This window comes from Microbacterium sp. Se63.02b, assembly GCF_014171575.1.
Classification (GTDB): Bacteria; Actinomycetota; Actinomycetes; order Actinomycetales; family Microbacteriaceae; genus Microbacterium.
In genome coordinates, this window is sequence record NZ_CP050453.1 from 3,620,102 (window position 1) to 3,731,427 (window position 111,326).

The 111,326-nt window shown below is 69.6% G+C and carries 115 protein-coding genes, 15 pseudogenes and 1 riboswitch (2 of these 131 running past the window's edge); of the genes and pseudogenes, 33 read left to right on the top strand and 97 right to left on the bottom strand.

Annotated features, from left to right (window positions below):
- From G4G29_RS18075 to G4G29_RS18085, 3 genes and pseudogenes are all read right to left on the bottom strand, one after another.
- Positions 1-859 (bottom strand): annotated as a pseudogene (locus tag G4G29_RS18075) (MmgE/PrpD family protein) (it extends 667 nt beyond the left edge of the window).
- The gene (locus G4G29_RS18080; protein ID WP_183151069.1) at positions 856-1,536 is read right to left on the bottom strand and encodes a GntR family transcriptional regulator; all 681 of its coding nucleotides are present in this window, start codon (positions 1,534-1,536) and stop codon (positions 856-858) included. The pseudogene G4G29_RS18075 and the gene G4G29_RS18080 overlap by 4 nt, the downstream one beginning before the upstream one ends.
- A 99-nt stretch (positions 1,537-1,635) precedes the next feature.
- Positions 1,636-2,529, bottom strand: a complete 894-nt coding sequence (locus G4G29_RS18085) for a DMT family transporter (protein ID WP_244632173.1) — start codon at positions 2,527-2,529, stop codon at positions 1,636-1,638.
- Between the two features lie 96 nt (positions 2,530-2,625).
- On the opposite strand from G4G29_RS18085, the gene G4G29_RS18090 reads away from it, so the two are divergent.
- The 7 genes and pseudogenes from G4G29_RS18090 to G4G29_RS18120 all read left to right on the top strand — a co-directional run bounded on the left by G4G29_RS18090 (position 2,626) and on the right by G4G29_RS18120 (position 7,657).
- Entirely contained in the window at positions 2,626-3,168 is a 543-nt protein-coding gene (locus tag G4G29_RS18090; RefSeq protein ID WP_183151071.1) for a CGNR zinc finger domain-containing protein, read from the top strand.
- A gap of 104 nt (positions 3,169-3,272) precedes the next feature.
- Positions 3,273-4,133 carry a fumarylacetoacetate hydrolase family protein gene (locus tag G4G29_RS18095; RefSeq protein WP_183151072.1) on the top strand — a complete coding sequence of 287 codons (861 nt, stop codon included), beginning with the start codon at positions 3,273-3,275 and terminating at the stop codon, positions 4,131-4,133.
- Positions 4,130-4,880: pseudogene (locus G4G29_RS18100) on the top strand (SDR family oxidoreductase). Before G4G29_RS18095 ends, G4G29_RS18100 begins: the two are co-directional and overlap by 4 nt.
- Before the next feature lie 49 nt (positions 4,881-4,929).
- Positions 4,930-5,607: a FadR/GntR family transcriptional regulator gene (locus G4G29_RS18105; RefSeq protein WP_183151073.1), complete on the top strand. Its 678-nt coding sequence runs from the start codon at positions 4,930-4,932 to the stop codon at positions 5,605-5,607.
- Positions 5,608-5,671: 64 nt separating this feature from the next.
- Positions 5,672-6,028 carry a cytoplasmic protein gene (locus G4G29_RS18110; protein WP_202045371.1) on the top strand — a complete coding sequence of 119 codons (357 nt, stop codon included), beginning with the start codon at positions 5,672-5,674 and terminating at the stop codon, positions 6,026-6,028.
- A 31-nt stretch (positions 6,029-6,059) separates the two neighbouring features.
- Positions 6,060-7,118: a PLP-dependent cysteine synthase family protein gene (locus G4G29_RS18115; RefSeq protein ID WP_183151074.1), complete on the top strand. Its 1,059-nt coding sequence runs from the start codon at positions 6,060-6,062 to the stop codon at positions 7,116-7,118.
- Positions 7,119-7,141: 23 nt separating this feature from the next.
- Positions 7,142-7,657, top strand: a complete 516-nt coding sequence (locus G4G29_RS18120; protein ID WP_183151075.1) for an ACT domain-containing protein — start codon at positions 7,142-7,144, stop codon at positions 7,655-7,657.
- 112 nt (positions 7,658-7,769) lie between these two features.
- Here G4G29_RS18120 and G4G29_RS18125 read toward each other — a convergent pair whose 3' ends face one another.
- Positions 7,770-8,051, bottom strand: coding sequence for a hypothetical protein (locus G4G29_RS18125; RefSeq protein ID WP_183151076.1), 282 nt, complete (start codon positions 8,049-8,051; stop codon positions 7,770-7,772).
- A gap of 85 nt (positions 8,052-8,136) precedes the next feature.
- On the opposite strand from G4G29_RS18125, the gene G4G29_RS18130 reads away from it, so the two are divergent.
- Positions 8,137-9,087, top strand: a complete 951-nt coding sequence (locus tag G4G29_RS18130) for a hypothetical protein (RefSeq protein WP_183151077.1) — start codon at positions 8,137-8,139, stop codon at positions 9,085-9,087.
- Between the two features lie 131 nt (positions 9,088-9,218).
- On the opposite strand, the gene G4G29_RS18135 is transcribed toward G4G29_RS18130, so the two are convergent.
- The 3 genes from G4G29_RS18135 to G4G29_RS18145 are packed head-to-tail and all read right to left on the bottom strand — an operon-like array spanning position 9,219 to position 12,270.
- Positions 9,219-10,232, bottom strand: a complete 1,014-nt coding sequence (locus G4G29_RS18135) for an aldo/keto reductase family protein (protein WP_183151078.1) — start codon at positions 10,230-10,232, stop codon at positions 9,219-9,221.
- A gap of 9 nt (positions 10,233-10,241) precedes the next feature.
- Entirely contained in the window at positions 10,242-10,754 is a 513-nt protein-coding gene (locus tag G4G29_RS18140) for a hypothetical protein (RefSeq protein ID WP_183151079.1), read from the bottom strand.
- Positions 10,755-10,764: 10 nt separating this feature from the next.
- The gene (locus tag G4G29_RS18145) at positions 10,765-12,270 is read right to left on the bottom strand and encodes a PLP-dependent aminotransferase family protein (RefSeq protein ID WP_244632174.1); all 1,506 of its coding nucleotides are present in this window, start codon (positions 12,268-12,270) and stop codon (positions 10,765-10,767) included.
- 31 nt (positions 12,271-12,301) lie between these two features.
- Here G4G29_RS18145 and G4G29_RS18150 point away from each other — a divergent pair, with 31 nt between their 5' ends.
- The gene (locus tag G4G29_RS18150; protein ID WP_210274200.1) at positions 12,302-12,577 is read left to right on the top strand and encodes a hypothetical protein; all 276 of its coding nucleotides are present in this window, start codon (positions 12,302-12,304) and stop codon (positions 12,575-12,577) included.
- A gap of 40 nt (positions 12,578-12,617) precedes the next feature.
- On the opposite strand, the gene G4G29_RS18155 is transcribed toward G4G29_RS18150, so the two are convergent.
- Positions 12,618-14,120: a DUF4407 domain-containing protein gene (locus G4G29_RS18155; protein ID WP_183151081.1), complete on the bottom strand. Its 1,503-nt coding sequence runs from the start codon at positions 14,118-14,120 to the stop codon at positions 12,618-12,620.
- A gap of 70 nt (positions 14,121-14,190) precedes the next feature.
- Positions 14,191-14,763, bottom strand: coding sequence for a TetR/AcrR family transcriptional regulator (locus G4G29_RS18160; protein ID WP_183151082.1), 573 nt, complete (start codon positions 14,761-14,763; stop codon positions 14,191-14,193).
- Positions 14,764-14,828: 65 nt separating this feature from the next.
- Here G4G29_RS18160 and G4G29_RS22895 point away from each other — a divergent pair.
- Together G4G29_RS22895 and G4G29_RS22900 are read left to right on the top strand one after the other, a co-directional pair.
- Positions 14,829-15,080 (top strand): annotated as a pseudogene (locus G4G29_RS22895) (NAD(P)H-dependent oxidoreductase); the annotation flags it as partial.
- A 133-nt stretch (positions 15,081-15,213) separates the two neighbouring features.
- Positions 15,214-15,450, top strand: a complete 237-nt coding sequence (locus G4G29_RS22900; RefSeq protein ID WP_244632175.1) for a hypothetical protein — start codon at positions 15,214-15,216, stop codon at positions 15,448-15,450.
- Here the strand turns inward: G4G29_RS22900 and rlmN are convergent.
- The 9 genes and pseudogenes from rlmN to G4G29_RS18210 form a co-directional block, all read right to left on the bottom strand.
- Positions 15,399-16,688, bottom strand: coding sequence for a 23S rRNA (adenine(2503)-C(2))-methyltransferase RlmN (gene rlmN, locus G4G29_RS18170; protein ID WP_183151083.1), 1,290 nt, complete (start codon positions 16,686-16,688; stop codon positions 15,399-15,401). The genes G4G29_RS22900 and rlmN overlap by 52 nt on opposite strands.
- 53 nt (positions 16,689-16,741) lie before the next feature.
- Positions 16,742-18,652, bottom strand: a complete 1,911-nt coding sequence (iolD, locus tag G4G29_RS18175; RefSeq protein WP_244632176.1) for a 3D-(3,5/4)-trihydroxycyclohexane-1,2-dione acylhydrolase (decyclizing) — start codon at positions 18,650-18,652, stop codon at positions 16,742-16,744.
- Positions 18,652-19,580 (bottom strand): annotated as a pseudogene (iolB, locus tag G4G29_RS18180) (5-deoxy-glucuronate isomerase). Before iolB ends, iolD begins: the two are co-directional and overlap by 1 nt.
- A gap of 18 nt (positions 19,581-19,598) precedes the next feature.
- On the bottom strand, positions 19,599-21,116 hold the full coding sequence (locus G4G29_RS18185; RefSeq protein ID WP_183151085.1) for a CoA-acylating methylmalonate-semialdehyde dehydrogenase: 1,518 nt from the start codon (positions 21,114-21,116) through the stop codon (positions 19,599-19,601).
- Between the two features lie 17 nt (positions 21,117-21,133).
- On the bottom strand, positions 21,134-22,033 hold the full coding sequence (locus tag G4G29_RS18190) for a deoxyribose-phosphate aldolase (RefSeq protein ID WP_183151086.1): 900 nt from the start codon (positions 22,031-22,033) through the stop codon (positions 21,134-21,136).
- Between the two features lies 1 nt (position 22,034).
- Positions 22,035-22,991, bottom strand: a complete 957-nt coding sequence (iolC, locus tag G4G29_RS18195) for a 5-dehydro-2-deoxygluconokinase (RefSeq protein WP_183151087.1) — start codon at positions 22,989-22,991, stop codon at positions 22,035-22,037.
- Between the two features lie 60 nt (positions 22,992-23,051).
- On the bottom strand, positions 23,052-23,495 hold the full coding sequence (locus tag G4G29_RS18200) for a hypothetical protein (protein ID WP_210274201.1): 444 nt from the start codon (positions 23,493-23,495) through the stop codon (positions 23,052-23,054).
- A 5-nt stretch (positions 23,496-23,500) separates the two neighbouring features.
- Positions 23,501-23,683, bottom strand: a complete 183-nt coding sequence (locus G4G29_RS18205; RefSeq protein WP_183151089.1) for a hypothetical protein — start codon at positions 23,681-23,683, stop codon at positions 23,501-23,503.
- A 123-nt stretch (positions 23,684-23,806) separates the two neighbouring features.
- Complete coding sequence (locus G4G29_RS18210; RefSeq protein WP_183151090.1) at positions 23,807-26,263, bottom strand: hypothetical protein; 2,457 nt, start codon at positions 26,261-26,263, stop codon at positions 23,807-23,809.
- A 279-nt stretch (positions 26,264-26,542) separates the two neighbouring features.
- On the opposite strand from G4G29_RS18210, the gene G4G29_RS18215 reads away from it, so the two are divergent.
- A complete protein-coding gene (locus G4G29_RS18215; RefSeq protein WP_183151091.1) occupies positions 26,543-26,827 on the top strand; it encodes a hypothetical protein in 285 nt (94 codons plus the stop codon).
- Between the two features lie 197 nt (positions 26,828-27,024).
- Here G4G29_RS18215 and G4G29_RS18220 read toward each other — a convergent pair whose 3' ends face one another.
- From G4G29_RS18220 to G4G29_RS18250, 7 genes and pseudogenes are all read right to left on the bottom strand, one after another.
- Positions 27,025-28,098, bottom strand: a complete 1,074-nt coding sequence (locus tag G4G29_RS18220; RefSeq protein WP_183151092.1) for an ABC transporter ATP-binding protein — start codon at positions 28,096-28,098, stop codon at positions 27,025-27,027.
- Positions 28,098-28,952, bottom strand: coding sequence for a carbohydrate ABC transporter permease (locus G4G29_RS24265; RefSeq protein ID WP_202045679.1), 855 nt, complete (start codon positions 28,950-28,952; stop codon positions 28,098-28,100). The genes G4G29_RS18220 and G4G29_RS24265 overlap by 1 nt, the downstream gene beginning before the upstream one ends.
- The gene (locus tag G4G29_RS24270; protein ID WP_258566928.1) at positions 28,949-29,896 is read right to left on the bottom strand and encodes a sugar ABC transporter permease; all 948 of its coding nucleotides are present in this window, start codon (positions 29,894-29,896) and stop codon (positions 28,949-28,951) included. Before G4G29_RS24270 ends, G4G29_RS24265 begins: the two co-directional genes overlap by 4 nt.
- A 229-nt stretch (positions 29,897-30,125) precedes the next feature.
- Positions 30,126-31,307 (bottom strand): annotated as a pseudogene (locus G4G29_RS22910) (extracellular solute-binding protein); the annotation flags it as partial.
- Between the two features lie 65 nt (positions 31,308-31,372).
- The gene (locus G4G29_RS18240; protein WP_183151093.1) at positions 31,373-32,536 is read right to left on the bottom strand and encodes a Gfo/Idh/MocA family oxidoreductase; all 1,164 of its coding nucleotides are present in this window, start codon (positions 32,534-32,536) and stop codon (positions 31,373-31,375) included.
- Positions 32,533-33,441, bottom strand: a complete 909-nt coding sequence (locus G4G29_RS18245) for a TIM barrel protein (RefSeq protein ID WP_244632177.1) — start codon at positions 33,439-33,441, stop codon at positions 32,533-32,535. The genes G4G29_RS18240 and G4G29_RS18245 overlap by 4 nt, the downstream gene beginning before the upstream one ends.
- 71 nt (positions 33,442-33,512) lie before the next feature.
- Complete coding sequence (locus G4G29_RS18250) at positions 33,513-34,208, bottom strand: MgtC/SapB family protein (protein ID WP_183151095.1); 696 nt, start codon at positions 34,206-34,208, stop codon at positions 33,513-33,515.
- 178 nt (positions 34,209-34,386) lie between these two features.
- Between G4G29_RS18250 and G4G29_RS18255 the strand changes: the two genes are divergently transcribed.
- The 6 genes and pseudogenes from G4G29_RS18255 to G4G29_RS18275 all read left to right on the top strand — a co-directional run bounded on the left by G4G29_RS18255 (position 34,387) and on the right by G4G29_RS18275 (position 37,921).
- On the top strand, positions 34,387-35,148 hold the full coding sequence (locus G4G29_RS18255; RefSeq protein ID WP_183151096.1) for a GntR family transcriptional regulator: 762 nt from the start codon (positions 34,387-34,389) through the stop codon (positions 35,146-35,148).
- A 53-nt stretch (positions 35,149-35,201) separates the two neighbouring features.
- Positions 35,202-35,741 (top strand): ribosomal protein L7/L12, encoded by a 540-nt coding sequence (locus tag G4G29_RS18260; RefSeq protein WP_210274202.1) that lies wholly within the window; start codon positions 35,202-35,204, stop codon positions 35,739-35,741.
- Between the two features lie 64 nt (positions 35,742-35,805).
- Positions 35,806-36,444 carry a bifunctional 4-hydroxy-2-oxoglutarate aldolase/2-dehydro-3-deoxy-phosphogluconate aldolase gene (gene eda, locus G4G29_RS18265; RefSeq protein ID WP_183151098.1) on the top strand — a complete coding sequence of 213 codons (639 nt, stop codon included), beginning with the start codon at positions 35,806-35,808 and terminating at the stop codon, positions 36,442-36,444.
- An 82-nt stretch (positions 36,445-36,526) separates the two neighbouring features.
- A pseudogene (locus G4G29_RS24275) lies at positions 36,527-36,748 on the top strand (hypothetical protein); the annotation flags it as partial.
- A 271-nt stretch (positions 36,749-37,019) separates the two neighbouring features.
- Positions 37,020-37,175, top strand: coding sequence for a hypothetical protein (locus tag G4G29_RS24280; RefSeq protein ID WP_345941189.1), 156 nt, complete (start codon positions 37,020-37,022; stop codon positions 37,173-37,175).
- Positions 37,172-37,921 (top strand): sulfite exporter TauE/SafE family protein, encoded by a 750-nt coding sequence (locus G4G29_RS18275; protein WP_183151099.1) that lies wholly within the window; start codon positions 37,172-37,174, stop codon positions 37,919-37,921. The genes G4G29_RS24280 and G4G29_RS18275 overlap by 4 nt, the downstream gene beginning before the upstream one ends.
- A 52-nt stretch (positions 37,922-37,973) precedes the next feature.
- On the opposite strand, the gene G4G29_RS18280 is transcribed toward G4G29_RS18275, so the two are convergent.
- Positions 37,974-38,804, bottom strand: a complete 831-nt coding sequence (locus G4G29_RS18280; protein WP_183151100.1) for an NAD(P)-dependent oxidoreductase — start codon at positions 38,802-38,804, stop codon at positions 37,974-37,976.
- Positions 38,805-38,858: 54 nt separating this feature from the next.
- Positions 38,859-39,616: pseudogene (locus tag G4G29_RS18285) on the bottom strand (SDR family NAD(P)-dependent oxidoreductase).
- 184 nt (positions 39,617-39,800) lie between these two features.
- Between G4G29_RS18285 and G4G29_RS18290 the strand changes: the two are divergent.
- Positions 39,801-40,535: an aminoglycoside 3'-phosphotransferase gene (locus G4G29_RS18290; RefSeq protein ID WP_183151101.1), complete on the top strand. Its 735-nt coding sequence runs from the start codon at positions 39,801-39,803 to the stop codon at positions 40,533-40,535.
- 20 nt (positions 40,536-40,555) lie between these two features.
- On the opposite strand, the gene G4G29_RS18295 is transcribed toward G4G29_RS18290, so the two are convergent.
- From G4G29_RS18295 to G4G29_RS22915, 4 genes and pseudogenes are all read right to left on the bottom strand, one after another.
- Positions 40,556-41,926, bottom strand: a complete 1,371-nt coding sequence (locus tag G4G29_RS18295; protein ID WP_183151102.1) for a glutamate decarboxylase — start codon at positions 41,924-41,926, stop codon at positions 40,556-40,558.
- 97 nt (positions 41,927-42,023) lie between these two features.
- Positions 42,024-42,815 carry an energy-coupling factor transporter transmembrane component T gene (locus tag G4G29_RS18300; protein ID WP_183151103.1) on the bottom strand — a complete coding sequence of 264 codons (792 nt, stop codon included), beginning with the start codon at positions 42,813-42,815 and terminating at the stop codon, positions 42,024-42,026.
- A gap of 7 nt (positions 42,816-42,822) precedes the next feature.
- Positions 42,823-44,269, bottom strand: a pseudogene (locus G4G29_RS18305) (ABC transporter ATP-binding protein); the annotation flags it as partial.
- A gap of 253 nt (positions 44,270-44,522) precedes the next feature.
- A pseudogene (locus G4G29_RS22915) lies at positions 44,523-44,927 on the bottom strand (ECF transporter S component); the annotation flags it as partial.
- Positions 44,894-45,005: riboswitch (TPP riboswitch) on the bottom strand. (Overlaps the previous pseudogene by 34 nt.)
- A 373-nt stretch (positions 45,006-45,378) precedes the next feature.
- On the opposite strand from G4G29_RS22915, the gene G4G29_RS18315 reads away from it, so the two are divergent.
- Complete coding sequence (locus G4G29_RS18315; protein WP_183151104.1) at positions 45,379-46,956, top strand: D-alanyl-D-alanine carboxypeptidase; 1,578 nt, start codon at positions 45,379-45,381, stop codon at positions 46,954-46,956.
- Positions 46,957-47,090: 134 nt separating this feature from the next.
- Here the strand turns inward: G4G29_RS18315 and G4G29_RS18320 are convergent, their stop codons facing one another.
- Complete coding sequence (locus G4G29_RS18320) at positions 47,091-49,352, bottom strand: ABC transporter ATP-binding protein (RefSeq protein ID WP_183151105.1); 2,262 nt, start codon at positions 49,350-49,352, stop codon at positions 47,091-47,093.
- Entirely contained in the window at positions 49,349-51,076 is a 1,728-nt protein-coding gene (locus tag G4G29_RS18325) for an ABC transporter ATP-binding protein (RefSeq protein WP_183151106.1), read from the bottom strand. The genes G4G29_RS18320 and G4G29_RS18325 overlap by 4 nt, the downstream gene beginning before the upstream one ends.
- A 495-nt stretch (positions 51,077-51,571) precedes the next feature.
- Between G4G29_RS18325 and G4G29_RS18330 the strand changes: the two genes are divergently transcribed.
- Positions 51,572-52,390, top strand: coding sequence for a hypothetical protein (locus G4G29_RS18330; RefSeq protein ID WP_183151107.1), 819 nt, complete (start codon positions 51,572-51,574; stop codon positions 52,388-52,390).
- Positions 52,387-52,782: a GntR family transcriptional regulator gene (locus G4G29_RS18335; protein ID WP_183151108.1), complete on the top strand. Its 396-nt coding sequence runs from the start codon at positions 52,387-52,389 to the stop codon at positions 52,780-52,782. The genes G4G29_RS18330 and G4G29_RS18335 overlap by 4 nt, the downstream gene beginning before the upstream one ends.
- A gap of 103 nt (positions 52,783-52,885) precedes the next feature.
- Here G4G29_RS18335 and G4G29_RS18340 read toward each other — a convergent pair whose 3' ends face one another.
- The gene (locus G4G29_RS18340; RefSeq protein WP_183151109.1) at positions 52,886-53,947 is read right to left on the bottom strand and encodes an enoyl-CoA hydratase/isomerase family protein; all 1,062 of its coding nucleotides are present in this window, start codon (positions 53,945-53,947) and stop codon (positions 52,886-52,888) included.
- Between the two features lie 112 nt (positions 53,948-54,059).
- Between G4G29_RS18340 and G4G29_RS18345 the strand changes: the two genes are divergently transcribed.
- A complete protein-coding gene (locus G4G29_RS18345; protein WP_183151110.1) occupies positions 54,060-54,782 on the top strand; it encodes an ATP-binding cassette domain-containing protein in 723 nt (240 codons plus the stop codon).
- Positions 54,783-54,805: 23 nt separating this feature from the next.
- Positions 54,806-56,284 carry a hypothetical protein gene (locus G4G29_RS18350; RefSeq protein WP_183151111.1) on the top strand — a complete coding sequence of 493 codons (1,479 nt, stop codon included), beginning with the start codon at positions 54,806-54,808 and terminating at the stop codon, positions 56,282-56,284.
- A gap of 98 nt (positions 56,285-56,382) precedes the next feature.
- On the opposite strand, the gene G4G29_RS18355 is transcribed toward G4G29_RS18350, so the two are convergent.
- From G4G29_RS18355 to hemE, 14 genes and pseudogenes are all read right to left on the bottom strand, one after another.
- Entirely contained in the window at positions 56,383-56,832 is a 450-nt protein-coding gene (locus G4G29_RS18355; protein WP_183151112.1) for a hypothetical protein, read from the bottom strand.
- A 157-nt stretch (positions 56,833-56,989) separates the two neighbouring features.
- Positions 56,990-58,312: a glutamate-1-semialdehyde 2,1-aminomutase gene (locus G4G29_RS18360; protein WP_183151113.1), complete on the bottom strand. Its 1,323-nt coding sequence runs from the start codon at positions 58,310-58,312 to the stop codon at positions 56,990-56,992.
- Between the two features lie 13 nt (positions 58,313-58,325).
- On the bottom strand, positions 58,326-59,303 hold the full coding sequence (gene hemB / locus G4G29_RS18365; protein WP_183151114.1) for a porphobilinogen synthase: 978 nt from the start codon (positions 59,301-59,303) through the stop codon (positions 58,326-58,328).
- A pseudogene (locus tag G4G29_RS18370) lies at positions 59,300-60,096 on the bottom strand (uroporphyrinogen-III synthase). The gene hemB and the pseudogene G4G29_RS18370 overlap by 4 nt, the downstream one beginning before the upstream one ends.
- 6 nt (positions 60,097-60,102) lie before the next feature.
- Complete coding sequence (gene hemC, locus G4G29_RS18375) at positions 60,103-61,092, bottom strand: hydroxymethylbilane synthase (protein ID WP_183151115.1); 990 nt, start codon at positions 61,090-61,092, stop codon at positions 60,103-60,105.
- Positions 61,093-61,097: 5 nt separating this feature from the next.
- Positions 61,098-61,778 carry a hydrogen peroxide-dependent heme synthase gene (hemQ, locus tag G4G29_RS18380; RefSeq protein WP_183151116.1) on the bottom strand — a complete coding sequence of 227 codons (681 nt, stop codon included), beginning with the start codon at positions 61,776-61,778 and terminating at the stop codon, positions 61,098-61,100.
- A gap of 98 nt (positions 61,779-61,876) precedes the next feature.
- A complete protein-coding gene (locus G4G29_RS18385; RefSeq protein ID WP_183151117.1) occupies positions 61,877-62,149 on the bottom strand; it encodes a hypothetical protein in 273 nt (90 codons plus the stop codon).
- A complete protein-coding gene (locus G4G29_RS18390; RefSeq protein ID WP_183151118.1) occupies positions 62,136-62,543 on the bottom strand; it encodes a phage holin family protein in 408 nt (135 codons plus the stop codon). The genes G4G29_RS18385 and G4G29_RS18390 overlap by 14 nt, the downstream gene beginning before the upstream one ends.
- 1 nt (position 62,544) lies before the next feature.
- On the bottom strand, positions 62,545-62,967 hold the full coding sequence (locus tag G4G29_RS18395) for a hypothetical protein (protein WP_183151119.1): 423 nt from the start codon (positions 62,965-62,967) through the stop codon (positions 62,545-62,547).
- Positions 62,968-63,118: 151 nt separating this feature from the next.
- Positions 63,119-63,409 (bottom strand): hypothetical protein, encoded by a 291-nt coding sequence (locus G4G29_RS22920; protein WP_244632178.1) that lies wholly within the window; start codon positions 63,407-63,409, stop codon positions 63,119-63,121.
- Positions 63,406-63,657 carry a hypothetical protein gene (locus G4G29_RS22925; protein WP_244632179.1) on the bottom strand — a complete coding sequence of 84 codons (252 nt, stop codon included), beginning with the start codon at positions 63,655-63,657 and terminating at the stop codon, positions 63,406-63,408. Before G4G29_RS22925 ends, G4G29_RS22920 begins: the two co-directional genes overlap by 4 nt.
- Positions 63,645-64,034 carry a hypothetical protein gene (locus G4G29_RS22930; RefSeq protein WP_244632180.1) on the bottom strand — a complete coding sequence of 130 codons (390 nt, stop codon included), beginning with the start codon at positions 64,032-64,034 and terminating at the stop codon, positions 63,645-63,647. The genes G4G29_RS22925 and G4G29_RS22930 overlap by 13 nt, the downstream gene beginning before the upstream one ends.
- A 26-nt stretch (positions 64,035-64,060) precedes the next feature.
- Positions 64,061-64,681, bottom strand: a complete 621-nt coding sequence (locus G4G29_RS22935) for an NAD(P)-binding protein (protein WP_244632181.1) — start codon at positions 64,679-64,681, stop codon at positions 64,061-64,063.
- Between the two features lie 37 nt (positions 64,682-64,718).
- A complete protein-coding gene (gene hemE / locus G4G29_RS18405) occupies positions 64,719-65,741 on the bottom strand; it encodes a uroporphyrinogen decarboxylase (RefSeq protein WP_183151120.1) in 1,023 nt (340 codons plus the stop codon).
- A gap of 98 nt (positions 65,742-65,839) precedes the next feature.
- Between hemE and G4G29_RS18410 the strand changes: the two are divergent.
- The 3 genes and pseudogenes from G4G29_RS18410 to G4G29_RS18420 all read left to right on the top strand — a co-directional run.
- Positions 65,840-66,925: pseudogene (locus G4G29_RS18410) on the top strand (glutamyl-tRNA reductase); the annotation flags it as partial.
- 234 nt (positions 66,926-67,159) lie between these two features.
- Positions 67,160-67,732, top strand: a complete 573-nt coding sequence (locus G4G29_RS18415; protein WP_183151121.1) for an HhH-GPD-type base excision DNA repair protein — start codon at positions 67,160-67,162, stop codon at positions 67,730-67,732.
- An 85-nt stretch (positions 67,733-67,817) separates the two neighbouring features.
- Entirely contained in the window at positions 67,818-68,153 is a 336-nt protein-coding gene (locus G4G29_RS18420; protein ID WP_244632182.1) for a DUF1801 domain-containing protein, read from the top strand.
- A gap of 542 nt (positions 68,154-68,695) precedes the next feature.
- Here the strand turns inward: G4G29_RS18420 and G4G29_RS24285 are convergent.
- Positions 68,696-69,358, bottom strand: a pseudogene (locus tag G4G29_RS24285) (epoxide hydrolase); the annotation flags it as partial.
- Positions 69,359-69,406: 48 nt separating this feature from the next.
- Between G4G29_RS24285 and G4G29_RS18430 the strand changes: the two are divergent.
- Positions 69,407-70,365: pseudogene (locus tag G4G29_RS18430) on the top strand (WYL domain-containing protein).
- A 48-nt stretch (positions 70,366-70,413) separates the two neighbouring features.
- Here G4G29_RS18430 and G4G29_RS18435 read toward each other — a convergent pair.
- Positions 70,414-71,799 (bottom strand): glycine--tRNA ligase, encoded by a 1,386-nt coding sequence (locus tag G4G29_RS18435; protein ID WP_183151122.1) that lies wholly within the window; start codon positions 71,797-71,799, stop codon positions 70,414-70,416.
- Positions 71,800-71,912: 113 nt separating this feature from the next.
- Between G4G29_RS18435 and G4G29_RS18440 the strand changes: the two are divergent.
- Positions 71,913-73,381 (top strand): annotated as a pseudogene (locus G4G29_RS18440) (oligopeptide:H+ symporter).
- 35 nt (positions 73,382-73,416) lie between these two features.
- On the opposite strand, the gene G4G29_RS18445 reads toward G4G29_RS18440, so the two are convergent.
- Genes G4G29_RS18445 through G4G29_RS24290 form a run of 4 tightly spaced genes read right to left on the bottom strand, consistent with a single transcriptional unit; the run spans position 73,417 to position 76,131 of the window.
- On the bottom strand, positions 73,417-74,103 hold the full coding sequence (locus tag G4G29_RS18445) for a GNAT family N-acetyltransferase (protein ID WP_244632183.1): 687 nt from the start codon (positions 74,101-74,103) through the stop codon (positions 73,417-73,419).
- A gap of 50 nt (positions 74,104-74,153) precedes the next feature.
- Positions 74,154-74,774, bottom strand: coding sequence for a hypothetical protein (locus tag G4G29_RS18450; RefSeq protein ID WP_183151123.1), 621 nt, complete (start codon positions 74,772-74,774; stop codon positions 74,154-74,156).
- A 32-nt stretch (positions 74,775-74,806) separates the two neighbouring features.
- Entirely contained in the window at positions 74,807-75,886 is a 1,080-nt protein-coding gene (locus G4G29_RS18455; RefSeq protein WP_309491600.1) for an alpha-hydroxy-acid oxidizing protein, read from the bottom strand.
- On the bottom strand, positions 75,787-76,131 hold the full coding sequence (locus tag G4G29_RS24290; RefSeq protein WP_309491601.1) for an alpha-hydroxy-acid oxidizing protein: 345 nt from the start codon (positions 76,129-76,131) through the stop codon (positions 75,787-75,789). The genes G4G29_RS18455 and G4G29_RS24290 overlap by 100 nt, the downstream gene beginning before the upstream one ends.
- A gap of 61 nt (positions 76,132-76,192) precedes the next feature.
- On the opposite strand from G4G29_RS24290, the gene G4G29_RS18460 reads away from it, so the two are divergent.
- Complete coding sequence (locus G4G29_RS18460) at positions 76,193-77,632, top strand: MFS transporter (protein ID WP_183151124.1); 1,440 nt, start codon at positions 76,193-76,195, stop codon at positions 77,630-77,632.
- A 128-nt stretch (positions 77,633-77,760) separates the two neighbouring features.
- On the opposite strand, the gene G4G29_RS18465 is transcribed toward G4G29_RS18460, so the two are convergent.
- From G4G29_RS18465 to G4G29_RS18555, 22 genes are all read right to left on the bottom strand, one after another.
- Positions 77,761-78,126 carry a RidA family protein gene (locus tag G4G29_RS18465; RefSeq protein WP_183151125.1) on the bottom strand — a complete coding sequence of 122 codons (366 nt, stop codon included), beginning with the start codon at positions 78,124-78,126 and terminating at the stop codon, positions 77,761-77,763.
- On the bottom strand, positions 78,123-78,503 hold the full coding sequence (locus G4G29_RS23665) for a DUF4862 family protein (protein WP_183151126.1): 381 nt from the start codon (positions 78,501-78,503) through the stop codon (positions 78,123-78,125). Before G4G29_RS23665 ends, G4G29_RS18465 begins: the two co-directional genes overlap by 4 nt.
- Entirely contained in the window at positions 78,485-79,084 is a 600-nt protein-coding gene (locus G4G29_RS23670; RefSeq protein WP_183151127.1) for a DUF4862 family protein, read from the bottom strand. Before G4G29_RS23670 ends, G4G29_RS23665 begins: the two co-directional genes overlap by 19 nt.
- Before the next feature lie 34 nt (positions 79,085-79,118).
- The gene (locus tag G4G29_RS18480) at positions 79,119-79,889 is read right to left on the bottom strand and encodes an IclR family transcriptional regulator (RefSeq protein WP_183151128.1); all 771 of its coding nucleotides are present in this window, start codon (positions 79,887-79,889) and stop codon (positions 79,119-79,121) included.
- Positions 79,886-80,638: a M14 family metallopeptidase gene (locus G4G29_RS18485; protein ID WP_244632184.1), complete on the bottom strand. Its 753-nt coding sequence runs from the start codon at positions 80,636-80,638 to the stop codon at positions 79,886-79,888. Before G4G29_RS18485 ends, G4G29_RS18480 begins: the two co-directional genes overlap by 4 nt.
- 41 nt (positions 80,639-80,679) lie before the next feature.
- The gene (locus tag G4G29_RS18490) at positions 80,680-80,883 is read right to left on the bottom strand and encodes a hypothetical protein (protein ID WP_183151130.1); all 204 of its coding nucleotides are present in this window, start codon (positions 80,881-80,883) and stop codon (positions 80,680-80,682) included.
- Positions 80,876-81,265: a pyridoxal-phosphate dependent enzyme gene (locus G4G29_RS23675; RefSeq protein ID WP_309491602.1), complete on the bottom strand. Its 390-nt coding sequence runs from the start codon at positions 81,263-81,265 to the stop codon at positions 80,876-80,878. Before G4G29_RS23675 ends, G4G29_RS18490 begins: the two co-directional genes overlap by 8 nt.
- The gene (locus G4G29_RS22945; RefSeq protein WP_274601252.1) at positions 81,154-81,834 is read right to left on the bottom strand and encodes a pyridoxal-phosphate dependent enzyme; all 681 of its coding nucleotides are present in this window, start codon (positions 81,832-81,834) and stop codon (positions 81,154-81,156) included. The genes G4G29_RS23675 and G4G29_RS22945 overlap by 112 nt, the downstream gene beginning before the upstream one ends.
- A complete protein-coding gene (locus tag G4G29_RS22950) occupies positions 81,825-81,983 on the bottom strand; it encodes a hypothetical protein (RefSeq protein ID WP_244632668.1) in 159 nt (52 codons plus the stop codon). The genes G4G29_RS22945 and G4G29_RS22950 overlap by 10 nt, the downstream gene beginning before the upstream one ends.
- The gene (locus tag G4G29_RS18505; RefSeq protein WP_244632185.1) at positions 81,980-82,717 is read right to left on the bottom strand and encodes an ATP-binding cassette domain-containing protein; all 738 of its coding nucleotides are present in this window, start codon (positions 82,715-82,717) and stop codon (positions 81,980-81,982) included. Before G4G29_RS18505 ends, G4G29_RS22950 begins: the two co-directional genes overlap by 4 nt.
- Before the next feature lie 109 nt (positions 82,718-82,826).
- The gene (locus tag G4G29_RS18510) at positions 82,827-83,825 is read right to left on the bottom strand and encodes an ABC transporter ATP-binding protein (RefSeq protein ID WP_183151133.1); all 999 of its coding nucleotides are present in this window, start codon (positions 83,823-83,825) and stop codon (positions 82,827-82,829) included.
- Complete coding sequence (locus G4G29_RS18515; RefSeq protein ID WP_202045375.1) at positions 83,822-84,463, bottom strand: ABC transporter permease; 642 nt, start codon at positions 84,461-84,463, stop codon at positions 83,822-83,824. The genes G4G29_RS18510 and G4G29_RS18515 overlap by 4 nt, the downstream gene beginning before the upstream one ends.
- Positions 84,400-84,717, bottom strand: a complete 318-nt coding sequence (locus tag G4G29_RS20800) for a hypothetical protein (RefSeq protein ID WP_202045376.1) — start codon at positions 84,715-84,717, stop codon at positions 84,400-84,402. The genes G4G29_RS18515 and G4G29_RS20800 overlap by 64 nt, the downstream gene beginning before the upstream one ends.
- A gap of 9 nt (positions 84,718-84,726) precedes the next feature.
- Positions 84,727-85,686, bottom strand: a complete 960-nt coding sequence (locus G4G29_RS18520; protein ID WP_183151134.1) for an ABC transporter permease — start codon at positions 85,684-85,686, stop codon at positions 84,727-84,729.
- A gap of 89 nt (positions 85,687-85,775) precedes the next feature.
- Entirely contained in the window at positions 85,776-87,359 is a 1,584-nt protein-coding gene (locus tag G4G29_RS18525) for an ABC transporter substrate-binding protein (RefSeq protein WP_183151135.1), read from the bottom strand.
- A gap of 173 nt (positions 87,360-87,532) precedes the next feature.
- Entirely contained in the window at positions 87,533-88,657 is a 1,125-nt protein-coding gene (locus G4G29_RS18530) for a sialidase family protein (RefSeq protein ID WP_210274203.1), read from the bottom strand.
- Positions 88,654-89,574, bottom strand: a complete 921-nt coding sequence (locus tag G4G29_RS18535) for a dihydrodipicolinate synthase family protein (protein ID WP_183151137.1) — start codon at positions 89,572-89,574, stop codon at positions 88,654-88,656. Before G4G29_RS18535 ends, G4G29_RS18530 begins: the two co-directional genes overlap by 4 nt.
- Before the next feature lie 33 nt (positions 89,575-89,607).
- On the bottom strand, positions 89,608-89,970 hold the full coding sequence (locus tag G4G29_RS22955) for an SDR family oxidoreductase (RefSeq protein ID WP_244632186.1): 363 nt from the start codon (positions 89,968-89,970) through the stop codon (positions 89,608-89,610).
- Positions 89,967-90,362, bottom strand: coding sequence for an SDR family NAD(P)-dependent oxidoreductase (locus G4G29_RS22960; protein ID WP_244632187.1), 396 nt, complete (start codon positions 90,360-90,362; stop codon positions 89,967-89,969). Before G4G29_RS22960 ends, G4G29_RS22955 begins: the two co-directional genes overlap by 4 nt.
- A gap of 805 nt (positions 90,363-91,167) precedes the next feature.
- On the bottom strand, positions 91,168-91,965 hold the full coding sequence (locus G4G29_RS18545) for an SDR family oxidoreductase (RefSeq protein ID WP_183151139.1): 798 nt from the start codon (positions 91,963-91,965) through the stop codon (positions 91,168-91,170).
- Positions 91,966-92,044: 79 nt separating this feature from the next.
- Positions 92,045-92,521 carry a hypothetical protein gene (locus G4G29_RS22965; RefSeq protein WP_244632188.1) on the bottom strand — a complete coding sequence of 159 codons (477 nt, stop codon included), beginning with the start codon at positions 92,519-92,521 and terminating at the stop codon, positions 92,045-92,047.
- 192 nt (positions 92,522-92,713) lie between these two features.
- Positions 92,714-93,118: a hypothetical protein gene (locus G4G29_RS18555; RefSeq protein WP_183151140.1), complete on the bottom strand. Its 405-nt coding sequence runs from the start codon at positions 93,116-93,118 to the stop codon at positions 92,714-92,716.
- On the opposite strand from G4G29_RS18555, the gene G4G29_RS18560 reads away from it, so the two are divergent.
- Entirely contained in the window at positions 93,111-94,073 is a 963-nt protein-coding gene (locus G4G29_RS18560) for an acetylxylan esterase (RefSeq protein ID WP_183151141.1), read from the top strand. The two genes, G4G29_RS18555 and G4G29_RS18560, sit on opposite strands and share 8 nt — an antisense overlap.
- Positions 94,074-94,101: 28 nt before the next feature.
- Here G4G29_RS18560 and G4G29_RS18565 read toward each other — a convergent pair whose 3' ends face one another.
- The 12 genes and pseudogenes from G4G29_RS18565 to G4G29_RS22995 all read right to left on the bottom strand — a co-directional run bounded on the left by G4G29_RS18565 (position 94,102) and on the right by G4G29_RS22995 (position 103,226).
- Positions 94,102-94,821, bottom strand: a complete 720-nt coding sequence (locus tag G4G29_RS18565) for an IclR family transcriptional regulator (protein ID WP_345941113.1) — start codon at positions 94,819-94,821, stop codon at positions 94,102-94,104.
- Positions 94,716-96,395 carry a M81 family metallopeptidase gene (locus G4G29_RS18570; RefSeq protein ID WP_183151143.1) on the bottom strand — a complete coding sequence of 560 codons (1,680 nt, stop codon included), beginning with the start codon at positions 96,393-96,395 and terminating at the stop codon, positions 94,716-94,718. The genes G4G29_RS18565 and G4G29_RS18570 overlap by 106 nt, the downstream gene beginning before the upstream one ends.
- A 241-nt stretch (positions 96,396-96,636) precedes the next feature.
- A pseudogene (locus tag G4G29_RS22970) lies at positions 96,637-97,695 on the bottom strand (aminotransferase class III-fold pyridoxal phosphate-dependent enzyme); the annotation flags it as partial.
- 90 nt (positions 97,696-97,785) lie between these two features.
- The gene (locus tag G4G29_RS23680; RefSeq protein ID WP_258566933.1) at positions 97,786-97,911 is read right to left on the bottom strand and encodes a hypothetical protein; all 126 of its coding nucleotides are present in this window, start codon (positions 97,909-97,911) and stop codon (positions 97,786-97,788) included.
- Between the two features lie 22 nt (positions 97,912-97,933).
- Positions 97,934-98,179 (bottom strand): hypothetical protein, encoded by a 246-nt coding sequence (locus tag G4G29_RS22975; protein ID WP_244632189.1) that lies wholly within the window; start codon positions 98,177-98,179, stop codon positions 97,934-97,936.
- 124 nt (positions 98,180-98,303) lie between these two features.
- The gene (locus tag G4G29_RS18580; protein WP_183151144.1) at positions 98,304-99,269 is read right to left on the bottom strand and encodes a serine hydrolase; all 966 of its coding nucleotides are present in this window, start codon (positions 99,267-99,269) and stop codon (positions 98,304-98,306) included.
- A gap of 112 nt (positions 99,270-99,381) precedes the next feature.
- Positions 99,382-101,346, bottom strand: coding sequence for a M13-type metalloendopeptidase (locus G4G29_RS18585; RefSeq protein WP_183151145.1), 1,965 nt, complete (start codon positions 101,344-101,346; stop codon positions 99,382-99,384).
- A 25-nt stretch (positions 101,347-101,371) separates the two neighbouring features.
- Positions 101,372-101,755: an ATP-binding protein gene (locus G4G29_RS22980; protein WP_244632190.1), complete on the bottom strand. Its 384-nt coding sequence runs from the start codon at positions 101,753-101,755 to the stop codon at positions 101,372-101,374.
- Positions 101,704-102,243: a cell wall metabolism sensor histidine kinase WalK gene (locus tag G4G29_RS22985; RefSeq protein WP_244632191.1), complete on the bottom strand. Its 540-nt coding sequence runs from the start codon at positions 102,241-102,243 to the stop codon at positions 101,704-101,706. Before G4G29_RS22985 ends, G4G29_RS22980 begins: the two co-directional genes overlap by 52 nt.
- A complete protein-coding gene (locus tag G4G29_RS22990; protein WP_244632192.1) occupies positions 102,155-102,532 on the bottom strand; it encodes a hypothetical protein in 378 nt (125 codons plus the stop codon). The genes G4G29_RS22985 and G4G29_RS22990 overlap by 89 nt, the downstream gene beginning before the upstream one ends.
- Positions 102,529-103,059 carry a response regulator transcription factor gene (locus G4G29_RS18595; protein WP_244632622.1) on the bottom strand — a complete coding sequence of 177 codons (531 nt, stop codon included), beginning with the start codon at positions 103,057-103,059 and terminating at the stop codon, positions 102,529-102,531. Before G4G29_RS18595 ends, G4G29_RS22990 begins: the two co-directional genes overlap by 4 nt.
- The gene (locus G4G29_RS22995) at positions 102,990-103,226 is read right to left on the bottom strand and encodes a hypothetical protein (protein ID WP_244632193.1); all 237 of its coding nucleotides are present in this window, start codon (positions 103,224-103,226) and stop codon (positions 102,990-102,992) included. Before G4G29_RS22995 ends, G4G29_RS18595 begins: the two co-directional genes overlap by 70 nt.
- Before the next feature lie 166 nt (positions 103,227-103,392).
- On the opposite strand from G4G29_RS22995, the gene G4G29_RS18600 reads away from it, so the two are divergent.
- Both G4G29_RS18600 and G4G29_RS18605 read left to right on the top strand, forming a co-directional pair.
- Complete coding sequence (locus tag G4G29_RS18600) at positions 103,393-103,839, top strand: DM13 domain-containing protein (protein ID WP_183151146.1); 447 nt, start codon at positions 103,393-103,395, stop codon at positions 103,837-103,839.
- A complete protein-coding gene (locus G4G29_RS18605; protein WP_183151147.1) occupies positions 103,836-104,297 on the top strand; it encodes a TQO small subunit DoxD in 462 nt (153 codons plus the stop codon). Before G4G29_RS18600 ends, G4G29_RS18605 begins: the two co-directional genes overlap by 4 nt.
- Here the strand turns inward: G4G29_RS18605 and G4G29_RS18610 are convergent.
- The 9 genes from G4G29_RS18610 to G4G29_RS18645 all read right to left on the bottom strand — a co-directional run.
- Complete coding sequence (locus tag G4G29_RS18610; protein ID WP_183151148.1) at positions 104,287-104,988, bottom strand: GntR family transcriptional regulator; 702 nt, start codon at positions 104,986-104,988, stop codon at positions 104,287-104,289. The genes G4G29_RS18605 and G4G29_RS18610 overlap by 11 nt on opposite strands.
- 76 nt (positions 104,989-105,064) lie before the next feature.
- Entirely contained in the window at positions 105,065-106,294 is a 1,230-nt protein-coding gene (locus tag G4G29_RS18615) for a membrane dipeptidase (protein ID WP_183151149.1), read from the bottom strand.
- A gap of 11 nt (positions 106,295-106,305) precedes the next feature.
- Positions 106,306-107,316, bottom strand: coding sequence for an ABC transporter ATP-binding protein (locus G4G29_RS18620; RefSeq protein ID WP_183151150.1), 1,011 nt, complete (start codon positions 107,314-107,316; stop codon positions 106,306-106,308).
- Positions 107,303-108,313, bottom strand: a complete 1,011-nt coding sequence (locus tag G4G29_RS18625; RefSeq protein ID WP_183151151.1) for an ABC transporter ATP-binding protein — start codon at positions 108,311-108,313, stop codon at positions 107,303-107,305. Before G4G29_RS18625 ends, G4G29_RS18620 begins: the two co-directional genes overlap by 14 nt.
- Positions 108,310-109,161, bottom strand: coding sequence for an alpha/beta hydrolase (locus G4G29_RS18630; protein WP_183151152.1), 852 nt, complete (start codon positions 109,159-109,161; stop codon positions 108,310-108,312). The genes G4G29_RS18625 and G4G29_RS18630 overlap by 4 nt, the downstream gene beginning before the upstream one ends.
- Positions 109,158-109,676 (bottom strand): M24 family metallopeptidase, encoded by a 519-nt coding sequence (locus G4G29_RS23000; RefSeq protein WP_244632194.1) that lies wholly within the window; start codon positions 109,674-109,676, stop codon positions 109,158-109,160. Before G4G29_RS23000 ends, G4G29_RS18630 begins: the two co-directional genes overlap by 4 nt.
- A complete protein-coding gene (locus tag G4G29_RS23005) occupies positions 109,601-110,329 on the bottom strand; it encodes an aminopeptidase P family N-terminal domain-containing protein (protein ID WP_244632195.1) in 729 nt (242 codons plus the stop codon). The genes G4G29_RS23000 and G4G29_RS23005 overlap by 76 nt, the downstream gene beginning before the upstream one ends.
- On the bottom strand, positions 110,329-111,204 hold the full coding sequence (locus G4G29_RS18640) for an ABC transporter permease (protein ID WP_183151153.1): 876 nt from the start codon (positions 111,202-111,204) through the stop codon (positions 110,329-110,331). Before G4G29_RS18640 ends, G4G29_RS23005 begins: the two co-directional genes overlap by 1 nt.
- Positions 111,201-111,326, bottom strand: the end of a protein-coding gene (locus G4G29_RS18645) for an ABC transporter permease (RefSeq protein ID WP_183151154.1). 828 nt of this gene lie beyond the right edge of the window; the window shows 126 of its 954 coding nt (coding positions 829-954); the start codon falls outside the window, past its right edge; the stop codon is at positions 111,201-111,203. Before G4G29_RS18645 ends, G4G29_RS18640 begins: the two co-directional genes overlap by 4 nt.

Below are 111,326 nucleotides of genomic sequence, written 5' to 3' on the forward strand. Positions count from 1 at the left end.
TGTACGAGTCGAGGATCGCGCGCTTGGGCTCGCCCGCGGCGGGCAGCGGCACCTCGTAGGCGGCGTCCTTGCCGTCGAGCATCCAGGCGATCACACCGTCTTCGCCTTCGTAGATCGGCGCGGGGCTGGTCTGTCCGCGCATCGCCCGGTCGACCGCCTCGACGGCCATCTTGCCCGCGAAGGCCGGGGCGTGCGCCTTCCAGGTCGAGATCTCGCCCTTGCGGCTCTGACGCGTGGCGGTCGTGGTGTGCAGGCCCTGTCCGACGGCCTGGTAGATCGTCTCGACATCGAGGCCGAGCAGGGTGCCGATGCCGGCGGCGGCCGACGGGCCGAGGTGGGCGACGTGGTCGATCTTGTGCTTGTGCAGGCAGATCGCGCGCACCAGGTCCATCTGGATCTCGTAGCCGGTCGCGATGCCGCGCACGAGCGCCCGCCCGTCCTTGCCGGTGTGCTGCGCGACCGCGAGGATCGGCGGGATGTTGTCGCCGGGGTGCGAGTACTCGGCGGCGAGGAACGTGTCGTGGTAGTCGAGCTCGCGCACGGCGACGCCGTTGGCCCACGCCGCCCACTCCGGGCTGGTGCGGTGGTCGAGTTCGGCACCGAAGAGGTTCGCGCCGACGCCGCCGGTCGAGACGGGGTGACGGAAGGCCTGTGCGCGGGCCGCGTTGATCGGGGCACGGGTGAGCGAGGCCGCTGCGACCGACGCGTTGTCGATGATGCGGTTGATGATCATGTCGACGACATCCTGCTCGACCTCGACGGGGTCGGCCGCGACCTCGGCGATCTTCCAGGCCAGCTGGTCTTCACGGGCGAGGTTCTCGTCGCTGCGGTGCACGCGGACGTGGTGGGTGACGGTCATGAGCGTCCTTCGCTGTTGTGGGGAGAGTCGTCGGGGAGGGAGTCGAGGATGCCGGCGAGCGCGTTGTGCAGGTGCACGTGCGTGGCATGAGCGGCGAGGTCGCCGTCACGCGCCGCCAGGGCTTCGGCGATGGTGCGGTGCTCGGCGGCGGAGGCCGCGAGGCGGGCGGGCTTGTCGCGGGCCATGCGGCGCACGCGCACCAGGTGCGTGCGCACGGTCCGCAGGGCGGAGGCGATGTAGTCGTTGTCGACCGCGGCGTCGAGTGCGGCGTCGAAGCGGGCGATGAGCGCGTAGTACGCATCGCGGCCTTCGGCGGCGTGGAGGTCGACGTGCGCGAACTCGTCCGCGAGGGCGGCGAACAGTGCGGAATCCCCGCGTGCGGCGGCGAGGCGGGCCGAACTCTCCTCGAGTGCTCGGCGGATCTCGAAGAGCGAGCGGATGTCGTCGGCGTCCAGATCGGCGACGACCGTGACCCGCGGCGACTGCTGGACCACGAGGCCGTCGGCAGCGAGACGGCGCAGCGCCTCACGCATGGGCGTGCGGCTCACGCCGAGCCGTTCGGCCTGCTCGACCTCGCCCAGCACGGCGCCGGCAGCCAGCACACCCGACTGGATGTCGTCCAGCAGGGCCGTGTACGCGCGATCGCTCGCGGAGGTCCGCTCAGCGGGAAGGGTCATGCCCTCAGTGTATACATAAAGCGGATTCGAGTGCTGCTTTTCCTCGCGGTCACGTTCCGGCGTATACATTCTCCGCTCGCCCTGCAGGGGAGAGGGACGTCAGGGTGGCGGTGCGACGGGTTCGCCGAGCTTGACCACGACGACGCCGACGAGGACGAGCACCCCGCCGAGCGCTTGCAGCAGGTCGGGGAGCTGCCCGAGCAGCAGCCACCCGAACACGAGCGCGGCGACGACCTCGGCGAGCGCGACGAACGAGGCGAGCCGGGATCCGAGCATCCGCGTCGAGGCGATCCCGAGCCCGTACGCGAGCGCGGTCGCGATGACACCCATCGCAAGGACAGGGGCGAACCACGGCACGCTGCCGAATCGGTAGGAGACGTCATCCGTCGTCCACGCGATCGGGAGCACTCCGACAGCGCCGGCGAGCGCGAGGGCGACGGCGCCGAGCAGCAGACCACTGCCGGCGAGGGCGATGGGCGGCAGCCCCGTGTCTGCCCTGGCGGAGAGCACGAAGTAGGTGGCCGCCCCCACCATGGCCCCGAGCGCCCACAGGATGCCTGGCACGTTCACATCGGCACCGGTGACGACGTCGAGCATGAGCACCAACCCGACGAAGGCGATCACCGCCCCGATGACGCTCTTTCTGCTCGGCCGTTCGCCTCGGCGCAACCACAACCACAGCAGCACGGCGATCGGAGCGGTGTATTCGACGAGCAGCGCGATGCCGACATCCATCACCGCGACGGCCTGGAAGTAGAAGAGCTGGGTGGCGGCCACCGCGAGCAACCCGTAAGCGAGGATCATGCCGAGGTTGCGCCGCAGGAGGCCCCAGCGGCCTCGGAGCGCCAGGATCGTCGGGACGAGGAGTACGACGGCGGCGACCCAGAGACGCGCGGTGACCGCCGCCCCCGGAGTCCATCCGGCGTCGATCAGGCCGCGCGCCCACCCGCCGGACATGCCGAACGAGAACGCGGCGGCGATCGCGAGCGGCATTCCGAGTCGCACCTCTCGCACGGAAACCACCGCCGTGTCACTCGCCAACCCACTCATGATCGATGACGCTACGCGCGCCGCCGGTAAGATGTCAACATGATCTTCACCGATGACACGGAAGAGGCTCTGCGGGCCGCCGTCTGGCTGGTGAACTCCGCCGAGGAGCCGGACACGCTGGCCGACCTCGACGACGAGGCCGCATTCCTCCGGGAGTTCCCCTACACCGGGCGGCTCGATCGCGACGATCGGGAGCTCTCCGCTCTCCGACACCTGCGCCCGCGCCTGCGCACGATGCTGCTCGCCCGACGCGACGAGATGGCCGAGCGGGTCAACGACGCGCTGGCCGAATCACGCCTCACTCCCCGACTGCGCCGCCACGACGGCGCCGACTGGCACCTGCACGCCGTCGCCGATGAGCAGCCGTTGGCCGAGCGCATCCTGATCGAGACCGCGATGGCGCTGATCGATGTCATCCGCGCCGACGAGGGATCGCGCCTCAGCGTGTGCGAGGACGACACCTGCCTGTCCATCGCGCTCGACCTCTCGCGCAACCGCTCGAAGAGGTACTGCTCGACCACATGCGCGAACCGCAACGCCGTCGCCGCGTATCGTGCACGCCGCGCGACACCGGCACACTGAGTCGCCTCGTCCGTCGCCGACGTCGACACGACCAAACATCCGATGTCTATACTGGCAACGACATGGGCCGCGGCGTCGCGGCCTCCCGATCGATCAGGAGAATCATGAAGTTCGCGCGGCTCGGCACCCTCGGCTCGGAGATCCCCGTCCTCGTGGAGGACGACCGTTACCTCGACCTTCGTCCCGTGACATCCGATGTCAACGGCGACTTCCTCGAGAGCGACTTCGTCTCTCGTGTCGCGTCGGCGCGTGACGCCGGCCAGTTGGCCGAACTCCCTGATGCCGCCACGATGCGCATCGGCGCCCCCATCGCCCGTCCCAGCGCGGTGATCTGCATCGGGATGAACTACGCCGCGCACGCCGCGGAATCGGGCTCGGAGCCGCCGACCATCCCGATCCTGTTCCTGAAGACCCCGAACACCGTCGTCGGGCCCAACGACCCCGTGACGATCCCGCGGGGCAGCGAGAAGACCGACTGGGAGGTCGAGCTCGGCATCGTGATCGGCGCCCGCGCCGCGTACCTGGACTCCCCTGCGGACTCGCTCGCGCACGTCGCGGGTTTCGTCACCGCGAACGACGTCTCCGAGCGCGCGTTCCAGATCGAGGTGTCGGGCGGACAGTGGTCCAAGGGCAAGATCGCCCCGGGGTTCAACCCCACCGGCCCGTGGCTGGTCACCCCCGACGAGGTCGACCACCAGGCGCTCGGCCTGCGCAGTTTCGTCAACGGAGAGCCGCGGCAGGACTCGAACACGAGCGACATGATCTTCACGGTCGAGCACATCGTGCATCACCTGTCGCAGTACGTGACCCTCGAGCCGGGCGACCTGATCCTCACCGGCACTCCGCAGGGTGTCGCACTTTCGGGCAGGTTCCCCTACCTCGCCGCGGGCGATGTGGTCGAGATCGAGATCGACGGCCTGGGCCGTCAGCGCCAGGAGTTCGTCGCCTGGGAAGCCCGGCGATGACCGGATCGCTGGAGGGGCTGGTCGCTATCGTCACGGGCGGCTCCTCCGGCATCGGTGCGGCGATCGCTCGGCGTCTGGATGCCGACGGGCGACCGTCGCGGTGCTCGACCGCGGCCGCTCGGCTGCCTCCCCCGCGTTTCCCACCTTCGTGGCTGACGTCTCGGACCGTGCGAGTGTCGACGCCGCGGTGGCTCGCGTCGCCGAGGCGTTCGGCCGCATCGACATCGTCGTGAACAACGCCGGAGTCGGCGCACAGGGCGATGTCACCGCGAACGACGACGACGAGTGGGCGCGCGTGCTCTCGGTCAATGTGACCGGCATCGCCCGCGTGACCTCGGCGGCCCTCCCCTGGCTGCGGCAGTCGCCGTCCGCCGCCGTATGCAACACGGCATCCGTCGCGTCCACGATCGGCCTCCCTCAGCGCGCGCTGTACAGCGCCTCGAAGGGCGCCGTGTCGGCGCTGACCCGCGCGATGGCCGCCGATCACCTGCGCGAAGGCATCCGCGTCAACGCCGTCGATCCCGGCACCGCCGACACCCCTGGGTGAGTCGACTGCTCGACGCGTCCGCGGATCCGGCGGCGGAACGCTCCGCGCTCGAAGCACGGCAACCCCACGGCCGCCTGGTCGACCCCGACGAGGTCGCCGCTGCCGTCGCCTATCTCGTGAGCCCGGAGGCGGGTTCCACCACGGGCGTCGCCATCGAGGTCGACGGCGGCATGTCACGGCTGAGACTCCGCTCGGAGTGAGCACGGCACTCGACCACTCCGACTTCGGATCCCGCACCAGGAGGACGCCATGGCAGTGACAGACGACGCGATCGCGAAGATCAAGGCGATGATCGTGTCGGGCGAGCTGGCCCCGGGCGATCGCCTTCCCCCGGAGAAGGAGCTGTCCGAACGGCTCGGCCTCTCCCGGAGCTCCATGCGCGAGGCGGTCAAGGCGCTGGAGGTCATCCGTGTGCTCGATGTGCGCCGGGGCGACGGCACCTACGTGACGAGTCTCGAGCCGCATCTGCTGCTCGAGGCCGTCTCGTTCGTCGTCGACATGCACGACGACGACTCGATGCTCGAGATCTTCGCCGTTCGCCGGATGCTGGAGTCGCAGGCTTCAGGCCTGGCCGCCACTCTCGGCTCGGACGAGCAGATCGCGGCATTGCAGCGTGAGGTCGACGGGGTCGACGCCTCGGTCGACATCGACGAGCTCGTCGACCACGACATCCGATTCCACCGCGACATCGTGGAGATGGCCGGCAACGCCTATCTCGCGAGCCTGATCGAGCACATGAGCAGTCAGACGGTCCGCGCCCGCGCCTGGCGGGGTCTCACCGAGGCCGATGCGCTCGACCGCACGCTGTCGGAGCACCGGGCGATCGCCGACGCCATCGCGAGGCGCGACCCGGCGCTGGCCACCTCTCTGACCACCGCGCACATCGCCGGGATCGAACGCTGGCTGCGTCACGCGACCTCGCTCTGATCGTCGCCGTTCGCGCTCAGGAGAGGGGCTGTCGAGGGCGTCGCCCCGGGTGTACGGTCGCCGCATGATCACCGACGATCCCACCCTCACCAACCCCGACCATTACCGCACGCTCTGGGAGAACGAACACGTCCGCGTGCTCGAATACACCGACGTGCCCGGCGACAAGACGACGCCGCACGACCATCCGAACAGCGTCATGATCACCCTCAGCGATTTCTCGCGACGTCTCAGCGCGGGAGAGCGGACATTCGACACCGCGCTGCCCACCGGACAGGCCGTGTGGATTCCCGCACAGCGTCACTCGGGTGAGAACACCGGGACGACGCCGACGCACACCATCCTCGTCGAGCTCAAGGGTGACGCGGCCGGCGATCCCACCTCCGCCTACCTGGGACCCGATCGGCCAGCGCAGTCGTGAACCGCACGAGCGGAGAGGATACGCTCGATCGGTGACCTCCTGGACCAGCACCGCCATCGCCCTGCTGGAAGCCGATGCGAACCGCAGCGCCGACACGCACCTGCACCTGTTCCCCCTGCCGCCGGAATGGGGCATCGACCTGTACCTCAAGGACGAGTCCGTGCATCCGACCGGGTCGCTCAAGCACCGCCTCGCGCGCTCGCTCCTCCTCTACGGCCTGGTCAACGGACGCATCAGGGAGAACTCGACGCTCGTGGAGTCGTCGAGCGGGTCGACCGCCGTCTCCGAGGCGTACTTCGCACGGATGCTGGGCCTGCCGTTCATCACGGTCGTCCCCCGGTCGACCGTGCAGGAGAAGATCGACCTCATCGAGTTCTACGGCGGCACCTGCCACTTCGTCGACCGCGCCGAAGACATGTCCTCCGAGGCGCAACGGCTCGCCTCGGACTGCACGGGCCACTACCTCGACCAGTTCACGTTCGCGGAACGCGCGACCGACTGGCGCGGCAACAACAACATCGCCGAGAGCGTGTTCAGCCAACTCGCACAGGAGCGGCACCCGATCCCCCGGTGGATCGTGACCGGCGCGGGCACGGGCGGCACCAGCGCGACCTTCGGACGCTACGTGAAGTACCGGAGGCATGAGACACGGATCGCCGTGGTCGACCCTGAGGGCTCGGCCTTCTACGACGGGTGGGCCGGCACCGTGGATCCCCCGGTCGGACGCCCCAGCCGCATCGAGGGCATCGGCCGCCCCCGCGTCGAGGCCTCGTTCGTGCCGACCGTGATCGACGAGATGATCCGCGTCCCCGATGCGGGCTCGATCGCTGCGATCCGGCTGCTGCGCGAACACACCCTGCACTGGGCAGGAGGCTCGACCGGCACCAACCTGTACGGCGCGTTCCAGCTCATCGCGCGCATGCGTGCCGCGGGCGAGACCGGCAGCGTCGTGACACTCATCTGCGACAGCGGCGTCCGTTATGCGAACACCTACTACTCCGACGAGTGGGTGGCCGCGCAGGGCTGGGACCTCGACCCGCACCGTGCGCGGATGGAACGCTTCCTCACGGACGGCCTCTGGGTCGAGTGAGCACTGCGGGCTACGCTGGCCGCATGACAACTCTGATCCTCACCGTCGCGGGTGCAGACCGTCCTGGCCTCGTGGCCGCCGTCGCCGATGTGGTCGATTCCCACGGGGGCAACTGGGAGAACAGCTCGCTGGCGGAACTGGCCGGCACGTTCGCGGGAGTGATCGAGGTGTCGGTCGCCGACGACAGGTCCGACGAGTTGGCCTCGGCGCTGCGTGGGCTCCAAGGCCAGGGACTCCTCACGGTCGCCGTGCTCACGGGGGCACCCGAGCGAGGGGCCGACGACGATCAGGTGCTCGAGATCCAGGTGCTCGGCAACGACCGGCCGGGCATCGTTCGAGAGGTGTCCGGCGTGCTGAACGCGCACGCGCTGAGCATCGAGGAGCTCGCGACCGAGACACGGGATGCCGCGATGGCGGGTGGCCGACTCTTCGAGGCGTCGGTCGTGGCCAAGGTGCCGGCCTCCGTCGATCTGGATGCTCTGCGCAGCGACCTCGAACGCCTCGCGACCGAGATCCAGGTCGACATCACCCTCGGCTGAGGCCGTCCCTCCCCTCTCACCTAGTCCCCGCTTTCGCGCCGCGACTCCGCCTTGCCGGCGTCGGCAGGGGCCGGATCGTGCATCAGGGGCCGGGTCGGTGCGAGGCCGACATTCAGACCGGGCGCGAAGGATCAGCCTTCGCCCCCTCGCCGGCCAGACGGCTTAGCCGAGAGCCTGCCCAGAAACCAACCAGCAGCATGCCCACGCCACCGACGATCACGGATGCCACAGAGAGGTTGGTGATCGCGTAGGTCGTCTGGATGGGATCGGCGAACGCCATCGACGGAATGCCCGCCCATCGAACTCGATCCGCAACGAGACCCACACCCGCCCCCAGCGTCAAGACGACACCGAGAACACCGCTGATCCGTTCAGCGCGCTCTTTGAACACCACGTCGCCCCTCGCTTACTGTCGCTACCCAGACCCACTCCGTGGGGAACACCTATTGAATCATAGATGGTATAACGTTACATTTTTCGTGTTGAAGGAGATCGAAGGAGATGGATCCATGAGGCGACTTCGCCACACGAAGAAGCTGCTCGTAGCGAGCTTGGTGCTCGTATCCGTGGCAGCCGGGGCAATGCCTGCGCAAGCGACCGACTACTGGTGGCCGTATGCGACCACGGCATCGAAACCAAAGAACGTGGTCATTCAAAGCGACGTCGCTCTGTACATTGCTGGGGTGAAGGGGCACGCCAGCGGTGGCGGCGGATGGGATGTCACCTTCCGGATCCAGACGGTATCCGCGACTGCTTCCTACTTGTACAACTGGGGGGAGGCACCTGGGTGGGGTGTCGTCAACTACGGTTTCGCACAGCTCGGCCCGAACACGGCGCGGTCCAGCTGCCTATGGAAGACACGTGACGCAGTCACGGGGTCAGTCCCGCTTAGTTGCTCGTACTTGGGAACCCCTCAAGGACAGATCGCCCGCGCAGACTCTCACCCGGCGTCGCCCATCCCCCAGTTGCAGGATGAACAGCTTCAACTTCGGGCGGAGCATTCCCCCTTCCCCCAATACGTGAGCGATGAGTTCACCCAGACATACGCCGACCCGACCCTTCTTCAGGCCGAGAACGGAGTGGCCTACTGGTCGGCAACGGACGAAGCCGGAAACACCTGCATGATTCAAGCGGTCGACGAGGGTGGCCTATTCGGAGCAGCATGCGCGAGCGATACTGACTTCGCTTCGCACGGCGTCGGCCTCGCGCTTGGCTCCTCTGACTCCGACACCCCGGTCGCCGATGCGTATCTGTTCCCCGAATCCGTCTCGAGCGCTGTCGTGAACGACAGTTCGACCGATGTCACCAGCCGAGGGTCAGCCATTGCGGCCGAAGTGTCGGGGGAACTCGTCGTCCTTCGCGGCCACGCAGATAGCGTGACGGTTCGCGGAGCCTCCGGCGAGACCTACGACGTCCCGGGACTCGGCTAGCCGGATACCTCCGGGTCGGCACTGGTTACGCGTAGCGCCGACCCGCCCCTCGCCGCACGAACCGGCCCCCTGCGAACATCCGCAGGGGGCCGGATCGTGCATCAGGGGCCGGGTCGGTGCGAGGCCGACGTTCAGACCAGCCGTGACTTCGGAGACACCGAATACGTGCTCTCGGCGTCGCGGTTCACGGTGTCACCGAGGGCGGTGTCGATCGCGGCGAGGGTGTCGGCGTCGAGCTTCACACCCGAGGCCTTGACCGTCTCGGCGAGCTGCTCCGGACGGGAGGCGCCGACCAGGGCAGCCGCCACGTTCGGGTTCTGCAGCACCCATGCGATGGCGAGCTGCGGCATCGACAGCCCCGCCTGCTCGGCGATCGGCTTGAGGCGCTGGACCGCCGTGAGGATGTCGTCTCTGAGGAAGCTCTTGATGAAGTCGGCGCCGCTGTGCGGGTCGGTCGCGCGCGAGCCGTCGGGCACCGGCTGACCGGGGAGGTACTTGCCGCTGAGCACGCCCTGCGCCATCGGCGACCACACGATCTGCGAGATGCCGAGCTCTTCGGACGCGGGCACGACCTTGCCCTCGATCACACGCCACAGCATCGAGTACTGCGGCTGGTTCGAGATGAGCTGGATGCCGAGCTGCGTGGCGAGAGCGTGCCCTTCGCGCAGCTGTTCGGCCGTCCACTCCGAGACGCCGATGTAGAGCGCCTTGCCCTGACGGACGACGTCGGCGAAAGCCTGGAACGTCTCCTCCAGCGGGGTCTCGTAGTCGAAGCGGTGCGCCTGGTACAGGTCGACGTAGTCGGTGCCGAGGCGCTGCAGCGAGCCGTTGATCGACTCGAAGATGTGCTTGCGGCTCAGACCGGTGTCGTTCGGGCCCTTCGGTCCGGTCGGGAAGTACACCTTCGTGAAGATCTCCAGACCTTCGCGGCGCTGCCCTTCGAGGGCCTTGCCCAGCACGACCTCCGCCGCGGTGTTCGCGTACGTGTCCGCCGTGTCGAAGGTGGTGATTCCCGCGTCCAGGGCGGCGTGCACGGTCTTGACCGCGGCGTCGTCTTCGACCTGAGAGGCATGGGTGACCCAATTGCCGTACGTGATCTCCGAGACCTTGAGACCGCTGTTGCCGAGATAGCGATAGTTGACCATGGATCAACGCTACTGGCTGCCTGCGACGGCAGGGCCGGGCTCGGCCGGTCGCCGACGCGCGGCCGTCACGATCGCTCCCACGAAGAGGGCGATCGCGGCGAGGGCGCTCACGACATACAGCGGCCGCGCCCACGGCGAATAGTCCGCGCCGCCGATGCCGAACGTGTCGGCGAGCGCCATGCCCGCACCGAACGATGCGACGAAGTACCCGATCGCACCGAGCATCAGGAGCACGAGGAACCCCGTCGCGACGACCAGCGGATGCGCCCGCGTGAGGACGGCGAAGAGTGCGAGGCCGACGGCCAGAGCCACCCCGATGCCGAGGATCGCGAACGCCGGCATCGGCATCAGGCTCTCCCCCGCTTCCGACATCTCGAATCGGATCTGCGCGAGCGTGAGACCAGGGGCGGCGGCGAGCGGATTGAGCACCAGGATCTGCACCGCGGCGAGTGTCGCGTAGGCGACGACGGCGAGTACGCCGACGATCGATATCCACAAGGTCGTGCGCAACGTCACTGTCATGCGGGTCATCCTAGGAAGCCATCCCGAGAGTCTCCCGATATTCTCGCCAGGCTGCTCCGAGCCGGCGGATGCCTTCCGCGAGCACGTCGTCGGGGGCGGTGAAGGGGATGCGGATGTGATCGTCGGGAGAGGCCGACACCGCGAAGGCGGCGCTTCCGGCGATCGAGACCCCATGCGTGGCGGCGACCCTGACGAGGGACGCCGCCGACCCCGCCGGCGGCCGGACCCAGAGCGAGAGTCCACCGCGGGGAGGCTCGACGTTCCAGTCGGGCAGGTGCTCCGCCATCAACGCCTCCAGCAGACGCAGCCGCTCCTGGTGGATGCGGCTGTTCGCCCGACGGAGGTCGTCGGCACGGGCGATCAGGTCGAGTGCGAGCAGCTGACCGGGCACACTCGTGGACTGATCGGCGAGCTGCCGAGCGCCGCGGAGCCGACGCACCAGCACGGGGTCGGCGCGCAGCCACCCGATCCGCAACCCTGCCCACACCCACTTCGAGACCGACTCGACGACGATGATCGGCGCATCGGCGCGTTCGGCGGCGAGGGAGGGAGGCACGACGCCGTCGAACGAGATGCCCGCCAGCACTCGGTCTTCGATCACGGGAACCCCGTACCGGGCTGCGAGCTCCGCGACGCGATGCCGGGCGGCCGCGGGCAGCCGCGTTCCCGTGGGGTTCTGGTGGTGCGGGTTGAGGGCGATGAGCACGGGCCGCAGCCGTGCGATGGCCTGCTCCAGAGCATCGACGTCGAGCCCGTCGTCACCCATCGGGACACCGTGCACCGTGCCCCCACGCAGACCCACCGAGTCGGTGACACCCGGCCAGGTGATCTCTTCCGCGAGAACGATGTCGCCAGGACCGACGAGCGCGTTGACGACGAGGCTGATGGCCTGCTGCGCGCCGTGCGTGACGAGGATCTGCTCCGGCGTGGTCGGCGTGCCCTCCGCGCCGTACATGTCGGCGATCAGGGTCCGCAGCGCAGGGAGGCCCGCGGGGTCGGTCTCCGGCAGCAGCGCGAGGTCGAGGCGCGGTGTGTGCTCGCGGATGAGCTGCACCCCGAGGTCGGAGATCTGCGGCACGGTGCGCAGCAGGTCGATCGCATTGGGCAGTGCGGAGAACAGCGCCTCTCCCCTGCCGGGACGCTGCACCGGGGTGACTGCTACCGCTGCTCCGGCGATACGGGTACCGCTGCCCTGACGCCGCTCCACGAGCCCGCTCTCGGCGAGCGCGGCGTAGGCGGCGACCACGGTCCCGCGCGACACCGAGCTCATCGCCGCGAGTGCACGCTCCGCCGGCAGCCGATCTCCCGGTCGCAGTTCTCCGCTCGCGATGAGGCCCTCGATGCCCCGGGCGAGGCGGGCGGCCAGGGTGCCGTCGCCCTGGGTCCAGCGACCGAGTCGTGCCGACAGGGCCTCGGACGAGACCTCGCCCGCGTGCACGAGCGCGGGCACCCGCGCCGGAACCGTGGCCGAATCGTGGACCACTGGCCGGACATTGGCCCTGTCATCGCTGCGCATGACATCCGATTCTGGACCAATGAACAGGCCATTGACCACCCACGACGTCGAACTCGGTCCAATCGACCTCGATTGGACCATCATCGAACTGCTCGAATGGCTCAGCAGAGATGACGCACGCCAGCACGACGTGAGCCTTCAGCATCCGCTCGCCCGCATCGAGGCCGCCCTGACCGGGGAGAACTGGTCCCGGACGCCGTCGACGGTCGCCCTGATCCGCGCCCTGACGCTCCTCGCACCCGCTCACGGGTCGACCGTGATCGCGGACATCCTCTTCGCATCGCAGATCCTGCCGAGGGTCGCATAGATGAGATCAGACACTGCGACGCGAGGGCAGGACGGCGACGTCAGGTGGCCTGCGCGGAGGGTGGCGTGGAAGGGGGCGTCGTCACGATCTCTGCGCGGTCACGGAACCCTTCGGCCGTCACCTTGTCGAGCGCGACCTGCCTGCGGATCGCGGCCGCCTTCTCGTACAGGCTCGGGTCGCCATAGCTCGTGAGGACCTTCACCAGCACCGGCAGCAGCTCGATCATGAAGAACAGCGCCGCGATGAGGATGTGCGCCCACAGGATCGCCGGCTCCTTCTCGCTCAACCGGTTCAGGCCGCTGATCTGGCTGAGCAGGCCGACAGCACCCGCGTTGCCCTGCGCGACGGCATCCGCTCGGGCGTTGCTGTACGCCGCGAGCGCCTGATCGTAGGTGTCGCGCGCGGTCGGGAGCTGCGACTTCGCCTGCTCGCGGTTCTGCGCCTCGGACGACGAGGTGTTCTCCTTGGCGGCGGTCCCGGCGGCGGCGAGCTCCTCGTTGGCCGTGCGCAGCTGCGCGGCGAGCGCGTCGTAGGTCTGCTGGGCCTCGGCGAGCTGGGCCTTGGCGGCATCCGAGCTCGCACCCTCGCCGTTGACTCCGGTGCAGCCCGGAACGGTGCCGGCGCCTTCACCCGTCAGCTCGCACTGGTACAGCACCCGTGCCTGATCGATCACGGCCTGCTGCGCCGTCATCTTCGCGGTCACATCGTCGACCGTGGCCTGCGCTGCCGATTCCGTCGCCGATGAGGACTCCGTCCCCGCGACGATGCCGGTCGCGGCCTGGTTCTCGAGCTCGGCGACCTTGGCGGATGCCGCATCGAGCGCGATCTTCTCCGGGCCCGACTCCAGAGCCTCCTGGTCGGACTGCGACTGCGTGATGTTGGTCGACGCGACCTCGCGGGCAATGTCGTTGTGGAAGATCTGGAGCACGAGCGGCTCGGCCACGACGAAGCCGATGATCGCAGCCATGATCACCCGCGGGATCGCGAGACCGATGAGCCGCCAGACGTTGCGCGTCGAACTCATGGTCGAGGTGAGGAAGCGGTCGAGGTTGAAGATGATGAGCGCCCACACGATCGCCAGCGGGACGGCCAGCCAGATCGCCGCCTGCACACCGGTGGTGAGGGCGAACAGCATCGAGATCGCCGAGACGAGGGCGGTGCCGGCGAGGACGAAGAACATCTGCACGAAGCGGGGAGTCTCGCCGGGGACGCGGTCGAGGATCTCGCCCTCCGCCCCTCCGAGGATCGCCAGCGTGCGGGCGCGCGAGCCCGGGGTACGCGCGGCACGCGTGCGGCGGGGCGTGCGGACACGCGGTTCGCGCGCGGGCTTCACCGGTGCGGGCTCGTCGGCCGCGACCGCATCGGCGATCGGGGTCGCCTCGGCAGGATCTGCGACGGGGACCTCGCGGGTGGCGTCGTCGGTGCCGGTGGGCTCGAACTCGCGCAGGAAGTCGAGGTCATCCGTGGCGGCTTCGGGCTCGCTGTCGAGGATGATCCGACCCTGCGAGTCGTAGCGACCCGGTCGATGGGCGGAATAGGGCATCCGAACAATCTACGAAATATCGCCTGTGGATACCGTGGAAAAGTCCTTGGAGCGCCTCACAGGATGCTGGTCAGGCTGCCGGGAGCTGCCGATCCAGGGCCGCGGCGTAGGCGGTGAGGGCGTCGTCGAGCGTGAAGTGCCCTGCTGCGGCGAGCGTGCCCAGGCCGTGGATCTGGCCCCACACGGCGACGACGTCGGTGGGGCGGTCGAGTCCGGCCGCGGCGGCGGCCTCGGCGAGCACGGCCTCGAGCCCGTCGATCAGCGGCGCCATCGTGGCGGTCGGAAACCCGGGGATGCAGACCGTGGGGTCGTAGACGGCGTCGAACGCATGCGGATGCTCGACGGCGAAGCGGATGTACGCCGACCCGCCGTCGGAGAGAGCCGCCCGCGGAGTCGATGCCTGCGCGGCGGCCGCACGGACCTGCGCGAGGAGGTCCGCCATGCTGCGCTCCGCGAGTGCCTTGAGCAGTCCGAGCCGGTCGGAGAAGTGATGGTACGGCGCATTGTGGCTGACGTTCGCGGCCCGCGCGACCTCGCGCAGACTGATCTCCGCGGCCGGCATCCGCTCCAGCAGCTGCATCGCGGCATCCTCGAGCGCACGGGCGAGATCGCCGTGGTGGTAGCCGTCCTTCGAACTTGACATGAGCAACATCCTCTCCTATCTTGACAGTGTCCACCAGCTTGACACTGTCCAGATAGGAATCCGACATGACCGCTCTCGTGATCGACGGCCACCCCGACGCCCGCTCCCTGACCGCCTCGCTCGCGCAGCGGTACTCCGCGGGCCACGGCGATGCGCGGGTGCTCGCCCTGCGCGACCTCGACTTCGACCCGCACCTGCGCTTCGGCTACCGGGAGCGCATGACGCTCGAACCCGACCTCGTCGATGCGAAGCAGGCTCTGCACGAAGCCGACAGCATCATCGTCGCCACCCCGCTCTGGTGGGGTTCGGTCCCCGCCCTGCTCAAGGGGTTCTTCGACCGCGCCCTGCTGCCGCAGCAGGAGTACCGCTACTCAAGCTCGGCCTGCCCGAGGGCCTGCTGCCCGCTCGGCGGGGGCGGCTGCTGCTGCTCGCCGACACCCCTGGTTCGCGGTGCCGTTCACCGGGCTGCCGGCGCAGACCCAGGTGGTCCGCAACACGCTGCGCCTGTGCGGTGTGAGCTCGGTGCGCACGACGCGCATGCTCGGGGTCAAGGGCGCGGACACGGCGACCATCGCGCGATGGCTCGACCGGGCCGAGCGACTCGGTGCGAACGACGGCAGTCGCGCGCGGGCGCCTCAGGCCATCGCGGCCGACGCCGCCTCGTCTTCCGTCGTCGCGACCAGCTGACCGCAGGCGCCGTCGATCTCCTTGCCGCGGGTGTCGCGGAGGGTCGTCGGGATGCCGGCGTCGTTGAGCCTGCGCACGAACTCGTTCTGCACGGGGATCTCCGACGACGTCCAGATGGAGCCGGGCGTCGGGTTCAACGGGATCGGGTTCACGTGCACCCAGCCGCGACCGCGCTGGTTGAGCTTCTCGGCCAGCAGATCGGCGCGCCAGGCGTGGTCGTTCATGTCCTTGATCAGCGCGTACTCGATCGAGACCCGCCGGCCGGTCTTGGCGTAGTAGTCGTAGGCGGCGTCGAGGGCCTCGTCGACCTTCCACCGCGAGTTCACCGGGATGAGCTCGTCACGCAGATGGTCGTCGGGCGCGTGCAGCGACAGCGCGAAGGTCACCGGGATGTTCTCGTCGGCGAGCTTCTTGATCGCGGGCACGAGGCCGACCGTTGACACGGTGATGCCGCGGGCGCTCATGCCGAGGCCGTCGGGCTGCGGGGCGACCATCGAGCGCACCGCATCCATGACGCGCTTGTAATTGGCCAGCGGCTCGCCCATGCCCATGAAGACGATGTTCGAGACGCGCTCCATGCTGTGGTCGTCGGCCTTCTTGCCGCCGAGGCCGCCCTCGGCGATCAGGCGGTTCGCGCGCACGATCTGCTCGATGATCTCGGCCGTCGACATGTTGCGGGTCAGCCCGGCCTGCCCGGTCGCGCAGAACGGGCAGTTCATGCCGCAGCCCGCCTGGCTCGACACGCACAGCGTGATGCGGCCCGGGTAGCGCATGAGCACCGACTCGACCAGGGCCCCGTCGTGCAGACGCCAGAGGAACTTGATCGTGTCGCCACGGTCGGTCTCGAGGCGCCGCACCTCGGTGAGCAGCGGCGGCAGGAGCCCGGCCACCAGCTCGTCGCGGATCCCCGCGGGGAGGTCGGTCATCTCGGCAGGGTCCGACGTGTAGTGGCGGAAGTAGTGGGTCGACAGCTGCTTCGCGCGGAAGCCGGGCAGCCCGAGCTCCTTGACCTTCTCGGTACGCTCGGCCGGAGTGAGGTCGGCGAGGTGCACGGGCGGCTTGCCGCGCTTGGGGCTCGCGAACTGCAGGAGCGGACGCCCCTCGGCATCCTTCTGCTGCGTCCAGCCCTCGGTCGCAGGGCGCACCTGGGGCGCACGGGTCTCGCGGATCGCCCCCGAGCGGGACGAGGCGGGCGCTGCCTGTGGCCGCGTCTCGCGCGTGCGGGGGTTCTCGGTCATACCTCCAGGGTACCGGCGCCCGGGTGGGAGACGGCTGGGCCGGACGGCGCCGCTCAGCCGAGCAGGGGTCGCTGCGCCGCGCGCTGCTGCTCGTACTCGGCTCGCGCGCGCTGCGCGGCGGCGGTGCCCGCCACCTCGGCGACCGGCACATCCCACCAGCCCTCCCCGTCGGGCCCGTAGACCAGCGGGTCGCTCTCGATGTGGATGAGCGTCGCCCTGTCGGACGCCTTCGCGGTGCGCATGGCCGCACGCAGGTCGTCGATCGCCGCTGCGCCTGGCGCCACCTCGATCACGTCGATGCCGTAGCTGCGGGCGTTCATGGCGAGATCGACCGGCAGCGGATCGCCGTCCTGGAAACTGCGCGCCTCGGGATCGTAGCTGCGGTACTTCGTGCCGAACCGCTCGGAGCCGACCGTCTCGGACAGGTGCCCGATCGACGCGAACCCCTGGTTCTGGATCAGCACGACGATGACCTTGAGGTTCTCGGCGACGATCGTCGCAAGCTCGGAGCTGAGCATGAGGTACGAGCCGTCGCCGACCATGACCACCACGTCGCGCTCGTCACCCGCCGCCTGGAGTCCCCGCTTGACCCCGAGGCCGCCCGCGATCTCGTACCCCATCGTGGAGAACGCGTACTCCACGTGATAGCCGAGCGGATCGCTCACGCGCCACAGCTTGTGGAGGTCGCCGGGAAGCGATCCCGCCGCCTGCACCACGACGTCGACGTCGGCGACCTCGGCGCGCACCGCCCCGATGATCTCGGGCTGGCCCGGCAGTGCCCGTCCGGTCGGGGCGAGGGCCGCATCGACCACGCCATCCCACTCGCGCTTCTGCGCGGCGACCTCGGCCGCGAGCGCCTCGCTCATCCGCACGCCTTCGAGTCCGGCCGTCAATGCCACGATGGCCTCCCGCGCATCGGCGACGAGCGGGAGCGAGGTGCCGTGCTTATACGCGTCGAACGCCGCGACGTTCACGTTCACGAACACCGCGTCGGGGTGCTGGAAGGCCGTGCGCGACGCGGTCGTGAAGTCGCTGAACCGCGTACCGATGCCGATGATGACATCGGCACGGGCGGCGAGGCGGTTCGCGGCCGTCGACCCCGTCGCACCGATGCCTCCGACGTACTGAGGATGATCCCAGGGCAGCGCGCCACCGCCCGCCTGCGTCGTGCCGACCGGGATCCCGGTGGCCTCCGCAAACGCCCGCAGCGCCTGCTCGGCGCCCGAGTAGATCACCCCACCGCCCGCGACGACCAGGGGGCGTTCGGCACTCCGGATCGCGGCGACGGCCCGGGCGAGCGGTCCGTGCTCGGGCAGCGGGCGACGGATGTGCCACTCGCGGTCCTGCAGGAATTCGAGGGGCACGTCGAGCGCCTCGGCCTGCACGTCCTCCGGGAGTGCGATCGTCACGGCGCCCGTCTCGGCGGGGTCCGTCAGCACACGCATCGCGGCGAGCGCGATCGAGAAGAGCTGCTCCGGGCGCTGCACGCGGTCGAAGAACACCGAGAGCGGACGGAACGCGTCGTTCACGGTCAGCCCGATGTCGTGCGGCCGCTCCAACTGCTGCAGCACGGGGTCGGCGACCCTCGTGGCGAAGGTGTCGCTGGGGAGCAGCAGCGCGGGGAGCCGGTTGGTCGTCGCCAGGGCGGCTCCTGTGAGCATGTTCGTGGCACCGGGACCCACCGACGCGGTGCTGGCGAAGGTGGCGCGTCGACGGTGCATCCGCGCGAAGCCCACGGCCTGATGCACCATCGCCTGCTCGTTGCGGGCCTGGTGGTACGGCATCAGGTCGGGCTGGTCGAGGTTGTACTCCTGCAGCGCCTGGCCGAGACCGGCGACGTTGCCGTGCCCGAAGATGCCGAACATCCCGGGGATCGTCCGCTCCCGGATGTCGCCGTCGACCGTCCACTGGTGCGACAGGAACTCCACGAGGGCCTGCCCCACCGTCATCCGCTTCGTCGGCATCACTGCGCTCCTTCTGCGCGTCCGGAGGATCGTGCGCGATACGGGAGTCGGGGGTCGATGTCCTGCCCGCTCCAGCTGTCCCGCACCCAGGCGTGGGCGGGGTCGTCTGTGATGAGCCAGGCACGATCGCGGTCGGGGCCGGCCATCACGTTGAGGTAGTAGAGGTCGTAGCCGGGCGCGGCGACGGCGGGGCCGTGGTAGCCGAAGGGCACCAACGCGATGTCTCCCGTGCGGACGCGCGCGGCGATGTCGATCTCGCCGGCGGCCGAGGAGTAGGTCGCGAACATCCCGAACGCCGCATCGGCGCGCGCGGGCTCGCCCTCGGCGCGGGTGGGCGCGGCCTCGAAGTAGTAGATCTCCTCGAGCCGCGACTCCCGCCCCGGGAGCTGCTCGTCGTGCTTGTGCGGCGGATACGACGACCAGTTCTCGGCGGGCGTGATGACCTCGCACACGATCAGGCGCTCGGCGTCGAGCGCCTCCGGCGTGCCGAAGTTGTGCACCTGGCGGCTCGATGCGCCGGCGCCGCGCAGCTCCACGGGAGTCTCCTCGGCTCTGACGTACCGGGTCGGATGCACGACGTCGGTGCGCGCGGCGGCGACGGCGAACCGCCCCCGGCCGCGGACGACGGCGGTGGACGCGCAGGACAGATAGAGCACGTCGGTCGGCCCCTCGAACGCCGACGCGCGTCCTGTCAGGACGGTCTCGGAGACGGCTCCGCGCTCGGTGTGCTCCACCGTGAAGGAGCCGGCGAGCGGGACGATGATCCGCTCCACGCCGGTGTCGGCGAGAGCCAGGTTCTCCCCTCGGCGAGCACACCGATGCGGATGGCGGTGTGCTGCCACCCCGGTGTGCGCTCGTCGACCACGCTCTCCCAGCCGTCACGGCCGAGCGTGCCGCGGCGGTGGAACCACTCCCGATCCTCGGTCATGCCACTCCTGTCCGTGCGTCAGCTGTTCTGCGGGAAGCCGAGGTCGATGCCCCCGTGGGCGGCCGGGTCGAGCCAGCGGCTCGTGATGGCCTTCTCGCGCGTGAAGAACTCGAACCCGTGGACACCGTACGCCTTGGCGTCCCCGAACAACGACGCCTTCCATCCGCCGAACGAGTGATAGGCGACCGGCACCGGGATGGGGACGTTGATCCCGATCATCCCGACCTGCACCTCGTGCTGGAAACGACGTGCGGCACCACCGTCGTTCGTGAAGATCGCCGTGCCGTTGCCGAAGCGCCCCGAGTTGATGAGGTCGAGCCCCTCCTGGAACGTCGCGACGCGCAGCACCGAGAGCACCGGGCCGAAGATCTCGTCGCGGTACGCCTGCGAGGTCGTCGGAACCCCGTCGAGCAGTGTCGGCCCGAACCAGAACCCGTCCTCTCTACCCTCGACCGTCAGACCCCGGCCGTCGACCACGATCCTGGCGCCGTCGGCCTCGGCGACATCCACGTAGCCCGCGACCTTGGCGCGGTGCTCGGCGCTGATCAGCGGACCCATGTCGGGCTCGCCGGCACCATCGCCGGCGCCGTCGCCGATCCGCAGACGGCCGATCCGCTCCGTGATGCGTTCGATCAGCGCATCCGCGACAGGCTCCACGGCCAGCAGCACCGAGACCGCCATGCAACGCTCGCCCGCCGCGCCGAAGCCCGCATTCACCGCCTGATCCGCGACGAGATCGAGATCGGCATCCGGCAGCACCAGCATGTGGTTCTTCGCGCCGCCGAGCGCCTGCACCCGCTTGCCGTTGCGCGCGGCGGTCTCGTAGATGTACTGCGCGATCGGCGTGGAGCCCACGAACGAGATGGCCGACACCTCGTCGCTGTGCAGCAGTCCGTCCACGGCCTGCTTGTCGCCCTGCAGCACCGTGAACACGCCGGCCGGGAGACCGGCCTCCGCCCAGAGCTCCGCCATCCACAGGGCGGCCGAGGGATCCTTCTCGCTGGGCTTCAGGATCACGGCGTTGCCCGCGGCGATCGCGATCGGGAAGAACCACATCGGCACCATCGCCGGGAAGTTGAAGGGAGAGATGATGCCGACCACGCCCAGCGGCTGCTTGAGCGAGTACACGTCGATCCCCGTCGACACGTTCTCGGAGTAGGCGCCCTTGATCAGGTGCGGGAAGCCGGTCGCGAGCTCGACGACCTCCTGCCCCCGCAGGATCTCGCCCATCGCGTCCGAGAGGACCTTCCCGTGCTCGGCGGTGATGATCGCCGCGAGCTCCGTCTTGCGCGCGTTCAACAGCTCCCGGAAAGCGAACAGCACGCTCTGCCGCTTCGCGATGGACCACCCGCTCCACTCGTCGAACCCGCGCCGCGCCGAGGCGATCGCGGCCGCGATCTCGGTGTCGTCGGCGAGGGCGACACGGCCGCTGATCCGCCCGGTCGCCGGATTGAACACCGGCGCCGTCCGCGCGCTCGTCGACGGACGCGGAGCACCATCGATCCAATGGCCGATCTCGGGGATGTCGGAGGTCATGGAGTCCTTCTGCGGGGTCAGGCCGTGCGGCCGGGGTGGACGAGGGAGGCGGCGACGTCGATGGCCGCTGCCACGTCGATGTCGGAGGAGTACAGCAGCGTGCGGCCGACCGTGAGGCCGCGCACACCGGGAAGGGACAGGGCGTCCTCCCACGAGGAGAACGTGTCGTCGGGGTCGGCACCCGCATCGCCGCCGAGCAGCAGCACCGGCATCGTGGTCGCGGCCAGCACGCGCTCCATGTCGTCCACCACCGGGAGCTTGAGCCAGGTGCTGGCGCTGCTCGCTCCGAGGCCGCTCGCGATGGCGATCGACAGCATCACGGCGTCAGGACTCAGGTCGTTGACGACTCGTCCGTCGAGGCGGCGGCTGAGGAAGGGCTCGAGCATGATCGGAAGGTCGGCACGCGCGGCCGCGGTCACCGCGTCGGCGGTGGAGGCGAGGGTGGGCGCCGTCCCGTCGTCGTCGAGGTTCACGCGGAGCAGGGCCTTGGCGAAGTCGATGCCGGAGTCGACCATGGCTGGCACGTCGTACCCCGTGTAGCGGTCGTCCATCTCGAAGCTCGCGCCGCGCAGCCCGCCGCGGTTCATCGAGCCGACCACGATCTTGTCGTCGAGCAGTCCGAGCACGGCGAGGTCGTCGATGATGTCGGGGGTGCCGAGCACGCCGTCGACGCCGGGGTGTCGCAGCGCGATCGCGAGGCGGTCGAGCAGCTCATAGCGATCGGCCATGGCGTACGGCGATCCGCCCACCGCCAGGGCCCCGCGGGCGGGGTGGTCGGCGGCGATGATGAAGAGCCGTCCGTCGTCGCGGATGATGTCACGGCGACGGCGCCCGGCGAGGGTCTCGCGGATCGTGTGCGGCGACTCGGCACGCACGGCGCGAAGCCGCTGGAAGTCCGCATCGGTCAAAGCTGTCATCTCACGCATCTCCGTTCACGACCTCGGCGACCTCGCGCTCGGTCGGCATCGCCGTCGAGCACTCCCGCCGGCCGGCCACGATGCCGCCCGCCGCGTTCGCGTAGGTGAGGGTCTTCTCGAGTTCCCAGTCCGCCAGCAGCCCGTGGCACAGCGCTCCGCCGAACGCGTCGCCGGCGCCGAGCCCGTTCACGACCTCGACCGCGGTCGCGGGGATCTCGACCTGTCGCGACCGCGTCTTCGCGAGGACCCCTCGGGGGCCCTGTTTGACGATCGCCAGCTCCACTCCTCGTTCGAGGAGCGCGTCGGCCGCCCGCTGCGGATCGGTCTCGCCGACGGCGACCTCGCACTCTTCACGATTGCCGACGGCGACCGTGGCGAAGCGCAGGGCGTGCTGGATCTGCGCCCTGGCGTGCTCCGGTGTCTCCCAGAACATGGGCCGGTAGTCGAGGTCGAACACGGTGTGGGCGCGTCGGCCACGCCTCGCGAGCAGGTCGAGGTGCGTCTGCCTGCTCGGCTCCTCGCTCAGACCGGTCGCGGTGAACCAGACGAGCGCCGCCTCCCGCACCGTGTCGTCGTCGACGTCGTCCGGACGGATCTGCAGATCGGGTGCGGTGGGCTCCCGGTAGAAGTACAGCGGGAAGTCGTCGGGCGGGAAGATCTCGCAGAACGTGATCGGCGTCTTGTAGGTCGGGTCGGTCGCCACGAAGTCGTTGCGCACTCCGAGCCGCTGGAGCTCGTCGCGGAGGTACTGCCCGAACGGGTCGTCTCCGACGCGCGAGAGGAGCGCGGTGTCGTGCCCGTACCGCGCGGCGGCCACCGCGACGTTGGCGGCGCTGCCTCCGAGGTACTTGCCGAAGGTGGTGACCTCGCCGAGTCCGACACCATCCTGGAGCGGATACAGGTCGACGCCCAGCCGACCGATGGTCAGGATCTCGGTGATCGATCGTTCCTCCGTCATCACCCCTCCTCTCCGTCTCGCATTTGTCTTAACATTAGCACTTAGTGGGTTCTTTGGGATTCAGTCGATCGCGCGCCGGATGCTGAGCATCCCACCGCCCACCACGCGGGCAGCCGCCGCATCGAAGGCGCCTCCCTGCGCCTCACCGGCCAGGTCGACCCGCATCCAATCGCCGGGCGACGCGAACGCCAGGTCGCGCTCCTCGCCGAGGTAGTTCACGAACCGCAGCTCGGCCTCGCTCCCCACGCGCCGCGCCGACTCGAGCACGACATCTCCGGCGACCTCGACGGGGAAAGCCGCCTCGGGCAGCGGACCATCGACCTCACCGGAGCCCCGGACCACGAGCGGGTCGTGCCGGAAGAGGTCACCGGCGCGCACGGCGCCCGCGTCGTCGGCACCGACCATGATCGCCAGGTCGGTGTGCACGGCCACGCCCAGGTACTGCGCCCCGGGGACGGGGATCTCGGAGCCGGCCGGCTCATCGCGCAGCGGGTGCACGTTCACGCTCATCATCCCCACCGAGCGCGACAGTGTGACCGCGAGCGCATCGGGGCACCGGGCGCCGAGACCAGCTCGTACTCCGACAGCTTCTGCACCAGCACCGCCGTCGACCCCGCGGCCGCGAAACGGTAGGCCGGATAGGTGGGCAGCGGGAACTCGCCCCAGCCGCCCTCGGCCTCGCGCCCGCGCACCGTCGTGCCGTACTGCCCCGCGCTGCGGAGGAGTCGAGCCCCGTGCCGTCGACGGGGACCAGCACCCGGAGCCGGTGGTCGGACGCGGTGTTCACGTAGTCGATGCCGACCCGCAGGAACCCCTCACCCTCGCGCAGTTCGATCGTGGTCTCGGTCTCCAGCGGCACCGTGCGGGTCGAGCGGCGGCGGTCCGGGTCGAGGCTCACCGGCAGGTCGTAGGTCCGACGGATGCGGATGCGTCCGCGCAACGGCCCCTCCTCGACCACGCTCACCTCGACCGACGACGGCTCCGACACCGCAGAGGCCGCGTCGACCGGACCGTAGTTGTACGAGTCGCCGCAATCGCCCTCGTCGATGAGGGCGAGCGCGCCGTCGATCGACGAGCCGTCCGCCCCCTCGATCCGGACGGTGCCGTCGGGGTTCACGGTCGCCGTCAGCGCCGCGTTGGAGAGTGCCTCTGCGGTCACGGTGACGGGGTCGACGGATGCCGCAGCGCTCGTCTCGTCGACCGCGGCGAGCGCGAGTCCGTCGACGTCGACCGCCAGCAGAGCGCGGTGCCGCTGGTCGGCGATGGTCTCGACGTGCCAGAGGCCTTCGCCCCCGGCATCCGCCGCCACGCGCTCCTCCAGCTCGACGGTGAAGGCCGCCAGGTCCCACACGCCCTGCGCGCTCGGCGACCTGGAAGCGCAGCGATCCGTCTCCCCACTCGTAGCCGTTGATCTGCTGTCCGAACAGCTCACGACCGTGGATGCGACGGAGGATCTTCGGCAGGTCGGCGGTGCGCATGCGCTCGTCTCCGAGCACGGTCGGCAGCGGGTCGAGCAGCTGCACACCGGGAGCGAGCGCGCCGGGGTCGACGCCGTGCAGCGTGACCTCGACCTGTGCGCGCCGCGCGAACCCCGAGGGGTTGAACACCAGATGGCGTGTCGGCGAGACCGCGGCCGACACGTCACGCAGCACGCTGTCGATCACGCCACGGGCGATGTGCCCTGCGGTGTGGATGCGGGTACCGACCTGTTCCGTGGCGTCGACACCGCAGCCCGTGACCGAGTCGTGCGCGGTGCTCTCCACGATGCGGTACCAGGCGGTGTCGAAGAAGGAGCGGTGGTCGCGCGTGCCGTACAGGAGGTCGAGGCGCTCCGCCGCGGTGAGCGCCTGCTCGGACCTGGCCATCTCGCGCTTGAGGTTCGTGCGGATCGAGAAGACGCCGGGCAGCAGGTTGCCCCTCGCGTGCGAGCGCATCTCGCCGTGCACTTGCGGGAGGGCGGCGAGCGTGTCGACGTCGGTCGCGTACCGCGCGAGGTGCTCGTCGAGCGTCGCGATCGACAGGTGCGGCTCCTGCCCCGCCGCGTCGTACTCGCGGATGACCTCGGCGAGGTCTTCGGGCGGGGCGGAATGGTCGGTGCCGAGCATCGCGAGCACCGGGTCGTCGCCGTACCAGGAGGCGGTGCGCTCGGCGTAGTCGGGGGCGAGCGCGGGGAGCTGACCGGGCAGCGCGAACATGTCGAGTCCGTTGCCGTACCCGTCGAAGAGGTACTCGCAGCGCACCGCGTCGCCGTTCGGAGCCACCCAGGCGAAGGCGTGCTCGGCGACACCGGCGGGCACGCCGCGCCAGAGGGCGCTGTGGCGGATGCCGAACCCGGCGAGGATCTGCGGCATCTGCGCCGCGTGCCCGAACATGTCGGGGAGGTAGCCGACGGGCATCGCGCGTCCGAGGCGCGCGCTCACCGCCCGGCCGAGTTCGAGGTTGCGGATGATGGTCTCGCCGTCGCAGCCGAACTCGTCGAGCAGGATCAGGAACGGTCCGATACTCAACTGCCCGCGCTCGACCAGGGCGACCACGCGGTCGCGCATGTCGGGGCGCATCTCGAGGTAGTCATCGACGGCCGCGGCCTGTCCGTCGAGCGTGAACCGGTACGACGGCTCCGCCTCGAGGATGCCGATCAGCCGGTCGAGCATGTGCACGAGCCGGAGGCGGAACACATCGTGCGGCTCGTACCACTCGCGATCCCAGTGGGTGTGGGGGACGACGACGATCTCACTGCTCACGGGCGGGGACTCCTGAATCTCTGGATGGGACGTTCGGGCGCGGTCAGGCGCAGAGGGCGGCGATGCTGCGGTCGGCGTGCAGCAGGTAGTAGGGGCCGGCAGCGGGATCGCCGTCGAAGGAGGCGCTGTCGCCGTGCACCGAGCGTCGCTCCCCTCGCCGTCGACGAGGATCAGGCCGTCGGCGTCGATCGCGAGCAGCTCTCCGTCGACCCGCAGCAGCACCGGCGCGGTGAACAGTTCGGGCATGCTGAGGCCGTCCCGCACCGAGACCCCGCCCATGATGGCGGTGCGACCGGCGGCGACTCCGGCCAGGATGGCCTCGACCGAGTCGTTCTCGGCCGCCACCCAGGTGGTCGGCGTGCCGGGGCCGACACCCTGGCTCCGCATGTGGAAGTCGGCGCCACCGAGGAGCACGGCGCTCTTGTCCCACCGTTCGTGGAAGGCGAGCGGTGAGGTGGCGATGAGCTCGCGGTACCAGGTGGAGTGCCACAGCTCGATCGCGCGCGGAGTGCGGTCGAGGGGTGCAGCCACGAGCAGTCGCCGGAGATCGGGTGGTTCACGCTCAGCACGCCGCCGCGTCGCTCGACCTCGTCGACCCACTCCTGCGCCGGGCGGCGGAAGTCGATCCAGCCGATGTCGCCGAACGCGTTCGCGTGGCCACGGTGCGTGGTGACCTCCTGTCCGGGGAGCAGGGTGATGCCCTGCTCCGCCCCGACGACGGGCAGGTGCGCGTGGTGACTGGTCGTGTTGTGGTCGGTCACGGCGAGGAAGTCGAGCCCGGCGCGCACGCCGAGCGCCGCGAGACCGGAGATGCTCGCGGCCGTCGGAGTGCAGCGTGTGCGCGTGGAAGTCGCCCGCGTACCAGCGCAGACCGGCGGGAGCAGGGAGGTTCCTCGCGCTGCCCCGGCGCACGTCGGTCACGGGCACGGCGACGGGGCCGTGGTCGATCTCCGACTCCGCGGGAAGCAGGATCTCCACCACGACGTCGGCCCCACCGGCGCTGAGCCGGTGCACCCCGAGGATCACGTACCACTCGCCCTCTTCCGGGCGACCGGGCAGGTACCCGGGGTGGCGTCATCGGTGCGGATCACGTAGTCCTGTCGTGCACCGCCCGACCATCCGCGCCACCCGCGGCGCCCTCGCAGCCGAGGTCGATCACCGCCGCCTCCGCGTCATACGAGATGCGCACCTCGAGCGAGTCCGTGCCGCGGGCACGTCGAACGGCACGCGCACGTACCGGTCTTCGTTCTGGATCTCGTGGGTGAGGTGGAGGGTGGTGCGGATGCTCGCCATCAGCCGATCCGCTCGGTGGATCCGGTGTCGAAGAGCAGCGCGCGGTTCAGCTGCGGCACGATCCAGCCGCGGTCGCCGGCGACCGGCTCCTGCTCTTCGGGGACGACGACCTGCATCTTGTGCTCGCCGGCGCTCACCAGCACCAGGCTCGTCGCCCCGAGCGTCTCGGTGACGACGACCTCGGCCGCGATGCCGCCTTCGATCGGCTCCGTCGACCAGCGCAGGTACTCCGGACGGATGCCCCAGCTCACCGCCTGGCCGTCGCGCACCGATGCCGCCGCCTCGACGGGAACCGGCACGTCCGCGTCGCCGATGCGCACGGCACCGCCGGTGACCGTGGTCTCCAACAGGTTCATGGGCACCGAACCGATGAACCCGGCGACGAAGGTGTTGTTCGGGCGATGGAAGATCTCCCGCGGCGAACCGATCTGCTGCAGCTTGCCGGCCTTCATCACCGCGATGCGGTCGGCGAGCGCGAGCGCCTCGGCCTGGTCGTGCGTCACGAACACCGTGGTGACGCCGAGGTCGCGCTGCAGCTCCTTGAGGAAGGTGCGCGCCTCGAGCCGCAGACGCGCGTCGAGGTTCGAGAGCGGCTCGTCGAGCAGCAGGACGTCGGGGCGCGTCGCCACGGCGCGGGCGAGAGCCACCCGCTGTTGCTGCCCACCGGACAGCTGTCCAGGACGGCGCTCGATGAGTCCGTTCAGGGAGAGGCCGTTGGCGACGGACTCGGCCGTGGTGCGGCGCTCGCCCTTGGCCACGCGGCGGATCCGCAGCGGGTACGCGATGTTGTCGCCGACGTCCATGTGCGGGAAGAGGGCGTAGTCCTGGAAGACCATCGCCACCCCGCGCTCTCCGGGCTCGGCGTTCGTGACGTCCTTCGTCCCGATCGTGAGCTTTCCTGAGGTGATGCTCTCGAGGCCCGCGATGGAGCGGAGGAGCGTGGTCTTCCCGCATCCGGACGGACCGAGGAGGGCGAAGAACTCGCCGTCCGCGATCTCGACGTCGACGCTGTCGACGCCGCGCACCCCACCGGGGTACTCCTTGACGAGTTCTGTTGCGATGATGGCGGCCATCAGGACTTGATCCCTCCGTGGAAGCGGAAGCCGTAGCGGCGGTTGACGAAGAAGTAGATGAGGAGGACGGGCACCGAGAACACCAGCGAGAACGCCGAGATGAGTCGGAGATCGGCCTGGCCGCTCTCGGTGTAGAAGGTGTACATGAGCACGGCGGCCGGCTGCATGTCGGGCGTGCGCAGCAGCAGGAACGGCACGAGGAAGTTGCCCCACACCTGCACGATCGTCCAGATCGCGATGAACGCCAGCCCGGGTCGGGCGATCGGCACGACGACGTCCTTGAGGATGCGGAACGGTCCGGCGCCATACAGCCGCGCCGATTCCTCGTACGACTTCGGGATCGAGTCCATGAAGTCCTTGAGGATGAAGATCACCGTGGGCAGGATGCCTCCGGCGAGCACCAGGATGACTCCGACGTGCGTGTTGATCAGCTGCAGCTGGTTGATGAGCTGGAACGTGGGGACCATCGCCGCGGTGCCGGTCACGATCGACGACAGCAGCAGCAGCCCGTAGAGGATGCCGTCGCGCCCGGGGATGTTGATGCGGCTCATCGCGTACGACGCCAGGGCGCCGAGCACGATCACGAGCGCCATCGTCCCGATGCCGAGGATGAGCGAGTTCAGGATGGACTTCATCGCATACGGGTTCTCGACCAGCCGCGCGAAGTTGTCGAGCGTCCAGTCCGGCCACGACACGGTCAACGAGGGGGTCGCGTCGAACGGCGCGAGGATCAGCCACACCATCGGCAGCGCGAAGAACAGCGACACGAGCACGAGGACGAGCGTGAACAGGATCCGCGACACGAAGTGGGTCACCGACCGGTCGCGAGCCACCGTCTTGATGGTCGTCATCATGAGCGCACCTTCTTCTTCTTCGTGCTCCGGCCCCGCGAGACGCGCGTGTACATCAGCGCGATGACGAGGTTGATGAGGAGCATGATCAGCGAGATCGCGGCGCCGAGTCCGAGCTGTCCGCCCGGGATGGCGGTCTGGTAGATGTACACCGAGAGGATGTCGGTCTGACCGTTCGGCCCACCGGCCGTGAGCAGGTACGGCGTGAACGTGTTGAAGGTCCACAGCGTGATCAGCAGCGTGTTGGTCAGCAGGTGGCCCTTGATGTTCGGCAGGATCACGTCGCGCAGCTGCTGCCAGGTGTTGGCCCCGACCATGCGGGCGCTCTCCAGCTGCGACGGCGGCACGGCGCTGATCGCCGACGAGAACAGCTGCATCGAGAACGCGGTCCCGACCCAGATGTTGAAGATGATGATGCACTCCATCGGGTGCTCGATCAGCCACGCCGCCCCCTCGGTGCCGAGCAGGGCGTTGAGCGTCCCGGTGCGTCGGTCGAGGAGCGCGAGCCACAGGAACGACGCGACCGAGGCGGGGATGACCCACGCGGCGAGCACGAGCGTCTCGACGAAGGTCTTGACCCCGGCGCGCACGTTGCGCAGCATCCAGGCGAGAGCGAATCCGAGGACCGTCTGCCCGATGATGCCCGAGACGAGCACGAACACGAGCGTGAGCCACAGCGAGTTCCAGAACCGCGGATCGTTCAGAGCGGTCGAGAAGTTCTCGAGTCCGACGAACTGCGGGCTGGCGGCCGCGAAGCCGGTCAACCGGTAGTTCGTCATCCCGAGGTAGACGGTCCAGATCGCCGGGAAGAGGAGGAACAGCCCGATCAGGAGCAGGCCGGGTGCCGCGAACAGCGTCGCCCGTGCCCGCCCGAGACCGGCGACATCCTCCGCGCGGCGCCGGCGGGGAGCGGTGACGCTCCCCGCCGGCATCGTTGCGTTCGTCATCGTCACTGGAGATCGAGTCCGGACCCACGACGCCTTCGAGTCCGCGGACGTACGTCTTCAGGGTGTCGTCGACCGAGGTTCCGGTGGCGACGTCGAGCGTGGCCTGCTGCAGCAGCACCGAGACCTGCGGGTAGGCCGCGAGGCCGGGGCGGTATGCCGTGATCGGCAGCACCTCCTCGCTCACGAACGTCAGCATCGGGTCGGACGAGAGCAGCTTCTCGTTCACGTCGTTGCGCGGCGAGATCGCGAGGGTGCCGGCGGCACGGGCCTCGTAGGCCTCGGGCGAGTTCATGAACGCGAGCAGCTCCCACGCCAGCTCGGCGTGCTTCGAGTTGGGGTTGAGCACGCGCCCGGTGCCTCCCGACATCGACACGTAGTCCTGGCCGTCGATGCCCTCGCCCGGTTCGATCGCCGGGATCTTGGCGTAGCCGACGACGTCGTCGCGGTCTGCCATCGGCGCGGTGCCGACACCCTCGGCGGGGTTGATCACCGAACGCCAGAAGTAGTCACCCTCCAGGAGGATGCCGATCTTGCCCTCGGCGAAGAGCTGGAACGAGGTGTCGCGGCCCGACGCCTCCTGCTGCAGCACCGGATCGCCGAGCCCCTCGTCGACGTAGATCGTCTTGTAGAGGTCGAGCACCTCCTCCATGCCGTCGGTGGCGCCGATCCACTTGCCGTCCTCGAAGACCTGCTCTCCGGTGCCGACCAGCATCGGCAGCAGCCCCTGCATGGTGGTCGCCTCACCCATCGCCGTTCCGGCGTTGAGCTGGATCGGCGTGACACCGTCGAGCTTCTTGAGGTCGCCTGCCGCGTCGAGGATGTCGTCCCAGCTCTCGGGAGCCCAGTCCTCGTCGAGGCCGGCCTGCACGAAGAGATCCTTGTTGTAGTAGAGCACCCGGCCGTCGGCGCCCTGCGGCACCCCGTAGCGCTCGCCGTCGAACGAGAGGGCGTTCTGCACGGCGTCGGGGATCTGCGCCCAGCCGTCCCAGTCGTCCACGGCGCTGCCGCCCACCTCGGCGAGCGGCTTGATGTATCCGGCTTCGGCGAACTCGCCGACCCAGATGCCGTCCATGCCGATGATGTCGGCGCCCTTGCCCGACTGGAGGTCGAGCGCGATCTTCGTCTTGTAGTCCTCGTCGTCCACGCCCTGCGGCTGGAACTCGACGGTGACGTCCTTGCCGTCCTCCTCCATCGCCTTCTCGAACTCGGGGATGACCCAGTCCGCGATCCAGTCCGCCTCGGCGGCGTTCTTCCCGCCGGTGATGGAGTTGGTGGTGAGGGTGAGGGTGACGGGGCCAGACGACTCCTCCGTCTCGGGCTCCGAGCTTCCGGAGCAGCCGGCCAGGACGACCGCACCGACGGTGGTGAGGGCGAACGCCGCGAGCAGGCGGCGCTTTCCATACGTGACCATTTCCGACCTTTCTGTGTCGCTGATCGCCGAGCGAGAACCGCTCGGATTCGGGTGTTGCGGGGTGTCTACTGCGCGGCTTCGGCGCCCGGTGCGAGTGCGAAGCCCTTCGAGAGTGCGAGAGCGCGGATCATCCGCTGCCCGACGCGCACGTCGGCGACCGACTCCTCGACGCCCGCCCCGGAGGGGCGTTCGCCGCGGACCAGCGCCGCCAGCGCGTACAGCTCGTTCTCGAAAGCCTCTTGCTGCATCCAACGCGATTCGCTCACGCGGATGCCGAGCTCCGGGTGACTCTCGGTCACGCGGAGGATGGTGGGGAGGTTGGTCACGTAGGGCACGCCGAAGACGAGCTCGATCGTTCCGGTCTCGTGGTGGAAGGTGACGGTCTCCTGGTAGTCGGGGTAGCCGTCGATGTAGTGCCAGTCGACGGTCCACGGCGTCTCGTCGCGCGCGAGCGCTCCCCTCAGGTGCACGGAGCCCGGCATCTTCGGCCCCCAGTGCTGTGCGGACGACACCTCACCGAGTCCCCCGACGAGCGAGCGGAGCAGGCCCACGTCGTGCACGATCGAGCCGAGCACCACGTTGGTGTAGAGCGTGCGGAGGTCGGCGGGCAGGTCGGAGCCGACGGCGCCGTCGACGACCGAGGAGGTCGAGGCGAGGAGCGGCTCCAGCGCCTCGCGCGGGACGTCTCCGGTGGGCGCGGCCAGTCGCGCGTACGCGAGCTGCGAGCCGTCGAGCGGATGCATCACCTGTACGCTGACGGCACGGAGGGTCACATCGGCCAGCAGCTCCTTCGCCCGCAGCGAGGCCGTGTCGTACTCCTTCATGTAGCCGACACGCACCCAGTCGCGCAGGTCGACACCCGCCTCGTCGGCGTATGCGGTGAGCGCATCGAGCTCTGCCACCGAGTAGGCCAGCGGCTTCTCGGCGAGCACGCGGATGCCGGCGCGGACGAGGCGCAGCGTGTCTCCGGCGTGCGAGCCGGTGGTGGCGAGGATCGCGGCGTCGACCTCGACCGCACCGTCGGTCTTCGCGGCGACGAGGTCGTCGACCGAGGTGAACCTGTGCGCGTCGGCGACGCCGTATCGCCGCCCCATGTCGGCGGTGCGCTCCGCGGAGAGGTCGACCAGCGCCGCGATGGCGAACGTGTCGGCGTTCCTGCGCAGGAGGGGAAGATGCACGCTCTGACTGATCGCACCGAGACCGATGACGGCGACGCGTGTGACGCTCATGCGAACCACCGCCGCAGGGCCTCGCGGTTGGCGACCTGGTCGGCCTTGGCACGCTCGACGTCTGCGGCCGAGCGCGGCACGACGTCCTGCTCGACGATGAGCCAGCCCTGGTATGCGCTGGCGATGATCTCGTCCAGCAGTTCGGTCACCGCGAGGTCGCCGTCGCCCAGCGGCACGAAGACCCGCTTCTCCCACACGGAGCGCATCGGGTCGTCGTCCTGGAGCGCCTCGTGCAGGATCCCGGTGCGGGCGTCCTTGAGGTGGAGGTGGTTGATGCGGTCCCGCCAGCGACGGAAGTCGGCCAGAGGATCGCCCCCGCCGATGAGCAGGTGACCGGAGTCGAAGGTGAGGCCGACGTCGGTCGAGGCGAGGAGCGCATCGACCTCCTCGGGAGTCTCGACATAGGTGCAGGCATGGTGGTGGAACGTGGGTTCGAGTCCGCGTTCGCGTACCCGGGAGACCGCGGCATTCACCCGGTCGGCGAACCGCGCCCAGGCGTCGCCGCGCAGCGTGAGCTCCGGCGCTCCGCCCGGCTTCGCCTTGCGCTTCGCGCTGCCCGAATCGGCGAGCGTGGGCAGAGGCGCCATGGCCTGGTCGTTCTCGGCTGCGGAGACGAACACATCGAGGATGTCGTCGAGCGCGGCGAGGGCAGCGGCGAACTGCTCCTCGTCGGCCGCGAACGGAAGATCGGCCCAGCCGCCGGCGAGTTCGAGGCCGTGACGGTCCAGGCGATCCGTGAGATCCGCTCCGCGCCCGAGCAGTCCCACGGGGCCGAGGTCGATGCCCTGGTACCCGGCGTCGCTGACCCAGCGGGCGAGTTCCTCCCCCTGCGGCAGAGCGACGAGGTCCGGTCGAGCCAGCTCGAAGACTCCGTAGCTGACCGGAGCGTTCGCGATGCGGATCACGCGTGTTCCTTTCTTCATTGAACGGTCGGACCCAGGTCCGTTGAGAATGTTAGCAGGTCATGACATATGCATCAATCGTCTTCGGAGAAGCCCTGGACGACCACCGACCGCACACCGTCGAGGCGGGCGATGTCGTCGATCAGATCCGACCGCGCATCCGGTGCCGCCTCGGCGAATTCGAGGGTCGCCCGCATGTCCGAGTCGCCGTGGATCCGGGCAGCGCCGAGGAGCGTCGCGGGCAGGCCGCGCCGCTCGGCCGCCGCCATGACCTCGCGGAGCGCGCCGCGATCCGCCGCATACTGCAGCGTGACGCGCAGGCGCTCCGGCTCAGGGCGCACCCGGTCGCGCAACCGGGACAGCGGGCCCACCGTCAGCAGATGCAGGGCGGTGCCGGCGATCGCCAGCAGGGGCATGTTCGCGCCGCACGCCATGCCGATCGCGGCGACCACCCAGATGGTCGCGGCCGAGGTGAGCCCCGAGACGGCGTTGTTGCGCACGAAGATCACGCCCGCGCCGAGGAAGCCGATGCCGGAGACGACCTGCGCAGCGATGCGCGAAGGATCGACCGCGACGTCAGGACCCAGCACACCCTCGAACCCGTACGCCGAGATGAGCGTGAAGATCGCCGACCCCAGCCCGACCAGGACGTGCGTGCGGAGCCCGGCGTTCTTCTGCTTGCGCGAACGCTCGACACCGACCGCGAGCGAGAGCACGAACGCGAGACCGAGGAGCCCGAGCTCGACGAGGAGGTGCGGATCCCCGATCACGCTCCTGTCCCTTCGATCATGTCAGAACAATAGCACTTTAAGCATCTCGACTCTCTCCGTGCGGGCTTTTCCCTGGCGGGATGACCGCTCATGCCCGGAAAGACGGGGGAAGTCGAGGATGGATCGGATCGTATGATTGTCGCTACAATGTGACTCCCTGACACAGAGTGGAGCACCCATGGCCGATGTCGTCACCCCGTGGCCGAACGACCTCTTCGCGGACATCGACCGCACCGGCCCTGTTCCGCTGTACTTCCAGGTGTCGACCCGCCTCCAGAGCGCCATCCAATCGGGGGCCATCCCGGCAGGCGCCCGGCTCGAGAACGAGGTGTCGATCGCCGAGCAGCTGGGACTCTCCCGACCCACCATCCGGCGCGCGATCCAGGAGCTCGTCGACAAGGGTCTGCTCGTGCGGCGACGCGGAATCGGCACGCAGGTCGTGCAGGGGTCCGTGACGCGGCAGGTCGAGCTCACCAGCCTGTTCGAGGATCTGCAGAGCGCCCATCATGAACCGGGCACGCAGGTGCTCACCCACGAAGTGATCGCCGCCTCCGACGAGATCGCGGCCGCGCTGGCCCTCCCCGCCGGCACCGAGGTGCTGCATCTGCGACGGCGACGCAGCACCGACGGCGTCCCGGTCGCCGTGCTCGAGAACTACCTGCCGAAGGAGTTCGCCGACATCTCCGTCGAGCAGCTCGAGTCCCGAGGTCTCTACCAGGTGCTGCGCGCCAGAGGCATCGCCATCCGCGTCGCCAAACAGAAGATCGGCGCCCGCCGCGCGGAGGCGGACGAGCCCGAGCTGCTGGAGATCGAGGCGGGCGGACCGCTGCTGACGATGGAGCGCATCTCGTTCGATCAGTCCGGCGCGGCGATCGAGTTCGGGCACCATTGCTATCGTCCAGACCTCTACCGGTTCGAGACGACGCTGGTCGCCAAGTAGCACCCGGAGCGCCGGCCGCACCTCCCTAGACTGAGCACCATGGATGCGGTGGTGTGGGTCATCGGGATCGTCGTCGGACTGGTCATCGTGGTCGCCGTCCTCACCCTCGCTCTGCGCGGCATGCGCCCGAAGCTCCCCGCACCGCAGGTCTTCGCACCCGCGCCGACGACACCGCGCACGGCAGCCTCGACCGCGGCACCCGCATCGTCGGCCCTGACCCCGACGTCGTGGCCGAGATCGACCGACTCGTCGCCGCGAACCAGAAGATCCACGCGATCAAGCTCTACCGCGACCACACGGGTGTCGGTCTCAAAGAGGCCAAAGATCGCATCGAGCACTGGTCGGCCAGCACCACGGCACCGCACCAGGCTCCCGTGTCGCACGCCGCCGCCGCCCGCTCCGCCCTGCCCGCGGTCGGCCTGACGCCGTCGACGGTCCGCGCTTCCCTGCCCGCGTCGACGGCCTCCGAGATCGACGCACTCGTCGCGGGCGGTGCCGCGATCGCCGCGATCAAGCTCCTGCGGCAGCACACCGGCCTCGGGCTGAAGGAGTCGAAGGATCTGATCGACACCTGGGGAACCGGCGGGCGCTGACCCTGGGCGACGAACCCCGTCAGCGCGGAGGAGAATGGGACGGTCCCCCACTGCAAGGAGCCTCATGCCCGACCGTCTCGACCCCGCCCGCACGACCGGCATCCTCGCCGTGCTCCGAGCCCCGTCGCCCGAGCTGGCGCTGGAGGCATCCGAGGCGATCATCCGCGGCGGAGTCACCGGCATCGAGGTCACCTTCTCCACTCCCGACGCCCCCGCCGTGATCCGTGAGTTGATCGCCCGGCACGGCGATGCCGCGTACATCGGTGCGGGAACCGTGACGACGGCAGCCCATGCGGAGCAGGCGGCCGAGGCGGGCGCGCAGTTCCTCGTGAGCCCAGGGACTCTGCCGCACCTGACCCGCACGATGCTCGACACCGACCGGGTGGTGATGACCGGCGCGATGACCCCGACCGAGGTCATGAGTGCGCTCGAGCTCGGCGTCGATGTGGTGAAGATCTTCCCCGCCTCGCTCGGCGGCCCCGCCTACCTCGGCGCCCTGCGCGGCCCCTTCCCCGATGCGCCCCTCATGCCGACCGGCGGCGTGAGCCCCGACAACCTCTCCGCCTGGTTCGCTGCCGGGGCCGTCGCCGTCGGCGCGGGCGGCGACCTCGCGAACGGCGCCTCCATCGCGGCATCGGACTGGGCGGACATCGAGGAGCGCGCGGCCCGGTTCACCGCGGCTCTCTCCGCCGCACGGAACTGAACGAGCGCTGTCGCGCTCGATTTGGTATACCGGATGCATGCGCGTGCGACGGATGCTGAGCGCGGCGGGCGTCGCCGCCGCGATGCTGCTGACCGCCGGCTGCACGGCCGCGCCGCAGCCGACCCCGCCGACCCAGGAGGCCCCCGTGACCGACGCCACGACTGATCTGCTCGACGCCGCTGCCGCCGGGGACGCCGCTGCCGTCCGGGTCGCGCTCGACGAAGGCGCCGACATCGAGGCACGAGGAGACGCGGGGATGACGGCCCTGGTCGCCGCGACCAAGGCGAATCAGGTCGATGCGGCACGGGCGCTCATCGAGGCCGGCGCCGACGTCAACGCGAAGGACGACATCCAGGACTCCGCGTACCTGTACGCCGGCGCGCGGGGGCATGACGAGATCCTGCGCCTGACGCTGCAGAACGGCGCCGACCTGACGAGCACGAACCGCTTCGGGGGCACCGCCCTCATCCCGGCCTCCGAACGGGGTCTCCTCGCAACGGTCGAGATCCTGCTCCAGGCGGGCGTCGACCCGAACCATCAACAACCTGAACTGGACGGCGCTGCACGAGGCGATCGTGCTCGGCGACGGCTCCTCCCGCTACGTCGAGGTCGTGCGCGCGCTCATCGACGGCGGGGCGGACGTCGGCATCCCCGACGGCGACGGTGTGCTGCCGGTCGACCTCGCCCGTGCCCGCGGCTACGACGCGATCGTCGCCGAGCTCGAGCGGTGATCGCGCTCGACCCGTGGGCATGGGTCGCTCTCGCCGTGGCCGCTGTGACGATCGGCATCTCGAAGACGGCGCTGCCCGGGGGCAGCATCCTCGCGATCGCCCTGTTCGCCGCGGTGCTGCCCGCCCGCACCTCCACCGCCGCGACCCTGCTGCTGCTCATGGTCGGTGACGTGTTCGCCTTGATCGCGTATCGCCGCCACGCCCACTGGCCCACGCTGCTGCGCCTCGCTCCGGCGGTGATCGCCGGACTGCTCGCGGGGTTCGCCTTCCTTGCCGTCGCGGGTGACGGCATCGTCCGTCGGGCGATCGGCGTGATCCTCCTGCTCATGATCGCCGTGACCCTCTGGCGTCGGCGGCGGCAGAGCAGGACCGATACGGTGACGCCGCCGTCGGGCGGCATCGTGCTCGCGGGCGCCTACGGCACGCTCGGCGGATTCACGACCATGGTCGCCAACGCGGGCGGACCGGTCATGTCGATGTACTTCCTCGCCACCCGCACGCCGGTGCAGGTGTTCCTCGGCACCTCGGCGTGGTTCTTCGCCATCATCAACGTGATCAAGGTGCCGTTCCTCGCCGGCCTCGGACTGTTCCACGCGCCGGTGCTGCTGATGGATGCCGTGCTCGCCCCGCTCGTGGTGATCGGTGCGCTGCTCGGCCTGCGGGTCGCGCAGCGCATGAACCAGCGCGTGTTCGACCGCATCGTGATCGTGCTGACGATCCTCGGCGCGCTGTACCTGCTGATCTGAGCGACCTGGTCCGGCACTCCCGGCCGCGCCGCCTTCGCTGAGGGACACACGCTCAGTCGAGGAAGATGTCGGGGAAGAGCGCGCTGTCCGGTGTGCCGGGTACTGCCGCGTACCGTGAGAAGTCGGTCACGCCGTCGGCCTCGAGCACGTCCTCGACGATGAGCGTCTGTCCTGTGTATGACGCCGCGGGCTTGAGCAGCACGGCATAGGCGGCATCGGCGTAGATGTCGGGGGTGCGGCTCGCCGCCATGACCTTGTCTCCGCCGAGGAGGTTCTGCACCGCCGCCGTGGCGATCGTGGTGCGGGGCCACAGCGTGTTGGCGGCGATCCCGTCGCGCGCGAACTCCGCCGCGAGCCCGAGCGTCGCCATGGTCATGCCGAACTTGGCGAGCGTGTACCCGGTGTGCGCGCCGAGCCACTTCGGGGTGGGGTTGAGGGGCGGCGACAGGGACAGGATGTGCGGGTTCTCGGCGTCCTTGAGGATCGGCACTGCGGCGCGCGACAGCATGAACGTGCCACGCACGTTGACGTCCTGCATCAGGTCGTACTTCTTGGCGTTCAGGTCGAGCGAGCGCGACAGGTCGATCACGCTGGCGTTGTTGATGACGATGTCGATGCCGCCGAACTCGCCCTGCGTCTTCATGACCGCTTCGGTGATGTCGTCGTCGTCGCGCACGTCGCCCACGATCGGCAGCGCCTGTCCGCCCGCCGCCCTGATCTGCTCGGCGGCGGTGTGGATCGTGCCCTCGAGCTTGGGGTGCGGGGTGTCGGTCTTCGCGAGCATGGCGATGTTCGCGCCGTCCGCGGCCGCCCGCAGCGCGATCGCGAGTCCGATGCCGCGGCTGCCACCCGACATCAGGATTGTCTTTCCAGCCAGTGTCATGAGTTCTCCTAGGTTCTGATCGCGAGTGCTGTTCGTTCCCGTCGAGGCGTGGGGTCAGCGCGGAGCCATGCGGATGGCGCCGTCGAGACGGATGGTCTCGCCGTTGAGGTAGCCGTTCTCGACGATCTGCTGCACGAGGGCGGCGTATTCGTCGGGGCGACCGAGTCGCGCGGGGAACGGCACCTGCTGGCCGAGCGAGTCCTGCGCCTCTTGCGGCAGCCCCATCAGCATCGGGGTCTCCATGATGCCGGGCGCGATCGTGCAGACCCGGATGCCGTGCCGGGCGAGCTCGCGGGCGACCGGGAGCGTCATCGCGTGCACGCCGCCCTTGGATGCGGAGTACGCGGGCTGCCCGATCTGCCCGTCGAACGCGGCGACGCTCGCGGTGTTCACGATCACGCCGCGCTCCTCGTCGTGCAGCTCGTTCTTCGCGATCACGGCGGCGGCCTGCGCGATGACATTGAACGTGCCGACCAGGTTGATGCGGATCACGCGCTCGAAGTCGGCGAGCACGGCGGGATGACCCTCGCGGTCGAGCACCTTGGCGGGGGTGCGATCCCGGCGCAGTTCACCACCACGCGCAGGGGCGCCGCGGCCTGGGCGGCGGCGACCGCGGCCTCGACCTCTTCGGCACTCGTGACGTCGGCGGCGACGAAGAGCCCGCCGAGCTCGGTCGCGATGTCGGCGCCCTTCGACGAGGCGAGATCGATGATCGTGACGTGGGCGCCCGCGGCGACGAGTCGGCGCGCGGTCGCGAGGCCGAGGCCGGAGGCCCCACCGGTGACGAGTGCGCCCTGTCCGCTGATCTGCATCTGATGTTCTCCTTCGAACGTCGACGTGCGACTGGGTTTCAGCCTACGTGGTTCCTGGTTCCACGACGAACCGGGTCGGTGCGGGTCGAGCGCAGGGAACCGCGTCGGAAGCGAGCCTACGACACCGCCTCGGCGGATGACTCGCTCCGACCTCCCCGTCGCAGGCCTCGGGCAGGATAGGAGCATGTCGATCCCCGTCGAAGACATCGCCGTGCCCGACCGCGTCCGCCTACTCGCGGGAGACGCCGACCTCGAATGCGTCTGGCGCAACGACTACGGCGGCCTGACGTTCCGTGCCACCGGAGTCTCCGAGCCCTTCTTCGTCAAGTGGGGTCCGCGGAACCTGGAATTCACCCTGAGCGACGAGGCCGAGCGGATGCGCTGGGCGTCACGCTGGATCGCGGTTCCCACCGTGCTCGACAGCGGGTCGGATGAGACGCACGAGTGGATGGTCACCGCCGCGCTCGACGGACTCAGCGCCGTGGATCCACGGTGGGTCGCGGAACCGGCGACGGCCGTCCGCGCCGTGGGCGAGGGGCTGCGCGCGATGCACGACGCCCTGCCCGTCGCGGAGTGCCCCTGGGAGTGGAGCGTGCCTTCACGCATCGCGAATGCGGAACGCCGCGGCATCGTCGTCCCGGAGTCGTTCCGCACGCCGCCAGAGGTCGACCGTCTCGTCGTGAGCCACGGCGACGCGTGCTGCCCGAACACCCTGGTGGGCGACGACGGCCGCTGGCTCGCGCACGTCGACCTGGCGTTGCTCGGCGTGGCCGACCGCTGGGCCGACCTCGCCGTCGCGTCCATGAGCACCGAGTGGAACTTCGGCCCCGGCTGGGAGGACGCACTGATCGAGGCCTACGGTCTCGAGCCCGACCGCGAACGTCTCGCCTATTACCGCGACCTCTGGAACGCCACCTGAGCCCAGGCCCTGTTTCGCCACTAGTGGTGGAAGGCCGAGTCGGAGTGGTCGGCGGGCATCGGCGCGGTGAGCGCGTCGAGGTGCTCCACCTCGGCGGCGATCGCGTCCAGGAGGTCGGCCGCGAGGTCCATGCTCAGTCCGTTGCGCACCACGATCCGCTGCACGGTGATGTGCTCGAGGTCGGCGGGCATCGGGTAGGCGGGAACCAGCCAGCCGCGCATCCGCAGCCGATCCTGCAGGTCGTAGAGGGTCCAGTTCTTCGTATGCCCGTCCTTCAGACGCCACGCGAACACGGGGATGTCGCTTCCGTCGTTCCACAGTTCGAAGGCGTCGAGCTTCGCGATTCCGGCCGACAGATACTTCGCGACGTCCTGGGCGGTCTGCTGCACGGCCCGGTACCCCTCGAATCCGAGCCGCAGGAACAGGTAGTACTGGAGCAGCACCTGTGCACCGGGGCGGGAGAAGTTCAGCGCGAACGTGGGCATCTCGCCGCCGAGGTAGCTGACCTTGAACACCAGATCATCCGGCAGCCACTTCGCGTCACGCCACACCACCCAGCCGAGGCCCGGATAGACGAGTCCGTACTTGTGACCGGAGGTGTTGATCGAATGCACCCGCTCGAGTCGGAAGTCCCACACCAGGTCGGGCTGCAGGAACGGCGCGATCATCGCCCCGGAGGCGCCGTCGACGTGGATGGGGATGTCGAGCCCTGTCGTCTTCTGGATCTCATCCAGTGCGGCGGCGATCTCGGCGACCGGCTCGTACATGCCCGTGTAGGTGACGCCCATGATGGCGACGACGCCGATCGTGTTCTCGTCGACGTAGTTCGCGAGGTCGTGTCCGTCGAGCGTCTTGTGCTCGGCGCTGATCGGCACGTAGCGCGGCTCCACGTCGAAGTAGTTGCAGAACTTCTCCCAGCACACCTGCACGGCGGACGACATCACCAGGTTCGGCGACGACGCATCCTTCCCCGCTGCATGCCGGGCCTGCTGCCACCGCCGCTTGAACGCGAGGCCGCCCAGCATGCAGGCCTCCGAGGAGCCGATCGTCGATGTGCCGATGCTGTTCGCCGCATCCGGCGCGTTCCAGAGGTTGGCCAGCATGCGCCAGCAGTTGTCTTCGATCGCCGCTGTCTGCGGGTACTCGTCCTTGTCGATCATGTTCTTGTCGAATGACGCGGCATAGACCTGTCTGGCCTCGTCGTCCATCCACGTGCTCACGAATGTGGCGAGGTTCAATCGTGCATTGCCGTCGAGGATCGTCTCGTCCTCGACGATCTGCTTCGCCGTCGCGGGAAGCGACCCCTGCGGCGGGATGACGTGCCGGGGTGCGACCGTCGCCTCCCCCGGCCTCGTGAACATCGGCTCGTAGTCCGAAGACGGTGTGCTCATGCGGGGGACCTTTCGACGGGGGCGAACGCTGTCCTGCCGCCCACCGTAGCGGGGTCACGCTGCGGTATCGAGGGGCACCTGCGCGCGCCGGGTCGACTCAGGCGCCGGGTCCGAGGATGAAGTTCCAGGCGCCGGTGGCGACGGCCGCGGCGATCGCGACACCGGAGATCGCCGCCCCGACGGCGAGCAGCGCCCACTCGGACCCGCCGAATCGCGACTCGCGCGCCCAGGTGCGACGCCCGGGCGCCCCGAAGCCCCTGGCCTCCATGGCGGTGGCGAGCTTGGCGCCGCGACGGATGGAGAGGACGAGCAGTGCGAAGGCCATCCCGAGGAACCGGCGGATGCGCCCTCGGTCGGCGACGCCCCTGGCTCGGCGCGCGAGCTCGAGCGCACGCCAGTCGTCGAGGAACAGGCCCACCATGCGCAGTCCGGCGAGGGCGCCGAGCACGAAACGCGCCGGCAACCGCACGATCTGGCCGAGGCCGTCGGCGAGATCGGTCGGGTCGACGGTGATGAACAGCACGACCGAGGGCAGGGCGATCGCGAGCACGCGCAGCATCGTCGCGAGCGCGAGAGCCAGCGACCCCTCGCTGATGCGCAGCACGAACCAGTCGACGTAGACCACGCCGCTCGTCTCGCCGTAGAGCGCGATGGTCAGACCGGTGAGAGGGGCGGCGAGCCAGACCGGCCAGGTGCGCACCCAGAACTCGCGCCACCCGATTCCGGCGAACAGGAACAGCACGAACTCGAGCACGAGGGCGACGGATGCCGACACCGGATCGAGGGTCAGGATCAACGGCACCGCGATCAGGGCGCTCACCCCGAGCTTGGCGACGGGATTGATCGCGGCGACGGCTCCCGTGCGTGCGCGCGTGTCGATCAGGGTCATCGTGCGCCCCGAGTTCGAACCTCTCGGCGTGCAGCGCCCTCGCCACATCCAGGTCGTGCGTGATCGTCACGATCGCCGACCCCTCCTCGCGCAGGGCGGCGAGCATCGCGACGAGCTCCGCCCAGGTGCGGGCATCCTGCCCGAAGGTCGGCTCGTCGAGCACGAGCACCCGCGGTCGCGTCGCGATGGCCGCGGCGACGACCGTCAGCCGGCGCTTCTCGCCGCCCGACAGCGTGTACGGATTGGCGGCGGCGAGATGCGCGAGCCGCAGGCGGAAGAGCAGCTCATCGCTGCGCGCGGCGATCTCGTCCTCCCCACGCCGAGCGCGCGGGGGCCGACGGCCAGCTCATCACGCACGGTCTTGCTGAGGAGCTGATGCTCCGGCTCCTGGAACACCATGCCGATGCGGGTCAGCAGCTGCTTCGATGCCCAGCGGATCGGCGAGGGTCCCGCGCCGTCGGCGAGCGCGGTCGACGCGGTCAGGTCGCCGCCCGCGGGAGGCAGGAGTCCGGCCACGGTCAGCCCGAGGGTCGACTTGCCTGCCCCGTTGGGTCCCGTGATCGCGAGCACCTGTCCCGCATGCACGTCGAGGTCGATGTTCTCGGCGACCGGTCGCCCTTTGACGCGGGCGACAGCCAGATCGCGCGCCGACAGCAGCGGAGCTCCCGGCGCTCCCCGGGGCGGCGGCGGCTCCGCCGGCGGATGCCCTGGCACCCAGACGCCGTCTGCGGCGAGTCGGGCGCCCTGAGCGCCGAGGACCTCGGCCGGGGTCCCGTCTGCGACCACGCCGCCGGCCCCGAGCACGATCACCCGCGTGATGAGCGGCAGCCACACGTCGAGACGATGCTCGACCACGATGAGCGTGGCCGGACGTGCACGCAGCATCCGTTCCACCGCGTCGCGCACCTCGCCGACCCCCGCGGGGTCGAGGTTCGCCGTCGGTTCGTCGAGCAGCACCAGCCCGGGTCTCATCGCGAGCATTCCGGCGAGCGCGAGCCGCTGCTTCTGCCCGCCGGACAACGCCTTGGTCGGATGATCCAGCGGCACGTCCAGGCCGACGGCGGCCAGGGCGGATTCCACGCGTGGCCAGATCTCCGCGCGGGGAACCCCAGGTTCTCGCAGCCGAACGCGACGTCGTCGCCCGTGCGGGCCAGGATGACCTGCGAGTCGGGATCCTGCAGCACGAGTCCCGCGCGTCCCCGGGTGGCGACGGCAGGGGCGTCGTCGACCAGCAGTTCGCCCGCGCTCTCGCCCTCTTCCTCGCCGCCGAGAACACCCGCAAGCCCGTGCAGCAGCGTCGACTTGCCCGCACCGGAGGCCCCGAGCACGAGGACGCGCTCGCCGGGATCGATGCGGAAGGAGACCTCGCTCACCGCCCACGCGAGCCGGCTCGCATGACGCCACCCCCAGCCGCGCGCCTCCACGGCGGCCGGGACGGACCGATCCACCGACATCAGACCCGCACGCGCGCCTCACGGCCGGAGCCGAAGCGGTCGAGGGCCCCGGTCGCGGCGATACCGCGCGCCAGCACCATGACAGGGCGCCGGCGATGACCGCACCCGAGATGACCGTGCTGATGAGGTAGATGATCGTGAACGCCGGACCCGACCCCGCGTACCAGAGCACGAGATTGTTGATGCCGCCGGCCAGCGCAGCACCGGCGCCCGCGAGGATCGCGACCGGAAGCGACCAGCGACGGTAGAAGAACAGCAGGAAGATCAGCTCGGCGCCCAAGCCCTGCACGAGACCGGCCTCGAGCGTGAGGAACCCGCCCCACTGATTGCCGATGAGGGCCGACACGACCGCCGCGAGGAGCTCGACGTAGATCGCCGCGCCCGCCTTGCGGATGATGAGCCCGCCCAGCACCCCGGCGAAGAGCCATGGTCCGTCGAGGAGGCCCTGGATGCCGGGAAGCAGCGGCTCCAGGAGCGCCTTAGGCCCGAGGTAGCCGACGTTCCAGGCCAGGAAGATCAGGCCGGCGGCGACGCCGATCACGCTGGCGACGACGATGTCGACGATGCGCCAGCGCAGGAAGCTCCTGGCGGGGGCGGCGGTCTGCGTCGTGGACGCGGATGTGGACGTACTCATCTGAACTCCTCCCTGCGCTGGCATTACCCAGATCAGGTTCGACGGTCGAAGCGCGATTCGCTCCCTCTCAGCCCGGCTCGCCGGACTCCCGTGGTTGTGGTGAAGATCCTACCCGCTGACGACACCCGCGTGGCGACAGGGCCCGCGCCGCGGAACACGCCCGGGATTGGGTACCGTAAACGAGTGACTGCTTCAGATCCCGCCGACGAGGCGACGGGCGTCGTCCACGACGACGCCCCGTCGAACACCCCCCGCCGACGCTGCGGATGAGCAGGCGGTCGCCGCGGAGGAGGGTCCGCGCGGCGGTTCGGGCTTCGCCGCCGATCGACTGTTCGCGGGCGATGCCCCTCCGCCCGACACCACGATCGCCCCCGCGATCCCCGTCGATTCGGCTGCTCTGGGTGCGCTGTTCACGGTCGACGACGCCGGGCGCGATGGCGCACCGGAACCCGTGGACGCCGGGGACCCGAGGGATGTGAACGCGGCCGAGGATGTGATCGATCCCGAGCCCACGGCCGAGCACGTGATCGATCCCGAGCCCGCACCGGAGCACGTGCTCGACCCGGAACCCGCGGCCGAGACGGCCCCCACGCCTCCGCTGACGAAACCGCCGTTCACGCCGACGGCTCCCCGTGCAGAGGAGATCGCACCCGAAGACGCCGACGCTCTGCTCGACGCGAACGCTCCGCAGTGGGCGAACGACGAGACCACGGCCACGGCCCTGACCTGGGTCGACGCCACGGCGGTCGCCGCGCACTCCCCCACGGCGACGCTCGACCAGGCCGCGGAACCCGAGCGGACGGGCGGCCTGTTGCGCGGAGCCCGACTGCGTCCGGGGATCGCGCGCCCCGGGATCCTGGTGCCGTTGGCCACGCTCGCCGGTCTCGTCGCGGTGTACGCGGGTACGACGCTGCTCTGGCCGTTGCACGAGGTGCCCCCGACCGTCGCTGTGGTCGAGTTCAGCGCGGTTCCGGCTCCGCCGGCGGCGCTCACCTGGCCGGGAGAGGGCAGCGCAGCGGTCGGCATCGCGGGGTTGGACACCGCCGCCTCCCTCGCCGATCCCGTGAGCATCGCGAGCATCACCAAGGTCGTGAGCAGCCTGATGGTGCTCGATCGGATGCCCCTCGCGCTCGGCGAGCAGGGCCCCGAGTTCGGCTTCACCTATCGCGACAGCGTCGAGTACTGGGATTACCGGCGCAGCGACCAGTCCGCTCTCGATGTGCCGGTCGGCGGCGTGCTGACCGAGTACCAGCTGCTGCAGGGCACGCTCCTCGGTTCGGCCAACAACTACATCGACCGCCTGGCGTCCGAGATCTGGGGCTCCGACAGGGAGTTCGCAGCCGCCGCCGAGGTCTGGCTGCGCGAACGTGGACTCACGGGCATCACGGTGGTGACTCCCTCCGGGTTCGACGAGCGTAACGTGTCGACCCCTGAGGCCCTGATCGCGCTGGGTGAACTGGCCATGCAGAACCCCGTGTTCGCCCAGATCGTCGGAACCACGTCGGTCGATCTCCCCGGCGCGGGAACCGTCGTCAACACCAATGGCATGCTCGTGGACCCGGGCGTCGTCGGCATCAAGACCGGCACCCTCGTCGGTTGGAACCTGCTCACGGCGAAGGACGTCACGATCGGCGACACGACCGTCCATCTGTACGCCGCGGCGCTCAACCAACCCGGCGACGACGAGCGCCTGGCCGTCACGCGCTCCCTGTTCGCCGAGACCGAGGCGGCGCTCGCGGCCCAGGACCCGGCTGTCGCCGAGGGCACGGTCGTCGGCCGCGTCACGACGCTCTGGGGCGAAGACGTCGACGTCGTCACCGAGAGCGATGCCGATGTGGTGCTGTGGAACGGTGCCCTCGCGACCACCAGCGCGACGTTCGATCTCGGCGACGAGCGCGACGAGCACGGCCGGGTGGGCACGATGACCGCGACGGGTCCGCTCGACAGCACGACAGTGCCCTTGGTGCTGGCCGAGGACGTCGAGGGGCCGAGCCCCTGGTGGCGTCTGACCCATCCGCTGGAGCTGCTGGGCGTCACCGCCGACCGTCCCTGACACCCGCTCCGCCGAGCAGGAGCGCAGACGCGGCGTGCAGACGCGGCGTGCAGACGCGGCGTGCAGACGCGGCGTGCAGACGACAGCGCCCCACCCCGGTACACCGGAGGGGGCGCTGTCGTGACGTGTCTCGCTCAGGTCCGGTCGGCGGTCCCGTCCGCTCCCTCGTCGAGCAGCGCCTGGGCTGCCGCCGTCTCGGCCGCGGGAAGGCTCGCCCCGACGGACGCGCCGGCCACGGCGGCCACCGCTTCCGACTCGGCCCGCTCCTCGGCTCCGGCGTCGCCGGTCACGACGACCGGCGTCGATCCGGTGAGAGCGTCTTCGGCGTCGATGTCGGTGGCGGCCTGCTCGAACTGCGACTGGTACAGGCGCCAGTAGGCGCCCTGCGCCGCGATGAGCTCGTCGTGCGTGCCCTTCTCCACGATGTCGCCGTGCTCCATCACGAGGATGAGGTCGGCGTCACGGATGGTCGACAGGCGGTGCGCGATCACGAAGGACGTGCGTCCTTCGCGGAGCGCGGCCATCGCGTGCTGCAGCAGCAGCTCGGTGCGGGTGTCGACCGCGGAGGTGGCTTCATCCAGGATCAGGATCGACGGCTGCGCGACGAACGCCCTGGCGATCGTGATGAGCTGACGCTCACCCGCCGACACGTTCGCGGCATCCTCATCGAGCACCGTGTCATAGCCCTCGGGGAGAGCGTGCACGAAGCGGTCGACGTAGGTGGCCTTGGCAGCGGCAAGAACCTCGTCGTCGGTCGCGGTGGAGCGACCGTACCGGATGTTCTCGCGGATGCTCCCGGCGAACAGCCACGGGTCCTGCAGCACCATGCCGGTGCGCGACCGCAGCTCGTCGCGGGTGACCTCGGCGATGTCCTGCCCGTCGAGCATGATGCGCCCGCCGCTGAGCTCGTAGAAACGCATGATCAGGTTGACCAGCGTGGTCTTGCCCGCACCGGTCGGACCGACGATGGCGACGGTCTGCCCCGGCTCCACCCGGAACGACAGGTCGCGGATGAGCGGGCGATCGGGCGTGTACGAGAACGCGACGTTCTCGAACTCGATGACGCCCTTGCCCTCGACCAGCTCGGGGGCATCGGCGTCGTCCGCCTCCTGTTCGTCCGCATCGAGCAGTTCGAACACCCGCTCCGCCGATGCCGTGCCGGACTGCACCACCGCGGCCATGCCGCCCAGCTCGGACAGCGGCTGCGTGAACTGCTGGGAGTACTGGATGAACGCCTGCACATCGCCGAGTCGCAGCTGCCCGTTCGCGACCATCAGACCACCGAGCACCGCGATGCCCACGTAGCTGAGGTTTCCGACGAACATCATCGCCGGCATGATGATGCCGGAGAGGAACTGCGCCTTGAAGCTCGCCTGGAAGAGTTCTTCGTTCTCGACCTGGAACTTGTCGAGAGCATCCTTCTCGCGTCCGAAGACCTTCACCAGTGCGTGACCCGAGAAGGCCTCCTCGACACGCGCGTTCAGCCGGCCGACCTTGCGCCACTGGGTGCCGAAGGCCTTCTGCGACCGCGGCCCGATGATGCCGAAGATCACTCCCATCAACGGCAGCGTGACGAGGGCGACGAGGGCGAGCTGCCACGAGATGGAGAACATCATCACGAGCACGCCGATCACGGTCAGCACCGAGGTGAGCGCGCCCGAGAGCGACTGCTGCATGGTCTGCGTGATGTTGTCGATGTCGTTGGTGACACGCGAGATCAGCTCACCGCGCTGCACCTTGTCGAAGTACGACAGCGGAAGGCGGTTGATCTTCGCCTCGACCGACTCCCGCAGACGCCACATGGTGCGCACCATGATCACGTTGATGACGTAGCCCTGGATCCAGGTGAGGAAGGCTGCGGCCACATAGATCGCCAGGACGGCGGCGATGACCATGCGCAACGCATCGAAGTCGATGCCCTGGCCGACGGTGAAGTCGCCCAGCGCTCCGACCTGGTTGGCGAAGTCGTCTTGACCCGCACCCCGCAGCGCATCGACCACGACGTCTTGCGGGGTTCCCGCCGGGAACCCGGGGAAGTCGTCGGTCGGCTGTCCGAGTTGGATCGAGATGAACCCCTTGTAGACGAGGTTGGTGGCTTCGGCGAGCACCTTGGGCGCCGCGACCGTGAGGACCACGCCGATCGCACCGAGGATCGACACGAAGACGAACCAGATGGCTGAGGGCTTGAGCAGCCCGATCATGCGCGCGAAACTCGGACCGAAGTTGTCGGCCTTGCCCGGCGCGACGCTGTCCCAGTCGCCGGAGTTCTGCCGCGCCTGCTCGGCGAGCTCGGCCTCGTAATTCTCCTCGGCGCTCAGCTCGACCTCGGCCACCGCCGCTGCCGGCGTGCCGCGACCGCGCCTGGCCTTGCGCTGTTCGTTGTTCTGCTCGCTCATGCGTCGACCCCCAGCTGCGACTCGACGATCTCTCGGTAGGTGTCGCTCGTCTCGAGCAGCTCCTCATGCGTGCCGACGCCGACCATGGTGCCCCCGTCGAGGACCACGATGCGATCGGCATCCGTGATGGTCGAGATCCGCTGCGCGACGACGATCTTCGTCACGTGCGGCAGCTCCCGCCACAGTGCTTGTCGCAGCCGTGCGTCCGTCGTGAGGTCGAGAGCCGAGAACGAGTCGTCGAAGACGAGGATCTTCGGCTGATGGACGATCGCGCGCGCGATGGCGAGACGCTGACGCTGACCACCCGAGACGTTCGTGCCGCCCTGGGCGATGCGGGAGTCGAGGCCGTCCGGCATCTCCTCGACGAAGTCGCGACCCTGCGCGATGTCGAGCGCGTGCCAGAGTTCTTCGTCGGTGGCCTCTTCACGCCCGTAGCGCAGGTTCGACGCGACCGTGCCTGTGAAGAGGAACGGGCGCTGCGGCACGAGGCCGATGCTGTCCCACAGCGACTCGACGTCGGCCTCGCGCACGTCGGTACCGCCCACGTGCACGGAACCTCCCGAGACGTCGAAGAGCCGAGGGATGAGCGAGATCAGAGTCGTCTTGCCGGAGCCGGTCGATCCGACGATCGCCACGGTCTCGCCCGGCTGCGCGGCGAAGCTGATGCCGGTGAGCACCGGGGAGTCGGCGCCGGGGTAGGTGAACTCGACGTCGTCGAGCGCGACGGATCCGGGAACCGGGAACTCGGTGACGCCGTTCTCCGGACGCACGAGCGTGGACTCGGAGTCGAGCACCTCGCCGATGCGCTCGGCCGACACCGCGGCGCGCGGGATCATCATCGCCATGAAGCTCGCCATGATGACGCCGCCCATGATCTGACCGATGTACTGCATGAAGGCGAACAGCGTGCCCACCTGGACCGTGCCGTTGTTGACCTCGATGCCGCCGAACCAGATGACCGAGACGACGGTGACGTTGAGGATCAGCATGAACAGCGGGAACAGGAGCACGAACAGGGATCCGACCTTGCGGCCAACGACCATGATGTCGGTGTTGGCGCCCCGGAAGCGCTCTTCCTCGATGCGCTCGCGCACGAACGCGCGCACCACGCGGACGCCCGTGAGCTGCTCGCGCATGATCCGGTTCACGTTGTCGAGCTTGCCCTGGTAGCTGCGGAACAGCGGGACCATGCGCCCGATCACGAGCGCCGCGAGGATCAGGAGCAGCGGGACGGAGACCGCGATGAGCCAGCTGAGGCCGACGTTGGTCTGCACGGCGAAGATGATGCCGCCGATCGCGAGGAGCGGCGCGGTGACGAGCATCGTCGCGCCCATCATCGCGAGCATCTGCACCTGCTGCACGTCGTTGGTGTTGCGGGTGATGAGGGAGCCGGCGCCGAACTGCGAGACCTCGCGCTCGGAGAACCCGCTGACCTTGCCGAAGACGTCGGCGCGGATGTCACGGCCGGCGCCCATCGCGGCGCGAGCGGCGAAGAAGGTCGCGGTGATCGAGGCGATGATCTGCCCCAGCGACACGGCGAGCATGAACAGTCCCGTGCTCCAGATGTAGCCGGTGTCGCCACGGGCGACGCCCTTGTCGATGATGTCGGCGTTCAGGCGAGGGAGGTAGAGGGTCGCTGCCACGCTGGCCAGTTGGAAGACCAGTACGGCGAGCAGCAGCCATCGGTATCGGGAGAGATAACGGAGGAGGATTTTTCCCAGCACAGGCGGACTTTCTAGGAAGGATGAAGCGGCGGATCTCCCGGCAGACGGATGCCGACCGACGATCGGCCACAAGACAGAGTGCCACGAACTGCGGACATTCGTATCCCCCTCGGGGCTGACCTTCGCTGACAGCGAACCGGCGGCGCCGATCCGCCGAGGTTTCTGCACGCGGACGAACAAGTGCGGAATCCGACGGGCGCTCTTATTGTGTTCCCCAGTTGACACAACTTGTGATAGACATATGGTACAAACGAGAACGGACCCGCATGCCTGCTCCCATCGCATCTCTGCTCGACCCGGCGCAGCTGGCGGGCGCCCTCTTGTCGCTGCCGTTGGTCTCGCTGCTCCTCGCAGCGATCATCGCGGTCGGGATCTCCCTCTCGCCCCGATGGGCGGCGCGGAGGCGGAGCCGCGTCCGGCTCACCCCTACGTCCGCCGCCGCGGTGTCGGCCCGCTACGCGCCGGAGCACGTCGCCCGGCATCGCGGCGATCGCCGTGATCGTGATCTTCGCCGCAGAGAACCTGATCACCGGGTACGTCCTCGACCTGTTCGGCGTGAGCCTCAACGGGGTCGTGTCCTGGTGGCGGTACGCGACGCCGGTGTTCACGGCATCCGTCGGCGTCGCCGTCCTTCTGGCGCTGATCGCGACGCGAGGCAGCACCCCTCCCGAGCAACCCGTCGTGGCCGCACGCCGGACCTGGCTGACCTTCAGCTCCCTAGCGGCAGGCGTGGGCACCGCCCTCGCCCTTCTCGCCCTCACGGCGACCACGCTGCTCGCCGGACTCGCCTCATCGAATCTCGACGACGGTCCGTACGTCTACCTCGAGATCGACGTCCCCAACGAGACCATCGACCCGATCCGTCCCTGGTTCTACGGATGGGCGTACGGCGTCCCCGTCCTGATCTGCACTGCCGCCCTCGTCGCCGTCGTCGTGGCGACGTTGCGCGCCAACGCGGCCCGCGCGTTCCTCCGCCCCGAGACAGTCGTCGCCGAGCAGCGCGAGCGTCGTGACGTCGCGCGCGGGATCACCCGGCTCACGGCATCGGCGGCGCTGCTCGCGCTGGCAGGAGCGCTCCGGTTCATCGCCGAGGCGGGATCGGTGGCCGGGCTCACGGTGGAGGGCGACGGCCGCAGCGCCACCTACGACGCCGTCTGGCGATACGGAGAGATCGCGGCTGTCGGCGGCTGGCTGGCACCGGCGCTCGAGGTCACGGCGTTCGTGCTCCTGCTCCTCGTGACCGCGCAGCTCGCGCACGTCTCCGAGCACGCCGCTGCTGTCCGGCGCCCCGTCGACGCGAGGGCCGCACGGTGAGCCTGAGCCCGAAGCTGTCGCCGACCGACGAGGCGAGTCCCGCTCTCGACATCTACCGACAGTTGCGCGGCCTGATCGTCTCGGGACAGCTCGGCACCGGCGAACGACTGCCGACCGTCCGCCAGACCGCGAGCGACCTCGGTGTGGCTCCGGGCACGGCCGCCCGCGCCTACAAGATGCTCGAGGCCGAGGGGCTCGTGGTCTCGCGCACCGCGGCGGGCACCCGGGTCGCCGAGACGGCGGGTGTTCTTCCGGCATCCGTCATCCGGCGCATCCGCGAGCTGGTCGAGGAGGCCGGTTCCGCAAGTGCCGATCCGGATGATGTGGTCGACGTGCTCCGGACGATCTGGCAGACGCGCACGGCGGACGCGTCCGCGGTTCCGGGTCCGTGACGGGCCATCTGTCGGGAGTCTCGACGCGGCTCGGCGTGAACCAGGTCGATCCGCCCGACAGGTGTGCATCCTCCCGACAGCCGTGCGGGCGAAAGGCGGCGACTCAGAACAGAGGAGGCTGCGGCACGTAGGCACGGGCGGGAGCGCCCGCATCCGGGGCGAGCTCGGCCAACGTCGGCGGATCCCACCGCGGGTTCCGATCCTTGTCGACCAGCTGTGCGCGGATGCCCTCGACGAGATCCGGATGCTCGTTCACGAACCACATCACACGTCGATACTCGCCTTCCAGCGCGGCGCGGAGGCTCGGAAGGTCTCGCGCCTCGCGCACGGCGTCGAGCGTGACGGTGAGTCCGGTGGGTGCGAGTCCTTCGAGGAGGTCGGCCACGGCGGCGGCCTCCGTCGTCCCCTGGGCGTGCAGCCGCTCGATGATCTCGCTCACCGTCGGGGCGGAGAACGCGTCGTCGACCCACTCCTTCGACTCCGGCAACCGGGTGGGCTCCGGCGTCTCGTCGAACAGCAGCACGATCTCGCTCGGTCCGGTCGGATCCGCGCGGAAGGCGAGGGCCTCGCTCAACGCCTCCAGACGATCCGACGGCACGAAGTGGTCGGCGAAGCCCAGGTAGACGGCATCCGCCCCGCTCATCGTCGCCCCGGTGAGGCCGAAGTACTCGCCGAAACGGCCAGGGGCCTTCGCGAGCAGCCGCGTGCCGCCGACATCGGGCGTGAATCCGATCCGCGTCTCCGGCATCGCCAGCTTCGAACGCTCCGTGACGATGCGGATGGCCGCGTGGCCGGCGAGCCCGATGCCGCCGCCCATGGTGATGCCGTCGGCGAAGGCGACGATCGGCTTCGGGTACTCGGCGATCATGGCGTTCAGCGCGTACTCGGCGCGGAAGAACTCCGCCGTCCGCTCGGCTTCTCCCGCCACGATCTGCGCGTGCAGCGCGCGGACGTCCCCGCCCGCGCACATGCCACGGTTCCCTGCTCCGTCGAGCAGCACGATCTGCACGTCGGAGTCGTCGCGCCACACGTTCAGGGTGTCGGTCAGGATCTCGATCATCCCGACGTCGAGCGCATTGATCGCCTCCGGGCGATGAAGAGTGAGTCGCCCGAGCGCTCCTTCGGTGCGGACGAGGACTCGCGATGCAGCCAGAGAATCGGTCACGCGTGCCAGGCTACCCCGTCGGCGAGGGCGGTGATTCCGCGCGAAATGCGGGATCCGACAGGCTTTTCCGGCAGGATAGGGAGGAACTGTTCACTCCGAAGAGAGGTCACGGATGCCTGAAGGACAGGTGCTGGAGTTCACGCACGTGACGAAGCGCTTCAATGAGGTTACCGCCGTCTCGGACTTCTCCGCGCGCGTCGAACCCGGCGCTGTGACCGCCTTCCTCGGCCCGAACGGTGCAGGCAAGACGACATCGCTGCGCATCCTGCTCGGTCAGGTGCGCGCCACGTCCGGGACCGCCACGATCGGTGGCACCGCCTACGCGGAGCTGCGCCAGCCGCTGCGCACCATCGGCTCCGTGCTCGAAGAGACCGTGTACCGCCCGCGGCGCACCGCAGAGCGGCAGCTGACGATCGCCGCCAAGGCGAACGGCATTCCGCTCGCGCGCGTCGGCGAGGTCCTCTCCCTCGTCGGACTGGAGGGCGAAGGCGACTCCCGGATCGGCGGATTCTCGCTCGGCATGCGTCAGCGTCTGAGCGTCGCGCACGCGCTTCTCGGCGACCCCGGCGCACTGGTGTTCGACGAACCGGCCAACGGACTCGACCCCGAGGGGATCCGCTGGATGCGGCTGCTGATGCGCCGCCTCGCCGACGAGGGTCGCACGATGCTCGTGTCATCGCACGTCCTCAGCGAGGTGGAGCAGGTCGCCGACAACGTGCTGGTCCTGTCGAAGGGTCGCCTGGTGCTGTCCAGCGGCATCGAGACGCTCGCCGACCCGAAGGGCGGCTCCGTCGTCGTCGACGCCGCTGATCGGGGGCGCTCACGGCGGCGCTGACCAAGGCCGGTTTCGACATCGAGGTGCTGCGATCCGGACTGACCGTTCGCGGGGGTGACGCCGGCACCGTCGGAGCCGTCGCCGCCGAGGCCGGCATCGCCCTGAGCACGCTCGTGCAGCGCGGGCCCACGCTCGAAGACGTCTTCATCGATCTGATGCGCGGCGGACGGCTCACTTCGCCGGCCGGATCACCTCTCCTGCCCGAGCCCGCCCTCGCCGTCGCAGAGACCGCCGTTGCGGAGACCGCCGTCGGCGACACCGTTGAGACGGAGGACGAGCCCTCCGCGCCTGCCGACACCCTCGTCGCCGTCCCCGTGGCAGCGGCCGCCGCCTGGGCGGCACACGCCACCGCGACACCCGCCGATTCCGAGAGGTCTGCGGACGCCGTCGCAGACGCGGACGACGCGACGGAGAGTCCTGCCGAGGAGACTCCGGCGGCCGAGGAGGCCCCCGCGCCGGAAGAGACGACGGCGGCTGACCCCACGGCATCGACGGATGACGCAGAGACACCCGCGGACTCCGCCGACGCGGTGCAGAATGACGAGGGAGCGGAGCCCGCGGCGATCGACACTGCCGACGAGGAATCGCCCCGGCGATCGTTCGACGAGATCCTCTTCGGCTCGGCGGCTCCGGTCGCTCCCGCGACCACGACCGCAGGTGAGGCGAGTCACAGCGTCGCCGAGATCTTCCAGACACCCCAGGACACCGACGCCACCTCGACCGAGCGGGCAGGCGACGAGAACGAGACCGCCACGGACGCGGACACCGATACCGACGCCGATACGGATGAGACCGCGTCGGACGTGGTCGGCTCCGACGCGGAGACCGCCACGGACGCGACTTCGGATACGGACGCAGCCGAGACCGACACGGAACCGGACACCACCACGGACGTGGACGCCGACCCGGCGCAAACCGAGCCCGAGACCGACGCCGCCGACGCCGCCGACGACGACATCGACGGTGAGCACGCCGGGGTGGAGATCTTCGCCGACCTCGCCGAAACGGACGCCGCCGCCGCCGAATCAGATTCCGACGAGTCAGGTTCCGACGAGTCACGCGCCGACGAGTCCGGCGCCGACACCGTCGATTCTGCGGCTTCCGATGACGCCGACCCGCGATCGGCGGCCGTCAGCTCGATGCTCGCCGCTGCGGCTCGCGCCTACTACGAGGACGAACCGAAGGACTACCCGCTGGGCGCCGAGTCCGAGGCGACCCCGGCTGAGTCCGGCGACGAGGGCGCGCACTGGAGCATCGCCTCCACCGGCGTCATCGACACCGTGCCGCTGTCGGCATCCGACACGGCCGCCGAGGAGTCTGCGCAGCCGGTTGCCGACGGGACCCCGGCCGGTGACGGCACGCAGGCGGAAGGCACAGATGCCGAGGTCGACCGCCAGCATGATGACGGTGAGCACCACGATGGCGATCACCACGACGGCGAGCACCACGACGGCCAGCACCACGACGGAGAGCACCACGACGGAGAGCACCACCGCGACTGAGGCTTCCGCATCGCCGAGAACGCCCTCCCGACCCGACGGTCCGGAGGGCGTTCTCGATTCCCGAGGCGGCGGGTTCACGACCCGCGCCCTGGCTCGGATCAGGCAGGCCGGGGGCGGATGACCGGGCGGCGACTCCCCTTCGTCACCGGCGTCGGCGCTGTGGCGACGATCTCTTCGACGTTGGCGGGCTCGGCGGAGACATCGAGTCGCAGAGCCTGAGTGAGGGCGAGTCCGTGCCGCGTGGTCAGGATCAGCCGGCGGTACTGCTCGTCGCCGTCGAGGTCGATCACGACGCTCGGCCGCCGACGTCGGATCAGTACGAAGTCGAGGCTCCCCGCCGCCTTCCAGCTGCCGGCCGCGAGGACACCCGGGATGTGCGTGCCGGGGTTGGGCACGCCGCGAAGCCAGGTCCACGCGTCTTCGGTCAGCTGGACCTTGGTGATGGTGTCGCGGGCGATACGGAGGTTCTCCCTGTGAAAGGTGGCGGCACGCTCGATCGGCGAGAGCACGACCTCGAGTTGCGTCTGGTCCAGCAGCAACGTCACCATGCCACTCAGTCTGCCAGCGCCGCCCTGCCAGTTGTCTGGAAGTTGCTCACAGGAACGCAACGATCCCTTGTCGATGAGGACCAGTCTCGACTGTCCCTCTGCCGACTTTCGAAGGAAGGTTCCACACTCGACGGACCTCGACGGGCCTCGACGGACGTTACGGGCGCGCGGCGGCTGCGGCGGAGGCGGCAGCGGGGAGGGCGGCCTCGATGTGCTGCAGCTCCTCTTCCCCGTGCGCTGCCGTGAGGAACCAGGCTTCGAACACGCTCGGCGGAAGAGCCACACCCTGCTCGCGCAGCGAGTGGAAGAACGGGGCGTAACGGAACGATTCCTGCGCCTGCGCTTCGGCGTAGGTGCGCGGCACCGACGCTCGGAACGACGCGCTGAAGAGGTTGCCGGCCGTGGCGACCGTGTGAGTCACCCCCGCCGACGTCAGTGCGGCATCGAGTGCAGCGGACACTCGTGCGGACGCCGCGTCCACGGTCGCATACACCTCGGGCGTCGCGAGCCGCAGCGTGGCGAGTCCCGCCGCGACCGAGAGCGGATTCCCCGACAACGTACCCGCCTGATACACGGGTCCGAGCGGCGCGAGCAGGTCCATGACCTCGGCGCGACCGCCCAGCGCGGCCAGCGGCATGCCGCCGCCGACGACCTTGCCGAACGTGAAGATGTCGGGGAGGTACTCCTCGCCCCCGGCGGCCTGGAGACCCCAGAAGCCCGCGGGGTGCACGCGGAAGCCGGTCAGCACCTCGTCGATGATCATCAGGGCGCCGTGGGCATGCGCGGTCTCGGCGATGAGGCGGTTGAATCCGGGCAGCGGAGGGACGACGCCCATGTTCGCGGCCGACGCCTCGACGATGACCGCGGCGATGCGCTGACCGTGCTCGGCGAACACCGCAGCCAACGCCTCGGGGTCGTTGTATCCGATGACGAGGGTCTGCGCGGCGATCGGCGCAGGCACACCGGCGGACCCGGGAAGGGCGAGCGTCGCGACACCCGATCCCGCCTCGGCGAGGAGTCCGTCCGAGTGGCCGTGGTAGTGCCCGGCGAACTTCACCAGCAGGTCTCGGCCGGTGGCGCCGCGCGCGAGGCGGATCGCCGTCATCGTCGCCTCGGTCCCGGTCGAGACCAGGCGCACGCGCTCGATCGGACGGGTCTCGCCGAACCTCACGCGGTCGGCGATCACCGCTGCGAGCTCGACCTCGCCCTCGGTCGGCGCACCGAACGACAGCCCCCGTGACGCCGCCTCCTGCACCGCGGCGACGATCTCGGGGTGGGCATGTCCGAGCAGAGCCGGACCCCACGACGCGACCAGGTCGACGTACTCGCGCCCGGCCGCATCCGTCACCCTGGCCCCCTTCGCCGATGCCAGGAACCGCGGCGTCCCGCCGACGGAGCCGTACGCGCGCACCGGCGAGTTGACGCCACCGGGGATCACCGCGCGGGCAGCGGAGAACAGGTCGTCATTGCGGTCGGTCATGAGAACTCCTCGGTCAATCGCGCAGCCAGCCCGCAGCCTCGGTCGCCCAATACGTCAGCACCGCATCGGCGCCCGCACGGCGGATCGAGAGCAGGGACTCCAGCACGGCGGCACGGCGGTCGATCCAGCCGTTCGCGCCGGCGGCCTCGATCATCGCGTACTCGCCCGAGACCTGGTATGCCCACACCGGAATGCTCACGGTGTCGCGCACCTCGCGCAGCACGTCGAGGAAGGCCATCGCCGGCTTCACCATCACGATGTCCGCGCCTTCGGCCTCGTCGACGACAGCCTCGCGGACGCCCTCCCGACGGTTCCCCGGATCGAGCTGGTAGGTGCGCCGGTCGCCTTTCAGCTGCGAATCGACGGCCTCGCGGAACGGCCCGTAGAACGCGCTCGCATACTTCGCGGCATAGGCGAGCAGCAGGGTGTCCGTGAAGCCCTCCGCATCCAGCGCGGCGCGGATCACGGCGACCTGACCGTCCATCATCCCCGACAGACCCAGCAACTGCGACCCGGCCCCGGCCTGAGCGAGCGCCATGGACGTGTAGCGCTCGAGCGTCGCGTCGTTGTCGACCGAGCCGTCTGCCGCGAGCACGCCGCAGTGGCCGTGATCGGTGAACTCGTCCAGACACAGATCGGTCTGCACGACGAGCGCATCCCCGACCTCGGCGGCCAGGGCCTCGGTCGCGACGTTGAGGATGCCGCGGGGATCGTCGGCCCCGGAACCGCGCGCGTCGCGCACTGCCGGCACACCGAACAGCATCACGCCGCCCACGCCGGCTTCGGCGGCTTCCACAGCCGCGGAACGCAAGGAGTCCAGCGAGTGCTGCGCGACTCCGGGCATCGAGCCGATCTCGACCGGCTCCGAGAGACCTTCGCGGACGAAGAGCGGGAGCACGAGCTGTCGGGGCTGCACCGAGGTCTCGCGCACGAGATCGCGCACCGCCCGCGACTGGCGCAGTCTCCTCAGACGGACATCCGGGTAGCTCACGGCGCGAACTCGTCGGCCGCGTGCGGAAGCGTGAAGTGCGAGACCGCCTCGATCAGCGCGTCGACGGTCTGACGATCGGCGACGACCGACACCGGCAGACCCGCTCGTTCGGCGTCCTTCGCGGTCCGCGGCCCGATCGCGGCGAGCAGGGTCTCGTCGGGGATCTCCGGGAACTGCTCACGCACCTGCTCCGCCACGGAACCGCTCGTGATGAGGATCGCGTTGATCCGACCGTTCTCGACATCGCGGCGGATGCGCTCCGTGACCGGAACGCCGACCGTGCGGTAGGCGACGACACCGTGCACGTCGTGCCCGGCTTCGGAGAGGAGCCTGCTGAGCACGGGCTTGGCGATCTCGCTGCGCAGGGCGAGGATGCGGCGCGGCTCCTTCTCGAGGGCGATGAGCTGCTGAGCCATCCCCTCCGCGGAGTTGTCCTGCTCGGGGACCAGCGTGACCTCGTAGCCGACCGCCTGCAGCGCCGTCGCCGTCGTCTCGCCGACCGCGGCGATCTTGGTCGAGCGGGGCACCTGTGCCCGGTGCGCGAAGAGCACATCGACCGTGGTGGCGCTCGTGACGGTCAGCCAGTCGAACTCCCCGGCCGCCAGCTGCGCCAGGGCGACGTCGAGCGTGGCCTGGTCGGTCGTCGGCGCGAAGTTGATGAGGGCGCCACGACGGGGACGGCACCCAGTGCCCGGAGGCTCGCGGCGACGCCGTCGCCCCAGGGCCCGCCGCGGGGTACGAGGATTCGCCAGCCGTCCAGCGGTCGGTCCTGCTTGATTTCGGAAGTGGTCATGAGGATTTATTGCTCTCGGGGTACGAGGCCGGCCGCCCCTTGATCGAGCAGCCGACGGGCAACAGTGAACCCGAGCTCGCGCGCTGCGTGCATCGGGTCTGCACCATCGGCAGCATCCGCTCCATTGCCACTGCCGTTCCGACGAATATACTCCCCGTTCAGGGCTTCGGTGACGTCGAGGCCGATCCGGCGGCTGCCATCGAGGGCGTAGACGACCGTCCTGACGCGGATCGAGGAGCCGTCGACGACGGCGTGCGCTGCCATGGGAGCCTGGCACCCGGCGTCGAGTCCCTCGAGGATCGCGCGCTCCACCGTGATCGCCAGGCGGGTCGGCGCATCGTCCAGTTCCGCGAGAGCCGACAGAAGTTCTTCGGGGGCGTCCGTGCGGGTCTCGACCGCGAGCGATCCCTGCCCCGGAGCGGTCGGCCATTCCGCGAGACCGAGCTCCTCCCGGCGCAGCGGCGAGTCGGTGTCGAGCCTCGACAGACCAGCCGCCGCGAGGATCACCGCGTCCAGCTCTCCGGAGGCGACACGTGCGAGGCGGGAGTCGACGTTGCCCCGGATGTCGACGACCTCGGCGCCCGGCGCCCTGCGGTGCACCTGCGCGATCCGACGCGGCGAACCCGTGCCGACCGTGCTCCCGGAGCGCAGTTCGTGCAGCGGCACGCCGTGACGGGTGAGAACGACATCGCGCGGGTCTTCGCGCCGGGGTGTCGCCGCGATCAGCAGTCCATCGGGGACGGCCGTCGGCAGGTCTTTCAAGGAGTGGACGAGGAAGTCGCACTCGCCCGCGAGGAGTGCTTCGCGGAGCCGGGTGGCGAAGATGCCCTGCCCGCCGATCTCGGAGAGCGAGGCACGGTTCGTGTCGCCCTCGCTCGTGATCGGAACGAGCTCGACCCGGCGACCGGACACCTTCTCGAGTGCCGCGGCGACATGACCCGACTGCGCCTGCGCGAGCGCACTGCGACGGGTACCCAGACGGATGGCGGTGCTCATGACGTCTACTGGAGCACGTCCGCGATCTCGTCGAAGCGGAGTCTGCGCCCGGTGTAGAAGGGCACCTCCTCCTTCACGTACATGCGCGCGTCCGTGTAGCGGAGGTCGCGCATCAGGTCCACGAGGTCGGTGAGCTCATCGGCTTCGAGCGGAAGCAGCCACTCGTAGTCGCCGAGGGCGAAGGATGCGACCGTGTTGGCGAGCACGCCCGTGAACGCGGCACCACGGCGGCCGTGGTCGGCGAGCATCTTGCGACGATCCTCCTCGGGAGCGAGGTACCACTCCGGAGTGCGCACGAACGGGTAGAGGCACAGCCATTCCTTGGGCTCGACGCCGCGGAGGAAGCCCGGCACATGCGCGCGGTTGAACTCGGCGTCGCGGTGCACGCCCATGACGTTCCAGACCGGGAGCAGCGACCGCAGCAGTTCGGTGCGACGGAGCCGGCGCAGCGCCTTCTGCAGCTCTTCGGCGGTGTCGCCGTGCAGCCACACCATGAGGTCGGCATCGGCCTTGAGCCCGGAGACATCGTAGAAGCCGCGGACCGTGACGCCGGAGTCCTCGATGTAGGAGACGATCGTCTCGAGCTCGGTCGAGTCGTTCTCGGTCACCGGCACGTCGGGATTCCGTCGCCAGACGGCCCAGAGGGTGAAGCCGGACGGGTTCTCATCGCGCTCTTCGGACATCATGCTCCCCAGTCTGCCTCGTTTGCGGAGGAGCCGCTAATCACCCCAGGATGAGCGGACGACGACCTCCGGAATGACGGATCCTCGTGTGCGCAGGTGCGTCAGCGAGCGATCGCGCGTGCGATGGCCCACACGGCGCCACCCACGACCGCCGCGACACCCACCGCGGCGGCTATCGCGCCGATCGGATTGCGGTCGGCGAAGACCCTGGCCTTCGCGGCACCGCGCACCGATGCCTTCTCGATGCGACGAGGGATGTTCCCCTTCACCTCGATCGCGGCGAGCGCGGCCTTGAGCTCGGCACGGGCCGACGCGACGGGATCGACGATGCCGCCGGGGACAGCAGTACGCGGCAGCGACTCAGAATTCGTCATCGCCGGCCTCCTTCACGAGTCGGATGTCTTCGGCCACGGCCTGCGCCGGGTTCTGGCGCCGGAGCACCTTGCGGAACTTCAGGATGCCGAGAAGCGCGAACAGCAGCACGGCGACGATCAGGATTCCGAAGACGGCGATCGCGGAGAGCCACACCGGCCACCAGGACGACAGCCCGGCGATCGCGAAGACCAGGATCACCGGCACGGCCCAGAACAGGAAGAACAGGGCGACGAGGAACCACACCGAGCCGATGCCGGCGTCTTTCGAGGTGCGCGAGATCCAGGCCTTGGCGGCGTCGATCTCCGCCTTGACGAGGTTCGTGACGAGTTCCGGAAGATCCCCGAGGAGGGTCAGCAGACTGTCGTCGGCACGATCTCGGTATCCGCGGGGCATGTCAGGCGCCGGACTTCTTCGGGGCGGACTTGGCGGCCGCCGGCTTCTTGACGGCGGGCTTCTTCGCGGTGGAGGTCGACGACGCGGTCGCCTTCGCGGCCTCGACCGCCTCTTCGGTGGCTTCGGCCAGATCCTCGGCTGCCTCGCGACCCGTGGCGATGGCGGAGTCGAGGCGCTGCCCCGGCGTGCCCGAGCCGCTCACCGACTTCGCGACCTTGACGACGCCGGTCCAGAGAGCTCCGGGAACGGCCGCGGCCTTGTCGCCGACGAAGCCCTTCACCTTGGAGACCTGCTCCTGCACCGGGTCGAGGTGCCACACCTTCAACCACTGCGTCTTGATCTGCTCGTAGCGCTCACGCCCGGCACGGGTGCCGAGGACGTAGCCCACGCCGAGCCCGACGACGAGTCCGATCTTCCCCTTCATGGGGTCTCCTCACCTTGTTCCGGTTGTCCGGCCAGATTCGCCCGGTTGGGATGTGACCGCAGGCTTCCGCTCCCCTCGGCCAGGTACCCAGCGTAACCCCGTATGCCGATTTCGGCATCTACGGGTCAGAGGGTTGACACGGAGCGCTCGATCACTCCCACAACAGGGCGCGCCGCATTCGGTCGGCCTCGTCGCGCGCGTCGGGGATCACCTGAGCGAGCCCTGTCCCCGCGAGCCAGGCGCCCACCACGGCGACACCGGGAACGGCTCGGATCGCCGCACGCGCCGAGGTGCGCCGTTCGCCGGCGCCGATGATCGAGGCCGGCTGCGACTGGACGAAGCGGCCGCGGTGCGATGCGGAAACGGCCTCCGGGGCGAGTGCGACTCCGAGCAGGGCTGCGGCTTCGCGCCGCGCGAAGTCCGCCGCCTCGTCGTCGCTCATCCCTGCGGTCGCCGCAGGCTCCCCTGAGCGCCGAACGAGACACGGACGATCTGCCGGTCACCCGCGGCGTCGCGCACCCATCCCCACTTCGCGGTCGAATGCGTGAGGGCCTTCGCCGTGTGGCTGCCAGGGACGGTGAGAACTCCGGTCCCTCGCGGGGCGGTGGCCAGTCCCGGCGCGTCGAGGAGCAGGGTGACGATCTCGATCTCGGGCGAGGCGGCGGCCTCGGTCCACCTCAGCGCGGGCACGGCGACCGCGAGGATCTCCCGTGCGACAGCCTCGGGGTCGCGACGATGACGGCGTCGGCCGCCATCTCCTCGACTGTCGGTTCCGCCGCCAGATCTTCCACGATCCGCTCTGCGATGACGGGGTCGACGTCGTCCACCGCGACGGTCTCGCCGGGTGCGACCTCCATCTCGATCGACCACGTGTCACCGACCGCGCGGAGGCCGCGCACCCGCACGCCGGTCCGCACCTCGGCCCCGAGTTTCGTGAGGTCGTCCGAGAGCGCGTCGATGAGAGTGCTCATGCCTCCGGCCAGCCCCTCGACCGCGGCGCCGGGCGTCTTCGCCTCGGCCGGACCATCGGTGGCCTTCGCGGCGGCAGCATCCCGAAGCGCCTGCACCGCGCCGGAGAGCGAGCCGACCCGCGTCAGTGCGGCGTTGAGTCCCGGCGCTGCGACGTCGATGTCGATGTCGTCGGGGATGCCGAGTAGACACCGGTCGTCACGGGTGCGACGAGACGGTCCCGCACCTTCGCGCCCATCCGCGAGGCGACGAGCTTTCCGAGGCTGAGCTGGTGTCCGATCGTGAGCGGCGGGCGCACGCGATCGAGGTAGGCACGCCACACGCCGGACCATCCGATGATGCGGCGGACGTCGTCCTGGAACGGATTGGCGGGGATGCCCAGGATGCCTCCGGCCGGAAGAGGGGCCGCGCCCACTCCGGGGATGCCCGCAAGCCATGCGCCCCCGGCCTGCGGTACCACGATGCGGTCTGCGAGGTCGAGCTCCTCGACGAGCGCGCGCACGAGGCCGCCTCTCGTGGCGTAGCTCTCTGCCCCCGCATCCACGGTGATGCCGTCGAGATCGACACGGCGGATCGCCCCGCCGAGCACATCGGCGGCTTCGAGCACCGTGACGCGCATTCCGACCTTCGCGCACTCCCTCGCCGCGACGAGGCCCCCGATGCCGCCGCCCACGACGACGACATGCTTCTCCGCCGCGCGGGCGGCGAGGTCGGACGGCTCGGCCGGGGAAGGCTGCGTGGTCATCGGTGTCGATTCTCCGATCGAGGTGATCCGGTGGGTGTCAGATCGTGTGGGCCAACTCGACGATGCGGGTGAGCTGGTCGGGGTCGGTCTCGGGCGGGACGCCGTGCCCCAGGTTGAGGATGTGTGCGCGTGCGGCACGTCCGCGTTCGACGACATCGCGCACGTGCGCCTCCAGCACGGGCCACGGGGCGCCGAGCAGCGCCGGGTCGATGTTGCCCTGCACGGTGACGTCCGGTCCGAGGATCGCGGCGGCCTCATCGAGGGGCTGCCGCCAGTCGACCCCGACACCGTCGGCCACGCCGTCGAGACGCATGTCGTCGAGGAACCGTCCGGTACCCACGCCGAAGTGGATGGTGGGGAGGCCGATGCCGGACAGAGCGGCGTGGGAGTGCGGTGCGACGAAGGTGCGGTAGTCGGACGTGCTGAGAGACCCGGCCCAGCTGTCGAAGAGCTGCACGACGGAGGCTCCGGCATCGCGCTGCGTCTCGAGGAAGCGCCGCGAGACGGTCGCGAGCCAGCCCGCGAGACGGTTCCACGACGCGGGATCGGCGTGCATCATCGCCCGCGCCCGCAGGTGCTCCTTCGAGGGCCCGCCCTCGACGAGATAGGCCGCGAGGGTGAAGGGCGCTCCGGCGAAACCGATCAGCGGGGTGTCGCCGAGCTCTGCCGTGACGAGTCGGACGGCTTCGGCGATCGCCGTGCCGTCCAGGTCGTCCGGATCGATCGCGGTGATGCGGTCGACGTCGGCTGCCGTGCGCACCGGGTCCGCGAACACCGGGCCACGACCGGGCTCGATCTCGACGTCGACGCCCGCGAGCCGCAGCGGGATGACGATGTCGCTGAAGAACACCGCGGCGTCGACCCCGTGACGCCGGACCGGCTGCAACGTGATCTCGGCCGCGAGGTCGGGGGTGAGGCATGCGTCGAGCATCCGCGTGCCGACCCGCAGGTCGCGGTACTCCGGCAACGACCGGCCGGCCTGGCGCATGAACCACACCGGGGCGTGGTCGGGACGGTCGCCGGCGAGGGCGCGCAGGAGCGGGGCGTCGGAGAGGGCCATGGCTCCATCCTCCCATTCCCCCCTTGTGCGCCCGCCGAATCGGGCCGTGCGAATCCGGTCGGCGGACACTCCGGTACAATCGGTATGTGCTGCTGTGTGTGACGGCGAGTCACAAGACCGCCTCCTTCGAACTGCTCGAACGCCTGAGCCGCACCCCCGACGACGTCGCTCCCACCATCGTGGGCATGACGCCGTGCGTGCAGGGTGCCGTGGTCCTCGCGACGTGCAACCGGTTCGAGGCGTACGTGGAAATGGATGAGCCGGTCACGGCCGCCGGTGCCATCGGCGTCGAAGCCGTGATCGAGGCGGTCGAGTCCGCGACCGGCATCCCGGCCGCCGACCTCGACGGGGCCTACACCGTGCACTCGGGCCGCCGCGTCGCCGAGCATCTGTTCTCGGTCGCCTCAGGACTCGAGTCCGTCGTCTCCGGCGAGGGCGAGATCGCCGGACAGGTGCGCCGCGCCCTGAAGTCCGCGCGCAAGGACGGCACGACATCGCCCGAGCTCGAGCGCCTGTTCCAGCGCGCCAGCCAGGCCCAGCGCAAGGTCAAGAACGTCACCGCCCTCGGCCGCGCCGGCCGCTCGCTCGTGCGTCTCGCGCTCGAGCTCGCCGACAGCCGCATCGCCGACTGGTCCGCCGAGCGCGTGCTGCTGGTCGGCACCGGCGCCTATGCGGCGGTCACCCTCGCCACCCTGCGCGAGCGCGGCGCCGTGAACATCTCGGTGTACTCGCCCTCCGGCCGTGCCGAGGTGTTCGCCGCGAAGCACGGCATCCGGGCGATCACCGCCGAGGAGTACGCCCAGACCGCCGCCCGGTCGAGCCTGCTCATCACCTGCACCACCGCCACGGAGCCGGTGCTCGGGCCGGAGCACCTTCAGCTGCCGGCCGGCCTCGCCCCGGCTGGCTGCCCGGTCGGCGCGCACAGCCAGCTGGTGGTCGACCTCGGCATGCCCCGCAACGTCGACCCCGCGGTCGCCGCTCTCGAGGGAGTCGCACTCCTCGACCTCGAGACCATCCGTCTGCACGCGCCGCTCGAGGAGCTGCAGGCGACGGATGCCGCACGCAGCGTCGTCCGCGAAGCCGCTGAGACCTTCCATGTGGTGGGCGCACGCCAGAGCGTGACACCGTCGGTCGTCGCCTTCCGCTCGCACATCTTCGAGCTGCTCGAGCGTGAGATCGATCGTGCCCGGGCGCGCGGCGACGAAGACGGCAAGGTCGAGCAGGCTCTGCGCCACCTTTCCGGGTGCTCCTGCACACGCCGACCGTCCGCGCGCACGAGCTCGCCGCCGCCGGCCGCGCCGACGAGTTCGCCGCCGCGCTGTCGGCCCTGTACGGCATCGCGCCCGAAGCCGATGCCCCTGGCGCAGACGACGCCGCGACCGCCTGACGCGCTCGGCCGCAGGTGGGACACTGGAGGCATGGCCCTTCACATCACCGGAGACACCGCCGCCGACGCGCTGCTGACCGAGAATCCCCTGGCACTGCTCGTGGGCATGCTCCTGGACCAGCAGGTGCCGATGGAGACCGCGTTCGCCGGTCCGCTCAAGATCGAACAGCGCACCGGGGCTGCGGATGCCACGGCGATCGCCGGCATGGCGCCGGACGAGTTCCTCGAGGCCTTCAAGCAGACCCCCGCCGTGCACCGGTTCCCCGGATCGATGGCGACGCGCGTGCAGACGCTGTGCCAGACCCTGGTCGACGACTGGGGCGGCGACGCCGCGGCCCTGTGGACCGAGGGAGACCCGTCCGGAGCCGAGGTGTTGAAGCGGCTCAAGGCGCTCCCCGGCTTCGGCGAGCAGAAGGCGAAGATCTTCCTCGCGCTCCTCGGAAAGCAGTACGGCTTCACGGGCGAGGGCTGGCGCGAGGCGTCGGCGCCCTACGGCGAGGACGGCTCGTACCGCAGCGTCGCCGACATCGTCTCGCCCGACTCGCTCACGAAGGTGCGTGAGCACAAGAAGGCCATGAAGGCTGCGGCGAAGGCGCAGAAGTGAAGCCGACGGGCGACGACGTCGCAGGACTCATCGCCCGCTCCTCCCCGCGACCCGCCGTCGGGACGCCGAGACGCTGACCGCGCTCATGCAGGAGATCACCGGTCGCGAACCGCAGACGTGGGGCACGATCATCGGATTCGGCTCGTGCCACTACCGCTACCCCACCGGCACGGAGGGTGACAGCGGGGTGCTCGGCTTCGCCCCTCGCAAGGCCGCGACCACGATCTACCTCTTCGACGGCGTCGATGCCCACTCCGAGGCCCTGGCAGAACTCGGCCCGCACACCACGGGCGTCGGATGCCTGTACATCAAAGACCTCGAGCAGGTCGACCTCGACGTGCTGCGGAGCATCCTCGAACGCTCGCTGGCCTGGGTCGAAGCCGGCGGCACGCCCGACGTGCAGCTCACCGTCACGGGCTGAGCCGGGGCGGCGAGCTGCACGTCGGGCAGCTGAGGGTCAGCGCCCGACGGCGAAGAACGCGCGGATATCGGCGGCCAGCACATCCGGACGCTCCAGGGCGGCGAAATGTCCTCCGTCGGCGAAGCGGCTCCAGTGCACGATGTTCGCGTTGTCACGCTCGGCGAAGACCCGGATCGTCTGGAAGTCGTCCGCGAAGACGGCGACCCCGTCCGTGCGGCGTTGATCCGGGGTTCGGCGCCCTCCGCCGCGGCAGCCGCCCTGGCGTTCTCCAGGTAGCTGCGGCTCATGCCCGAGGCCGCGTTCGCGAACCAGTTCACGCTGACCTCGAGCAGGATCATCTCCAACGGCACGAGCGACGTGCCATTGCCGAAGGAGTTGAACAGCTCGCTGTACGCCAGGAGTCCGACCGGGGAGTCGCTGAGCCCCACCGACACGGTCTGCGGGCGGGAGGCGTTCATGGCGTTGTACCCGCCGACCGACTGGAACCACTGCATGTGCTCGAGGCCGGCGTAGTCGGCCGGTTCGAGCTTCTCGAACTCCGCCGGGTCGCCCGAGGGGAACGAGAACAGCTGCAGCACGTGCAGTCCAAGGAATCCTGCGGGTTCGATCAGGCCCAGCTCGCGTGCCACCATGGCGCCGTTGTCCGAGCCGTGGATGCCGTAGCTGTCGTAGCCGAGGGCACGCATCAGACGGTCGTACGCCGCCGCGACGCGCGCCGTCGTCCACCCCGCTGAGGCCAGGGGCTGCGAGAACCCGTAGCCGGGAGCATCCGGGATCACCACGTCGAAGGCGTCTTCGGCACGACCGCCGTGCGCCTCGGGGTCGACGAGACGGTCGATCAGATCGAGATAGTCCACGGCGGAGCCGGGGTAGGTGTGCGCGAGCAGCAGCGGCTTCGCGCCCTCGTGCGCGGAACGCACGTGGATGAAGTGGATCGTCTGCCCGTCGATCTCGGTGGTGAAGTGCGGGACGGCGTTGATCCGTTCCTGGGCGGCCTCCCAGTCGAACGCGCGCCAGGCGGCGACCGCCTCGCGCAGGTAGGAGTTCGGGGTGCCGGCGTCCCAGTCGTCCGTCGGCGACGGCTGCGGGAGGCGGGTGCGGGCGAGACGATCCTGGAGATCGGCGACCTCGGCAGCGGAGACCGAGACGGTGAAAGGGCGGAAGGCGAGCGTCGTGTTTTCCATGTCTCGAAGGTAGAAGCGCATTAGGTTGGATTCGTTCCTAATAGGCGAACGACTTTCGGAAGGGGTCCGATGGCTGATCCGACCGTGCGGCTGCTCGCGCTGCTGGCCCTGCTGCAGACCGGCCCTGCACGCTCGGGGGCGGATCTCGCCGCACGACTGGGCGTCTCCTCCCGCACCGTGCGGCACGACATCGAGCGGCTGCGCGACCTGGGCTACCCGGTCGACGCCACGCGAGGACCTATCGGCGGATACCGCCTCGGCGCAGGCGGCAGCCTCCTCCCCTCCTCCTCGACGATGAGGAGGCCGTGGCGGTCACGGTCGGACTCCGCGCCGCAGCGGGCATCGCGGGCATCGCCGAGTCGGGCGCCAGGGCTCTCGCCAAACTCGAGCAGGTGCTCCCCTCGCACCTGCGCCCGACCGTCGACGCCCTCCGCTCGAGCGTCGACCGGGCCCCGGAGAACAACGACACCGACGCCCCCGATCCCGAAGTCGACGCCGCATCCCTGCAGGCCGTCGCGAGTGCGATCCGCAGTGCGGAGTGGCTGCGCTTCGACTACGAAGGCACACCGGTGCTGGTCGAGCCGTACCGACTGCTCACCTGGGTACGACGCTGGTACCTCGTGGCGCGCGACCCGCGAACCGACGAGTGGGGAACCTACCGCGTCGACTGGATGAGTCTTCGGATGCCGACGCATCGGCGCTTCGACCCACAGCCCCTTCCCGGCGGCGACTACACGGCGTTCGCGATGCGTACCATCGCCGTGAGCGGCTGGAAGGTGCACGCCCGACTCCGGATCGACGCCCCGGCGGAAGCCGTGCTCGACCGCATCCATGCCGCCGTCGGCGTGGTCGAACCCGTCGACGACGAACACTGCATCCTCGTCACAGGCGCCGACAGCCTCGATACCGTCGCCGCGTACATCGGCATGCTGATGATGGACTTCAGCGTCGAGAGCCCACCCGAACTGCTCCCGCGCTTGCAACTGCTCTCCGAGCGCTACGCGCGAGCGGTCGCGGGGAGCAACTGAAAGACCCCGCCGGCCACTCGGGCCGACGGGGTCTGGGTCGCTGCGTGCTCAGGCGCCACGCAGGCGTTCGGCGAGGTACGCGTGCAGCTCGTCGATCGACACGCGCTCCTGCGCCATGGTGTCGCGGTCGCGCACCGTGACGGCACGGTCGTCGAGCGAGTCGAAGTCGACCGTGACGCAGAACGGGGTGCCGATCTCGTCCTGGCGGCGGTAGCGGCGGCCGATCGCGCCGGCGTCGTCGAAGTCGACGGCCCAGGAGCTGCGCAGCGTGTCGGCGACCTCGCGGGCGAGCGGCGACAGCTTCTCGTTGCGCGACAGCGGCAGCACGGCGGCCTTGACCGGCGCGAGGCGCGGGTCAAGCTTGAGCACGGTGCGCACGTCGGTGCCGCCCTTGGCGTTGGGCACCTGCTCCTCGCGGTAGGCGTCGACGAGGAAGGCCATCATCGCGCGGGTGAGGCCGAACGACGGCTCGATCACGTACGGGGTGTAGCGCTCGCCCGTGGCCTGGTCGAAGTACGTCAGGCTCTGGCCCGACGCCTCGCTGTGGCTGGAGAGGTCGTAGTCGGTGCGGTTGGCGACGCCCATCAGCTCGCCCCACTCCTTGCCCGCGAAGCCGAACTTGTACTCGACGTCGATCGTGCCGGCCGAGTAGTGCGCACGGTCGTCTTCCGGTACGTCGAACTGCCGCATGTTCTCGGGGTCGATACCGAGGTCGATGAACCAGTTCCAGCAGGCCTCGACCCAGTGGTCGAACCACTCCTTCGCCTCGGCCGGCGGCGTGAAGAACTCGATCTCCATCTGCTCGAACTCCCGGGTGCGGAAGATGAAGTTGCCGGGGGTGATCTCGTTGCGGAACGCCTTGCCGACCTGGCCGATGCCGAACGGCGGCTTCTTGCGGCTCGCGGTGAGCACGTTCGAGAAGTTCACGAAGATGCCCTGGGCCGTCTCGGGGCGCAGGTAGTACAGGCCCGACTCGTCGTCGACGACACCGAGGTAGGTCTTCACCAGACCGGAGAACGCCTTGGGCTCGGTGTACTGCCCCTTGGTGCCGCAGTTGGGGCACGGGATGTCGGCGAGACCGTTCTCGGCCTTGCGACCCTTGCGCGCCTCGAAGTCCTCGATGAGGTTGTCTGCGCGGAAGCGCTTGTGGCACTGCAGGCACTCGACCAGCGGGTCGGTGAACGTCGCGACGTGGCCGGAGGCCTCCCACACGCGCTTGGGCAGGATGATGCTCGAATCCAGGCCGACCATGTCGCCGCGACCGCGCACGAACGTCTGCCACCACTGGCGACGGATGTTCTCCTTGAGCTCGGTGCCGAGGGGGCCGTAGTCCCAGGCCGACCGAGAACCGCCGTAGATCTCACCCGCTTGGAACACGAATCCGCGGTGGCGGGCGAGGGCGATGACCTTGTCGAGACGGGACTGTTCGGCCATGGTGGCTCCAATGGTCGGATGCGGAGAAGCCCGTGAGCACGGGCACCGTTATTCTACCGGTGGTCGCAGCGCGTCCCCTGGTCGCGGCCGCCGCCGGAGAGTAGCTTCCTGGCATGAGCACCGCAGCTTCCGCACCGCCTACCCGCGACGACGACACCCGCTTCTTCGGGCAGCCCTGGTCGCTCGTGCACATCTTCGGTGTGGAGATGTGGGAGCGGTTCAGCTTCTACGGCATGCAGGGCATCCTGCTCATCTACCTGTACTACTCGGTCTCGCAGGGCGGCCTCGGCATCCCCGAGGCGGTGGCCGGCGGCATCGTCGGCGCGTACGGAGGTTCGGTCTATCTCTCGACCATCCTCGGTGCCTGGCTCGCCGACCGGCTCTTCGGCGCGGAGCGAGTGCTGTTCGTCAGCGCGATGGTGATCGTCGCCGGCCACCTCGCGCTCGCGCTCCTGCCGGGACTCGTCGGGGTCGGCGTCGGCCTCGTGCTGGTCGCCCTCGGCTCCGGCGGCCTGAAGGCGAACGCGACCTCGGTCGTGGGCAGCCTGTACACGCCGGAGGACCCGCGGAGGGATGCCGGCTTCTCGCTGTTCTACCTCGGCATCAACCTCGGTGCGTTCCTCGGCCCCATCCTCACCGGCATCCTGCAGTCGACCCTCGGCTTCCACTGGGGCTTCGGGCTGGCAGCACTGGGCATGACCCTCGGTCTCGTGCAGTACTCGTTCGGCCGGCGCGCGCTCCCGCCTCCGTGCGCGAGGTCCCGAACCCGCTGCCCCGGTCACGGTATCCGCTGGTCGGGATCGTCGCGGGCGCCGCGATCCTCGTCCTCGCCGTGCTCGTGCTGACCGGCGTGATCCGCGCCGACAACCTGGCGACCATCGTCATCATCGGCACGGTCGTCGCTGCCGTCGCCTACTTCGCCGTGATCCTCTCGAGTCGCCGAATCGACGCGACGGAACGGTCGAGGGTCTGGGGGTTCCTGCCGCTGTTCGTCACGAGTGTCGCGTTCTGGTCGCTGTACCAGCAGCAGTTCACGGTGCTGACGGTGTACTCCGACAAGCGCCTGGATCGGAACCTGTTCGGCTGGGAGATGCCGGTCTCGTGGGTGCAGTCGATCAACCCGGTCTTCATCATCATCCTGTCGGGCGTCTTCGCCGCGATCTGGACCCGGCTGGGAAAGCGTCAGCCGTCGACGCCGGTGAAGTTCGGGCTCTCGGCGATCATCATGGGGTCGGCGTTCCTGCTGTTCCTGCCTTTCGCCGGTGGGGGCGCGAACTCCACGCCGCTGCTGGCGATCGTCGGCATCCTCTTCGTATTCACGGTCGCCGAGCTGCTGCTCTCGCCCGTCGGGCTCTCAGTGACCACCAAACTCGCACCGAGCGTGTTCCACACGCAGATGGTCGCGCTGTTCTTCCTGTCGATCGCCCTCGGCACCGCCATCTCGGGCGAGCTCGTGAAGTTCTACAACCCCGACGACGAGGTGCCGTACTTCTCGATCCTCGGCGGCATCGCCATCCTGGTCGGCATCGGCCTGCTGCTGAGCGTGAAGCCCGTGCTCAAGCTCATGCGCGGGGTGCGCTGAGCACTGCCGCGTGAGCGGATCAGGGGAACCGGGCTTCAGACGGTGAAGAGGTAGCCGCGCGCGTTGTCGTACCCGGCGACCTTGAGGCCGCTGCCGAGCAGGCCCTCCATCTGCGCCCGCAGGCGGAGACGCCACTCATGGGCGGCCGCCGGATCGGAGACGCGCAACGACTCGATGTCGTCCGGGATCTCGAGGGTCTCGACGACCGCGTCGTCGGCCGGGGGCTTGGCGATGTCGGCGAGCGCCCACTCGACGTCGAGGCGGTCGCTCATCGCCCGCGTCGCCGCCGCCGAAGATGCCGTAGCGGTTGACCGAGTAGCCGGTGGCGCGGGCGCCCAGCACCGTGAAGAAGAAGTGCGCGTTGCGTGCGACCAGCGGATCGAAGACCCACGTGATGCGGCCGACATCACGCGAGAACGCCCACTGACGCTGGTGCTCCTGAGCTCGCGCCCCCACCCGCGTCCGCGATACTCGGGCAGCAGCGCGGTGATGTGCGAGTGCATCGCACGCCGGGCGGGCTCGCCGAAGAACGCGATGGAAGCGCCGACCATGCGCTCCTCGTCGCCTTCGCCGTCGAAGAAGCCGACGACGTAGTTGCCCGACTGCTGCAAGGCGCGCAGCGTGCCGGCATCCACCACGCGCTGCGGGCCCCGGATGGAGTCGAGCAGGCCCTGCGCGTCGAGGATGAGTTCAACGGTGTCGAGGTCACGGATGGTTCGCACGCCCCCAGTCTGCCCCTCCACGGCCCGTTCGAGGAATCGGGATCGCCGGATCACCGGTACGGGAACGCCTCCCCTCCGCCCGCGGCGAGCGCCTCGGCGACGATGCGGATGTGCTCCTCCGCCATCTCCGGTGGCAGCGGAGGGAGGATCTCGTCCCAGAATGCGAGCACGGCTCCGCGACCCTGCATCATGCCCGCTGGGCGTCCCAGCGCCCACAGGTGCATATGCGCCGAACCGTCGTTCCAGCGGCCGAAGTGGCAGCGCGCGACACCCGGGACGCTCTTGACCGCCTGCGAGACGCGCTGCAGGAGCGGGCCCAGTGCGGCGAGCACGTCGTGCGGGGCGTTCTCCAGGAGCCAGTGCTCACGCGGGGCGACCCCGCCGATGAAGGGCAGCCCGCCGACGTCCCATCCCGCACGGACCTGCCAGAGCTCGTCGTGCCAGAGCGTGTACTCACTGGGCCCGCAGTGCCCGCACTCCTCCGGGTCCGACTCACCGGCGCGCGGCTTCTCCGGCACGAGCATCGGCTCGAGCGGCCGCATGGTCACCGTCTCGAAAGCCCAGGGCAGGCCGTCCGCGATGGCCGAGGCGTCGAGCACCTCGCCGATCGGGAGTCGGCGGTGGTACGCGGAGTCGGCGGGGTGCTGTTCGAAGGCGGCGTCGTCGCTCATCCGGCCATGCAACCACGCGGGGCGCGCAGCGGTCAGACCTTCCGCAGCGCGTCGCGATCGAGCTGAGCCACCGACGTGAGCCCGGCGAGACCGAGCGTGATGTCGAGTTCGGCGAGCACGTTGCGGATCACCTCGTGCACGCCCCTCTCGCCTGCGACACCCAGGCCGTACGCATACGGGCGGCCGAGCGCGACGACGGTCGCCCCCAGCGCCAGCGCGATCACCGCGTCCGCCCCACCGCGCACGCCGGAGTCGAACACGATCGGCACCCGGCCAGCGACCCGCTCGGCGATCTCGGGCAGCACGTCGAGCGTCGGCACCGACCGGTCGATCTGGCGGCCGCCGTGGTTCGAGATCCAGATGCCGTCCATCCCCGTATCCAGCGCGGCCTGTGCATCGTCGGGGTGCACGATGCCCTTCAGGATGATCGGCAGGCTCGTCCACTCGCGGGCCTTCGCCAGATCGGCCCAAGTGAGCGCCGGTGTCGAGAACACGTCGAGGAAGGTCTCGACCGCGGCGCGCGGCAGCGGGGATCGCAGGTTGTCGCGCAGAGACCCGCCGCCCGTGAGGGGCGCACCCTTCCGTGCGATCGTGAGCGCGGCGGCGACCGCCTTCGGTGTGACCTTGACGCCGGGAGCATCGCCCTTCGGCACGGCGGCGCGCTCGCGCACCAGCTCCTGGAACACCGGATCGCTCGTGTACTGCGCGATGCCCATCCCGCGGGTGAAGGGCAGGTACGCGAGATCGAGGTCGCGGGTGCGCCAGCCGAGCAGGTGTGTGTCGAGGGTCACGACGATCGCCTCGCACCCCGACGCCTCCGCACGGGCGAGGAGTGAGCGGTTGAGGTCGTCCGACGCCGACCAGTAGAGCTGGAACAACCGGGAGCCGAGCGGCGTCTCCCGAGCGATCCGCTCCATCGGGAGCGACGCCTGGTTCGACAGCGTGTACGGGATGCCGAGGGAGGCTGCGGCACGCGCGACCGCGAGGTCGGCGTCGGGGTGCGCCATCTCCATCACCCCCAACGGCGCGAGCAGCAACGGGGTCGGACGCGTCCTGCCGAGGAACTCCACGCCGAGGTCGCGCGTCGAGACGTCGCGCAGGGGCGGGGCCACACCTGCCAGCGGTCGAACGCCGCACGGTTCGCGGCCACGGTGCGCTCGGCACCTGCGCCACCGGCGATGTACGCGAAGGCTTCGGCGCTCAACGCCTTGCGGGCGGCCGTCTCGAGTCCCGCGGCATCGATCGGCACCGCCGGCCTCGTGCCGCTGATGCCGGCGCGGTAGATGTCGGACTGGGTACGCCGGGAGATGCCGCGGTGGGCGGCGGGATCGTCCGGAGCGACGCTGCTCGTGACCATGTCGACATGCTAGCCAGCCGCGAACGGCCCCGCACCGCCCGATCGCCGATAGCCTTGGCCGGTGGGTGCGAACGACGAGAGAGCCAGGAAGCGCCTCTCCCGCACCCCGCCGAAGTGGGCGATCGTCGCCGTCCTGGCCTTCGCCGGACTGTGCTCCTCGTTCATGTTCACTCTCGTCGTGCCGCTGCAGGCCGAACTGCCGCAGCTGCTGAACGCCTCGCGCGAAGACACCAGCTGGGTCGTCACGGTCACCCTGCTGGTCGCCGCCGTCGCCACCCCGATCTCGGGACGCCTCGGCGACATGTACGGCAAGAGGCGCGTCGTGATCGCGTTGCTGACCATCCTCATCCTCGGCTCCGTGATCGCGGCAGTGTCCGGCTCCATCGTCGGCGTGATCATCGGACGCGCACTGCAGGGAGCCGTGACGGGTGTCGTCCCGCTCGGCATCGCGATCATGCGCGACGTGCTGCCGCCGGAGCGTCTCGGCACCGCTGTCGCCCTGATGAGCGCGACCATGGGCGTCGGCGGTGCGATCGGGATGCCGGTGGCGGCGCTGCTCGCCCAGAACGCCGACTGGCACATGCTGTTCTGGCTCGCCGCCGCGCTCGGTGTCGTCGGGCTCCTTGCTGGTGCTCGCCGTGATCCCGGAGGATGTGCTGCGCTCCCCGGCCGCCTCGACGTGCTCGGCGCCATCGGTCTCGCGATCGGCCTCACCGGCATCCTGCTCTTCGTCTCCCGCGGCGCCGAGTGGGGATGGACGGCGCCGCTCACCCTCGTCTGCATCATCGGTGGAGTCGCGGTGCTCCTGCTGTGGGGTTGGTACCAGCTCCGCACGAAGGACCCGCTGCTCGACCTGCGTGTGGCGGCTCGACCCGCGGTGCTCTTCACGAACATCGCAGCGATCGGAATGGGCTTCGCCCTGTTCGCCTCGAACGTGACCTTCCCGCAGATGCTCGAGATGCCCGCGGTCGGCGGTGCCGGATTCGGGCTCGACATGGTCGCGGCATCCCTCGTGATCATGCCGGCTGGCCTGGTGATGATGGTCATCTCGCCGCTCTCCGGATGGCTTGAGCGCACGGTGGGCCCGCGCCCGCTGTTCACGGTCGGCGCCGCCGCGATCGTGCTCGCGTACGTCTTCGTGCTGCTGTGGTCTTCCGAGGTGTGGCACATCTTCGTCGCCAACATCTTCATCGGGGTCGGCATCGGCTTCACGTTCGCCGCCATGCCGATGATCATCATGCGCTCGGTCCCCGCGAACGAGACGGGCGCCTCGAACGGGCTCAACGCGCTGTTCCGCTCGGTCGGCACCTCGAGCGCCTCGGCCGTCATGGGCGGGATCCTCGCCGCGATGAGCGTCGAGGTCGGCGGTGTCGCTGTGCCCACCCGCGCGGCCTTCGAGGTGTGCTTCTGGCTTGCGATCGCTGCAGGCATCATCGCCGTGGTGCTGTCGCTGTTCATCCCGAAGCAACGCAGCTCCGAGCAGCACCCCTCCCTGCCCTGAGCCGACCTCGACGGCGTCGCAGATCCGCACCGAGGTCGCAGGTCCGGCGCGAACGACACGGAGGCGGGAGACGAAAGGCACTCAGCCGGGAATTCCTCACGATCCCGCCCCCGTGGGCTTGCCGGGGTTCAGTCGCCGAGGTAGGCCACGGCCTCGATCTCGAACTGCAGGAACCCGAACCCCATCGCGATGGTCGTCCTCGCGGGACGCGGATGCGCGAAAGTCTGCAGATACAGCTCGTTGTATCTCGGGAGCGCGTCCTCGTCGCGCACGAAGACGCCGAGGCGCACCAGGGCGCCGCGGTCGGCACCCGCCTCGGCGAGCGCTCGGTCGAGGTTCTCGACCGAGCGTCGGAACTCCTCGTCGAACGTGCCGGGGACGAACGCCCCGGTCTCCGGGTCGGTGGACGCCTGCCCCGACACGTAGAGCCAGTCCCCCGCTCGTACGGAGCGGCTGAGCACGCGGTCGGGGTGGGCCCCGAAGTGGTCGATCATCTCTTCTCCATCCCAGCGCGGATCGCGCCGATCGCCCTTGTCAGGGGTGCGAGTCTGCGCTCGAACTCCACGGAATCCTCGGGGTCCTGCACCTTGGCGCCGAGGAACAGCATCCGATCCCAGGACGCCGCGTCGATCTCGGCGAGCGTCATCCCCACGCCGCCGCCATCCAGCAGAGATGCCGGGTCGTCGGACCGGAGCGGGTTGTGAAGGTCGTCCCAGGCCGCGCCGAGCGGCCCCGCCGTCGACGGCGCCCCGGAGAACATCAGCCCGGACAGGGTCCCCGCCCGGACGAGGTGCCGGACGTGTTCGACCGGGGTGCGCGCCGAGCGACCCTCGATCGCGGATCGGCCCCAGTTCACGGACTGACCGGACACCGCACCCCGTCCTGCGCCTCGTCGACCGCGGCCTGCTCCGCGGCCAAGGACAGGTATCCCTTGATCGGCGCCTGTCCGGCGACGAGGGCGTCGCAGTGCTCGACGATCAGCGGAGTCCCTTCGGCCGCGTCCGTGAGCTCGCGTAAGGACAGAGCGAGCGCCGACGCATCCGAACTCACGCCGTCGATCGCCCGCGGCGCCGAGTGAAGCTCGATCGCGCGCACGGCCGTCCTCCCGAGCACGGCGTCGAGGCGCCGCGTCTCAGCGAGAAGCCGCCTGATGTCGTCCACGGCCGCATGCCGACCATCCGCATGCTTCGAGGCGAGCCCGTAACGAGGGTCCGTCGTGCTGCCGGCGATGGCCTGGGGAAGAGCGGTGACGACGAGATGCCACCCCTCGGGAAGCAGCTGCGCGAGATGCTCCGGTCCGCGCGGGTGCAGCGTCCCTCGGAAGAACACCTCGAGGCCGTGCGCGCCCTCGACGGCGGCGAGCGCCTGGAACCACCTCCGCTCGGATCGCTCGTCGAGCGCGGGCCTTCGCGGCTCGGCGGCGTAGGCGCCGAGTGTGAGTCCGTCGATCATCCTGATCGTCGTTCCGCCTCGGCCCGCGCCGTGCTCATGCGGGGACCTCGGAGGCCGCGCCGAGATCGCTGTCGGCGAAGGCCGCTGCAGCGCCGATCATCTCGCTCATCCCGCGGGCGACGGCGGCGGTCTCCGCGACCGAGAGACGACTCGTCGGCGCCGACAGGCTCACGGCCACCGGCAGCGTGGTGCGCGGGACGAGCACAGCAAGGCAGCGTCCGCCGACCTCGTTCTCCTCGTCGTCGAGCGCATACCCCCGCTCCCTGGTGCGCTCGACTTCCGCCAGGTACTCGGCCTGGTCGACGATCGTGTGCTCCGTCAGCGCGGGCATGCCCTCCTGGTGCAGGATCGCCCGCACCTGCGCGGTGGTCATCCGCGTGGCGAGGACCTTGCCGAGCGCCGTGGCGTGGATGAACTCCCGTTCCGCGGCACGGGGAGCGTTGCGGATCGACGCGCGACTCTCGACGATCTCCAGGTACGCCACCCGCGACCCGTCGAGGAGTCCGAGGTTGATCGTCTCGCCGAACCGGTCGCGCATGGCGACGAGCTGCGGTCGCAGGCGCCGCGAGAGGGTCTCGAGCCGATCGCCGTTGAGGGAGATCCCCATGCGGTAGTCGCCACTGTCATCGCGCTCGACGTACCCGCGCTGTTCGAGCGTGCTGAGGTAGCGGAACACCGAACTCTTGGGGAGTTCGGTGGCCTCGGCGAAGTCCATGAGGCTGAGTCCGTCGGACGTCGCCTGGACCAGGTCCAGGATGTCGCAGACCCGCTGCACGGAACGGATGGAGTAGTTGGCATCGCTCATAGTGGGTTCCTTGTCGTGACGAGGTCGTCGGAGGCGAGACCGAGCACTCCGGGTCGGACGGGCGTCACGCCGACCACCGGCTGACCGGAGACGACGGCGGCCGCGCGCTGCAATGTGGTGACGATGCCGTCGATCGGGGCGATGACGATCTCCTGCTCCCGCCCGAAGACGTCGATGACGCGACCGACCGGATCGCCACGACGGACGGGGTCGAGGAGCGCCACGATCCGTTCGAAGAAGCCGTCAGACGTCACCGCGGAGAACGCATCGGTGTCGCCGTCGCCATGCACCCACAGGGCGGGCGCCGGGCGGGTACGCGGCGGGGTCTCGGCGGCGACCAGCCCGCAGGCTTCGAGCACGGCGCGCACGCCGTCCGTGTAGGCGTCGACGTATCCGCGTTCCAGGACCCCACCGAGGGGCGACTCCACATACAGCGCCGGGATCCCCCGTTCCGCCGCGACGGTGAGCGTGCGGCCGGGACCGAGGCGCGGATGCGTCCAGAGCATCGGCATCCCGAGCCCGAATGCGAGGCGGACGGACTCGTCCGCAGCGGGGCTGCCGTCGTCGAGGCAGCCGACGAAGAGCGGCATGTCCGCCGCGCTGTTGGAGGTGTGGAGGTCGACGATCACGTCGGCGTGTGCGAGCACTTCGGACGTGAGCAGGTGCGCCAGCTGCTCCGTCCGACTGCCGTGCACACGGCCGGGGAAGCTCCGGGCGAGGTTGCCGCCGTCCTCAGGAGAGACTCTCATGTCCGCGCGGCGTGCGGCCTCGTGCGCGACCGGGATCACGGTCAGCCGACCGGCGCACAGGGTACGGATGGTGTCGGCGACGGCCCCTGCCGCGACGATCCCCCGACTTCATCACCGTGCACGCCGCCGAGCACCACCACGTGCGGGCCGTCTTGGCAGCCGCGCTGCTCGAATACGTCCACGCCGATGCGCCCGTCGGCGGTCGAGAGCCGCCGCGCCAGCGGATCCGTTCCGTGGTCACTCATCCGTCTGCCTCTCTGCGAGCCGTGCGAGCACGCCGGCGACGGCATCCGCGGGGATCACCGGGACCTCGTGCGCGCCGGCGATCCGGCGAAGCGCCTCGACGTCCTTGTATCCGGCGCCGGTGAGGACCACGGCGACGTGATCGTCGCGACCCACCTTGCCCGAGCGGACGTCGGCGACGACTCCGGCGAGCGCCGTGGCGCCGGCGGGCTCCACGAGGATGCCGTGCTCCCTGGCGAGCAGTTCCTGCACGTTGCGCACATCGTCGTCGCTCACGGCCGTCGCGTGGCCGCCGGAGGAGAGCACCGCGCGGGATGCGCCTTCGGCGTCGTACAGGATCGCCATCTGCAGACCGGAGATCGAGGTCTGCACAGGGCCCCGCATGCCGGACAGGTCGCCCCCGAGCGCTGCGGGCAGCGCCGCCGCCCCTCTGGATGCACTCCGACGACGCGCACGGAGCCGCCCTCCATGGCGAATCCCCTGCCCAGGCCTGTGAGCAGACCACCGCCGCCGACCGGGGCGTACACCACGGAGAGGTCGGGCACCTCCTCGGCGAGTTCGTATGCGATGGTCTCGACTCCGCTCATCGCCTCGGGCGCGTAGTGGAAGCCGGTCAGCATCGGATAGTGCCCGCTCGTGCGCGCGGCTGCGGCGATGGCATCGGCCACGGCTGCCGTCGAGGCGGCATCATGGCCGACCCCCTCGACCCGGTACGCCGTCCCTCCGGCTGCCGTGATCTCGAGCAGCTTGACCGGCACCGTGTCGGAGAGGGTGAAGAGGACGGCTCGACTCCGGGCCGCGGCGGCGTACGCGGCGGCTGCGGCTCCTCCGTTTCCCGACGAAGTTCCGACGAGGCCCGCGAGGCCGTCCTGCCGCACGAGTGAGGCGGCGACAGACGCGATCCTGGCTTTGAAGGATCCGGTCGGATTGCGGTCCTCGGCCTTCAGGCGCAGCGAGCCGAGGCCGAGCCGTCTCCCAGAGTGTCGCTGAGGTCGAGGAGGGGCGTGTCGCCTTCCCCGAGCGAGACGATGTGTCGCGGGTCGCGGATCGGCAGGCGGTCGAGGAATCGCCACATGCCCCGGCGCGGGAGGGGAGCGCTCACGTCGTGACCTCCGTCTCGCGACGGACGCCTCGGCGCCGCAGGCGGGGATCGGGCACCGGCACGGACGCCAGGAGGCGACGCGTGTAATCGTGTTGAGGGTCGTCGAACACCGACTCGGTCGGCCCCTGCTCCACGACCTCGCCGAGATACATCACCGCGACGCGATGGGCGATGTGGCGCACCACGGCGAGGTCGTGCGCGATGAAGAGGTAGCTGAGCCCCAGTTCCGCCTGCAGGTCGGCGAGGAGGTTGATCACCTGCGCCTGGATGGAGACGTCCAGCGCCGAGACCGGCTCATCGAGGATGAGCATCCGCGGTTCCAGGGCGAGCGCACGTGCGATGCCGACTCGCTGCCGCTGACCGCCGGAGAACTCGTGCGGGTACCTGGAGGCGAACTCCGGGCGCAGCCCGACGAGGCCGAGCAGTTCGCGCACCCGCGCCCGCCGTGCGTCCCGGTCGCCGACGCCGTGGATCCGCAGGGGCTCCGCGATGATGTCGCCGATCGGCATCCGACTCGGGAGCGAGGCGTAGGGGTCCTGGAAGACGAACTGCAGCTCTCGGCGCAGCGGGCGCCAGGCCGCGGGGCGCAGCCGGGTGATGTCGCGTCCCTCGAACTCGATGCGCCCCTGGGTCGGGGCCTCGAACCCCATGATCGTCTTCGCCACGGTGGTCTTGCCCGAGCCGGACTCGCCCACGATCGCCAGGGTCTCACCGGGTGCGACGTGGAAGGACACGCCCGGACCGCCTTGACGGCTCCGCGCTCGCGTCCGATCAGTCGCTGACGCCCCGGGTACTCCTTGACGAGGTCCTCCACCAGGAGGATCGGCGTGGTCGTGTCCGCGCTCATGACAGCACCTCGATCCGCTCGCTCTGCGCATAGGCCGGGTCGACGTAGTGGTCCTCGCCCACCCGGACAAGCCGATGGTCACCCGAGGGCGCTCCGCTCCCGGGGAGGGCGACGGTACCGGTCGGTGGCAGCTCGGGGCGCGCCCCCACGGTCGCCAGACGTGTGGTGCTGCGATCCATCCGTGGAAGGCTCGAGAGCAGCGACTGCGTATACGGATGCCGGGTGTCGTGGAAAAGAGCGTCCACCGGCGCCTGCTCGACCACCCTTCCCCCGTACATGACCACCACGCGATCCGCCATCTCGGCGATCACGCCGAGGTCGTGGGTGATGAGCACCAGCGCGGCATCGACCTCGTCGCGCACGCGCACCAGCAGGTCGAGGATCTGCGCCTGGATGGTCACGTCGAGCGCGGTCGTCGGCTCGTCCGCGATGATGAGCTTCGGCCGGTTGGCGATCGCGATCGCGATCATCACGCGCTGTCGCATGCCGCCGGAGAACTGATGCGGATACTGTCTCGCCCGCCGTGCGGCGTCAGCGATGCCGACGTCGCTCAGCAGCTCGTGCACCCGGGCCCGGACCGCCGGCCTGCCGAGTCGCCTGTCGTGCCGTCGGATCGACTCGGCGATCTGTTCGCCGATGGTCATGACGGGATTCAGGGCCGTCATCGGGTCTTGGAAGATCACCCCGATGTCGCGACCGCGCCGACGGGAGAGCTCCTTCTCCGACTCCGTCAGCAGGTCGTGTCCGGAGAAGTAGGCGCGCCCGCCACGGACGACGGCCGATGGCGGGAGAAGACCCAGCGCCGACATCATGGTCACGCTCTTGCCCGAGCCCGACTCCCCGACCACGCCGAGGCACTCCCCTGGGCGCACGTCATACGACACGCCGTCCACCCCACGGACCGTTCCCGACTCGGTGCGGAACTCGGTCACGACGTCTTGCAGCGAGAGGAGGGAGCCGACGGGGTCGGATGTGAAGTAGGTGTTGTCAGTCATCGGTGGCTCCTCGGGTCGGAGGCGTCGCGGAGGCCATCGCCGATGAAGTTGACGGCGAGCACGGTGATCGCGATCGCGCATCCCGCGGGTATCCACAACCAGGGCATCGATTGGAGGACGGTGAACGACTGCGCTTCGTTGAGCATGTTCCCCCAGCTCGCGGTGGGCGGCGGAACGCCGAGTCCGAGGAACGACAGCCCGGCCTCGAGCAGGATCGCCTGCGCCACCAGGATCGTCGCGACCACCGTGAGAGGGGCGATCACCGAGGGGATGACATGCCGGACGAGGATGTGCGCGGTGCTCGCGCCGAGTCCGCGCACCGCCCTGATGCTGTCCTGGTCGCGGAGCGAGAGCACGAGTCCACGCACGATGCGGAACGCTGTCGGCCACTCGAAGAGCCCGACGGCGAGGATCATGGTGGTGATGCTGGGTCCGGTGAACGCCACGATGATGATCACGACGATCAGGGTCGGGAACGACAGCACCACGTCGGTGATGCGACTGAGCACCGAATCGACCCAGCCGCCGAAGAAGCCGGCGATCGCACCGAGCACGAGTCCGATGACGGTCGCGGTCAGGGCGACCGTGAGTCCGACCAGCAGCGAGACCCGCCCACCGGCGAGCAGACGCGCGAGCACGTCGCGACCGGCGGAGTCGGTGCCGAGGAGGTGTTCGGCGTTCGGGGCTGCCGGATCGCCGACGGATCGACGGCGTTCGGATCGAACGGGAGGAGCAGCGGCCCCACGACGGCGGCGAGCACGACGACAAGCAGCACGACGGCGCCGACGACGGCGAGACGATGACGGAGGAACCGGCGGAGGGCGAGCCTGCGCGGACTCAGCTCCTGAGGTGCGCCGGACGAGGAGACGGGTGCTGCGACAGTATCGGTCATGTCACGGCCTCACAATCTGATCCGCGGGTCGATGATCGCGTAGAGGATGTCGGCCACCAGGTTGCACAGCAGCACCAGCAGCGCGATCATCATCACGAAACCCATCAGGATCGGGTAGTTGCGCGCGAGGATGGCGTCCAGCGCCATACGTCCGACGCCCGGCCAGGAGAACAGCTGCTCGATGATCACGGCCCCGGCGAACAGCACCGGGATCTGCAGGGCGACAACCGTGACGAGTGGGATCAGCGCGTTGTGCAGACCATGACGCAGCACGATCCGACCGCTGCTGAGCCCCTTCGACCTCGCCGTCGTCATGTAGTCCTGACCGAGCACCTCGATCATGCTCGACCGGGCATAGCGCAGGTACGGCCCGGCGAGCATGAGACCGAGGATGCTGCCGGGCAGCAGCAGGTAGTAAAGCGCATCGAGGAATCCTCCGCCGCCTCCTGGTGACCCCATGCCGGCGGTGGGCAGCCAGCGCAGGGTGAGTCCGAAGACGAAGATCCCGACCAGCGCGACGAAGAACGGCGGCACCGAGATCATGATCAGGCTGACGAAGCTGAGGCCGTAGTCGGCGATCGTGTTGCGGCGGAGGGCGGCGATGATGCCCAGCGAGATGCCGACCACCAGGGCGATGACGAGCGCGAAGCTCACGAGCCGCACGGTGGCGCCCAGACGCTCCGACAGGACGACGGCGACCGGGCGCCCGTCGGTGTAGGAGTAGCCCAGGTTGCCCTGGAGCAGCTCGCCGATCCACCGGACGTACTGCACGGGGAGCGACTGGGTGAGTCCGAGCTGCTCGCGCAGGCGTTCGAGAGCGGCTTCACGGTCGCCCACGAAGCCGATCGGGTTGAGCATCATCTCCGCCGGATCGCCCGGCATCGTGCGCACCAGGATGAAGAGGAGGAGGCTGATGCCGAACAGCACGGCGACGGAGATCAGCAGCCGACGGACGAGGAAAGCCGCCATGTGCGCCCTTTCTTCGGAGTGGGAGGGGATGCGGGGATCGGCGCCGCGGGATCATCGAGCCCGAGGCGCCGATCGATGGGTGTGTCAGCTCACTCGACGGTCCATTCCGCGATGTTCCAGAAGGCGTTCGTCGGGAGCGGGTTCACCTTGAACCCCTTGAGCCGCTCGCTGGTCGCCGCCAGCGTGTCAGGCACGTAGAGCGGGAAGATCGGCAGCTCGGTGTTGATGATGTGCTGCGCGTCGGCATACGCCGCCGCCCGTTCGTCCTGGTCCGTCGTGGCGATGCCCGCGAGCAGTGCGGCGTCGAGGTCGGGGTTGCAGTATCCGGAGAGGGCGCCGTTGTCGCACAGGAGCCGCACGTTCAAAGCGGCAGGATCGACATTGAACAGTCCGTAGCCCGAGATCAGCAGGTCGAAGTCGCGGTTCTTGATCGCTTCGCCGAGCGCCGCGTTGTCGTACTGAGTGACCTTGGCGTTCATGCCGATCTCCTGCAGTTGACCGGCGATGATGGTCAGCGCCTGCTCGCGGTCCTTCGGACCGGGGACGATCTCGAGGCGGACCTCGGTCGCCGGGTCCCAGCCGGCCTCGGCGAGGAGTTCCTTGGCCTTGTCGACGTCACGGGTGTAGTGGACCAGATCGTCGGGCACAGCCCAGTCCGGCCCGTGCTGGACGGTGTCGACGACCTCGCCGTACCCGGCGATCACCTGGTCGACGAGGGCCTGACGGTCGATGCCATACATGATCGCCTGTCGCACCCGCGGGTCGGACAGCTTGCCCGCGTCCCATGCGTTGTGCAGCGCCATGATGCCGGGGCCGCCGATCTCGTAGAAGGAGACCCCGGAGAGCTCACGGATGCGATCGGCGTCGGAGGCCGCGACCTGCGAGAAGTCGATCTCACCGGTCTGCAGCTGCGCCTGAGACGCGTCTGTGGCCATGAACTTCGCGTAGACGTGGTCGAGGCCCAGGTCTTCCCGGTACTCGGGGTTCGGAACGAACTCGACCTCCTCGTCGGTGACCCACTTCGAGAACAGGTACGGGCCGATTCCGACCTCCGGCTCCCGGAAGGCGGGGTTCGTCGCCAGGTCGGCGACGGGCATCTCGCCGTAGACGTGCTCCGGGAGCATGAAGTACTGCGGCTCGGCGAAGTCGATGATCTTCGCCGAGTTGGGGTGGGTGAGGGTGAGGGTGACCGTGGTGTCGTCGACGGCCTCGATGCCGCTGACGGAGTCGGCCGTGCCTGCCGTGACCTCGGCCGCGCCGACGATGTCGGCGAAGACCCCCGAGATCTGCGATCCCGACTCGGGGTCGGCCATCAGGTTGAGCGTGTACACGACGTCGTCGGAGGTGAACGGTTCGCCGTCGCTCCAGTTCACGCCCTCGCGGAGATGGAAGGTCCAGACCGTGGCGTCGTCGCTGACCTCCCAGCTCTCAGCGAGGCGGGGTTCGAACTGACCCTGGTCGTCGACGCCGACGAGGCTGTCCCAGTGCAGGGTCTGGATCAGCTGGTTTCCGCCGACCTGAAGGATCAGCGGGCTGAAGGTGCTGGGGGCGTTGTAGAGCTGGATGCTGACATCGCGGGATCCCGTCTCGTTCGGCGTGCTCGGCGATGAACAGCCGGCCAAGGAGAGCGCGACAACGCCCGCGACGACCGCGAGCAGTGTTCTCTTCTTCACAGCGGGTACCTTTCTCGGAATGCGTTTCGGGAGGTGGCTCCGTGAATCCCGCGAACCGGCGTCTCATCTGTCGGCACTACAGGTTTCATTTCGCAATACTCCCGCGTCCTCTCCTCAAAGGGAAGAGGTGATTGTCTCATTCTTGTAAACTTCGCGTTTCATTTACTGAAACCTCACGGCCTCGAAAGTGTGTTCCAGCCGACGTAGCGACCGCTGCGCTCGTCGTACGAATAGAAGTAGACCCGGAAGGCGGAGCCCTCGCGCACGACGGCGGGATACCCGCACTGGTACTCGGCGGTCAGCCGTCCATCACGCGGGTCCCGCAAGGCCACGGGTTCGCTCCACGTAGCCCCTTGCGGGTCGCCGACCCGGGCCTCGACGGCCGGCTCGATCCCGCTCCCCTCCGGCGCGCAGCGCCGCGAGACGAGCAGCAGCCGCCCGTCGTCGAACCGCGCCAGAGCCGGGGACATGCCGGAGAACGCCAACTGCTCGTACGGCGTCCAGGTCGCGCCCCTGTCGGCGGAGTACGCGCGATGGAACCGCAGCGTCTCGTCGCCGCCGACGCCCTGCTGCCGCAGGACCGCGAGGAGTCGACCGTCCTCGAGCAGGCACACGCTGGTCTCCGAGAATCCGTCAGTGGGGTCGTGGGGACGGAATGACGGGTCCGACGTGTCCTCGTCGCCGTCCATCCTGTCGCCGTTGCCGGTGTCGACGTACGCACCCGTGAGAGAAGCGTCGGGGTCGAAGGCGATCGTGCCGGCGATCCGCCACGACGCTCCGGCGTCCCGCGAACTCAGCACGGCCGAGCGCCACTTCTCCTCCGCTCGCTGCCGCCCCCAGATCGGCCACAGAAGCTCGCCGTCGTCGAACTCCAGGATCTCGCCGTAGACCGCGGGCCAGTGGAAGTCGATCCGCACGTCGTCGCCGGCGTCCCAGGTCGCACCCTCGTCGCGGGAACGCACCAGCCGGAGGGCGATGCGGCGGCCGGCCGTGCCCTCCCCGGGGTCCAGCGGACGGTGTTGACCGGGAGGAGGAGCGTGCCATCGGACAAGCGCGCCATGCCGATCGCCCCGAGCACCGCCTCCTCGTCGCCCCGCGGCACCGCGACAGGCACCGCGCGGGTCCAGGTCGCTCCGCCGTCGAGCGAACGGGTGACGTGCACCTCTCCCCGGCCAGCCGTCCGGCACCGTCGAGTAGGCCACGACGTGGGCGCTCGGGGTGCGCACCGCTGCGGGGAACATCGCCGGCGCGTCGGCGACGACGCCGACATCGTCGACGCGGAGGGCGCCCGACATCATGACTCCCGCGCGGCGTCGACGATGCCTCGGATGCGGGAGGCGAAGCCGTCGGTGGGCGCCGTGAAGGGCTCTGCGACGGGAGACACGGGAAGACCGAGCGCATGAGCGGCGCCGACCTTCAGCGCGTTGATCGCCGCCGCCGGGCCTCCCGCTCCGTCGAGGCTCACGCGCAGCACCTCGAAGAGCGCCAGGTATCGGCGCACGGAATCGACGTCGGCCGTGCCGTCGCGGTGCGCGTCGTACATCGCGACCGCGGGCCCGGGGAGCACGTTGGCGAAGCCGGGCACGATGCCGTCGAAGCCGAGGACGAATGCCGCATCGATCGTGATCTCCGACCCGATGTAGGTGCGGAACCCCTCGATGCCCGAGACCGCCTCCACCAAGAGCCGCCCCGCGGTCAGGTCGCCCGATGAGTCCTTGACGCCTGCCAGCGCGCCGTCGGTTGCGAGCCGGGCGATGACGCCGGCCGGGAGCTTCCTCGGCGTGCGCGGCGGTACGTCGTAGGCGACCACCGGCACATCGACCGCTGCGGCGACGAGCGAGAAGTGCCGCTCCAGTTCGCTGTCGCTGGAGTCGAAGAACAGCGGAGGGAGCACGAGCACGGCATCGGCACCGGCGGCGACCGCATCGCGCGCGGCGACGACGGCTTCGTCCGTGCCGAGTCCTGCGACACCGCCCCAGACCGGGACGCGTCCGGCCGCGGCATCGACGACGGCCTCGATGGTCCTGGCGCGACGAGCAGGCGTGAGCGAACCGAGCTCCCCGGTCGAGCCAACGGCCAGGAGACCGTGGATACCGGCGGAGATCTGCGCCTCGGTGAGGACGTTCATCGCCGCGGCGTCGGGTTCGCCGTCGGGGGTGAGGAAGGTGACGAGAGGAGTGACGATTCCAGAGGGCAGCGCGTCACGGGTTGTCATGTGAGACTCCAAGGTCGGGTTGGGTGGTGGAGGTCAGGAGAGGAGGAAGCCGCCGTCGACGAGGATGTCGGTTCCGGTGAGGTATCCAGCGTCCGCGCTCAGGAGGAATCGCACGACCGCGCCGATCTCCTCGGGGTGTCCGCGACGTCCGGCCGCGGGTGTGCGCACCGCGCGCTGATCGGGCGGACTCGGCGGTGCGACGCTGGAGGGCGTGTCGATGTCGCCCGGCGAGACGGTGAGCACGCGGATGCCGTGCGGAGCGAGCTCGAGAGCCGCGCTCCGCGTGAATCCGAGAAGCCCTGCCTTGGTGGCCGAGTACACCGCGGCGGCCGGCGCGGCGGTGTGAGCGAGGACGGACGCGGTGCTGACGATGACTCCGCCACCCGCCGCGATCATGTGCCGGGCCGCGGCCGCGCGCTGCACCGGATCGCGGCGCCGAGATTCACGGCCAGCATGCCGTCGAGGTAGTCGTCGTCGACGTCGAGCAGCGCGCGATGGGCGGGCGGCCCGGTGACGGCCGCGTTGTTGACGAGGCCGTCGAGACCTCCGAGGATGTCGGCCGCGTGATCGACCACGCGCTCGGCGGTCCCCGCCTCCGAGAGGTCCGCCACGACACCATCGACCCGATCGCCGAGACCGGAAGCGGTGAGGGCGTCGTCGAGCTCGGCCCTGGTGCGCTGCGCCACCACGACACGGGCTCCCGCCTCGAGGAGCGCAGCGCTGATCGCCGCCCCGATGCCGGTCGCCCCGCCCGTGACGAGCACCCGGCGCCCTGCGAGCGCGGTCATGCGACGAGTCCCGCCGGTCGCCCGCCCTGCGCGTAGGCCGCGACGGCTGCCCGGATGTGCTGGTCACCCGCACTGAGCGCGACGGCCCCGTGTCCGGGAAGAGCTGCGCGACGCCGAGCTCGTCGACGGCGCGGAGGCTGCGGAGGTAGGCGACCTCGTCCGTGTCCGGAGTGTCGAGCACGGCGGTCCTCCCCTGCGCGAAGACCAGATCGCCGCTGAAGAGTGCACGCGCGCTCGGAAGCTCGGCGAGGTACGCGGTGTGGTCGGCGCTGTGACCGGGCGTCGGCACCGCATGCACGACGACCGAGCCGACCGCGATCCTCTCGGCCACCTCGACGCCGGCGACGGCGCGCAGCACCTGATCCGCGGGATACACGCCCTTCCGACGCGCTTCCGGCAGACCGATGGCCTCCTCGTCGGCGACGGCGAGCCGCTGCGCCGTGAGCGCCGAGGCGAAGACGGGCGCGCCGAGCCCGCCCGCCAGATCGGCGGTACCGCCCGAGTGGTCGACGTGCCCGTGGGTCACGAGGATGCCTACCAGCGTGCGCCCTTCGAGAGCGGTGCGGACGCGGGCGAGCAGCTGCTCCGGCGCACGTCCGGCACCGGTGTCGATGAGCACCGCCTCACTGCCCGAGGCGAGCAGGTAGGCATGCCCATCCCATGGATCGCTGATCCCGAATCCGAGATAGCCGCTCGCGACGAGCGTGCAGTCGGCGGTCAGCTGCACTGGAGGCTCCCTTCAAATGAAACTCTCCGTTTCATTTCCATGCAGTCTGTCGGCCGACGTCGCCGGTGTCAAGAGAAATCACATCGACGACCAGCCGCCGTCGACGGGGATGACCGCGCCGGTGACGTACGAGGCCGCATCCGAGGCCAGGTACACGAGCGTCCCGGTCACGTCGTCCTCGTCGGCGAGTCGGCGCAGCGGCACGCGGCGCTCGTAGGCGTCGACGAACCGCTCATCCTGGCCCTCCGACCGCAATCCGCCGGGGCAGATGCAGTTGGCGCGCACACCGAGGGGACCGAGGGCAGCGGCGAGGTACCGCGTGAAGCCGACCATGCCCGCCTTGTCGAACGAGTAGAAGACCGGCATCGTCATGCCGGTCCCCTCGTAGATCGAGAAGTCGGGGGCGACCACGCCGTAGATCGATCCGATGTTGATGATCGATCCCGACCCCCGATCCGCCATCCCCTTCGCGAGGGACTGCGTGATGTGGAACAGTCCACGGGAGTTCACCGCTGACGTCGACTCCCAGTCGTCGATGCTCGTCTCGAACAGACCTCCCCCCGCGCGATGGACGGCGTTGTTGACCAGCACGTCCGGCGCACCGAACCGCTCGAGGAACGTCGAGGCGAAGCGTGCGGTGCTCTCTGCGCTTGCCAGGTCGAGCGACATCGCCGACGCCTCCAGTCCGTCTGCGCGCAGGGCGTCGGCCGAATGCTCCGCACGCTCCTCTTCGCGCGAGGTCACGACGACGTGGGCGCCCGCCTCGGCGAGGGCACGGGCGAAGAGGCTCCCGTAGAGGCCGCCGGCGCCGGTGACGACGACCGATCTCCCGCGCAGCGAGAACCGATCGAGGAAGGAGGAGGGCGATGCAGACAAGGGGTCGATCCTTTCAGGAGGGCCGATTGACAGCGCCCCGGGGGACGCGATATCAATGTGTCTCATAGAGTGGTGAAAATCATTCCATAGAATGAAACAGTTCGGAAGCCCCGGAAGGACCCCCGTGCATCAGACCCGTCGTGTGGCCCTGAGCGGCCTCGGATCGATCGCCCGCCAGCACGCCCAGGCGCTGCGCCGGAGCGCCGGCACGCGGATCGTCGCCTTCGACCCCAGCCAGGAGATGCGGGAGGAGGCGCTCTCGCAAGGTCTCGTGGATGAGGTCACGACGAGCTTCGACGCACTCGTCGACGGCGACCCCGACGCCCTCATCATCGCCGGCCCCGACCACGTGCACATCTCGCAGCTGTCCGCCGCCTCGCTCCGGGGCATCCCGACGCTGGTGGAGAAGCCGGTCGCGGAATCCTCGACCGCACTGGCCGCCGCCCTCCCGTCGCTGCGCGCGTCCGCCGCACCCGTGCTCGTCGGCTATGTGCTGCGGCATCGACGCGTGGTCGAGACCGCCCGACGGATGATCCTCGACGGCGAGATCGGCCATCCCGTCTCGTTCCAGGTGATGCTCGGCGCCTATGGGACGATCCCCGCGGCAGCTTCCCGCTTCGCCACGGCATCCGCCGACCGGCTCTACCGTGACTACTCGCACGAGTGGGACTACCTGCGGTGGATCTTCGGACCCGTCGCCGACGTCGTGGCAACCGCCCGCACCGTTGACCACGTGCCGCATGTCGAATCACCCAACCTCGTCGATGCGCTGCTGCGGCATCAGAGCGGCATCGTCGGCGCCGCGCACCTCGACTACGTCGACCAGCGCGGCACGCGCACGCTCCACGTGGTCGGCAGCGGCGGCACGCTGTTCGCCGACATCGCCCGCGGCACGATCTCGGTGCGCCGTGCGGGCGAGAACCTGGAACGTCACCACGACCTCGCCGAGTCGCCGGCCGAACCGCTCGCCCGGCAGGCTGCGCATCTGCTCGACCTCGCGGCCGACCGCACCGTGACGCCCCGAGTGAGTCTGGACGACGGGCTCGCGGCCCTCAGCACGGCGGAGGCCCTCATCCGCTCGGCGGCCGAGGACCGCTGGACCGCCGTCGACGCCTCGACCCCTGACCGCGACCCGAAGGGACAGCATGTTCACGGATCTCGCCGAACCCGAGCTGCGCGCGTACCGGAGCGCGCAGCAGGAACCGGAGGACTTCGACGCCTTCTGGTCGGAAACCCTCAGGGAGAGCCGTCAGGCCGCGTGGACGCCGCGACGGGAGATCGTCGACACCGGCCTCGCGACACTGTCGGTGTACGACGTCACGTTCTCCGGCTACCTCGGCGATCCGGTGCGGGCCTGGCTGCGCGTCCCCCGTGGTGCACGAGGCCCCCTCCCCGCAGTGGTGCAGTACGTCGGTTACGGAGGTGGTCGCGGACATGCGACGGACGATCTGCTGTGGGCGAGTGCCGGGTTCGCCCACCTCACGATGGACACCCGCGGTCAGGGTTCGTCGTGGAAGGTCGGTGCGACCGACGACCGCCACGGCACGGGGCCGCAGTTCCCCGGAGTCATGACCCGGGGCATCCAGGATCCGCGCACCTACTACTACCGCCGGCTCTATGCCGATGCGGTGCTGGCGGTCGACGCCGTCCGCACCATGGCGGAGGTCGATCCGCAGCGGGTGGGCGTACTGGGCCGCAGTCAGGGCGGCGGTCTCGCGCTCGCGGCAGGAGCACTCGCCGCCGACGTCAAGGTCGTGATCGCCCAGGTGCCGTTCCTGTGCGACTTCCCGCGGGCGCTCGGCCTCAACGACGAGCCGCCGTACAGCGAGATCACGCGCTTCCTCGCCGTGCACCGCGAGGAGGCCGCCACCGTCCGCCGCACGCTCGCCTACTTCGACGGCGTCAACCTCGCGCGCCGCGGCACCGTGGCGGCGACCTTCAGCGCGGGACTCATGGACGCGACGTGCCCGCCGTCGACCGTGTTCGGTGCTTTCCACGAATGGCGCGGCCCGAAGGAGATCGAGGTCTGGCCCTTCAACGGTCACGAAGGCGGAGGCTCGACGTCGGATGCGAACGCGCTCGCGACACTTCGACGACTGCTGACCTGACCCCGGCAGCAGCGACGCGTACAGGGGCTCAGGCGGGGCTGCCCAGCTCCTTCGTGAGCGCTTTGGCGACACGGGAGAGCTGCGAGACCACGTTCGGCACCTCGTCGAGGGGCAGCTGGGTGTCCGGGGCGCTCACGCTCAGGCCGGCCGGGATCGCCGTGCCCTGCAGAGCGACGGCGACGCAGCGACCGCCGATCTGGTTCTCCGACTCGTCCATCGCATAGCCTCGCTCGCGCACCTCGGCGAGTTCTGCCAAGTAGGCGTCGGGGTCGGTGATGGTCTTCTCGGTGTATCGCGGCATGCCGTGCATCGCGAGGATCGAGCGCACCGACTCCTCGCCGCGCACCGCGACCATGACCTTACCCAGCGCCGTCGAGTGGATGAGGCTGCGCTCGCCCACCCGCGCCGCGAGTCGCATCTGACGCGGACTCTCGTACACCAGCGCGTGCACGACCTGACCGCCTTCGAGGTAGCCGAGGTTCACGGTGAGACCGAGGTCGTCACGGAGCCGGGTGAGGCGTGATTCCGCGAGGCGCTTGAGCCGCTCCAACCCCACCGAGTCGGGGGCCTGGAACGCGAGGCCCAGCCGGTAGAGCGAGGTGTCGGCATCCCGCTCGACGAAGCTGCGTTCCTCCAGCACGGTCAGGTACCGGAAGGCCGTGCTCTTCGGCATGCCCGTTTCGGTCGTGACCGTGAGCAGCGAGACCCCTTCCGAGCTGGCGCGCACGAGATCGAGGACATCGCACACCCGGTCGACCGCTCGAATCGAGTACCTGCTCGGGGTCGACGCCTCTGGGGCCACCGTGTGCTCTTCTCTCCTGGGCGAGTCCGGCCGGGAGAGCCCGACCGCGGTGCTCCATCGTACCCCCGCGCCCCGCGCCGCCAGGGATCACGGGAGCTGCGGACGCGACCTCCGGTAGTCCAGTCGCTCGAGCACGGAGTCGGTCTCCCCGGTGTACCCGCGTCCACGAAACCGGAGACGAGCGGCGCCCATCCGGCACGCAGCGCCGCGGCACCTTTGAGCAGGAGGACGTCGTACGCGCCGACGTCGATCCCCATGCTGCCGAACAGATGGGGGTCGTTGGGCTGCCGCGCCTCGCCTTGCACGACGAGGTCCAGTCCGCCTGCGCGCACCCAGGCCGCGCCACCCATGCTCACCTGAACGCCGGTGGCCATGGGACCTGTGTTGGCGAACACGCCGTCGGTCACTCTGAGCACCTCGACCTCGAGGTCGAGCGGCGGCCCGGATCGCGGCGACGCCCATCCCCGAGACGGACCCCTGTCGTGGCCCCCTCGCCCGCTTCCTGAAGCAGAGCGAGCGCACGCGGATCCGCGATGGTCCCGAGGAACCGCCGTCCCGGATGAGCGCTCGCCTCGTGCGCGAGCCACGTGGTGTCTCCCGGTGACCCGCCGTTGATGTTGTCCCCGGTGTCGGCGATCACCTGAACCCCGGCAGCTCCCAGCGCGAGCCGCACGGCCTCCGCTGCCCCGGCAGGTCCCGTCGGAAGAGGGGCGCGTCCTGGTCGCGAGATCGAGCAGCTCGTCGGCAGCGCCCTCGGCGTCCTCGGCGTGATCCACATCGGCCGTGACCTGGAATCCCATTCCCGTGAAAGCGGTGTCGGCGTACGCGTAGCCCCCGTGCACGGTGGCGTTGCGGATCCCCGGACGAGCTTCGATCCGTTCTGCCAGCTCCCAGAGCGAGCGCAGCGGCTCGTCCTCGGTCCGCTGCGCCGCCGGGGCAGCGACGAGCGGAAGCCCACGATGCGCCCGGTGCGGCACCGGATCGCCATGCAGCAGCGGCGCGAGCATCCGTGCCGCATCGATACCCCGCTCATACGTGTCGACGTGGGGGTTGGTGCGGTAGCCGATCACGATCTCGACGTCGCGGAGTCGAGGCGCCGCCATGTTCGCGTGCATGTCGAGTGCGATCGCGACGGGTCGGCCGGGGAGCATCGCCCGCACGAGCTGGACAAGGGATTCCTCGGCATCATGCTCCCCGTCGACGAAGAGGTCGCCGTGCACCTCGAACAGCACGCCGTCGATCTCGTCCGCCGCGATCAGAGCCGACCGCAGCTCGGCCCTGATCGCCTCGAATGCCGCTCGCTCGACCGTGCCGGAGGGCGTGGCGAAGGTCGCGAACAGGGGCACAGGTTCCAGGCCCGCCGCTGTGGCGCCGTCGAGGAACCCGCCGATCATCGTCCTGGTGCCCTCGAACGCGGTGACGATCTGCGACCCGCGGTACCAGCGCCGGGCGAAGGCGTCGAGGCCGGTGCGCAGGGGTGAGAAGGTGTTGGTCTCGTGGTAGACGGCGAGGACCGCCACCCGTGGGTGCGATGTCACCGTCGACCGGCCGCGAACGCCGCGATCGCCTCGTCGACCCTGGCGAGCGTCTCGTCGACCAGAGCCTCGTCGTGCGCGGTGGAGAGGTACCATCGCCCACCAGGAACCGCGAAGACCCCCGACGGAGCAGCTCGACCAGGAGGTCGGCGTACCCCTCCTGGTCGGTCCTGCGGAAGTCGTCGAAGTCGGTGATCGCCGCCACGCCGAGTCCGACCTGCACGACGGGACCGACCTGGTTGACTGCGGCGACGATGCCGTGCCGGGTCAGAGCCTCCCGCAGTCCTGAGGCGAGCCGGCTGCCGAGCCTCTCCAGCTCGTCGAAGGCACCGGGAGCAGAGAGCTCGGCCAGGGTGGCGGCGGCCGCTGCGAGCACGAGCGGGTTGCCGTTGTAGGTTCCGGCGTGCGTGACCCCCTCGAGCGTGAGGTCGAGATAGCGCGCCTTCCCGAGGAGCGCCGACAGAGTGAGCCCGCCGGCGACCGCCTTCGCCAGCACGACGATGTCGGGGATCACCCCGTAGCGTTCGACCGCACCGCCGCGCGCGATGCGCAGACCGGTGATGACCTCGTCGAACACGAGCACCAGCCCCCGCTCGTCGCAGACCCTCCTGACGCCTTCGAGGAAACCGACGGGCGGCTCGATCACCCCGGAGTTGCACAGCACGGGCTCCAGGAACACCGCCGCGATGTCATCGCGCGACGCGAGGAACGACTCGAGAGCCGCGAGGTCTCCCCACGGGAGGGTGTGCGCGTAGTCCGCCGAGCTGCCGAGCTGCCCTCGGCTCTCCACGGCGCCCATCGAGGCATCGCCCGGACGATAGCCCACGAGCATCGGGTCGGACCAGCCGTGGTAGTGGCCGCCGAACTTGACGAAGTGATCGCGACCCGTCGCGGCACGCACGATCCGCAGCGCCGCCAGGTCGGCTTCGGTGCCGGTGTTGGACCACAGCACCCGCTCCATTCCAGGAAATGCTTCGAGCAGCTGCTCGGCGACTTCGTACTCGAGGTGATGGCCGGACCCGTACGTCGCTCCTCGGACGATCTGCTCCTGCACGGCGGCGACCAGGCGAGGATTGCCGTGGCCGAGGATGTTCGGGCCCCAGCCGAGCACGTAGTCGTGGTAGTCGTTGCCGTCGATGTCGGTGAGGATCGCCCCGGCACCGCCACGGAAGTAGATCGGGTGCGGTCGGGCGCTCGCGCGGAGCGCCGTCGCGACGCCGCCGCTGAGCGAGTTCCGGGCTCGCTCCCATGCTGCGCGGGAAGCAGGCCATTCGGTGATCGGCATATGGAGCAGTCCCTCACGTTTTGTCTAGTGCAACTAGGTGTTTCATAAACACTAGACAGCCGACCTCGACGGCGTCAACTGCGCGCGAGGTCAGAGCACGCGCGGGTCGGGGTCGCCGTCCTGGGGCGGACGCAGCCGGGCGGGGATCGGCCAGGCGAGGACGAACTGCGCGGTGGCCGGGCGGGTCATGTCGCCGAAGTCGTCCACCTTCACCACGATGCGTCCGGGCGCACCCTCCTCATCGGGGTGACTTCGAGGATGCGCACCCGCAGCGGACGCGCCCCTCGCCCTCGAGCATCCACGGGTCGGCGAGCCAGGCGATGCCGTGGTCTTCCAGCGCCGCCTCGGCGTCGAGCCACGCGGACGGCGCGGACACCGATCTGCCGAGCACATCGACGGCGACCCAGTCGTCGCCCTCCGGGTGGATCCACCCGAGCAGTTCTCCGTCGTCGCGGCGATGCGGGGTCCAGTCTGGTCGCGGCATCCTCCGATGCTAGCGAGAGCAGGCGAACGCACGAGAACAGGCCGATTCGCGCGCATCCTGCCTGATGCGGCGTGATTGCCTGATGCGGCGTGCGTGCGTGGACCCAGGAGGGTGGAGCCGACAGCTAGTGCGTGTACTCCATGAGTTCGACGCCGAGGACGCGGAAGACGTCGTGCGCCCGGAGCCGGTGCGTGATGGACAGGTCGTCGAAGCACACGATCAGCGCGTAGGCGACCCCGGCCCTGGGGCCGGCGAGGACGCCAGCCTCGGCACGGACACCACGGTCGCGACCCGTCTTGTTCACGAAGAGGAGTCCGTGGGCGTCGTGGTCGTGGGCGAACGGGTCGAGTCCGGTCGCCGACGCCACGAGGCTGAGGTCCTGATTGAGACTCAGCCACTCCGACACCTGCGCGCTGACCGCGGCGTCGACGACCTGCGAGTTCACGAGGGCCGAGAAGAGTCCGGCGAGTTCGCGCGCAGACCCCACGGCCACCTGGGGCGCGTCGTCCGGTCCACGTCGGTCGCGGAAGCGGTCGAGCAGCGCCGTGCGACGCAGCCCCAACGCATCGATACGTGCGCGCACCCGGTCGTGCCCGACCTTCTGCAGCAGGGCGTTCACGGCGATCGGGTCGCCCGCTGTCGCGGCGAGGACGGCGAGATCCTCGAGAGGAAGCGCCGGTGCATGCAGGTGACGCCACAGGCCGGAGGTCTCGACGGCATCCACATCGGAGCGCTCCACGATCTCGAACGGGTCGAGGGTCCCGTTCTCGAACCCGGCGGCGACCTCGATGAGCAGGGGCACGACGCCGAGGCCCGCGACGGGCATGGTCACATGATCGTCGCCCGCGAGTACGTGCACGTGGCTGTCGAGGTCGACGACGTGCACCGACACCTGCGCCCCGGCCTCGACCAGCTCCTCCAGCGAACGCAGCGTCGACGTGAACGACCGGCGACCGAGCGCTGCTCGACGCGGCAGGCGACGACTCGTGCGCTGGGAACGGCGACCCGCGGGAGAGGACTCCTGCGCGGCACCGAGAGACTCGGGGCCCGAGGAGTTGCGGAACCCTTCACCAGGCTCGAAAGCGCCCACGCGTGATCCTTAAGGAGGGGGGATTTGCGGGATGCCGAGGGGATGCGCTCCCCAGCGGCAGGGATATCGTAACCCCACCGCCGGGGGATGACTCACAGAGTGCGCCGATCGGTCACCAGATGGTCACTCGCGACGCGGCAGGGAGCCACAGCGCATCGGCCTCGGTGACGCCGAACGCCTCGTAGAACGCATCGATGTTGCGCACGATCTGGTTGCAGCGGAACTCGTTCGGCGAGTGCGGGTCGATCGTCAGCAGTCGCAGCGTCTCGGCGTCGCGGCTCTTCTGCTGCCACACCTGCGCCCACGAGAGCAGCAGACGCTGCACGCCGGTGTATCCGTCGATGACGGGAGCCTCCGCGCCGCCCAGCGAGAGCTCGTACGCCTTGAGCGCGATCCCGAGGCCGCCGAGGTCGCCGATGTTCTCGCCGATCGTGAGGGCGCCGTTGACGTGATGCTCGGCGTCGAGGCCCTCCGGAACAAGGGCGTCGTACTGCGCGATGAGCGCGGTGGTCCGCTCCTCGAACGCGGCGCGGTCGGCATCGGTCCACCAGTCCTGCAAGCGCCCTTCACCGTCGTAGCGGCTGCCCTGATCGTCGAAGCCGTGACCGATCTCGTGGCCGATCACCGCGCCGATGCCGCCGTAGTTCGCTGCCGCGTCGCGCCCGGCGTCGAAGAACGGGTACTGCAGGATGGCCGCGGGGAACACGATCTCGTTCATCGACGGGTTGTAGTAGGCGTTGACCATCTGCGGGGGCATGTGCCACTCCGCGCGGTCGATGGGCTTGCCGACCTTGTCGACGTTGCGGTCATGCTCGAAGATCGACGCCCTGCGCACATTGCCGAACAGGTCGGCCCGGTCGATCTCGAGGGTGCTGTAGTCGCGCCACACCTCGGGGTGACCGATCTTCGGGGTGAACGCGTCGAGCTTCGCGAGTGCACGCTCCCGCGTCTCGGGCGTCATCCACTCGAGGTCGGTGATGCTCCGGCGATAGGCCTCGACGAGGTTCGCGGCCAGCTCGTCCATCGCGGCCTTGGCCGTCGGCGGGTAGTGCCGCTCGACGTAGACCTTGCCGATCGCCTCGCCCAGGGCGCCTTCCGTCAGGGAGACGCCGCGCTTCCAGCGCTCCCGGATGGTGGGGACGCCGGTGAGCTCGGTGCCGTAGAAGGAGAAGTTCTCCTGCACGAGGTCGTCGGTGAGGTACGGGGCCGCCGCATGCACGGCCTTGGATCGGAGCCACGCCTTCCAGTCATCGAGGTGCTCGGCGGTCAGCAGCGCCCCGAGGCCCTCGAAGAAGCTCGGCTGCGACACGACCACCTCGTCGAAGGCGGCGGGGTTCGACGGCGAGACGGCATCACGCCACGGGACGAGGTCGACACCAGCGAGCTCCTGCAGCTCGTCCCAGGTCTTCAGGTTGTACGTCGCCACGGCGTCCCGGCTGCGCACGTTGTCCCAGTGGTGTCCTGCGAGCTCGGTCTCGAGCGCGATCGCACGTTCGGCGTTCTGCGCGGCATCGGGGACGCCGGCGAGGTCGAGCAGCCGCTCGAGGTGCGCACGGTACGCGGCCCTGGTGTCGGCGAACGTGTCGAGGCGGAAGTAGCTCTCGTCCGGCAGCGACAGCCCGGCCTGGACGAGCACCGGAAGGTAGCGCTCGGGGTCGCCGGGGTCGCCGTCGACGTAGAGGCCGATGATCGCCGCACGACCATCCCGATCGTAGGCGCCGACCGTGCGGAGGAACGCGGGGATGTCGGCGATCGCGTCGATCTCGGCGAGGGTCTCGGCCAGCGGTGCGACCCCGGCCGCGTCGATGCGCTCGGTGTCCATGAAGCTCGCGAACAGGTCGCCGATCTTGCGGGCGAGCGTGCCCTCCGCGGCGTCCTGCGACTCCTCGATGATCGTCCGCACATCCTTCTCGGCCTGTTCGGCGAGCAGGTGGAAGGACCCCCAGCGCGCTTTGTCGCCGGGGATCTCGGTGCGGGCGATCCACGCGCCGTTCACGTGACGGTACAGGTCGTCCTGCGGGCGGATGTCGGAGCTGAACTCGTCGAGAGCGAGGCCAACGGGAAGAACGTCAGTCATGCGCACCAGCCTAAGACCCGCGGGGTCACGTGTGGTCGGGTGCGCCGCCGAACGGAAGGAGCACGTTCATGCGGAAGCCGTCGTCCGTGTGCTCGGCGAACACCTCGCCGCCATGCGCCCGCGCGAGACCGCGCGCGATCGACAGCCCGAGACCGGCTCCCGAGGCGACGCCGTCGTGATCGGCCGGGGATGTGCGCGCCGCATCTTCGCGCCAGCCAACGTCGAACATGCGGTCGAGGTCCTCCACGGCGACGCCGGCCCCGTGATCGAGGATGCCGAGCACGAGCCGGTTCCGCTCGATCTCCGTGGCCGAGACCACGATCTCGGTGCCCCGCGGGGCGTGCCGGATGGCGTTGGTCAGCAGGTTGACGATGATCCTGCCGAGGTGGTGCGGATCCGCCCAGAGCACGTGGCCGCCCACCCCCTCTCCACGATGCGCACACCGTGTCGGTCGGCTGCAGCGGCCACATCGGCGACAGCGTCCGACACCACGTCGAGCAGCTCGACCTGCTGCGTCTGCACCTGCACCGCCCCCGAAGTCAGCGTGGAGAGCTCGAAGAGGTCGTCGACCATGCGGCTCATCGTCTCCACCTGCACCCGCACCTGCCCGGCGAAGAGCTCCGGCGCGTCCGCCGCCCCCACCTCGATCGACTCGGCGAGCGCGCGCACCGCGGTCAGCGGGGTCCTCAGATCGTGCGAGATCCAGGCGAAGAACCGTCGCCGCGCCGAGTCGAGGCGTTCCAGCTCCGCCTTCGCGGCATCCACCCTCGCCGACGCATCCGCCAGCTGCACCGACAGCTCGTCGAGCTCACGCGATCCACCCTGCGCCGCCGTGATGACGCCCCCGCGCCCCACCTCGTCGAGCGATGCCGAGAGGCGGCCGAACGACGACCGCATCGCCCGCGCGACGACCCACGCGGTGGCGAGCCCGAGGATGAGGGACACCCCGATCACGACGAGGAGGACGGTCAGGTCGTGCGGGAGAGATGTACATCTCGACCGAGATCGCGACGACCCCCGCCGCCATCGCGACGACCCCGGCGCTCGCGACGAGCATCAGCTGCGCGCGGACCGACCGGCGGCGCATCAGACGCAGCAGCGCCAGGGTGATCGCGGCCACGCAGACGGCGGCGATCACGCAGGTCAGCACGATCGTCAGGACGTCGGCGGCGGCGAGCTCGATCATGAACCGTCGCCCAGCGTCGAGAAGCGGTAGCCCACGCCCCACTCCGTGCGCAGGTGCACCGGATCACGCGGATCGCTCTCGATCTTCTCCCGCAGCCTGCGCACGTGCACCGTCACCGTCGACGGTTCGCCGAAACTCCAGCCCCACGCCTCACGCAGGATCTCCTCACGGCCGAGCGGCCGCCCCTCGTTGCGCACGAGGAAGAGGAGCAGGTCGTACTCGCGCCCGGTGAGCGCGATCTCCTCGCCACGCACGCACACACGACGTCGAAGCGGATCTATCGCGAACACGCCGGCGCGCACCTCCCCGGCCGATGCCTGCCCCCTCTGAGAGCGCCGGACGAGCGCGCCGACCCGCACCAGGAGTTCCCGCAACGAGAACGGCTTCGCGAGGTAGTCGTCGGCACCGAACTCGAACCCCTCGATGCGGTCGTCCAGCTGCCCGAGCGCCGTGAGCATCATGATCGGCACGTCGGAGAAGGACCGCAGGTCGCGGCACAGCTCGTCGCCGCTGATGCCGGGCAGCATCCGATCGACGACGACCACGTCGGGGTGCCGTCGCGCAGCGCCGTCCGCGCGGAGACCCCGTCGCCGAAGGTCGAGACCACGTAGCCGTTGGCCCGCAGATACGCCCCCACGGCTTCGCGCACGGTGGGGTCGTCTTCGACCACCACGACCTCGGCTGCCTCCTGCATGGGGTCGACACTAGTCGCGGCCGCTGCGGCCCCGACCCGTTCCTTACGGTTCCGAAAGGTCTTCCCCGCCAGGGGCGTCGGCTTCCTAGCGTTCTTCGAAGTGCGATCCGCCGCGGCATCCGTCGCTCAGGGCACAGACATCGCACACCGTGAACAGGAGATCCTCATGCGCAAGACAGCTCTCGCCGCCACCGCGGCTCTCGCCCTCGCCCTCACCCTCTCGGCGTGCAGTTCGCCTGCCGCGACCGAAGACCCCGCACCGGAGTCCTCGATGTCGCAGAGCACCGACGACGGCACGGCGATGACCATGACCGAGATGACCGGTGAGTTCATGGGCCTGAACGACAAGATGGTCTCCGGCACCGTCACCGTGTCGGACGACGAGATCGCCCTCTCCGACTTCTCGTCGGACGAAGGCCCCGACCTGCACGTCTACCTCACCAACGGCACGGATGAGGCCGCCGTGTCCGAGGGCATGCTCGTCGATGCCGTCTCGATCGACACCGCCTCGCAGACCTTCATGCTCGACGGTGTCGACACCTCGAAGTACACCTACGTCGTGATCCACTGCGACAAGGCGAAGGCCGTGTTCGGAGCAGCCGAGCTGTCATGACCGGATCGCGACCGGCGGGGCCCCTGATCGGCTCGGTGCTCGGGGGCGGGGCCAGAGTGGCGGTCGGAGTCCTGTGGCTGAACGAAGGCTTCGTGAAGTATCGGGCGGGCTTCGGGGCGGCCGACATCGCCCTCGTGACCGGGAGCACGGAGGAGAACCCTCGGGTGCCGTGGTTCTTCGCGCCCGTCGGGTCGTTCATGCAGACGGCTCCGGGACTGTTCGGGGTGGTGATGCCCGCGCTCGAGGTCGCCCTGGGGCTCCTGCTGGTCGCGGGGCTGCTGACCAGGATCGCGGCGTTCGTGTCGATCGGGACGTTGATGCTCTATTGGAGCGCGGATCAGCTGATTGCCGCGTACCCGGCGATGGTCGTGCTCTGCGCTGTCGTGCTGCTCCTCCCGGCGGCGGGACGCTTCGGAGTGGACGGCTGGCTGCGAAGGCGGAGGCGGGTCAGCGCGTGATGCGCATCCGGAGCACGTCCGTGCGCTGCAGCGTCACTCCGTAGGCGAGAACCCCGCCCTGGACGTCGGTGGTCACCTGCTCTGTGCGCAGCACCGGCGTGCCGGCGTCGACATCGAGCGCGGTGGCCTCCGGCTCCTCGAGCCGCACCGCCTCGATGTCGGTCGTCGTGTGCGAGACGACGTCGTCGATGTGTCCGTTGAGCATGTCGAACAGGCCGGAGTCGACCGTCGTCATGGGCGCGGGGTCGATCGCGACGCCGTGGATCGTCGCAGGGATGTGCTCGATCATCTGCGCAGACGGGGTGTCGTCGACCGCGAACAGTCGGTAGACCCGCCACACGCCCGACTCCGGCTCGACGCCCAGCACCTCGGCGATCTCGGGCGGAGCGGGCACGAGCGTGTACCCGGCCTCGCGCAGCGCGACCGTGCGTCCGACGGCGTGCACGCGGTCACGGTAGGAGGCGATGGCCGACATGCTCAGCGAGGACGAAGGTCGAGGCGCGCTGACGAACGTGCCGACGCCCCAGTTGCGCGTCACGAAGCCCTCGGCCTCGAGCACCCCCAGCGCCTCACGCACGGAACCGCGGCTCACGTCGAGGCTCTCGGCGATCCGTTTCTCGTTGGGGAGCCTGTCGCCCACGACGTACTCGACATCGATCAGCTGTCGCAGCGCCGCGACGGTGTTCCTCACTACGCTGTCACGCTTGGCCATCGGGTCCCATCGAGAAGTCTGCTGTCGTACGTCGAGAAGTTGTCCTCTCGGATTTCTACCAGACCTCGCCGAGAACACGCATCGCGTTGCCGCCGATGACCTTCGCAATGTCCTCGTCGCTGTAGCCGTGTTCGACGAGCCAGGCCGTGATGTTCCAGAAGTTCTCACCGGGGTTCTCGAGACCCTCGACGTACTCGACGCGCGGGTGCTTCTCATGCTCCGGCGACTTCTGCGCGTAGTTGCCCGCATAGGCCTTGTGCACGGCGACGTGGTCTCCGAACATCGTGTCGGGGCCGAACGAGACGTGATCGATGCCGACGAGGTCGACGCAGTAGCGGAAGTGGTCCATGACCGAGTCGATCGAGTGCGTGAGGTGCTCGGACGAGATCGTGGTGTGCGGAGCCGCCTCCAACCCGATGAGCCCGCCGCGCTCGGCGCACGCGATGATGGTCTCGTCGCTCTTCATGCGGTCGATCGGCCAGACGGCGCGCGCACCGGCATGGGTGATCATGACGGGTACGGCCGAGTGGTCGATCGTCTCCAGGCAGGTCCGGTCCCCCGAGTGCGAGATGTCGATCAGCATGCCGAGCTTGTTCATGCGATCGACGGCCCGACGACCGAAGGTGGTGAGGCCGCCGTCCGCCGGCTCCGAGAGGCCGGAGCCGAGCATGTTCGACTGCGAATAGGCGATGCCGAGCTGACGAACGCCGAACCCGTACAGCATGTCGATGCGGTCGAGTTCGTTCTCGATCATGGTGGAGCACTCGAAGCCCGCGATCAGTGCCACCCGCCCGTCGCGCTTGGCGGCGTGGATGTCGTCCACGCTCGTGGCCAGCCGGACGTAGTCCTGTTTGGCGAGGTCTGCGAGGCGGAACCCGAGCGCATAGATCATGTCGTCCCACTTCCAGCCGCTCTGACTGGTCACGCAGGATGCCCCCGCCATGAAGTTGTCGATCACGGCGGTCAGCCCCGAACGTGACAATCCCTCGTAGCCCGTGCGCTGACGGCCGGTGCGGTTGTACCGCCGTACCTGGTCGCCGTCTTCGGGCAGCACGATCGCGTGCTCGTGCAGAGAGAGCACGATGTTCTCGTCCATCAGCCGACGCATGCGGGCCCGCTGCTCCTCATCGAGGTCGAAGGCACGCGCGGGGACGCGATCGACCTCCGCTGCGAGGTCGAAGTGCTGGTAGTCGCGGCCGGCCTCCAGGTAGCCGTACGCCGTGTATCCGGAGTACTGCGGGGCATTGCCTGCGGGGAGGACGGGCGAAGAGGACGAAGAGGACATGACGGTGCTTCCTAGCGTGCGAGGGTGTTCTCGGGGATGAGGGGGAAGTGGCAGGCGACGTCTCGGTCGCCGGATGGTGCTGTGGCCCGCAACGGCGGCGCCTCGCTCGCGCAGACGTCCTGCGCCCGCACGCAGCGCGTGCGGAAGCGGCATCCGCTCGGGGGATCGACGGGGCTCGGCGGATCGCCGGCGAGCAGCGAGCGGCGACCGCCCCGTCGCGTCGGGTCGGGCACGGGGACGGCCGCGAGCAGCGCGTCGGTGTACGGATGGGCGGGGGTGTCGTAGACCTCGGCTCGGTCTCCGATCTCCGCGACGCGCCCCAGGTACATCACGCCGATGCGATCCGAGATGTGACGGACGACGGACAGATCGTGTGCGATGAAGACGTAGGCGAGGCCCAGTTCGCGTTGCAGCCGCTGGAGGAGGTTGACGACCTGCGCCTGCACCGAGACGTCGAGTGCCGAGACCGGTTCGTCGCAGATGATGACCTCCGGTGAGAGCGCGAGCGCACGCGCGATCCCGATGCGCTGGCGCTGCCCGCCGGAGAACTGGAACGGGTAGCGATCGAGGTGGTCCGGGTTGAGACCCACCAGCTCCGCCAGCTCCGCGATCCTCGGCTCACGTCCGCCCCGCGGCGTCACCTCGGGATGGATCTGGAATGGCTGGAGCAGCGTCTCGCGCACGGTGCGGCGCGGGTTGAGCGAGGAGTAGGGATCCTGCAGCACGATCTGCACGCGTCGGCGCATGTCGTCGCGCTGCGCGCCCCGCAGGCGGTGCAGGTCGGCCCCGCGGAAGCGCACCGCACCGGAGGTGGGCGTCTCCAGGCCGACGATCGTGCGCGCCAGGGTCGACTTGCCGCATCCGGACTCGCCGACGATGCCGAGCGTCTCACCCTTGCGCAGCTCGAAGCTCACGCCGTCGAGCGCGCGCACCACGCGTCCTCCGCCTCCGAATCGGCCGCCTCGCACCGGGAAGTGCTTGGTGAGGTCTTCGACCGTCAGCACCACGTCATGCTCGTCCACTGAGCACCTCCTCACGTCGATGGCACGCCGAGACGCGCCCGGTATCGGCGCCGACGGGCCGTGGCTCCGGCCGCTCGGTCGCGCAGATGTCGATCGCCGCGTCGCAGCGGCCGCGGAACGCGCACCCCTGACCGAGGTCGAGCAGGTTCGGCGGAGCGCCGGGAATCGCCCACAGCACGTCGTCGTCGCGGTCGGGGCGCGGCATCGAGCGCAGCAGACCCCGCGTATAGGGATGCGCAGTCCGCTCGAACAGCTCGAAGATGGTGCCGCGCTCGACGATGCGGCCGGCGTACATCACCGCGACCTGGTCGGCCACCTCGGCGACGACGCCGAGATCGTGCGTGATGAGGATGAGGGCCATGCCCGTCTCGCTCTGCAGCTGCACGAGGAGGTCCATGATCTGCGCCTGGACGGTCACGTCCAGTGCGGTGGTCGGCTCATCGGCGATGAGCACCTTCGGTTCGAGGGCGATCGCGAGCGCGATCATGATCCGCTGCCGCATCCCGCCGGAGAACTGGTGGGGATAGTCCTTCGCGCGCTCCGCCGGCGAGGGGATGCGCACACGGCCCATGAGCTCGACCGCCCGCTCCCACGCCGCCCGACGACTCATCCCCCTCCGCACACGCAGCAGCTCGGCGATCTGGCCGCCGACGGTGTACACCGGGTTCAAGGCCGACAGCGAGTCCTGGAACACCATCGCGATGCCCTCGGCGCTCACGGTACGACGCGCGGCAGGATCCATCGTGAGCAGGTCCTGCCCCTCGAACAGGATCTCGCCCGCCGACACCCGCCCCGGTGGGGTCTCGATCAGGTTCATGACGGTCTGCGCCGTGACGGACTTGCCCGACCCCGACTCGCCGAGGATGGCGAGCGTGGTGCCGGCCGACACCTCGAAGGTCACGTCCTGCGCTGCCCGCACGACACCATCGCGTGTCGTGAACTCGACGCTCAGACCGCGCACGCTCAGCACCGGATCGCTCAGCACAGGAGCGCTCATCCGCGCACTCCCGCTCTGTGCAGGAAGTCGCGCACGACCGCCTGGAACTTCTCGGGCTCCTCCAACTGCGGCGAGTGCCCCGACTCCTCGAACACCACGAGCTCGGCGCCGGGGATGCGATCGACGATCTCCTGCGAGGCGGGGACGGGCGTGCGCCAGTCGTGCCGTCCCACCACGACGAGGGTCGGACACGCGATCTCCCCCAGCCGCGGAAGGAGATCGTACTTCGGCATGTTCACCCCGAACGCCGCGTTGTGGGTCGCGTGGTGGTAGGTCGTCGCCCTCGCCTTGCGCTCGGTGGCCTCCGGGTCGTACGCGTGGTCGTAGAGGGGCAGGATGCCACGCCAGTACCGCTCGAATTCGGCGTCGTCGGCGAAGTGCCCCGTCCCGATCCGCGCGATGGTCCAGTCGTCGATCACGACCCTGTCGGTCTGGCGCGCCCGTTCGACGGCCAGATGGTCGTAAGCGGTGTTGGCCGCGGTGTCGCGCAGGATGAGCGCGCTCACCCGCTCCGGGTGGGCGAGCGTGTACTCCATCGCAAGGAAGCCGCCGTAGGAGCCCCCGGCCATCACGATCGTCTCGAGACCGAGGCTTTCGCGGATCGCATCGATGTCGGCGACCCATTGTTCGTGGGTGTACGGCGGTTCGTCCGCGGATTCGCCCGATCCGCGGGCATCGAACGTGACGATCCGGTAGTCGTCGCTGAAGGGTCCGAACGAGCGCACCGGCTCCGCACGGGAGCCCAGGCCCGGCGCTCCATGATGCACGATGATCGCCGGGGCATCGTCGTCCCCGAGGATCTGCAGCTTGATCCTGGCGCCGTTGACGGTGTCGAAGTACTCGCTCATGCGATCGTGTTCTCCTCGAGAGTGCGCGGATATCTGGTGAGGCGCTCCGGACCGTCTGCGGTCACGAGCACCGAATCGGAGATGCGGTAGCCGGCGTGGCCGGGGATGTAGATCCCCGGCTCGCTGGAGAGGATCATCCCCGGGGCGAGCACGGTCGGGTCCCCGTCCTCGACCCACGGGGCCTCGTGCTGGGCGATGCCGATCCCGTGGCCCTGTCGGTGGCGGATGTACCCGCCAAGACCCGCATCACGGATGACGTCGAGGCACTCGGTGTTGACGGACGCGCAGGTGCGACCGACCGTCATCGCCTGCGTGCCGATCTCCTGTGCCCGCAGCGCGACGTCGAAGTATGCCCGCTGCGCGGCCGAGGGCTCCCCGATCACGAACGTGCGCTCGCTCTCGACGAACCGACTCCCGACGGCGGCGCCGAGCGACAGGATCAGCGTGTCGCCGATCTCGAGTCGGCGTCGGCTGGGCAGCCCGTGCGGACGTGCCGCATTCGGCCCCGCGTACACGAGTCCCCCGCGAGCTTCGTGGTGTAGATCACGTGCGAATAGCGCTCGTACATGCGGTCGGTGCCGAACCCGATCACCTCGCGGGCGAGGTCGCCCTCGGTGGGCAGCGGTCCCCCGGATCGCAGGGCCCCCTCGATGAGCGCCCGTCCGGCTCCGAGCATCTCGTCGCACACCTCGGCCGCCTGTCGATGGAGCTCGATCTCCTCGGGTTCCTTCCGCAGCCGCAGGTCGCTCAGGATGCGGGTGCGGATGAAGCTGCTCGCGGGGAGGGCATCCACCAGTGCCGCCCGTGCCCCGATCGTCAGGGCGCCGCTCACGCCGATCCGTGCCAGCGGAGTCCCGCTCTTCGCCAGCTCGTCGGCCAGGTGCTGCTCCGGCGTTCGCACACCCGGGTACTCGAAGTAGGTGCGGATGTCGGCATGCACGCCCTGTGCTGCCGCGTACTCCGCGTCCAGCTCCGGCAGCAGCGCGAACCGGGAGCCGTCGCGACCGAACCAGAGATAGACCGGGCGTTCCGTCACGGCGTAGAAGAAGCCGATCAGGTAGGCGACGTCGCCGGGCACGGTCACGATCAACCCGTCGAGCTGATCCTCGGAGAGACGCGCGCGCACGCGATCCTGGATGCGCTGGTAGAAGTCGTCTGCGAGCTTCATCACACACCTCTCAGGCGCGGGTCGCGCGAGTCGTTGTAGCGGATGCCGGCGATGGTCGCGGCGAGCACCAGGACGAGGATCGCGAGCGAGGGGAACAGGGTCTGCCACCACGCCGTCGCGATCACCCCGGACCGCTGCGCATTGAGCAGGATGCGCCCCCACGACCAGGTGCTGGGGTCGCCCATGCCGAGGAAGCTCAGTCCGGCCTCGGAGATCACGGCTCTGGCCGCCTGCAGCAGAACACTGACCACGACGAGGGGCATGACTGCCGGGAGGATCTCGGTGGAGAGGATGCGGATCGGACCAGCCCCGAGCACCCGCGCCCCGTCGATGTAGGGCATCGACGACACGACCAGCGCGTTGGAGCGGATGAGCCGGGCGACTTCCGCCCACGAGAGCACACCGATCACGACCGTGAGGGTCAGGACGCTCGGCCCGGCCAGCGCGGTCACCAGGATCATGAGGGGCAGCAGCGGGAGCGAGAGCATCACGTCGGTCAGCGTGGTCACGATCGGGTCGAGTCGTCGGACGTAGGCCCCGATCAATCCCAGCGCCGTGCCGATGACGATCGCGATCACGGATGCCGCGGCCCCGACGATCAGGCTCACCCTGGTGCCCCAGACCACTTGGGCGAACACGTCCTGCCCGAGGTCGTCCGTACCGAACCAGTGCTGCGCGGACGGGGGCTGGAGGATGTCGACGCCGAGCCCGCTCGGCTTGTCGACGATCATCGGTCCGAAGATCGCGGTCAGCGCGAACACGACGAGCACGCCGACCGAGAGCCATCCGGATGGCGACGAGAAGTAGCCTCCGCCGCGACGTCGGCGGCGGGTCAGGGCGTCGAGGTTCGTCGGCGCGGGAAGTGTGGTGCTCATGTGCGGATCCTGGGGTTGAGGAACATGGCGATGAGGTCGGTGGCGAGGTTCGCCAGGACGACGGTGAGGGCGAGGATGACGAAGGCGCCCTGGAGCATCGGGTAGTCGAGCTGCTGAACCGA

Excerpts from the sequence above, each read along its gene's own strand:
- G4G29_RS18080 (WP_183151069.1), bottom strand. The coding sequence starts at position 1,536 with ATGACCCTTCCCGCTGAGCGGACCTCCGCGAGCGATCGCGCGTACACG.
- G4G29_RS18085 (WP_244632173.1), bottom strand. The coding sequence starts at position 2,529 with ATGCCGCTCGCGATCGCCGCCGCGTTCTCGTTCGGCATGTCCGGCGGG.
- G4G29_RS18090 (WP_183151071.1), top strand. The coding sequence starts at position 2,626 with ATGATCTTCACCGATGACACGGAAGAGGCTCTGCGGGCCGCCGTCTGG.
- G4G29_RS18095 (WP_183151072.1), top strand. The coding sequence starts at position 3,273 with ATGAAGTTCGCGCGGCTCGGCACCCTCGGCTCGGAGATCCCCGTCCTC.
- G4G29_RS18105 (WP_183151073.1), top strand. The coding sequence starts at position 4,930 with ATGGCAGTGACAGACGACGCGATCGCGAAGATCAAGGCGATGATCGTG.
- G4G29_RS18110 (WP_202045371.1), top strand. The coding sequence starts at position 5,672 with ATGATCACCGACGATCCCACCCTCACCAACCCCGACCATTACCGCACG.
- G4G29_RS18120 (WP_183151075.1), top strand. The coding sequence starts at position 7,142 with ATGACAACTCTGATCCTCACCGTCGCGGGTGCAGACCGTCCTGGCCTC.
- G4G29_RS18135 (WP_183151078.1), bottom strand. The coding sequence starts at position 10,232 with ATGGTCAACTATCGCTATCTCGGCAACAGCGGTCTCAAGGTCTCGGAG.
- G4G29_RS18140 (WP_183151079.1), bottom strand. The coding sequence starts at position 10,754 with ATGACAGTGACGTTGCGCACGACCTTGTGGATATCGATCGTCGGCGTA.
- G4G29_RS18145 (WP_244632174.1), bottom strand. The coding sequence starts at position 12,270 with ATGCGCAGCGATGACAGGGCCAATGTCCGGCCAGTGGTCCACGATTCG.
- G4G29_RS18155 (WP_183151081.1), bottom strand. The coding sequence starts at position 14,120 with ATGCCCTATTCCGCCCATCGACCGGGTCGCTACGACTCGCAGGGTCGG.
- G4G29_RS18160 (WP_183151082.1), bottom strand. The coding sequence starts at position 14,763 with ATGTCAAGTTCGAAGGACGGCTACCACCACGGCGATCTCGCCCGTGCG.
- rlmN (WP_183151083.1), bottom strand. The coding sequence starts at position 16,688 with ATGACCGAGAACCCCCGCACGCGCGAGACGCGGCCACAGGCAGCGCCC.
- iolD (WP_244632176.1), bottom strand. The coding sequence starts at position 18,652 with ATGCCGACGAAGCGGATGACGGTGGGGCAGGCCCTCGTGGAGTTCCTG.
- G4G29_RS18185 (WP_183151085.1), bottom strand. The coding sequence starts at position 21,116 with ATGACCTCCGACATCCCCGAGATCGGCCATTGGATCGATGGTGCTCCG.
- G4G29_RS18190 (WP_183151086.1), bottom strand. The coding sequence starts at position 22,033 with ATGACAGCTTTGACCGATGCGGACTTCCAGCGGCTTCGCGCCGTGCGT.
- iolC (WP_183151087.1), bottom strand. The coding sequence starts at position 22,991 with ATGACGGAGGAACGATCGATCACCGAGATCCTGACCATCGGTCGGCTG.
- G4G29_RS18215 (WP_183151091.1), top strand. The coding sequence starts at position 26,543 with ATGCTCGCGGCCGTCGGAGTGCAGCGTGTGCGCGTGGAAGTCGCCCGC.
- G4G29_RS18220 (WP_183151092.1), bottom strand. The coding sequence starts at position 28,098 with ATGGCCGCCATCATCGCAACAGAACTCGTCAAGGAGTACCCCGGTGGG.
- G4G29_RS24265 (WP_202045679.1), bottom strand. The coding sequence starts at position 28,952 with ATGATGACGACCATCAAGACGGTGGCTCGCGACCGGTCGGTGACCCAC.
- G4G29_RS24270 (WP_258566928.1), bottom strand. The coding sequence starts at position 29,896 with ATGACGAACGCAACGATGCCGGCGGGGAGCGTCACCGCTCCCCGCCGG.
- G4G29_RS18240 (WP_183151093.1), bottom strand. The coding sequence starts at position 32,536 with ATGAGCGTCACACGCGTCGCCGTCATCGGTCTCGGTGCGATCAGTCAG.
- G4G29_RS18255 (WP_183151096.1), top strand. The coding sequence starts at position 34,387 with ATGGCCGATGTCGTCACCCCGTGGCCGAACGACCTCTTCGCGGACATC.
- eda (WP_183151098.1), top strand. The coding sequence starts at position 35,806 with ATGCCCGACCGTCTCGACCCCGCCCGCACGACCGGCATCCTCGCCGTG.
- G4G29_RS18280 (WP_183151100.1), bottom strand. The coding sequence starts at position 38,804 with ATGACACTGGCTGGAAAGACAATCCTGATGTCGGGTGGCAGCCGCGGC.
- G4G29_RS18290 (WP_183151101.1), top strand. The coding sequence starts at position 39,801 with ATGTCGATCCCCGTCGAAGACATCGCCGTGCCCGACCGCGTCCGCCTA.
- G4G29_RS18295 (WP_183151102.1), bottom strand. The coding sequence starts at position 41,926 with ATGAGCACACCGTCTTCGGACTACGAGCCGATGTTCACGAGGCCGGGG.
- G4G29_RS18300 (WP_183151103.1), bottom strand. The coding sequence starts at position 42,815 with ATGACCCTGATCGACACGCGCGCACGCACGGGAGCCGTCGCCGCGATC.
- G4G29_RS18320 (WP_183151105.1), bottom strand. The coding sequence starts at position 49,352 with ATGAGCGAGCAGAACAACGAACAGCGCAAGGCCAGGCGCGGTCGCGGC.
- G4G29_RS18345 (WP_183151110.1), top strand. The coding sequence starts at position 54,060 with ATGCCTGAAGGACAGGTGCTGGAGTTCACGCACGTGACGAAGCGCTTC.
- G4G29_RS18355 (WP_183151112.1), bottom strand. The coding sequence starts at position 56,832 with ATGGTGACGTTGCTGCTGGACCAGACGCAACTCGAGGTCGTGCTCTCG.
- G4G29_RS18360 (WP_183151113.1), bottom strand. The coding sequence starts at position 58,312 with ATGACCGACCGCAATGACGACCTGTTCTCCGCTGCCCGCGCGGTGATC.
- hemC (WP_183151115.1), bottom strand. The coding sequence starts at position 61,092 with ATGAGCACCGCCATCCGTCTGGGTACCCGTCGCAGTGCGCTCGCGCAG.
- hemQ (WP_183151116.1), bottom strand. The coding sequence starts at position 61,778 with ATGATGTCCGAAGAGCGCGATGAGAACCCGTCCGGCTTCACCCTCTGG.
- G4G29_RS18385 (WP_183151117.1), bottom strand. The coding sequence starts at position 62,149 with ATGACGAATTCTGAGTCGCTGCCGCGTACTGCTGTCCCCGGCGGCATC.
- G4G29_RS18390 (WP_183151118.1), bottom strand. The coding sequence starts at position 62,543 with ATGCCCCGCGGATACCGAGATCGTGCCGACGACAGTCTGCTGACCCTC.
- G4G29_RS18395 (WP_183151119.1), bottom strand. The coding sequence starts at position 62,967 with ATGAAGGGGAAGATCGGACTCGTCGTCGGGCTCGGCGTGGGCTACGTC.
- G4G29_RS22920 (WP_244632178.1), bottom strand. The coding sequence starts at position 63,409 with ATGAGCGACGACGAGGCGGCGGACTTCGCGCGGCGCGAAGCCGCAGCC.
- G4G29_RS22935 (WP_244632181.1), bottom strand. The coding sequence starts at position 64,681 with ATGACCACGCAGCCTTCCCCGGCCGAGCCGTCCGACCTCGCCGCCCGC.
- hemE (WP_183151120.1), bottom strand. The coding sequence starts at position 65,741 with ATGGCCCTCTCCGACGCCCCGCTCCTGCGCGCCCTCGCCGGCGACCGT.
- G4G29_RS18415 (WP_183151121.1), top strand. The coding sequence starts at position 67,160 with ATGGCCCTTCACATCACCGGAGACACCGCCGCCGACGCGCTGCTGACC.
- G4G29_RS18420 (WP_244632182.1), top strand. The coding sequence starts at position 67,818 with ATGCAGGAGATCACCGGTCGCGAACCGCAGACGTGGGGCACGATCATC.
- G4G29_RS18435 (WP_183151122.1), bottom strand. The coding sequence starts at position 71,799 with ATGGCCGAACAGTCCCGTCTCGACAAGGTCATCGCCCTCGCCCGCCAC.
- G4G29_RS18450 (WP_183151123.1), bottom strand. The coding sequence starts at position 74,774 with ATGAGCGACGACGCCGCCTTCGAACAGCACCCCGCCGACTCCGCGTAC.
- G4G29_RS24290 (WP_309491601.1), bottom strand. The coding sequence starts at position 76,131 with ATGGTCACGAGCAGCGTCGCTCCGGACGATCCCGCCGCCCACCGCGGC.
- G4G29_RS18465 (WP_183151125.1), bottom strand. The coding sequence starts at position 78,126 with ATGATCGACCACTTCGGGGCCCACCCCGACCGCGTGCTCAGCCGCTCC.
- G4G29_RS23670 (WP_183151127.1), bottom strand. The coding sequence starts at position 79,084 with ATGATCGACGGACTCACACTCGGCGCCTACGCCGCCGAGCCGCGAAGG.
- G4G29_RS18480 (WP_183151128.1), bottom strand. The coding sequence starts at position 79,889 with ATGAGCGATGCCAACTACTCCATCCGTTCCGTGCAGCGGGTCTGCGAC.
- G4G29_RS18485 (WP_244632184.1), bottom strand. The coding sequence starts at position 80,638 with ATGAGAGTCTCTCCTGAGGACGGCGGCAACCTCGCCCGGAGCTTCCCC.
- G4G29_RS18490 (WP_183151130.1), bottom strand. The coding sequence starts at position 80,883 with ATGAGTGACCACGGAACGGATCCGCTGGCGCGGCGGCTCTCGACCGCC.
- G4G29_RS23675 (WP_309491602.1), bottom strand. The coding sequence starts at position 81,265 with ATGCGGGGCCCTGTGCAGACCTCGATCTCCGGTCTGCAGATGGCGATC.
- G4G29_RS18510 (WP_183151133.1), bottom strand. The coding sequence starts at position 83,825 with ATGACTGACAACACCTACTTCACATCCGACCCCGTCGGCTCCCTCCTC.
- G4G29_RS20800 (WP_202045376.1), bottom strand. The coding sequence starts at position 84,717 with ATGACCGATACTGTCGCAGCACCCGTCTCCTCGTCCGGCGCACCTCAG.
- G4G29_RS18520 (WP_183151134.1), bottom strand. The coding sequence starts at position 85,686 with ATGGCGGCTTTCCTCGTCCGTCGGCTGCTGATCTCCGTCGCCGTGCTG.
- G4G29_RS18530 (WP_210274203.1), bottom strand. The coding sequence starts at position 88,657 with ATGATGTCGGGCGCCCTCCGCGTCGACGATGTCGGCGTCGTCGCCGAC.
- G4G29_RS18535 (WP_183151137.1), bottom strand. The coding sequence starts at position 89,574 with ATGACAACCCGTGACGCGCTGCCCTCTGGAATCGTCACTCCTCTCGTC.
- G4G29_RS22955 (WP_244632186.1), bottom strand. The coding sequence starts at position 89,970 with ATGATCGCGGCGGGTGGCGGAGTCATCGTCAGCACCGCGTCCGTCCTC.
- G4G29_RS22960 (WP_244632187.1), bottom strand. The coding sequence starts at position 90,362 with ATGACCGCGCTCGCAGGGCGCCGGGTGCTCGTCACGGGCGGGGCGACC.
- G4G29_RS22965 (WP_244632188.1), bottom strand. The coding sequence starts at position 92,521 with ATGGCCGATCTCGCCGTCGAGGATCATCCGTCGGGCGGTCTCGACCAC.
- G4G29_RS18560 (WP_183151141.1), top strand. The coding sequence starts at position 93,111 with ATGTTCACGGATCTCGCCGAACCCGAGCTGCGCGCGTACCGGAGCGCG.
- G4G29_RS22975 (WP_244632189.1), bottom strand. The coding sequence starts at position 98,179 with ATGCCGCGACCAGACTGGACCCCGCATCGCCGCGACGACGGAGAACTG.
- G4G29_RS18585 (WP_183151145.1), bottom strand. The coding sequence starts at position 101,346 with ATGACTGACGTTCTTCCCGTTGGCCTCGCTCTCGACGAGTTCAGCTCC.
- G4G29_RS22985 (WP_244632191.1), bottom strand. The coding sequence starts at position 102,243 with ATGCGGTCGTCGTTCGGCCGCCTCTCGGCATCGCTCGACGAGGTGGGG.
- G4G29_RS22990 (WP_244632192.1), bottom strand. The coding sequence starts at position 102,532 with ATGATCGAGCTCGCCGCCGCCGACGTCCTGACGATCGTGCTGACCTGC.
- G4G29_RS18595 (WP_244632622.1), bottom strand. The coding sequence starts at position 103,059 with ATGCTGCCCGGCATCAGCGGCGACGAGCTGTGCCGCGACCTGCGGTCC.
- G4G29_RS22995 (WP_244632193.1), bottom strand. The coding sequence starts at position 103,226 with ATGCAGGAGGCAGCCGAGGTCGTGGTGGTCGAAGACGACCCCACCGTG.
- G4G29_RS18600 (WP_183151146.1), top strand. The coding sequence starts at position 103,393 with ATGCGCAAGACAGCTCTCGCCGCCACCGCGGCTCTCGCCCTCGCCCTC.
- G4G29_RS18605 (WP_183151147.1), top strand. The coding sequence starts at position 103,836 with ATGACCGGATCGCGACCGGCGGGGCCCCTGATCGGCTCGGTGCTCGGG.
- G4G29_RS18615 (WP_183151149.1), bottom strand. The coding sequence starts at position 106,294 with ATGTCCTCTTCGTCCTCTTCGCCCGTCCTCCCCGCAGGCAATGCCCCG.
- G4G29_RS18625 (WP_183151151.1), bottom strand. The coding sequence starts at position 108,313 with ATGAGCGCTCCTGTGCTGAGCGATCCGGTGCTGAGCGTGCGCGGTCTG.
- G4G29_RS18630 (WP_183151152.1), bottom strand. The coding sequence starts at position 109,161 with ATGAGCGAGTACTTCGACACCGTCAACGGCGCCAGGATCAAGCTGCAG.
- G4G29_RS23005 (WP_244632195.1), bottom strand. The coding sequence starts at position 110,329 with ATGAAGCTCGCAGACGACTTCTACCAGCGCATCCAGGATCGCGTGCGC.
- G4G29_RS18640 (WP_183151153.1), bottom strand. The coding sequence starts at position 111,204 with ATGAGCACCACACTTCCCGCGCCGACGAACCTCGACGCCCTGACCCGC.